Origin of the sequence: Rhizobium sp. BR 314 (assembly GCF_047445805.1) — a bacterium.
Lineage (GTDB): Bacteria > Pseudomonadota > Alphaproteobacteria > Rhizobiales > Rhizobiaceae > Rhizobium > Rhizobium lusitanum_B.
Genome location: NZ_JARWLA010000002.1, coordinates 1 through 111,702, shown reverse-complemented (window position 1 = coordinate 111,702; position 111,702 = coordinate 1). Strand labels below are relative to the sequence as shown.

Sequence of the window (111,702 nt, the reverse complement as noted above, 5' to 3'; positions counted from 1 at the left end):
GTGCATGGCAGCACCCAGAATTATTTCAGCGCCCCGATCCGCAGCAACCAGCAGGATGCGGATTCCGACGACAGCACGCCCTTCAGCCTGCCTGATGACGGCGAGCAGCAGGACGAATCACAGGGACCGTCGATCACATCCAGCAGCGGCATCCCCTCCTCAATTTCATCGGCTTTCTGGCTTAGCCATATCCGCGCAACGTCGACTTCGGCAGCCGACGGCAGCGGTGCAGAAGACGATGGATCGAGCGCCATCGACGGCAGCAGCAAGACGGCTTCATCCAAGAAATCCAACCAGGACATCCTGGACGAATTCAGCAAGTGGGCGAACATGACGCCCGCGCAGAAAATCCGCGCGCAATATCTGGAAGCACACGGGCTGACGGAAGAATCTTTCAGCCAATTATCGACCGAAGACCAAAAGGCGATTACCGATCAGATTGCCGCTGAGATCAAGCAGAAGCTCGGCGTCGGAAACACCGACGGCGACAGCGAGAAAGAAGCAGACGGCGCAGCCTCGGCCTTGTCCTTGGTCTGAACTCATTGCGACGCTACATGAAGGCGATGCGATCCTGATTCACATCTCGATCGCATCGCTTTGTTTTATCTAGCGGATTTTCGTTACTGCCCGACCATGCCGACGACGATTTTGCTGATCTCGGCGAAGGCCGCTTCCACATCCTTGGCAGGCGCCGTGGCTTCCGCCACAAAGGTCGTCACCAGAACCGGCCCACGCTCCGGCGGCCAGATAACGGCGATATCGGCATATGAGCCATTGTTGCCGGTGCCGGTCTTGTCGCCGATCTTCCATTCCTTGGGCAGTCCTGCGCGCAGCCGATTATTTCCAGTGGTATTTCCGACTAGCCAGTTGACCAGTTGATCCCTGGAGGTTTCCGACAGCGTGTTGCCGAGTGTCAGGAGGCCGATCGTATCCAGCATCGCATCGGGTGTGGTCGTGTCACGCGGATCGTCCTTGGTCGCTTGGTTGACGTCGGGCTCATTGCGATCGAGGCGTGTCTCGGTGTCGCCGGTTGAACGCAGCCAAGCCGTGAGCGCCGCCGGACCACCAAAGCTTTCCAGCAGCAGATTGCCGGCGGTGTTGTCGCTGAGCGTGATCGCTGCGCCGCAGAGTTCTGCGACGGTCATGCCCTCGGTGCCGGCATGCTTCTCGGTTTCCGGGGAATAGGTCACCACGACGTCTTTCCCGTAGGTGACGCGGCGGTCCAGTTTTTCGACCCCTTGATCGACCCGCGCCAGCACGAAGCCGACGGCAAGAGCTTTGTAGGTACTGCAAAGGGGAAACCGTTCCTCCTCGCGGCTTCCGAGCGAAATATTGGTCTCCGTGTCGAGGACGGAGACCCCAAGTCGTCCGCCGATCTTCTTCTCCAGGGCCGCCAATTGCTTGTCGACATCGTCGGTCAGCTGCGTATTGCCCTGCGCGCCGCCATCGCCGTCCGGCGACTGTCCGTCTGACGGCATTGCAGTATTATCCTGAGGAGCAGGCGCGGGCGTGGTGGCGGCCTGGGCAAAAAGCGCTTTCGGAGCGAGCGTCAGAGCAGGAGCAAGCAGAGCGGAACCTGCCACAAGGCGGCGACGGGTGAGCAATATGGGCATTCGAAAGCCTCCAGCAGAATCGGACCGGATTGTGGGCTATGCGAGGAATATGGCAAGCCTCCGGCCGGCCCGATTGCTACCGGATTTTATGCCGCCTTGTCGACTGTGACTTCAACGGTGACGTGAGAGAGTTCGTGAATGTTGGCCGGCCGCGCCTTGTAGAAAGTGGGATCGCACTGAATGGGCGTCTCTACCACTGCGGTCGCTGCATGCTGCCCGGGGCCGACCTGCCAGACATGCAGATCGGTAATGCGATCCGTCCCCGTCTCGATCGCGCCGCGGATTTCGCCCGGCAGATCTTCTCCCTGCGGAATGAAATCGAGCAGGACGGCGCCGGAGGCGCTCAACAGGCTCCTCGACCGTTGCAGGATCACCAGACCGCCGACGATGCCCATGGGCGGATCGAGGAACGACCAGCTGAATCGGCTGCCGAGCAGAAGCGCGGCAATGGCGAGAACCGGGGTCATCGACCGCGTGACAGCGGGCCTGTTCGCTTTCCGCACGCAGCACCTCCCTGCACGGACGCTCGGCCTCGAACGCACACTCCACGGCATCCATCTGACTTTGAGGCGGCGGACGCGCAATAACAGCGTGGCTTGCTGACGTATGATGTGGAACATCCGGATCTCCGGTTGTATGGATGGCTATTGCTGCCTGCCCTTGCAAAGACGAACGATCCACGGCATATATAGCTCTAGAGACTAGAGCTTTCCGCCTTAGACGACGCCTGGAAATGCTCTCTCTCATTTTGTTACGCAATTCCGGGCGCAAAACGGCTACGCACTTTTGCTGGAATTGCTCTGGAGGTATCGGAGACGAGAGATGCTGACGATCGGTGATCTATCCAAGCGTACCGGCGTGAAAGTGCCGACGATCCGCTATTACGAACAGATGGGCCTGATCTCGGAGCCTGATCGCAGCGAAGGCAATCAGCGGCGCTATTCCAAGGCCGATCTGGAGCGCCTGGCCTTCATCCGCCATGGGCGCGATCTCGGCCTGACGATCGATGCCATCAAGGAGCTGATCTCGCTCAGCCAGCACCCGGACCGCCCCTGCGTCGGCGCCGACCGCATTGCCCGCGAACATCTGGACGACGTCCGCATTAAGATCGCCCAGCTGAAGCGGCTAGAGCATGAGCTCGAGCGCATCGTCTCGCATTGCGACGGCCACAGCATCGAGGACTGCTATGTGATCCGGGCGCTGTCCGATCACGGGCTTTGCGAAGCAGAGCATTGAGCCCCCATTGACAAATGCGCTGAAGCGGATCATGTAAACGCCCATGATCACGCACGCGCTCCATAACTGCTCGTATTTTTGGCTGTACCTGTAAGGGGCGGCCAAGACAGATCACTTTGTCAACAAGCCGCCGTCAGGCGGCTTTGTTGTATCGGCAGCGTCCTGACGGCTCATTTAAAATAAAGGACGCAAATGCCATGCTAGACGATAGCGACATCTCACTTCTTCGCCCGCCCGTTCTGACTATTCGCAGCGCGCAGCCGCGAGACCTGCCCGAGCTCAACGACATGATCCGGCTTCTGGCCGCCCATCACGGCGACCCTTCCGGCTCGACGCCCGAGCAGCTCGAGCGCGATCTTTTCGGCCCGCTGCCGTGGATCACGGCGCTTGTTGCCGAAGGCGAAGATGGGCTGATCGGCTACGCCATTCTCGTGCCGCTCTACAAGGCACAGGAAGGCCAGCGAGGCATGGACCTGCATCATCTCTTTGTACGTGACGGCCATCGCGGCCACGGCATCGGACAGCATCTTGTCGACCGCGCCCGCGACATCGCCCGCAAGGCCGGCTGCAGCTACCTTTCGGTCGGCGCCGCGACAGGCAATTTCCAGGCCCATCGCTTCTACGAACACATGGATTTCAAGCCTCGTCCGGTCACCGGCATGCGCTATCTGCAGGCTCTAGCCTGATGCCGGCCTTTAACGGGATCGCCATTGAACCCTGACTTCCAGAACCTTTACGGTTTTGCGCAATCCGGATGGAACACCGCTGCGCACGCCTCCTGGAAATGCTTCAGCGATCGATGGCGATCCCGCGGCCAGCAAAGAACTTCTCGAATGTCTCCAGCGTCATCTCCGCGTTCTCGCGCGTCGCATCGACGTGACCGGACGGATTGTGGAAGCGGATCTTTTTGCCGTCGATGGCTGTCACCAGCACCAGATGGCCGCCCTTTGCCGGCGGCTCGGTCTCGGGCCAGCGGATGGAGTGATGGACTGACGCAATGAAAAATTCAGATTGGGTGAGGATATCGACGATGTCAGTGATGGAGATCCCGGTAACGACCCTTGCCGCCAGACCGAAGCGATCGCGAACGAAGGGTATAAAGGGCGCGTAGATCAGCCCCCTGATCCTGCCATCCGGCTCCTCGACATAGCCGCCATAATCCCTGCAGCCCATGGCCAGATCCATGATCGGGACCGCTTTACCGGTGCGGGCGGCAAGCACCATCTTCAGGCAGGCCATGCCGCAGAGGTTGGCAGCCCAATGGGCATATTCCTCCATATCGCGCGCACCGGAGGACGCCCAGAGCGGATCCTTCAGCAAGGCCGCCCGCGCACCTTCGGCGACGACAGCCAGAGTCATGTCGGGCGTTTCCCATTGGCTGAAATAAGGAACCTTCTGCGTCACCCTTGCGTCCACGACCACCCTCTCCCGGTACCGAATCCAGTTGCTACAAGCTCGACGGAAAATGCGCTAGAAAAAAGGCTATCGGCTTCGATCCGCAACTGGAGGTGCATCTTGGAACAGCGGTTCACATTCGATGGCGTCGCCAAGCTCTACGATAGTGCCCGCCCGCTTTATCCCGATGCTCTTTTCACGGATACTATCGAGTTTGCGGGGCTGGAACCTTCAGACCGGATGCTGGAGATCGGCTGCGGTACGGGACAGGCGACGGAAGGTTTTGCCCGTCAGGGGCTTTCGATTCTCGCCACTGATCCTGGCGAGGGACTGATCGCAGTTGCGCGCGAAAGATTAGCAAAATTTCCTCAGGTGCGGTTCGCACAAACCACTTTCGAAGCATGGTCAGCGGAACAAGGAGGCTTCAAGTTGATAGCGGCGGCGCAATCCTTCCATTGGGTCGCGCAGGAACTGCGCCTTGCCAAAAGTGCGGCTCTGCTGGCGCCGAGAGGTGCGCTTGCTGTCTTTGGCAGTGTGCCAATGCCGCCCGAACCGAAATTTGCGGAGAGATTTGCCGATATCTATGCCCGTCACGCCCCGCAACTTTCAGGACCGCCCGTCGAGTCCTGGTATTTGCCCGACGGCCCGTTTGCCGAGCAGCTACGGCAATCCGATCAGTTCGAAGCGCCAACAGAGCATTGCTATCGCTGGAGCCGGTCGCACACGGCACAGGGTTATACGGACCTGCTTCGTACGCTCTCAAGCTACCGGCTTCTGCCTGAAGGCCGGAAGGAGGCTTTGCTTGCCGAACTGGCCGACGCAATCGCCGCCCAAGGCGATGTATTCGAACTGCATTACGAAACGCATCTCTATCTCGCTCGCCGTTCAAACGAGACCTGAGCGCCTTTCGACTTATCTCTTGGGCAGCGCCTTCAGATAGGCAGCAATCGCTTCGCGGTCCGTCGCTGGCAGGTGGGCGATGTTCTGCTGGACCTCGGCCATCGAGCCGCCGGCGGAATCGTAATCCGGGGTGAAACCGGTTTCGAGGTAATTGGCGATATCTCCGGCACTCCAGCCACCGATTGCCTTGGAGCCGGGCGTAATATCCGGGATTTGGCCCTTGCCCTCGGGGTTGGGCGCACCCGCCAGCCATTGGCCGCCTATGAAGCCGCCGAGACTGTCACGCGGCGTATGGCATTCGCCGCAATGTCCGGGGCCTTCCACCAGATATTGCCCGCGTTTGACCTTCTCATTCGCGTTGGCAAGGATGGCGCGCGGCTGATCATTGAGATAGAGGAACTTCCAGCTGCCCACCGCCAGCCTGATATTGAAGGGAAAGGGCAGTTCGTGCGGCGGAGCGACATTGTTGCTCTTCGGCAGCGTCTTCAGGAAGCCCCAGAGATCGTTGATGTCCTTGTCGCTCATGCGGGTATACGAGCCGTAGGGGAAGGACGGATAGAGATGCTCGCCTTGCTTGCCGACGCCCTGTTTCATGGCATTGCCGAAATCGGCAAGTGTCCAGCTGCCTAGCCCGGCCTTTTCGTCCGGCGAGATGTTCGGCACATGGAAGGTGCCGAAGGGGCTGGTGAGCGCCAGACCGCCCGAAAGCACGAGCTTGGCATCGCCCTGAGCACCGGACGCAGCATGACAGCTCGTACAGCCGCCTGCCCAGAAGCCCCTCTCGCCGTTCTTGAGATCGGGATCGCCAAGATTGGTCCAATGGCTTGCCGGCAAGGGCGAAGGCGCCGTCACGACATAAAAGGCACCGCCGCCAAGGACGACCACGCCGAGGAGGCAAAGCAGCCACCGGATAAACCGTGCCATCACAACTACCCCCTTCCGGCTTCAAAGCCGATGCGCCCCGCCCCGGTCACAAATCAGACGCGAGGCCGAAACCAACCCTGAGACGAAATCCCGACCTACCGCTTAGTCTTTCTTGACGCGGTAGGCCTGATGACAAGCGCCGCATGCACCGCCAAGGGTCTTCAGCGTCGAGCCGACGTCTGTCTTGTCGGCCGGAAGCTGGGCGAGCGCCGTCTCGGCATCGGCGGAGAGCTTGGTGGCCTTGGCCTTGAAGTCGTCGAGGTTCTCCCAGATCTTCGGATTGACTTCGGCATCGCCCTTGTCGCTCTGCGGGTTGAACTGCTCTGGGAAAGCCTTCGCCGTTTCTGCAATCGTCGCCAGCGATGCCTTGACGATATCGGCGTCATAGGGCTTGTCACCCTTGGCAATCGCGCCGAGGGCTCCCGCAGCGCCGCCGATCTTCTTCATCATCCCGATGCGGGAATCATGCGTGCCGTCGGCTGCGACGACCGAACTCAGGGCGATGCTGGCCAAGGCCGCTGCCGCCACAATCGCTTTCCATTTCATTTCGTTCTCCTACTTATTTCCGAATGATCGAGGCCACGCAGGCGACCCGACGCATGAGTACGGGCGACATGTTTGCCGGTTTCCACTCCGGCAATGAAGTCACAAAGTGGTGAGAACCAAGTGAAATCAGTGTCATGCTATCGACACATGCATTCGCCAAATCAATCCTCACGCCAATTTTAGGCCCTCCCAGACCGTAAATGCCGAAACCGCAACCAGCAGCAGGCCGGCCGCGCGGCCGGCAAAGGCAGTTACCCTGGGGTTGGCGACCAGCAGCTCGCGGCTGCGCCCGGCAGTAACTGCAAGAGCGCCATAAACGGCAAATTGGGTCGCGATGGTCATGGCTCCCATGATGACCGCCTGTATCCACATCGGACCGTAATCCGGCTTCAGGAACTGCGGATAGACGGCGAAGATGAACAGATAGGCCTTGGGATTGATCAGGCAAGTGACCGCTCCCTGCCGGAAGGCTTTCCAGGCGGAACGGCTGCCGGCCGGCCCTTCTCCGCCGACGGTGATGGAACTGCGCATCAGCGTATAGCCGATATAGGCCATATAGGCGCCGCCAATGACGAGCAGCGGATTGAAGAGAACGGGCACGAAATGCATCAGCAGGCCGATGCCGACCGCGCCGTTCAGCGAATGTACTGCGCCGCCGAGCATGATGCCGCCCGTCGCGGCAAGGCCGCGATTGCTGCCGCCGGTCAGCGAATTGGCGAGCACGAACAGCATGTCCATACCCGGCACGATGATGATCCCCAAAAGAAGAAGAAAGAAAAGCCAAAGATTCTCTGCATAACCCATGTCAGTTGCCTATCGCCCTCTCCGTGAAGATCGGAGAGGAAATGGTTGATTTTCAAGTCGATAGACGATCTTATATGTAAAACCAACTGACAGGGTGTTGTCAGTAGCCTTCACTTTCGGGGCGAGAAATGCGCAAGGCATCACGCCTTTTCGAGATCATCCAGATCCTGCGGCTGGCCAAAAGGCCTGTAACGGGGGCCGACATTGCCGGCCAACTGGAGGTGACGGTACGCTCGGTCTATCGCGATATCGCCGCACTGCAGGCGATGCGGGTGCCGATCGAGGGCGAGCGCGGCATCGGCTATATCCTGCGGCCGGGTTTCGACCTGCCGCCGCTGATGTTCTCGATCGAGGAGATGGAAGCGATCGTGCTGTCGCTGGCGCTCTTGGAGCGCACCGGCGACGCCGAGCTGAAACAAGCCGCCAAGCGCGTGACCGCCAAGATCGCCGGCGCCGTGCCGCCGCCACTGCGCCAGACCCTCGATGCCAATGCGCTGCATGCCTGGGGATTCGCGGCGCCCTCAGCATCCGCAATCGACCTGGCACTCGTCCGCCGCGCCATTCGCGACGAGGAAAAGCTCGAACTGGCCTATCGCGATGAACTCGGCCGCGCCACGGAGCGCATCATCCGGCCAATCGCGCTGATCTACTATGCCGAGACGGCGAATATGGTCGCCTGGTGCGAGCTGCGTCAGGCCATTCGCAATTTCCGCAGCGACAGGATCGAGGACTGCCAGCCGACCGGGCTCTGGTTCAAGGGCGAAGGTGACGGCCTCAGGCAGATCTGGGTGAACGGCTGGCAGACGAACGCCTCCACTACAAACGCTTGAGATGTTGCTGGACAACGATCACGGGACCGGATCCTGTCAGGCCAAACAGCCTCTCCTCGCATGTCCGACAAGCCACAGAAGGGACGCGATCGAAAGGCGGATGGCTGCCCAGCAAGAGCTCAGCGCAGCGTCAAAGTTCGATCGACTTCGCGCCCGAAACCGGTGATCTCCAGCCGATCCTCATAGACCGAGACGATTGCATAGGCATTGGCGTCTTCGGTATCGACCATGCCCTTGAAATTGACGAAGTAAGTGGCGCCCGACACGCCGAAATTGCCGGCATGATTGTGGCCGTTGAGATAGGCGACGACATGGTCGTGCCCGGCCAGAAGCGAGAGCATCCGCTCGCTGTTCAAGGCGTTGTGGCCGTTGTCCGGGAAGACCGGATAATGGTTCATGACGACGACCTTCTCGCCTGCCGCCTTCGCTTCCTGCAGTTTCTCGGCAAACCAGTCGAATTGCCGCTCGCCGATGGCGCCGTTCCAGCGCTGGCCGTTGAGCGCTCCCGCATCCTCCAGCGCCTTCATCAGCTCCTTTGCCTGCTGTCGACGCGGATCTCCTTCCGGCGGAGCGAAGACGCTGATCTCGTTGCCGTCGAGCGCAATGAAGCGATAGCCGGAATGGCCGAAATCGTAATAGGCGGAGGGCATGCCGGCACGTGCGGGCACATTGTCGAGATGCTCGGGCGCTATCGCGAAATCATGGTTGCCGAGCAGGAAGTGCTTCCGATGACGCAGCGTCTCATAGACCGGCAAGATCGCATCAAAACTCTTCCATTCGCGATCGATGATGTCGCCAAGCGTCACGACGAAGGCGATATCGTGCCGGTTGAATTCCTCTATCGCCGAACGAAGTTTGGCAAGGCTGTTCGCGGGATAGCGATTGAGGGTCAGATTGGGCTCGAGATCGGCATATTGCGGATCGGCGACGACACCGAAGCGGAAGAGCGGTGCTGATGGCATTCAGCCTCCTTGGGCGGCATCCTTGGAACGCCAAGCGGCCCACGAATACGTCAATATGGGCTGACGATAAGAAAACACCCGACGCCATCAAGACGCCGGGTGCGAAAGCCAGCCTTAGCGGCAGACCTTACTTCGTAGCGGCTTCGTAGCGCTCCAGGACGTAGTCCCAGTTGATCAGGCTGTCGATGAAGGCTTCGAGATACTTCGGACGCAGGTTGCGGTAGTCGATGTAGTAGGAGTGTTCCCAGACGTCGACGCCGAGAATCGGGTCTGCACCATGAACCAGCGGGTTTTCGCCGTTCGGGGTCTTGGAGATTTCGAGCTTGCCGTTCTTGACGGAAACCCATGCCCAGCCCGAGCCGAACTGCGTGGCGCCGGCAGCGGCGAAATCAGCCTTGAACTTGTCATAGCCGCCGAGATCGGAATTGAAGGCAGCTTCGAGCTTGCCCGGCAGCTTGTTGCCGCCGCCGCCCTTCTTCATCCACTTCCAGAAATGGATGTGGTTGTAGTGCTGGGCAGCATTGTTGAAGAGGCCTGCATTGGTGCCGAAAGACTTCTTCACGACTTCTTCGAGCGACAGGTCGGAAAGACCGGCTTCGGCAGCGAGCTTGTTGCCGTTGTCGACATAGGCCTTGTGGTGCTTGTCGTGGTGATATTCGAGCGTCTCACGCGACATGAACGGCGAAAGGGCGTCGTAATCGTACGGAAGTGCAGGCAATTCGAAAGCCATGGTCATATCTCCTCTTGGCAGAAAATTGCGGTCGGCAGGTGACCGGAACATAGGAGCGGTCGCCAGGAAGAGCAACCGGCGACATGCCAAAAAAGTTGCCTGCAGAAGCAAAAATTGCCTTATTTTCAATTGGGTATAGCATCTACTTTAAAACTAATCTTATTGAATACATCGGTATCGGGATGCATGCCGCGACACCGAGATGGAATGTCGACAAAGGCGGGAGCCGCAGCTAGTTTCGCCGGAGTTCGCCCTGGTGAGAAATGCCCCATGACAATCGCTTGCCTACACACTGCCGAAAGCAACATTGCCATCTATGAGACTGCAGCGAGGGTGCTCGGACTGCCCGATGGTACGCTGCGTCACCATGTCCGCGCCGACCTTCTTCTCTCCGCCGAAGCGGCCGGACGGTTGACCGAAGAGATTTCCGGCGAAACGGCTGCTCTCCTTTGGCATCTCGCCGAGGATGCCGATGCCGTGGTGCTCAACTGCTCAACGCTCGGACCGGCAGCGACGAAAGTGGCACCGGGCGCGGCGGCACCTATTATTCGAGCGGATGCTACGCTTGCCGACGAGGCCGTCAGGGCTGGCGGCAAGATCATCGTACTATGCACAGTGGAAACGACGCTCGCCCCGACGACGGCGCTTTTCGAGGCGGCGGCGAAGGCGACAGGCGCCGAGATCGAGGTTCGGTTGGTGCCGGGTGCCTGGGCGCTGTTTCGGGCGGGTGATCTATCTGGCTATCTCGCCTCCATAGCCGATGCCGTCAAGACGGCTTACTGCGAAGGTGCTGTCACCATCGCCTTCGCGCAAGCGTCCATGACCGATGCAGGGCGTCTTCTGCCGGAAGGCTATCGGCAACCGATGAGCGGTCCGGTGACTGCGCTTGCGGCAGCCATGGCGAAGATTGCGGGCTAGTTTTTACAGGTTTCGGCCGAAATAGACGTTCACCTCCAAGATGCGATCACCGGCAAAGCGGATCAGCTCGACATTGCGAAAGCTGCCGCCATCCATCTTCTCGGCGCGATAGCCGACGATCACATCGTCGCCATCGGCCAACAGATGTTCGATATGAATGTCGCGGAAGGTCTTTTCCTTCGGCCAGCATTGCTCGAAGTAGCTCTTCCGGTCGATATGATCGTCGCGCGGGCTGGAAAAGGTGAAATCCGGCGCCAACATCGCATCCACGATCTCGGGACGCTGGGCCAGATAGGCGGCGAAGAGGCGTTTGACCGTGTCGCAGCGGGCATTGTCCAGGGAATTCGTCATGTGTCTCCTCCTTGGCAGCCGATGGCGTCATGTCTGTCCGGCAGATACCGATTGCAAAACGCAATCGGTTAATAACATAAGGTGAGCGAACCAACAAGGCGGTTTGCGGACTTGGCATTGCCTTGGACGTGGTCCAAACTCCGCGCCAACCCCATCGAAGCAGGAAGCCATCGCCGTGTCCGAGGCTCATCATCACATGTTGGAAAAGCTGCGCCGCTTGGCAGCGAAGGACAACCGCCCGGCGGTCACGCCGACCGGCGTCGGCAGCTATTCGACGCTTTTCACCTTCGTCACACGCGAACGCGAGCGCATTGCCGGCTCGGCCTTTTCACAGGTCTCAATCGTCGCCGTGCTCGAAGGTTCCAAGGAAATCGTCAGCATGGGACGGCAACGGCACTTTACGGCTGGCACGGTGATCGTGCTGCCCGCCGGCTGGAGCGGTGATGTGGTCAACGACCCAGATCCACAGACGGGCGTGTATCGGGCGATCTTCATTACCTTTCCCGAGGAGTTGACGCGCCGGGCGGCAAAGGCATTTCCACCTGCCCAGATCGCCACACAGGCGGAGTTACCCCTTGATCCATTGCTGGCGGCGGCCATCAGCCACGCAGGTGAAGGCATTGCTGAGGGCAACATGCCGATCCCTTTGATCGAGCACAGGCTTCTCGAAATCCTCATGGTGCTCGGATTGCGCGGCGCCCTACCCGGCTCGCCCGAGACCACAGCCGAGGCTGTGCGGGCGCTGGTGCGCTGGCAGCCGGATCGCTCCTGGACGGCCGRTCTCATTGCCGCTGAACTCGGCACCAGCAATGCGACACTGCGCCGCCGTCTGTCGCGCGAAGGCGCAGCGTTGCGCGATGTTCTCGCAAGCGAGCGCGTGGCACTTGCAACGACCCTTCTGGCGGAAGACGGATTGTCTCTGCGCGAAGCGGCCCTTGCCACCGGCTATCGCTCGCCACGCCGCTTTGCCGATCGACTTCGCAGCGCGTGAGCGTTTCCGACCGCATTTTGAGCGTTTGCGTGCGCAGTCGCTCGGTCCGATTTGTTAGACCCTGTCCTCGAAGGCTCACAGGAGCCGCAACATGAAAGGGCAACATCATGAAAACCATGCTCAAAGTTCTGAATGCCATTGCCATCGCAACTGCCGCCGCCACGCCGGCGCTCTCGGCCGATCTCAAGGTGACCTTCGCAAAGAGCAACGGCCGGATGCTGCTGCCGGAGAACGCCTCCTGTATCGTGACGGGATCCGACAAGTCGGCGCCCGGACCGAACAAAAGCCTCGGCGTCTCTTGGTCGAAGGGGCCAGAGGGAACCCGCTCCTATGCGGTGACCATGGTCGACCCCGACGTTCCCACCGATTTCTCGCTGTTCAACAAGGCCGACAAAACCATTCCGAAAGACTTCAAGCGGATGGAGTTCGTTCATTGGGTGCTGGTCGATATCCCGGCGTCGCGCACCAGCCTTGACGAAGGCACCGATGGAAACGGCCCCTCCTCCGGCGGCCTGCAGCTGGAGCGCACGGCCTACGGACGGCGCGGTCAGAACGGAGCCGGCGGCGGCAATTTAAGGAATGGGCCGCATGGCGGCTACATGGGCGCCTGCCCGCCCTGGAATGACGAGCGCATTCACAGCTACCACGTCACCGTCTATGCGCTCGACGTCGACCAACTGAAGCTTCCCGATCTCTTCACCCGCGCCGATCTGATCGCCGCCGCGAAGGGGCACATCCTGGCATCAGGCAGCCAGGAATTATTTTACACATTGAATGCAAAGGCCGAGAAATGACCGAGACGAGATGGGATGCAGTCGCACCGGCTGAGCAGGAAACCGCACATTGGATGCGGAACCTGATCATCTGCCTCGTCGGTTCGTTCACGACGATCGTGGCGATGACGCTGCTGCTCCCCTTCCTGCCGCTCTATGTGGAAGAACTCGGCGTCAGTGATAAGGCCGCGATCGTGCAATGGTCCGGCATTGCCTATGGCGCCACCTTCTTTGCCGCCGCTTTTGTCGCGCCGCTCTGGGGGCGGCTCGGCGATATCTACGGCCGCAAGCTGATGCTGATCCGCGCCAGCCTCGGCATGACGGTCGCGATCTCGCTGATGGGCATGGCCGGCAATGTCTGGCAGTTGGTGGCGCTGCGGCTGTTCACAGGCCTTGCTGGCGGCTATGCCTCGGGATCGATGGTACTGGTGGCCGCGCAGACACCGAAGCATCGTTCCGCATGGGCGCTCGGCACGCTGTCCGCCGGCATCATGGCGGGCAATCTGGTGGGACCGCTGATCGGCGGCGCGCTGCCGCCTGTTATCGGCATTCGCGGCACCTTCCTACTGGCCGGCGGCGTGATCTTCTTCACCTTCCTGGCGACGACCTTCCTGATCAAGGAAGAGAAATCCACGGCGCGGAAGAAGGCGGCAAAGGCAAGCGGCAGTTGGGCCTCCATTCCGAACAAGCGTCCGGTCATTGCCATGCTGTCACTCGGCCTGCTTTTGATGCTCGCCAATATGTCGATCGAGCCGATCATAACAGTCTATGTCGCGCAGTTCGTCACGGACGCCAACGTGACGATGGTGTCGGGCATCGTCATGGCCGCTGCGGCGCTCGGCAGCATCCTGTCGTCCTCCTGGCTCGGCAAGCTCGCCGACCGCATCGGCTACTGGAGCGTCATCATGGCGGCCCTTACCGTCGCGGCGCTGCTGCTCATCCCGCAGGCTTTCGTCACGTCGGCCGGGCAACTGATCGCGCTGCGCTTCCTGATGGGCATTGCGCTCGGGGGGCTCCTGCCCTGCATCACCGCCGTCATCCGGCACAACGTTCCCGATGCGGCGACGGGTAGCATCCTCGGCCTTTCCATCTCATCGCAATATGTCGGTCAGGTGGCAGGGCCTGTGATGGGCGGCTTTGTCGCTGGCCATATCGGCATGCGCGCCGTCTTCCTGGGCACATGCGTGCTGCTCGCGCTCGGCGCCATCTATTGCTGGTGGGTGAGCCCGAAGAAGGAAGCGGAATAGCCTGTCTGCCCTCACCTTCGACTTAGGGCACTTCGGGTCAGAATCGCGGCCTAATCTCCGCGATTCTATCTGGGCCATATTGAGCTCAAACGCGCTTTTGGTATTCTCCCGCTATCGGCAGTTGAGGAGATCCGCCATGGCACTTCCAAGTTTTGAAACCGAGCGACTGCTCCTCTTTCCTCGGACCATGGCCGACCTTCGCGACTGCATTACGATGGATCGCGACCCGGACGTAACGCGCTTCATCCCAGGCCCGTGGCACGACATGGATGCACACCGAACCTTTGTGGAAGGTCGAATAAAAGCGAATTTCGGCGACGGGCTGGGTTATTGGTCGGTTCGCGCTAGGGAAAACCCAGAGCAGTTCCTCGGCTGGATATTGCTGATACCCGTCGACGCGACCGGGCCTGATATCGAGATCGGATGGCGGTTTAACAGGGTTGCCTGGGGCAAAGGCTATGCAACCGAGGCAGCAACGCCGGTTCTTGCCCATGCTTTCCAGACACTCGGACTCGACCGCGTCATCGCCGATATCGCTCCCGGAAACGCGGCATCCATCCGCGTCGCAGAGAAGCTCGGCCTGTCACAGCCGCGCCACATCACATATCACGACGAAGCCTTTGCCTCCTACAGCATAACAAGGGCGGCGTTCGAAGCCGACACCGCGAGGCAATGATCCCATCGCCTCGCGGTCGACGGCCGCTTACTCTTCGCTGGCGCTGCGGCCGTGCGCCCAGTTCATGTAGAGCTCGAGCGCCTTGCGGGCGACTGGCCCTTCCTGAAACTCGCGGTCGTCCAGGCGCTTGACGCCGACGACCTTGGAATAGTTGCCGGTCGTGAACACCTCGTCGGCCGCCTTGAACTGCTCCACGGTGAGCGTTTCTTCACGGACGTCAAAACCTTCCTGGCGCAGCAGGCCGATGACACGGGCGCGAGTGATGCCGGCAAGGAAGGTGCGGTTGGCGATCGGCGTGTAAACGATGCCGTCCTTGACCATGAAGACGTTGGATGCGGCGGTTTCGGCCACGTTGCCGTTCATGTCGCAGACGAGCGCATTGTCGAAGCCGCGCTTCTTCGCTTCCAGTATCATGCGGCCGCTATTGGGATAGAGCGAGCCGGCCTTAGCGTCGGTCATTGCCGTTTCCGGCGATGGGCGACGGAAGGGCGAAACGGTGAGCGTGATGCCGCCATTGCCGCCGAGCGGCGCTTCGAACAGGCACAGCGCGAAACGCGTCGATTCCGCATCGACCGCGACAACGCTGCCGGCCGAGCCATGCTCGCCCCAATACATCGGCTTGATGTAGATCGGCGTCTTGCCGTCGAACTTCTTGATGCCTTCCCAGGCGAGCGCTTCGATCTCTTCAGCCGTCTTGACCGGCTTCAGGCCCATAGCAACGGCAGAACGGTTGACGCGCTGGCAATGCAGATCGAGATCGGGCGCGATGCCATCGAACCAGCGCGCGCCGTCGAACACGGTCGAGGCGAGCCACATGGCATGCGAGGTCGGCCCGATGAGCGGCGGATTGCCGGAGAGCCACTCTCCTTCGACATGGGTCCAGGTGGTGGAGCGGGGCGACGTATCGACGGACATGGGTGTTTCCTCTCTTTGAGCGGCTCAGCTTTTCACGTAATCTGTGAACCGCTCCATCTTTTTGTTTTTACGCAATTCCGGACGGAAAACCGCTACGCACTTTTCCCGGAATTGCTCTGGTGGCGAAGAGCAAATAGCCGCGCAATCTCAGGGTCAAGCAGAAACTGCGCGGCAAAATCCATTTGCAACAAAGCGCCCGATACCGCATTCATAGCGCAATTTTCATGCGCCGAAACAACAACTTGACGAATGGGTTCATCAGGAAAAATGATGGACCGTACGGATGGCAGGCAAACAGGGAGAACTCCGATGAAAGCGATGTACTACGAGTCTTTCGAGGCGACGCCTGAGATACGCAACTTGCCCGATCCGACGCCGGGCGAGGACGGCGTGGTCATCGCCGTCGGTGCCACCGGGCTCTGCCGCAGCGACTGGCATGGCTGGATGGGGCACGATCCGGATATCAAGCTGCCGCATGTGCCGGGCCATGAGCTCGCCGGCAAGGTCGTCGCGACGGGTCGCGGCGTCGTCCGTTTCAAGGTCGGTGATCGCGTCACCGTTCCCTTCGTTTCCGGCTGCGGCCATTGCGCCGAATGTCATTCCGGCAACCAGCAGGTCTGCCCGAGCCAATTCCAGCCGGGCTTTACCCACTGGGGTTCCTTCGCCGAATATGTTGCGATCGATTATGCCGACACCAATCTCGTTCACCTGCCCGAGACGATCGACGATGCGACAGCGGCAAGTCTCGGCTGCCGTTTCGCCACCTCGTTCCGCGCCGTTGCCGACCAGGCAAAGACACGGCCAGGCGAATGGATCGCCGTGCATGGCTGCGGCGGCGTCGGCCTTTCGGCAATCATGATCGCAAGTGCCCTTGGCGCCAATGCCATCGCCATCGACATTTCCGACGAGAAGCTGGCCTTCGCCCGTGAATGCGGTGCCGTGGCGACGATCAATGCGGCTAGCGTGGCTGACGTTAGCGAGGCGGTGCGCGAGATTACCAAGGGCGGTGCCCATGTCTCGATCGATGCGCTCGGCCACCCCACGACCTGCTTCAACTCCATCAAGAACCTACGCCGCCGCGGCCGGCACGTGCAGGTCGGCCTCATGCTCGGCGACTATGCTACGCCGCAAATCCCCATGGCGCAGGTCATCGGCCATGAGCTGGAAATCTATGGCAGCCACGGCATGCAGGCCTGGCGCTACGATGCCATGCTCGACATGCTTGCCGCCGGCAAGATCGCGCCGCAGAAGCTCATCGGCCGCAAGATCAGCCTGGAAGAGGCGGTTCCCGCGCTGATGACGCTCGACAAAGCCGAGGGCATGGGCATCAGCGTCATCACGCAATTTTGAACCCAGCCCTCGAGGCGCAGGAAACCTCAGGATTGACCTAGCTTTTGCGGTTCAACCGAACGATGAAGGCGCGCTTTCGAAAAACTGTCATGCAATCGGGATAGACTCTTTCATCTAGTGCCCTTGCACAAATGTCATTTCGTGCCCAGATTGCCGCCCATGCCCGATAGCGAGCCTCATAGTTCCTGCTCCAGGAAAACCGGCCCGACAAATAGCGATCCGGATAGCGACGGCTGTACCAGCCGCGCGATAGCATTGGCGCGCGGCATCTCACTCGACAAACAGAAGGAAAGAATTGGCGGGCCCGTCACGGCCGGCGCCAAGCTTGCACATTGATGATCTTCGACTGGCTATCCGACCCCTCCGCCTGGATCGGTCTTGCTACCCTGATCGTTCTCGAGATTGTTCTCGGTATCGACAATCTCGTCTTCATTGCGATTCTGGCCGATAAGCTGCCGCCGCACCAGCGCGACGCCGCCCGCATGATCGGCCTGGCGCTGGCGCTGATCATCCGCCTCGCGCTGCTTGCCTCCATCGCGTGGGTCGTGACGCTGACGACGCCGCTGATCTCCGTCTGGGGCTTCGGTCTCTCCGGCCGCGATCTCATCCTGATTTTCGGCGGCCTGTTCCTGCTGTTCAAGGGCACGATGGAGCTGCACGAGCGACTGGAAGGACATGAGGCGCAGGGCGAGAAGAAGCTCGTCCACGCCGTCTTCTGGCAAGTGATCGTGCAGATCGTCGTGCTTGACGCGATCTTCTCGCTCGACAGCGTCATCACGGCCGTGGGCATGGTGCAGGAACTCTCAATCATGATGGTCGCCGTCATCGTCGCGGTCGCCGTCATGCTGTTCCTCTCGAGGCCGCTGATGGCCTTCGTTTCGAAACATCCGACCGTGGTCATCCTCTGCCTCGGCTTCCTGATGATGATCGGCTTCTCGCTGGTGGTGGAAGGCTTCGGCTTCCATGTGCCGAAGGGCTATCTCTATGCCGCCATCGGTTTCTCGATCATCATCGAAACGCTGAACCAGCTCGCCCGCCGCAACAAGGAGCGGCTGATCACGCCGAGCAATATCCGCAATCGCACCGCCGACGCCGTGCTCGGACTTCTCGGCGCCAAACGACCGCAGGGTACGCTCGGCGAGCCCGCCGAGACGAGAGCCGAGCAGACCGTCAGCGAAGAAGTGTTCTCCACCGAGGAGAAGGATATGATCCATGGCGTGCTGACGCTTGCCGACCGTTCGGTCCGCTCGATCATGACGCCGCGTACTGATATCGCCTGGTTGGATCTCGACAAACCGCGGGCAGAACAGCAGCGCCGCGTCATCGAGATGGGTCATTCGCGCTTTCCGGTCGTGCGCGGCAGCCTCGACGATTTCGTGGGCACCGCCAGCGCACGCGACGTCCTGCGCGACCTCATGGAAAAGGGCGAGATCGATGTGGAACGCTCGATCCGCCAGCCGCTCGCCGTGCACGAGAGCATCAACGTTCTCAAGCTCATGGAGCGGTTGCGCCAGACAAACCAAGCGATGGCGCTGGTCTTGGACGAATATGGCGAGATCGAAGGACTGGTGACGACGACGGATCTCTTCGAGGCAATCGCCGGCGAATTCCCCGACGAGGAGGATGAGCGGCTGACGATCGACAAGGGCGAGGATGGGGCGCTGACTGTCGACGGCTGGATCGACATTCGCCATCTCTCCAAGCTGGTCGGCATCGATCTTGTTGACGAAACCGATCGCTACTCGACGCTTGCCGGATTCATCCTGTGGGGCCTCGGCCATTTTCCGCACGAAGGCGAGCGCTTCAACTCCGGCCGACTGGCCTTTGAAGTGGTCAAACTCAATGGCCGAAATATCGACAAGGTGCGGATCCAACCGTTGGAATATGCAATCTAGAAGAGGATAGACTCATGGCATGGTCTGCTGGCCAGTACGTGAAATTCGAGGATGAACGCACGCGCCCGGCGCGGGATCTCCTGGCGCAGGTGCCGCTGGCAAGCGTCGAGCGAGCGATCGACCTCGGTTGCGGCCCAGGCAATTCGACGGAACTGATCGTCGAGCGATACGGTGCCGCCGGCGTCTCTGGCCTCGATAGCGACGACAACATGCTGGAAGCGGCGCGCAAGCGCATGCCGGGCACGGTCTTCGCCAAAGCCGATCTCACGACCTGGCGTCCCGGGAAGCCTGTCGACCTGCTCTTTGCCAATGCCGTCTTTCAGTGGCTGCCGAACCATCTCGATATTCTCGACCATTTAATGGATGGCCTGAAGCCGGGCGGCGTGCTTGCCGTGCAAATGCCGGACAATCTGAACGAGCCGAGCCATCTTATGATGGAGGAAACCGGCAAGAGCGGTCCATGGAGCCAAGCCTTTGCCAAGAAGAGCGTGCGCCGCAATCCGCTTCCCGCCCCCTCGGTCTACTATAACAGGCTGATCGGCAAATCGGCTCGGGTCGATATCTGGCACACCAACTACAATCACGCGCTGGAAAATGCGGCTGCGATCGTCGAATGGGTGAAGGGCACGGGCCTGCGCCCCTATCTCGACCATGCCGGCGCCGAGCATCGCGATGCTTTCACCGCCGAGTATCTGAAGCATATCGAGAATGCCTATCCGCCGCTGGCCGATGGCAAGGTGCTTTTGCGCTTTCCCCGGCTCTTCATGATCGCCGTTAAGAAGTAGGATACTCCCTCCCCCAAAGTCTGCCGACGGCGCCGCGCGCCACATCTGGCGTGCAAAGGTCGCTGTAACACGTTAAATCTGCTGCATAATTTTGTCCCTAAATCGATTTCGATTTAAGGAATTATGCAGTAGAACTGCAGCAGCCAAAGCTGAAACAGCAATAGCTCCGAGGAGATAGTCGATGTCGTCCAGAAGCCCCCTTTATGGCCGCCGCAAGGAGAAGTGCTCATGACCACCCCCGACGTCGCACCCGCCCCGCCACTGACATTCGTAATCTTCGGCGCCGCTGGCGATCTCACCCGGCGCCTGCTTATCCCGACGCTGATCAACATGACCCGCAGCGGGCTTGTGGGAGAGGATCTGCACATCCTCGGCGTCGGCATCGAGACCGGCGGCGTGGACATGCTGCTGGGGCGGCTGGAAGCCTTCCTCAAGACCTCCGGCGACATGGATGATCCACAGCGTCAGGCCGCGTGGCAGAGCCTGAGCAAGCGCATCAGCTATATCTCTGGCGATTTCACGCAGAACGGCGTCTACAAACAAATCGCCGATTACCTATCGAATGCACCAAGCGCCAATGCGGCGTTCTATTTCGCCGTACCGCCGCAATTCTTTGGCGACATCGCCGAAAAGCTATCCGAGAACGGGCTGATGAACGAGGCGACCGGCGCCTTCCGCCGCATCGCAATCGAGAAGCCCTTCGGCCACGATCTTGCCTCGGCGCAGGCCCTAAATGCGCGGCTGCTTAATCATGTCCACGAAAGCCAGATCTACCGCATCGACCATTTCCTCGGCAAGGAAACGGTCCAGAACATCATGACGACGCGCTTCGCCAACATGATGATCGAAGCCTTGTGGAACAACAACTATATCGACCACGTGCAGATCACGGCGGCCGAGCTTGTCGATGTCGGCACCCGCGGCAAATTCTATGACGCGACCGGCGCGCTGCGCGACATGGTCCCGAACCATCTCTTCCAGCTGCTGGCCATGGTGGCAATGGAGCCGCCGAACAGCTTCGATGCGGAATCGATCCGCAACGAAAAAGGCAAGGTGCTGAAAGCCCTGCGCGCCTATTCGCGCGAAGAAGCAGCCCAAAACGGCGTGCGCGGCGCCTATATGGCCGGCCCGATCGCCGGCCGCGATCTGCCGGCCTTTACCCAGACGCCGGATGTATCTCCCGATAGCAATACCGAAACCTTCGTGGCGCTGAAGCTTCTCGTCGACACCTGGCGCTGGGCGGGCGTACCGTTCTATCTGCGCACCGGCAAGGCGATGAAGGCGCGCGATACGGAAGTGGTCATCACCTTCCGCCAGGTACCCTTTGCGCAATTCCCCCGCCACGGCACCCAACCGGAGCTGCCTCCGAACAGGCTGATCATCCAGGTCCAGCCCGACGAAGGGCTGGATATGGAAATCTCGATCAAATCACCGGGGCTGGTGCTGAAAACCGCGCCGGTTTCACTCGACTTCCGCTATGCCGACAATTTCGACATCGGCAAGCAGACCGGCTACGAAAGCCTGTTCTACGAACTTTTCGTTGGCGACCAGACCCTCTTCCAGCGCGCCGACGGCATCGAGGCAGGCTGGGCGGCCGTGCAGCCCTTCCTCGATCTCTGGGCCGAAGGCGGCAAGCCCGACCCTTATGCTCCCGGCAGCTCAGGCCCGGCCTGCGCCGACGAACTCATCGAACGCGACGGCCGCAAGTGGCATCAGATCGACGGGGCCTCGAGCGGCAAGAGAGTTTGAGGTTGAGAGGGCGAGTATCGGTGGGTATCGATACCAGCCTGTTTAACTCCTAGTCGGCCAGCCCGTACAGAACTCGCTCAGCCCGACGGGCTTCCAGCACGGCGATGAAGAAACGATCCTGTTCCGGATCATCGGCAAGTGCGTTGACCGTGAATCCAACTTCGTGTCGGGCTGCCTGGCCGCCCATATAGCCGCCGCGCTCGATCCAAAAGCTCGGATAGTCCTGACCTTGCCGGCACGAATTGGCTGAACTGATCGCATACAGATATTGCCTGCCATAGGCCTGCATCAACGCCGGTATCGTGAATGTTTCATTCTTGTCCCGTCCATGCCCGTCGGAGCATGCGGAATGAAAGATCAATTCGACGCGCCCCTCATAGTCCCGCCAGAGTTCATTGAAACCCCAGTCGCGGCAAATCAGGAAGCCACAGGCGACGCCGTCGATATCCACGACAAGCTGGTGGTGACCCAGTTCGAAAGCGCGCAAGTCGTTGGTCGAGCAGCAGCGCTTGTCATAGCGGCCGACGAGATTACCCTCGCGATCCACGACATAGATCGAATTAAATTTCTTGTCGGTGGCTTCGTCACGATGGACCGAGCCGGTCACGACCCAGACACGATAGGTCCGCGCCGCTGATCGGACGGCCTCCAGCGCCGTATGAAGGGCGCCCCAATCGAAGCCGGCCCATTCGGGCCAATTGGCCGAACCATAACCGGACAATGCACATTCTGGGAAATGCACGATATCTGCACTGGCCTTTGCCGCTGCCTCGATGAGCGACCGCATCCTGGCGACATTTTCTGCAATATCGTGGCCAACAGGAATTTGCGCTGTCGCCACCCGCAGCCGGTCCGGCGCGCCAACGGCTGATGGCCGCTTATGCCAGGTATAGGCACCATCCCATTTCGCCATGCCAATACCTCTCGGCGCCCGACTCGCGCTGCTCAGAGCTTAGCAGAGTCCGAGATGGCAATGGACGGCACACGGCTGGCGCTGCGCTAACATTTGTATCCGACTTTAATGCTCAGCCCGCTACCCATGAAGGGGCGGTCCGCCGCGCCGCCTTGACCATGCCCGACGCTCCATCGTTCCGGCCAGACAGTATGCTCCAGACCCGTTGCGGAAGCCCCACAGAATGAACTCCATCCGTGATCGGCCCGCATCCTATAGAGCATACCACCCGGCCCCATGCCGGCATGCAGAGCAATGTCGATGTCGAGCGCCTTTCCAGGTGAGAGATCCGGTCCGAACCAATAGTGCGGACTGCGGCCGGGATCGCGGCCAAGGACCAAGGTCAGTGTCTGACGCGGGCCGCGCAGCCCGAGCCATAGCTTGGCGGCGCTATGAGAATCGAAAAGGGAGAACAAGGTCTGCGCCGGCGCATATGACCCATCCGCCATATGTCCGGTGATCTTGAGCTGGACGATATAATCGGCACCCTTCAAGCCACCGAAGCCGACATCATGCAATCCGGGCGATAGCTCCCGCGAAGTTCCGACTGGCTTGAAAGGCCATTGCAACCGTTCACGGACCAAGCCGTCCGTGTCCAGCACCTGATAGCGCAATCCTTCCGCATCCAGTGCCGCCTGAACGCAATGAAGATATTCCACACCTTCCGGCATCCTGTGCGCCGTTCCGGCGCCTGCCGTACAAAGCTGTAGAACGCCGCGATGAACCTGAACGTCGAAGGCGAGCATATGGCTACAAACATAAGCCAGGACATCCGCTTCCACGAGAATATCCCAGAAAGGCGTTGCATATTCGTGACCGATCTCACGCTGATAAGTGCCGGAGTAGCCGTTGACCGGGAAAACGGGATGATGGCCGAGAACGATTTTATGTCTCGCGTCGGCATGCGCCCTCAATGTCGCCTCCAGCCACTCGGTTTCGACATGGCCCTCACCACCCAAACCAGTCCACAACGTATGGACGAAGACCAACAGCAGGTCGCCGCGCCGAACCCAATAGGATAGCCCCTCCTGCCCCAGCGGCCCATTTTCCGGCAGGCGGAGCACCTCGCGGAAAATCCTTTCGCTCATTTCGTCGTAGGTCGTGTGGTTGCTTGTCGTGTGCCAGAGCGGCGTCTGATCGCGATCAAGCCAAGCCATCTCATGGTCGAGCCAATGCCGCCATTGTGCACGCAGCTCGTCCGGATCGGGCGTGAGGCCGATGATCTCGTCGCCGGGAAATAGAATAAATTCAGGCGGCGGATCAAGCCGCCGCAACACTGCGTTGACAGCGGCGAAGGTTCTTTCATGCAACGCGCCCGGAACGCCCGAACAGGAATCACCGTAAAGAACGAACTGGTGACCTGGGCCGGCGGGCACAAGCGAGCGGATGAGGCCGACAGACATCAACGTTCTCCCTAAAAAGGACGACCCTCGCCCCTAGAGGAGCGAAGGCCGGAGAATTGAAGCAATCAAAACCAGTACTGCGAACCGGACCCGCCAATTCGCAAGGTAAGGTTTGCCGAGCCAGCCCCTCGCGAAACGAGAAGGCCCTTGCTTGGCGTCAGATGAACTGGCTGAGGCCTGGAACGGAATTCACCACCTGGTCCACAACATCGTTGCCGGCATATTGCCGGGCGGTCGCAACCGTTTCCTTGGCGAGCGAGGTGATATCGCCCATGCCGAGGCCGGTGCTCATCAGCTGCTGGCCGAGGCCCATGATCCCACCGCCGGCGCCAACCGCGTTCAAGAGACCGCCGAGAAGACCGCCGCCACCCGAGGCGTCACCGCCGTACTGGGCGACCAGATCAGTTGCGCCGGGGAAGGATTCGATCATCTTGGTAACGGGGCCTTCCGGAGCTTCGCGCTGCAGGAAGCCGAGGATCATGCCGACGGCCTTCTCCGCGAGGTCCGGAGCGATGCCGGCTTTGGTCGCGATCTGATCAATAACTTCGTTCACTGTGGCCTCCTGCCTTTACGACGTTAACGTCAACGTAACTCAATGAAGCAGCCGACACAAGCCGCGCCGGGCACCGTCATTCTACCAGAAGCGGAACCGTGACGCGAATGGTTGTCCCCCTTCGTTCGAGTTCTTATAACAGTGTCAGGACAAATCGATGAATGGCCCTTGCAGCCCCAAAAGGGTTGCTGTGCCGCCGCCCTGGAACCGGATGATTTTGGATCGAATCGATCCAAAATCATCCGGTTCTGGAATCAAATAGGTAGAGCATGATGTCATCCGAAAACCGGTGACACTTTTCGGCATCATGCTCTAAGGGGGACGACACCATGCCGCAGCAGGATGGACAGATTTTCGTCGGCGCGAGCCGCCATCCGGATGAAAGCATCAATAAGGACGAGTTCCTGACGCTGAAATTCGGCAACCGCCACGGCCTCGTCACCGGCGCCACCGGCACCGGCAAGACGGTGACTCTCCAGGTATTGGCGGAAGGCTTTTCCAAGGCCGGCGTGCCTGTCTTTTGCGCTGATATCAAGGGCGATCTCTCCGGCATTGCCGTCAAAGGCGAAGCCAAGGATTTCCTGCTGAAGCGTGCCGAGGAAATTGGCCTTTCGCCTTATGAGTTCGATCAGTTTCCGGTCATCTTCTGGGATCTCTATGGCGAGAAGGGCCACCGCGTTCGCGCGACCATCGCCGAGATGGGACCGCTTTTGCTGGCACGATTGATGGATGCTTCCGAAGCGCAGGAAGGAGTGCTCAACATCGCCTTCAAGATTGCCGACGAAAATGGCCTGGCGCTGCTGGATCTCAAGGATCTGCAGGCGCTGTTGAACTATATGGGCGACAATGCCAGCGAGCTTTCCAGCAAATATGGCCTGATCTCAAAATCCTCAGTCGGCTCGATCCAGCGTGCAATGCTCGTGCTGGAACAGCAGGGTGCGGAAAACTTCTTCGGCGAACCCGCCCTGAAGATCTCCGACATCATGCGGGTCAGCAACGACGGATACGGCCAGGTTTCCGTGCTTGCGGCCGACAAGCTGATGATGAACCCGAGGCTCTATGCGACCTTCCTGCTGTGGCTGCTGTCGGAACTGTTCGAGGAACTGCCCGAGGTGGGCGATCCGGAAAAGCCGAGGCTGGTCTTCTTCTTCGATGAAGCGCACCTGCTCTTCAACGATGCGCCGAAAGTGCTGATCGAGCGCGTCGAGCAAGTGGTGCGCCTGATCCGCTCCAAGGGCGTCGGCGTCTATTTCGTCACCCAAAACCCGCTCGATGTGCCCGAAACCGTGCTGGCCCAGCTTGGCAATCGCGTCCAGCATGCCCTGCGCGCCTATACGCCGCGCGAGCAGAAAGCCGTGCAGACGGCAGCCTCCACTTTCCGGCCCAATCCCGCCTTCGATTGCGCCGAAGTCATCACGACGCTCGGCACCGGCGAAGCACTGGTGTCGATGCTGGAGGGCAAGGGTGCGCCATCGATCGTCGAGCGCACACTGATCCGGCCGCCTGCCGGCCGCATCGGCCCGCTTAACGATACGGAGCGTCAGGCCGTCATGCATGCCAGCCCGGTGGCAGGCATCTACGACCAAACGATCGATCGAGAATCCGCCTATGAGATCCTGACCGAGCGCGCCCGCAAGGCTTCCGAGCAGCAGAGCGGCAACGCAGGCGATGGCTGGACGCTGCCCGGCTTTGGCGGAGACAGCAATAAGCCGGCCGGCCGTGGTCGCTCGGGCTACCAGCGGGAGACGATCATGGAAGCTGCACTGAAAAGCGTGGCGCGCACGGTCGCCACGCAGGTAGGCCGCGCCATCGTGCGAGGCATCCTCGGCAGTTTCAAGAGGTAAGTCGACACCTCCCCCTTGACGGAGAAGATCACGACCAAGCGGCGGGCGGGGTGACATGCCGCAAACCTGGGGATCACCCCACCCCGGCCCTACGGGCCGACCCTCCCCCTCAAGGGGAGGGTGGAGATCAGCGCACCGGCGCGACGAGCGAGAAGAACGCTCCCTGCGGGTCGGTCGCCTGGACGATCCAGCTGCCGCCGGGGACTTCCATGGGACCATTGACGATCGTGCCGCCGCCTTCGGTGATGCGCGCGATTGCCGCGTCGATCGCCGGAACGTTGATGTAGAAATTCCAGGCGGCCATCGGCATTTCTGCCGGCTTGGTCATGATGCCGCCGAAGTCGCGATCGCCGATCTTGAAGATCTTGTACTTGCCCATCGTGCCCATATCGAAATCGGAGCTCAGTTCCCACCCGAACATCTCGCTATAGAAATCGAAAGCCTTCGGACCGTCGCCGGAATAAAGTTCGTGCCAGCCGAAATATCCCGGTGTCGCAGGGGCTGCGGGCTCCCAATCCTGGCCCGGTAGCGGCGTAAACAGGCAGAAGGCCGCGCCATAGGGATCGGAGACAACGGAGAACCTACCCACGCCCGGAATATCCGTCGGCTCACGATAGGTCTTGCCGCCCTTGCCAACGACCGTCTTGGTGGCTTCGTCGACGTCGGGAACGCCGATATAGCCGGTCCAGCAAGGCGGCGTGCCCATGGCTTTCGCCTCTTGCGGCAGGATCATCAATCCGGCGACGGGGCCGGCGCCGGCGCTGAAGAGCGTGTAGTCCATTCCGACATCAGGCATTCCGGCGTCAGCGGCATCCCAGCCGACAACCTTGCTATAGAAGGCTTCCGCCGCCTTCATGTCCGTTGTCATCAACTCGTACCAGACGAAATATCCCTTCTCAGCCATCGAAGCTCTCTCCCTATTATGATTGTTGCATTATCGGTCTCATCCTGAGCCGGCTCTCAGCGCAAACTCATCATCGCCGATAAACGTGACGACGAAACGATGATCCATCGGCCGGTTCGTCAGTCTTCGGCAGACGCGCATCAGCTACAACTAGGCAGAACGGGCAATGCATCAACCCCGCCCTGCTGCAACTTGCGCCAAGCCGCGCCATTATACATCAATGGCAGCAGGAATGCGCCTTGGCAGCATCCTCATATTCGTCATGGCGGCGCACGAAATTCATTGTGCTGCTCTCGTTGCGACCCTTCGGCGCCCGGTCGAGGATCATCAGCGTACCGATCAGTTCCTCGGGGCCACGCGCATAGCTCGAATAGGTATGGAAGATATTGCCGGATTCGTCCTTGTAGAAAGAACTGAGACCCGGAAGCTCATCATACCCTTCGGCCGCATCCATCGGCGTGAAGTTGTAGAAGACCGTCTCGCCGGCAAGCTGCTCCTTCGAGAAAGAAACGTGATAGTCGAAGTTGAAATCGTTCGAGAAGGACGACACCCAGGGGAAGCCCCAGCCCATGCGCTTCTTGTAGGCGTCCACCTTCTCCAGCGGCGCACGCGAGACGGCGACCAGCGTCACGTCATGATGGTTGAGATGGGGAAGCGCCCCGTCGAAATGATCGGCAAGGAAGGAGCAGCCGGTGCAGCCGGCATCCCAATCGGGACCGAGCATGAAATGATAGACGATCAGCTGGCTGCGGCCATCGAAGAGATCGGCGAGCGTCTTCCTGCCAGCTGGCGTGTCGAAAATATAATCTTTGTCGACCTTTACCCAAGGCAAAGCCAGGCGCTCCGCATTGACGCGATCGCGCAGATGGGTTGCTTCTTTCTCTCTGGCGAGTAGTTGACGGCGGGCTTCGAGCCACACGTCCCTGGAAACGACCTGGTTCATTGTCCGCGCCCTCCTCCGGCGTTTTCATTCCCAAATCTTGACAAATACATTGATATCAATGTTAATAAACCATGTCAAACGCAGTCGAAATCCCCTTTGAAACCACACTGTTAGTGCGCGACACCTGCCTCTGCCTGCATGTGCAGCGCGCAGCCCGCGCGCTAGCCCGGCGCTTTGATGAAGCGCTGAGACCGTTCGGACTGACCAACGGCCAATTTTCCCTCATGATGTCGTTGAACAGGCCTGCGCCGGCATCCATGGGATCGGTCACGGCACTTCTGGCTATTGACCAAACGACGTTGACGGCCGCGCTGAAGCCGCTGGAGCGGCGCGGATGGGTCAGCATCGCGCCCAATCCGAACGATCGGCGCGCGCGCCTCCTTAGCCTGACACCGTCGGGCAAGGCAGCGCTTGCTGCTGCGGTTCCGGTCTGGAAGATGACGCATGCCGCCCTTGAGGAGCGGCTGCCGGACGGCAATGGCGACCAGCTGCGCCGAGATCTCTCTACTCTGCTCTGAACTCAGTCGACAGCCTGGGATCACCCTCGAAATCCTGCCGTTCAAAGCCGATACGGCGCCGGGGAAATTCGCACAGCGCCTGCACGCCGGCGCGCGACAGTCGAATGCGCCAGGTCTGACGCTCCACCGGCTCCCGAGCCGAAAAAGCCTTGGCAGTCAGCAATGCGATGTTTCTGCCCCCTTTGGGGTCTCGGACAGAACGATAGAGGATCGCCTCGATGCCGCCCGACCGCGCCGCTTCTGCGAGCGACTGGCATGCCTCATAGTTTACCGGATCGGTCCATTGCTGACGATCGCGATCCAAAGGAGGCGCGGTGAGATCGATCACCGCCTTCGTGGCGATCGCCGCCGCGAAGGCGGTATATTCGGCCGCGTTGGCAGGCAGCGGCGTGTCCGGAGAGTCGCGGAAGAACAGCAATCTGTAGAAACTCATCTCCGCCAAAGCGGTCTCCACCTGCTCCGAGGCGTAGAAAACGCCGAGCGTGCGACCTGCCCGACGAAAACGCGACCCATGGGGATAGATGGCGCCATAACGAAAGGGTGTGGCGAGCAGATAGTCGAGCCCGACGCATTCCGGCGGCAGGACCGGCTTGCTTTCCTCCAGCAGATTTTCGAGAAGCGCCTGCTCTTCCAGCGTATCGACAAGTTTCAGCGTCGAGACCTGATGCTGCGATTCCACCAGCCGCCAATAACGGTCGGAAATGGCCCTCCCCTCAGATGAGAGCGCGGCGGGCGTCCAGATAGGCAAGGACATCGGTCAAACCAGAAATCGAGGTAATCTTGTCGATGGGAGCGGCAGCAAAGGCGATATTGCCGTTGCGCAGCCACTGTCGCGCCACTGTCTCGTCACCACCAACAATCGCATCCAGCGAGCGAAAGAGACGAACGAAAAGCACACCAAGCTCGAACGGCTTGCTGTCGCGCTCCAGAAGATGATCCTGCCGCTTCATGCGCGATACTGTCGCCTCCGAAACCCCGATGACCGCCGCCAGTATGCGCGCGTTCAAGCCAAGCCGTTCGGCCGCATTGACCACCGCCTTGGTGATGACGAGCGCCTCGCCGGGCTTTGCTTGATTTATTGCTTGAGCTTTTGCCATAGCCGCATCCTTTCCCAAGAAAAGATATAGCAACTTTCTTGCAAAAGAAAAGGAGCGGCAGGCTATGCCTCCGCTCCTGATCGGTTTTATTTCGCCTTATCAGGCGTCATACACGATCAACTTAGACAACCGTGAACGGCACTTCGGTCGAGGTGCGCATGGCGTGGCTGTAGGGGCATACGATGTGTGCGGCAGCGGCCAGCTTTTCAGCTTCGGGCTTGTCCATGCCGGGAATGTGAACAGCCAGGGAAACTTCGATGCCGAAGCCGGTACCGTCTGCACGCGGACCGATGCCGACCGTCGCGGTGACTTTCGCATCTTCCGGAATCTTGACCTTCTGCTGGCCTGCGACAAATTTCAGGGCACCCAGGAAGCAGGCAGAGTAGCCGGCGGCAAATAGCTGCTCGGGATTGGTGCCGGTGGCGCCATCGCCGCCTAGTTCCTTCGGCACGGTCAGCGTGACATCAAGGACGCCGTTTTCGGAAACTGCATGGCCGGCGCGGCCACCGGTGGCGGAAGCTTTGGTCGTGTAGAGAATAGGCATGTCATGTCTCCCTTCGGTTTGGATGATTTTTATATACAGCGCGATTTAATCGTGCGCAATATGTATTTTTTGCAATTTGATTTTGCACGGTGAATTTGTGACAATGGCGCCAACAAGAAAATGGCGGAGCGGCGATGATAGACAGTGCGAATGGGCAGATTGTGATACCCGATGAGGAAAAGCGCCTCGAACGGCAGCTTTGCTTTGCCGTTTACAGCGCCGCGCATGCCTTCAACCGTGCCTACAAGCCAATTCTTGATCGCGTCGGCCTCACCTATCCACAATATCTTGTCATGCTCGTACTTTGGGAAAAGGGCAGCCTTCCCGTGAAGGTCATCGGCGAAAAGCTCGATCTCGATTCCGGCACGCTTTCACCTCTGCTGAAGCGGTTGGAACAAGCAGGGCTGATCGATCGCGCGCGCGACACAAGGGATGAGCGGCAGGTAATCGTTTCGCTGACGGAGGAAGGCGCAGGTATGAACTGCCAGGTCGAAACGATCATGGGCGCCATCGGCCAGGCCACCGGTTGCAATCTATCCGAGATCGGCGATCTGCGCGACCGACTGCGGCAGCTAAAGGCCAATCTTGCAGCAGAGTGAGCCGTCCGCATTTCGGACGAAAGGCTACTGCACGGCCTTCTTGAAAGCATTCCGTACACGGCATACCGAAAAAGCGGGTAAAATAGCGAAGGGCGCCTCATTCGGGCGCCCTTTCTGTATTTCGGCAGTGCGATCTTACGTCGTCACGAGGATCGGCGCGCGTTCCGGCACCCGATCGTAGAGATCGATGACATCCTGGTTCAGCAGGCGGACGCAGCCGGACGAAACGGCTTTGCCAATGGAACGCCAATCCGGATTGCCGTGCAGGCGATAGAGCGAATCCTGCTTGTCTTCGAAAATATAGAGCGCGCGTGCGCCGAGCGGATTCTTCAGCCCCGGATCCATGCCGCCATTGGCGATGGAAAACTTGACGAGTTCCGGCTGGCGGGCAACCATCTCATCCGGCGGGTTCCAGCGCGGCCACTTCTTGCGCCACTGAATGATGCCACGGCCCTGCCAGGCAAAGCCTTCGCGACCGACGCCGATACCGTAACGCATGGCCGTACCGCCCTGCTCGGTAACGTAGAGCATGCGCTGCGTGGTGTTGACAATAACCGTGCCCGGTGCCTCGCCGGTCGGATCGACCACGCGCTGCCGGTAAAAACGTTGATCGATCTGCTGATAAGGAACAGCCGGCACATGGAAGCCGCCGTCATCCAGCGCGGCATAGATCACGGCAGGATCCGGCTGCTCGCCATCATAGCTGGAGAACCAACTGCGGAACGGTTTGGGCGATCCGGTATATTGCACGGGGCTGACGATGGGCCCGCTGTTGACGGTGGAGGCACAGCCGGCGAGCGTAGAAGCGGCGCCGATGCCAACGAGGGTGAGGAAATTACGTCGGGATAGCGAAGAAGGAAGGCTCATGTCGACAGCATAGTTCCTGTTGAGACGGAAGCGAGAACCCGCGATGCATAAGCTGATTCGGCTTCCCGAGAGGTTTGCAGAGACAAAGGCAAAACTAAAGAGCGCAGAAACGCCCCGCTATCGCACTTATGCAACATCACGAAAATTTGTGGTAAAATAACCTACAAAACCACGATTTCTGCCCGGGCCGATACCCGGCTGTAGAGATCTATCACGTCCTGGTTGAGCATTCGTACACATCCGGACGAAGCGGCACGGCCGATCGACTGCCAATCCGGCGTGCCGTGAACGCGATAAAGCGTATCCTTGCCATTCTGAAAGATGTAGAGCGCCCGCGCGCCGAGCGGATTGGTCGGCCCCGGATTCATACCACCGCGCGCAGCCGACAGCGGTTTCATCTGCGGCTCACGGTCAACCATCTCGGCCGGCGGCGTCCAGCGCGGCCATTTCTGCTTCCATTGGATCAGACCCCTGCCGTGCCAGGCATAGCCGGCCGCACCGAGGCCCACGCCATAGCGCATGGCCTTGCCGCCCGGTTCGATCAGATAGAGAAAATGATCCCTGGTATCGACGACAATCGTGCCGGGCCGCTCATTGGTCTTGTAGTCCACTTCCTGACGCAGGAAACGCGGATCAATGCGCTTGTAGGGAATGGCCGGCAGCGTGAAGTCGTCTTCGCTCTTTTGCGCATACATGGCCTGATGCACAGGATTGAAGGTCGGCAGGCCGTAGGTCTGATGGAACTGGGTGCGGAAGAGATCGCGCGATTGCGGTACTGGCTGCACTGGCAGGCGATGCACCTTCTGCGGATCGATACCCTCGGGACGATAGAAGATCGGCGCCGTTTCCTGCACGAACCGATCTGGATCGGTTGCGCCGGTATCGGGAATGATGCTGCAAGCTGACAATGTCATCAAAGCGGCAGTTGCAAGCAGGCGACGGGAAACGGGCAGCAGATCGGCCATCATCGGAAACCAGTTGAAACACATATCGGATCAGCGGCATGATGAACGGTCCGGCTGGAGCGAAGCTGGCGTCGACGGCGAAGGTATTGCGAGGATTGGCCAAACGCCTGGTTTTCGACGCGGGGCCATGCAGCCGCGATGCGAAGATGGCACCTGCCGGCAGAGCCGTTGGCCAGCCCGCCAGGCTAGGTCGCTACGTTTTCGAAGAACCGGATGCTTTGTTCGATCTCGCCCGGCAAGGCCGAATTGTGGCTGCCCGGGACGGTTGCCATGTCCATTTTCACGCCGCCGGCCGTCGCGCGCTTGGCCAGCAGGGCAAGCCGCGAATCGAAATGGGCCTCTTCCGTACCGCGAAACAGCTTCATCGGGCATCGGAAACTATGCGCGTAACAGAGCGGCGAGCGCATCTGGAATTCGCGTGGGTTCTTGGTGTTGAAACGGATATCCTGCGGATAACGGCTGAAGAAGGCATAGGCGTCCGGATTGCCCGATATTGGTGCGGCCGCGCGGAAACGCTTGGTCGACATGGCAGTCAGCATGGCGAGCGTGCCGCCGATACTGTGCCCGGCCAGAAACAGGCGATGCGGATCGATGCCGGGCAGATGCCGAAGCCGGTTGGAAGCCGCCAGCACATCGGCGACCTCGTCATAGAAGCCCGAGAAGTTGCCCTTCTGCCCGTTCTCGCCGCGCATCGAAGGGATCATGACCACATAGCCCGCTTCGACATAGGGCTTCATCAGCTGCCAGTGCCCTTGGCCGATGGCATTGCCGCCGTGCAAAAAAACCACCGCCGGCTTCAAGGTGCGCTCGCGCGTATACTTGGAAACCCAGGCAACCAGCTCCAGCTCGCCGCCGGCGCCGCTACGGTAGAAGAGCTTGTCGGCCATGGGCGGCGTCACAAGCGGCTCGTAGATATCAGGCGCCGGTCCCTTGTTCACCAGGTCAGTGCGGAACACGCGACGTTCCTTGCTGTAATTGCCCGAAAGCAGCGGCGGCGCGTCCTCGGCTTTTTCCTCCGCGGCTGCACTCTTGCTATCGGCGGGCTTGCCGCCGGTCGTGCTGTCGTCGGCGGCTCTCATGACGTTCGGCGCAAAAAGCACGACGGCCAGGCCGGCAAGAATGCCGCGACGATTGGGACGAAATGTGGTGTCGTCAGACGTGGTCATAGGCTCTGTCCAAATATGCCGGCGCGGTTCGAATCTGCACAGGTTGAAAGGCAAGGCCAACTCACATTGTGGTGAGGATTCGCCCTGTTTCATTCATCAACAACTGGAGACTTCGCGTCAATTAGCGCAATCAAACTTTCCAGCCGATCCGCCTCGTAAGGAGGCTTGTCGAGACGCAGCCGGGCAATGCGAGGAAAACGCATCGCGACACCGGACTTATGACGCGTGGAACGGTTGATACCTTCGAAGGCGACTTCGAGAACAAAGCCGAAATCGCGATCGGCGCGAACAGCCCTCACCGGGCCGAAACGATCGACCGTATTGTCGCGCACAAATTTGTCGAGCACCTCCAGCTCGGCATCGGTGAAACCGAAATAGGCCTTGCCGACGGGCACCAGCTGCTCTCCCTCCGGCGTCATCGCCCAAACGCCGAAGGTGAAATCGGAATAGTAGCTCGATCGCTTGCCGTGGCCGCGCTGGGCATACATCAGCACGGCATCGACATTGTAGGGATCACGCTTCCACTTGAACCAAGGCCCCTTGGCCCGGCCGGCAAGATAGGCGCTATCCTTGCGCTTGATCATGACGCCTTCGATCACCGGATCGGGCGGCGAAGAGCGCAGCCGATCGAGTTCTTCCCATGAGGAAAAGTCGACCAGCGGCGACAGGTCGAAACGGTCGTGAGGCGCTGCCTCGACAATCTCCGCCAGCCGCTCGCGCCGATCGAGAAAGCCGCGGGCGCGGACATCTTCCGCCCCATCGAAAAGAAGATCGTAGGCGCGAATGAAGGCCGGAAACTCGTCCAGCATCTTAGCGGTGACGGTCTTACGGTTGAGGCGCTGCTGCAGGTCGGAAAATGTGCGTGTCGGGCTGTTGGAACGTACGGTGCCGCCGACCAGCAGCTCGCCATCCATGACGCCTTCGAAGCTCATCGCGTCGACAATGTCCGGGAAAGCGGCGGAAATATCGTCGCCCGAGCGGGAGTAGAGCTTGCTCGTCGCCCCGGAGCGCGAAAGCTGGACGCGAATACCGTCCCACTTCCATTCGGCGGCGAAATCTTTCGGCTCGAGCCCGTCGAGATCACCGGGTTCGACCGGGTTGGCGAGCATGACGGAATGGAAGATCGCCGGCGTCGCGAGTATAGGCCGCTCGCCCTTCCCTTCAAGCCAGTGGAAGAGGCTTTCATAGGGAGGCTGCAGGCCATGCCACAGCGTTTCGATTTCAGTGACATCCTTGCCGTTGAGTTCGGCCAGCGCCTGCTTGGCAAGCCGGGCTGAGACGCCGATGCGCAATGCGCCCGTTGCAAGCTTCAGGAAGGCGAAGCGGCCCGAGGTATCCAGCCGATCCAGCAGGTCGCGGACGAAGCTGCGCACCTCGGTTCGCCCGAGCGCGTTCATGCGGCGTACGACCTCGCCAAGCTTCGGCTGTTCGCCCGGGAGACGCTCGATGTCGCTCTCCTTGTCCCAAACCAACGAGATCGTTTCGGCGAGATCGCCGACATAGTCGTAGGAATAGCGGAACAGCACCTCGTCCATACGCTCGAGCACGAGTTCGCGCAGCATGGCTGGCTTGACGTTGCGCACCTCCAGCGTGCCGGCGATGGCGGCCAGGCCATAGCCACGATCGGGATCGGGCGTATCGCGGAAATAATCGGTCAGCAGCTTCAGCTTGCCGTTGCGGCTCGGCGTCAGCACCAGGCGGTCGAGAAGGTCGGCAAAGGCTTTCATCAATCGCCCTCGTCTTCATAGCCGATGAGGTGCAGCGGCTTGGCCGTGATACCCTGCAGCTCGCACCAGCGCACCAGCGCCTCTTCGCGGCCATGGGTGACCCAGACCTCGCCTGGCGTCAGGTCGGAGATCGTCTCCGTCAGCTCCGGCCAGTCGCAATGGTCCGATATGACCAGCGGCAGCTCGACGCCGAGCTGCTTGGCACGCTGGCGCACCATCATCCAGCCGGAGGCAAAGGCTGGGAGCGGATCGTGAAAGCGTCTTGCCCAGCGATCCTGGAACGTTGAGGGCGGGCCGACGACGACGGCGCCGTGGAAGATCGACTGATCGCGGCTTTCGATGGTGGCTGGCTTGAGCTCGCCGAGCGCGATACCCTGGCTGACATAATAGTCGCACAGGGTTTCTAGCGCGCCATGAATGTAGATCGGCTTGTCATAGCCGGCATCGCGTAACAACCGAATGACCCGCTGCGCCTTGCCGAGCGCATAGGCGCCGACCAGATGGGTTCTTTCCGTGAACTGCCGAAGCGAGGCCAGCAGCTTGCGGGTTTCAGCCATGGGATCGGGATGGTGGAAGACCGGCAGCCCGAAGGTTGCTTCGGTGATGAAGACATCGCAGGGAACCGGCACGTAGGCCGCACAAGTCGGGTCCGGCCGGCGCTTGTAGTCGCCCGAGACGACGATGCGCAGGCCATCCTTCTCCACCGCGATCTGCGCCGAGCCGAGTACATGGCCCGCCGGATGGAAACTGACCTTCACCCCGTTGATCGTTATCTCCTCGCCGAAGGCAACCGGCTGCTCCGACCCGGCAAAATTATCACCGTAGCGGATGCGCATAATATCGAGCGTTTGGCGCGTGGCGAGCACATGGGCGTGGCCGGAGCGGGCGTGGTCGGAATGGCCATGCGTGACGAGCGCCCGTTCGACCGGCCGCACCGGATCGATGTAGAAGCCGCCGATCGGGCAGAACAGCCCTTCGGGCGCGGGATAAAGCAGTTGGTCAGGTCTCATGACTCAAGAGGATAGCGCTATTCGCGCGTTTAGGTAGCGATGGCGGAGGTTTTTTAATCGTAGCGGCGCTCCGGCTGCCGGTCCGGCAGATCGAAAACGAGCACATCCTCGCTATAGGGTTTTGCTTTCGCCACGACGACACCGTTCGGATCGACGATTGCGCTGCTGCCATAGCTCACCCAGCCGTCGGCATTGCCGCCGACCACATCCGATGCCATCACCCAGCACCCCGTATGCTTGGCGCACATCTGCAGGCTCGATATGCCCGGCGTGTGCCACCTCTCTGCCTTGTGGGGCCTGAGCATCAGATTGATAGGATTGCAGATGAGACCGGCTCCCTTCTGAGCCAGCCGACGCGCCGTATAGGGATACCTCAGATCAGCGCAGATGTTGATGCCGAAGCGCCAATATCCCTCTTCCCAGACAGGAAAATCGGTTCCGGGCGAGCAGCCGCTTTCGAGTGGATGGGCCTTGGCATAGACCCCAACGATCCGCCCTCCCTTGGCGACCAGCGAGCTATTGTAGAGCGCCTCGCCCCGCCTCTCGAAAAGGCCGACGATCGCCGTCGTCCTGCCCGAGGCGAAGCGGCTGACAAGAGCGTTCAGCCTGGCATCATCGAGAGAGAGTGCGCGGCTCCGCGCGAGAGCCTCGTCGTAGCTATGCCCCTGCAGGTAGCATTCGGGAAAAAGCGCGAGATCAATTCCCTGCGTGTCGGCCCAAACCAGATCTCGGGTCAGGATCTCGGCCGTCTGCTCGACGGCATCGAAAACTGCCAGGCGTTGGAAGGTCGCGATCCGCATGCGGCAGAGCTAGCATGAGTGGTGAGTCGCCCCTAGCGCCAACCGTGCCCGGATTGGTTAAGGAAAGCTCAAGGCTGGCCCGCATTCACCGAGGCCAACATATGCAAGTAATGGCCAGAGGACGAAAACGTGCCAAAACGGTACGGATTTGCTTGGCACGATTTCTGCTTGGCCGATGTCGTTTCGGGAGCCTGCAATGATTCATCGCCGCGCCTTCATCACCTCTCTGGCCACTTCGGCGGCAGCCGGCCTGTTCGCGCCCGGCATATTGGCTGCGCCGCTTCCGAGGACCAATGGTGCCGAGCTCCGCGGATCGATCGATGCCATCGCCTATAAGACGACGCCTGGCGCCAGCGACTTCAAGAGCGGTAAGCTGCAGGCGATGATCGACAATGCCGCGCGCAACAACATGCCTTTGATGCTACCGCCCGGCAACTACACCGTGTCCAACCTGACACTGCCGGACAATACGCGGATTATCGGCGTACCCGGCGCCACACGATTGATCTATGGCGGCGACGGCTATCTGATGAATGCCGACAAGGCCAAACGCATCGAGCTTTCCGGCCTTCTACTCGATGGTGGCAATCGCTGGCTGGCCGACTACGCCGGAGCCCTTCTGCAGTTCACAGGCGTCGGCGATGTGCGGATCGACAATTGCGAGATTGCCGGCAGTCGCAAGCATGCGCTGCAACTGGAGCGCTGCGGCGGCCGGATTGAGCGCAGTAGGATCTCCGGAGCCGCCGAAGCCGGTATCTATTCCGTCCAATCCATTGGATTGCAGGTGACAGGCAACAGCGTCGAGGATTGCGGCAATGGCGGCATCCTCATCCATCGCTGGGGCAAGGGCGAAGACGGCAGCAGCGTCACCGACAACCGCATAGCCCGCATCCGCGCTAATAACGGCGGCACGGGTCAGAACGGCAACGGCATCAATGTCTTCCGTGCCGACGGCGTGCAGGTCTCCGCCAACCGCATCAGCGATTGCGCCTTCTCGGCGATCCGCGCCAATTCGGGATCGAATGTGCAGATCTCCGGCAATCAGTGCCTGCGTTCCGGTGAGACGGCGATCTTTTGCGAATTCGAATTCGAAGGTGCCGTCATCAACAACAACCTGATCGATGGCGCCGCAAACGGCATTGCCGTCACCAACTTCGACAATGGCGGCCGGCTCGCAAGCGTCACCGGCAATGTCATCCGCAACCTGTCGGCCACAGCTCCCTATGCCCAGGACATCGGGCTCGGCATAGGCATATCAGCCGAGGCTGATACGCTGATTTCAGACAATGTCATCGAAAATGCGCCGCTCTGCGGATTGAGGCTCGGCTGGGGACCCTACCTCCGCAATGTCAGCGCGACAGGCAATATCGTGCGCCATGCCGGCATCGGCTGCGTCGTGTCGGTAGTAGATGGCGCCGGCTCGGCCGTCATCTCGAACAATATTTTTCAGGAAATGGAGAAGGCCGCGATCATGGGCTTTCGCTGGGACAAGGCAGCCTCCGGCGATCTTTCCGCCGGAAGCTCGCAATTTCCGCAATTGACCGTGGCGAACAACAGAGTGGTTTAAGCGTGCCGCCAGTTCGGCTGCCGTTTGTCGAAAAAGGCGGTAATGCCCTCTCTCGCCTCCTCGGTTTCCCAGGCATCGGCCAGCTGCTCGACGACGTCATCGATCATACCGTCGGTGATCGGCCGGCCGACCGAGCGGGCCAGCGCCTTGGCGCGTGCCGCGGCCTGCGGAGATGCGGACAGAAAATGGCGGATTTCGGCCTCGACGGCCTCGTCCAGCGCTTCCTCGGCGACGACCCGGGACAACAGGCCAGTGGCGTGTGCCTGCCATGCGTCGATGATCTTGCCGGAAAGGAAGAGCGGGCGAGCATTCGCTTCGCCGATACGGGCGACCACATAGGGGCTGATCGTGGCAGGGATGATGCCGAGGCGCACCTCCGTCAAGCCGAAGCGGGCCGTTGATGCGGCGATGACCATATCGCAGACGCTGAGGACACCGATACCACCGCCGAACGCATTGCCCTGAACACGGGCGATCAATGGCTTGGGCAGCTCGTTCAGTGCCTTGAACAGCATGGCGAGCCGGCGCGCCTCGACCATGCGGCCCGCGCGCGTCGCATCGAACTGCGCCCGCATCCAGCCGAGATCTCCGCCCGCACAGAAGCTTGCTCCCTCGCTCGTGAGCACGACGACACGGACCGTCTTGTCATTGCCGAGATCGCGGACTGCCGAGGTCAGGGCATCGATCATTTCGGCCGAGAGCGCATTGTGCTTGTCCGGGCGTGTCAACGTGAGGTGGGCAACGCCGCGCTCATCGGTGGCGATATGGATCGTTGGCGACGTCATGAAGCACTCCTGAGGCTGCGGGCAAAGGCGGCGGCGCGGGCGAGCTTTTCCTCGTCGAGGCCAGTCTCGTAGCCATGCGCCATCAAATAATCGTGGACCGCGACGGTATCGACATTGCCCTTCGCGCCGGGGGCGAAAGGGCAACCGCCGAGACCGCCTGCGGCGGCATCGAACACGCGCAGGCCGCGCTCGAGAGCAACGGCGATATTGTCGAGCGCCCGACCGGATGTGTCGTGAAAATGTCCGGCGAGAGTCGTAGCCGGAAGTTCATCCAGAACCGCGGCAAGCAAGCGATCCACGGCTTCCGGCGTCCCCCTGCCGATCGTGTCGCCGAGGCTGATCTCATAGCAACCGAGCGCCCGCAATTGCCAGGCGACATCGGCGACACTCTTCGGCAGCACGGCCCCTTCATAAGGACATTCGACAACGCAGCTGACATAGCCGCGCAACGGAACGCCGCGATCGCGGCTTGCGGCAGCCACCGGCCGGAAGCGCTCGATGCTTTCGGCGATCGAACAATTGATGTTGCGCTGCGAGAATGTTTCGGAGGCCGATGCAAAGATCGCCACCGCATCGGCACCGGCCGCAAGCGCTGCCTCGAAACCCTGCATATTAGGAGCCAGCGCCGCGTAACGCACGCCCGGCCGGCGCTCTATTCCGGCCATGACAGCGGCGGCATCGGCAAGCTGCGGCACCCATTTCGGGCTGACGAAGCTGGTGACTTCGATACGGTCGAAACCACTATCGGAAAGCAGATTGACCAGCTCGATCTTGCGCGCGGTATCGATCGGCTGCTTTTCGTTCTGCAGACCGTCGCGCGGCGCCATCTCGACGACGGTGACATGGTTCGAATGCTCCTGCATCATGTCGCATCCTCCGGACGAAGCGACAGCAAGACGGCGCTCTCGCTTGTCTGATCCCCTTCACCAACATTCAGGCTCTCGACGATACCGTCGCGCATCGCCGTCAGTGTCAGCTCCATTTTCATGGCCTCCATGACGATCAGCGCCTGTCCCTTCGCCACCACATCTCCCTCGCGGACGCGGATGATCTTGACGAGGCCGGGCATCGGCGCGATCAACCGATCACCTCCGGCAGACGCCTCTTCGCCGCCGTCAAGCGGATCGTGACGATGGAAATGATGCGTTTGCCCATCCATGAACAAGGTCGTGCCGTTCGATGCCTCGAACACGGTGACATTTGACTGGCGGCCATCGATCTCGATACGACGAGCCTTACGGTCCCCCGCCAAAAGCCGGAGCGGAATGCTACGATCCCCAAGCGCCACGCTGAAAAGTGCCCTTCCTTTTACGGTCACGCGGCAATGGGTCTGCCCGCGGTCATAGTGCAATGTAACGGGACGGTTCGCTTCGCCCCAAAGCTGCCAAGGGCCGAGCGAAAGCCAGGGATCGCCACCAGTCGCGCCAGCAAAGCCGCCTGCTTCGGCAACCGCGGCGACAGCCAGAGCACCATCGTCGGGCTGCCGCGCCGAGGTCAGCGCCTCCACATCGCGGTCGATCAGCCCGGTGTCAGGATGACCGGCAGCAAAATCCGGCTGGCGACTGAGGCGGATGAGGAAATCGAGATTGGTGGTAGTTCCGGCAACTTGCGTTTGCTCCAACCCGCGCGTGAGTTTTGCAAGAGCGGATTGACGATCCGGCGCATGGACAGTCAATTTTGCAATCAGCGGATCGTAGTGCGGGGTGATGGTATCGCCCTCGCGCACGCCGGCATCGATGCGGACATCGCCTTCGGGAAACCGTAAGTGCGCGAGCGTGCCGGTCGCCGGCAGGAAGCCGCGCGAAGGGTCTTCCGCATAGATGCGGGCTTCGAAGGCCCAGCCGTTTATGGCGAGCTCATCTTGAGACTTCGGCAGCGGCTCGCCGCTCGCAACACGCAACTGCCACTCCACCAGATCCACGCCGGCGATCGCTTCGGTCACGGGATGCTCGACTTGAAGGCGGGTATTCATCTCCATGAAGAAGAAGCGATCCGGCGACAGACCGTCAGAGACATCGGCGATGAATTCGACCGTGCCGGCGCCGCGATAGTCGATGGCGCGGGCGGCGCGAACGGCCGCTTCGCCCATGGCGCTGCGCATCTCCTCGGTCATGCCCGGTGCAGGCGCTTCCTCGATCACCTTCTGGTGCCGGCGCTGTAGCGAACAATCGCGCTCGAAAAGATGCACGGCATTGCCATAGCTGTCACCGAAGACCTGGATCTCGATGTGACGCGGCTTGATCAGATATTTCTCGATCAGTACGGCATCATCGCCGAAAGCGGATTTCGCCTCGCGCCTGGCCGCTTCCAGCGAGGCGGCGAAATCCTCCCTCCGGTCGACCCGGCGCATGCCCTTGCCGCCGCCGCCGGCCCGCGCCTTGATGAGCACGGGAAAGCCGATGCCATCAGCCTGTTCGGCAAGGAAGCCGGGCTCCTGCGCATCGCCGTGATAGCCGGGAACGATTGGTACTCCCGCTCGCTCCATCAGCGCCTTGGCGGCATCCTTGAGCCCCATCGCGCGGATCGAGGCCGGCGACGGGCCGACGAAGACGAGGCCCGCGGCCTCGAGGGCTTCAGCAAAGTCCGCATTTTCCGAGAGAAAGCCGTAGCCGGGATGGATGGCTTCCGCACCCGTGCGCTGAGCCGCCGCAATGATCTTTTGTTTCGAAAGATAGCTCTCGCTCGCCACGGCCGGGCCGATGTGAACGGCCTCGTCGGCCAATGTCACATGTAAGGCATCCCGATCGGCGTCGGAATAGACAGCGACCGTGCGGATACCCAGGCGCCTTGCGGTGTGGATGACCCGGCAGGCGATTTCGCCGCGATTGGCGATCAGTATCTTCGAGAACATCGGCAGACCCTATTGCGCGGCAATGACTTCGACTTCGAGCAACCAGGCCGTGTCGAAAATACCGGCGATCACGACAGTCATGGCCGGCGTGAGCGGGCCTAGATATTCGGCGCGGATCTCACGGTTTTCCATAGTGTGGTGCCGGTCGGCAAGAAAGGTGGTGACCTTGACGATATCATCCTTGGTCATGCCGGCCGCCTTGAGTTGGGCATCGACATTCAGCCAGGCTTGGCGTGCCTGCGCCTTGAACCCGTCAGGCAGCGTATCGTCCGACGTCATCGGGATCTGGCCGCTGACGAACAGCAATCGCTCGAAATTTTCGAGCTTTACGGCCTGCGCATAGCCGCCGCGTGGCTGCGGCGCATTCTTTGCATTGATGGTATCGCGTTTCATTTCCATCTCCTCACATCCTGAACAGACCGAAGCGTGTGTCTTCGATCGGCGCGTTGAGTGCTGCTGAAAGCGACAGAGCCAGCACATCGCGGCTCTTGCGCGGGTCGATGATGCCATCGTCCCAGAGGCGGGCCGAGGCGTAGAGCGGGTGGCTCTGGGTTTCGAACATCTTGAGCGTCGGTTCCTTGAAGGCGGCCTCCTCCTCTTTCGTCCAGGGCTTGCCGGCGCGAGCCAGCGCTTCGCCGCGCACGGTGGCGAGCACGCCCGCCGCCTGCTCCCCGCCCATGACCGAGATGCGGCTGTTGGGCCAGGTCCAGAGGAAGCGCGGCGAATAGGCGCGGCCGGCCATGCCGTAATTGCCGGCACCGAAGGAGCCACCGATGAGCATGGTGACCTTCGGAACTTTGGTGGTCGCCACTGCCGTCACCAGCTTGGCGCCGTTCTTAGCGATACCTTCCGTCTCGTATTTCCGGCCGACCATGAAGCCGGTGATATTCTGCAGGAAGACCAGCGGGATCTTTCGCTGTGAGCAGAGTTCGACGAAATGCGCGCCTTTCAGCGCCGATTCCGAGAACAGGACACCGTTATTGGCGATGATTCCCACGGGAATGCCGTGGATATGGGCGAAGCCGCAGACCAGCGTCGTGCCGTAGCGCGCCTTGAACTCATCGAGGCGGGAGCCATCCACCATGCGGGCGATGACCTCACGCACGTCATAGGGCGTACGCAGGTCTGAAGGGACGATGCCCAGAATTTCTTCGGGATCGTAGAGCGGCGCCTCGGGCGTGCGAAGCTCGACACCCTCGGGCTTGTGGCGATTGAGATTGGCGACCGCCTGTCGGGCGAGCGCAAGCGCGTGGGCATCGTCGCGCGCAAGATGGTCGGCAACGCCGGAGAGGCGCGTATGGACGTCACCGCCGCCGAGATCCTCGGCTGAAACCACCTCCCCCGTCGCCGCCTTGACCAGCGGCGGGCCGGCCAGAAAGATCGTTCCCTGCTTCTCGACAATGATGGTTTCATCCGACATGGCAGGCACATAGGCGCCGCCTGCCGTGCAGGATCCCATGACGACGGCGATCTGCGGAATGCCGGCTGCCGACATATTGGCCTGATTGTAGAAGATGCGGCCGAAGTGATCGCGATCCGGAAACACCTCGTCCTGGTTCGGCAGGTTTGCGCCACCGGAATCGACGAGATAGATGCAAGGCAGGTTGTTCTCCGCCGCAATCTCTTGCGCACGAAGATGCTTCTTCACCGTGATCGGATAATAGGTGCCGCCTTTGACCGTGGCATCGTTGCAGACGATCATGCAGTCACGGCCCGAAACGCGGCCGATGCCGGCGATCAGGCCGGCGCCCGGTGCATCGTCGCCATGCATTCCGTGGGCCGCCGTCGCACCGATTTCCAGAAATGACGTGGCGGGATCGATCAAGCCGGCAACCCGATCGCGCGGCAGCATCTTGCCGCGACTGACATGCCGTTCGCGCGCCTGCGCTCCGCCGCCTTCGGCCGCTTTCGACGCCGCAGCCTCGGCGACCCCGATCGCCTCCAGCAACGCCGCACGATTGTCGCGGAAGCGATCGGAATGCGTCGATATCTCTGATTTCAGGACGGTCATGCGGCCTCACTCGATCAAGTCAAATGGAATTCGAAATCAGGCCGTCTCGCCGAACAACTCGCGGCCGATCAGCATGCGCCGGATTTCGGACGTGCCGGCGCCGATCTCATAGAGCTTGGCGTCACGCAGCAGCCGTCCGGCGGGGTAATCATTGGTATAGCCATTGCCGCCGAGCGCCTGGATGCATTCGAGCGCGAGCGCCGTCGCTTTCTCCGCGGAATAGAGAATGCAGCCGGCCGCATCCTTGCGGGTCGTCTCGCCGCGATCGCAGGCGGCCGCCACCGCATAGACATAGGCGCGCGCGGCATTCATGGTGACATACATGTCGGCGAGCTTGCCCTGCATCAGCTGGAACTCGCCGATGGACTGGCCGAACTGCCTGCGCTCATGCACATAGGGCATCACCACATCCATACAGGCCGCCATGATGCCGACGGGACCGCCCGAGAGCACGACGCGCTCATAATCGAGCCCCGACATCAGCACGCGAACGCCGCCATCGACTTGCCCCAGAATATTCTCCTCCGGCACTTCGCAATCCGTGAAGATCAGCTCCGACGTGTTGGAGCCGCGCATGCCGAGCTTGTCGAGCTTCTGGCCGACGGAAAACCCCTTGAAGCCCTTTTCAATAAGAAAGGCAGTAATGCCGCGCGGGCCGGCATCCGGCGAAGTCTTCGCGTAGACGACGAGAACATCGGCATCCGGGCCGTTGGTGATCCACATCTTACTGCCGTTCAGCACATAATGATGGCCGCGCTTTTCAGCATGAAGCTTCATGGAAACGACGTCGGAACCGGCACCGGGTTCGGACATGGCGAGCGCCCCGACATGTTCGCCCGAAATCAGCTTCGGCAGATAGCGCTCCTTTTGGGCCGTCGTGCCGTTGCGATGGATCTGGTTGACGCAAAGGTTGGAATGGGCGCCGTAACTGAGGCCGACGGAAGCGGACGCACGGCTGATTTCTTCCATGGCAACCGTATGGGCAAGATAGCCGAGCCCTGCCCCGCCGAGCGCTTCGTCGACGGTAATCCCAAGCACGCCGAGATCACCCATCTCCCGCCAAAGATGCATCGGGAAACTGTTGTTGCGATCGACCTCGTCGGCAAACGGCGCGATACGGTTGGCCGCGAAACGGCGCACCTGTTCGCGCAGCGCTTCGATGTCCTCGCCCAGCGCGAAATTCAATCCCCCTTCGAACATCCTGCTTCTCCTCCCGACCGTCCCAAACGTCCGATCCTTGTCAACGTATATCTCTTTATGCCCGCTTCAAGCGCCTGCCTTAGCCATCATGCGGCATTGGCCGACACTTGCCGCGTCTCCTGCGTCGCCTCATAGGCTTTCACCCTGTCGGCAATCGTCGTCATGATCGTCTCAATGGCCTTGTGCTTGACCGGGCCGAAGCCTCTGATCTCATCAAACAGAGAGAGAATGGCGAGAGCCTCCGCTTCGTTGTCGTGGCGCAGGCCTGCGAGCACGCGCTCAGCAATTCCTTCATATTCGGCGATCATGCGGCGCTCCAATCGACGTTCCGCCATATAACCGAAGGGGTCGAAAGCGGTGCCCCGCAGTCGTTTCATCGGCGCCAGGGCACGCAGCAACGGCAATATCCAGGCCCCGAACTCGCGCTTCTTCGGTCGGCCGTTCGGATCCTTCCCGCCTAAGATCGGCGGCGCAAGATTGAAGGCCAGCTTGAAATCGCCCTCCATCTCCTCCCGTAGCTGCGCTTCGAAGGAAGGATCGGTCAGAAGACGAGCGACCTCGTATTCATCCTTATAGGCCAGAATACGCGCATAGGTGACGGCGACGGTAAAGGGCACCTTGTCCGACAGGCGTTCCCTGATCGCCAAGGCGTTGGCATGGGCCACGAAGCGGCCGTAACGCTCGGCAAGTGCCTCGTTCTGATAGGCAGTCAGATGGGCCCTGCGATGCTTGATGAGATCTTCGAGGCCCATATCCGCCAGTGCTTTGCCAGCATCCAGCTCGGTGATCATGGCCTGCACGGACTGCGGATCATGCGCCAGAAGCCGGCCCCAGGAGAAGGCGGCAAGGCTCGCCTTGACGGCGACGCCATTGAGCTCGATCGCCTTCTCGATCGCTTCCAGCGACAGCGGCAGCAGGCCGCGCTGCCAGGCAAAACCGGTCAATAGAATATTGGTCGATATGGCATCGCCGGTCAGCTCGGTTGCGATGCGATTGAAATCGAGGAAGACGGATTTGTCGCTCACTGCCTTCGCGATCGTGTGCTGGATCGAGCCGGCCTTGAAATCGAAATCGCGATTGCGCACGAAATCGGCAACCGGCATCAGGCCGGTGTTGACGATGGCCGTGGTGCGGCCCTCCGAGCAGAGCGTGATCGCATCCTTGGAGGCGCCGACAACCTCGTCTGCAGCAAACAAGAGATCGGCGCCGCCGTTGACGATCCTCGATGAGGTGACGTCGCCCTGGTTTAAACCGATGCGCATATGGCTCATGACGGCGCCACCCTTCTGGGCGAGGCCGGCCATGTCGAGGATCATCGGCACCTTGCCGTCGAGATGCGCGGCCATACCAAGAATGGCGCCGATCGTCAGGATCCCGGTGCCGCCGACGCCGGCAATTGCGATATTCCAAGGGCGGTCGACGATGACAGGAATTTCAGGCAGGGGCAGCTTGATATCGGCAGGTGCGCGCGCCTTCCGCTTGCGGCGCTTGCCGCCATGAACAGTGACGAAGGATGGGCAGAAGCCTTTGACGCAGGAGAAATCCTTGTTGCAGCTCGACTGGTTGATCTGGCGCTTGCGGCCGAATTCCGTCTCCAGCGGCTCGACGGAAATGCAGTTGGATTGCACCGAGCAATCGCCGCAACCCTCGCAGACAGCCTTGTTGATGAAAACGCGCTTGGCCGGATCTTCCATCAGGCCGCGGCTGCGGCGACGGCGCTTCTCGGCGGCACAGGTCTGGACATAGACGATCGCCGAACAGCCCGCGGTCTCGCGCAAGGTCAGCATCACCTGATCGATATGGTCGCGATGCAGCACCTTGACGCCGGGCGCCAGCTCGGAGGCGCTGTAGGCGTCCGGATTATCGGACAGCAGGTAGATCGGCTTGACGCCCTCGTCATGCAGCTGCTTCGTCACCAGTTGCGGCGTAAGGTGCCCGTCGATCTGCTGGCCGCCGGTCATGGCGACCGCATCGTTGTAGAGCAGCTTGTAGGTGACATTGACCTTGGCGGCGACGGACTGGCGGACGGCGAGAATGCCGGAGTGAAAATAGGTGCCGTCGCCGAGATTGACGAACATGTGCTTTTCGTCGGTGTAGCGGGCAATCGCCGTCCAGGGCACACCTTCGCCACCCATCTGCGTGAAGGTCTCGGTGCTGCGATCCATCCAGGTGACCATGTAGTGGCAACCGATGCCGGCGGCGGCTCGGCTGCCTTCGGGAACGCGGGTGGAGGTATTGTGCGGACAGCCGGAGCAGAAGAACGGCGTGCGGTTCAGCGGCGCGACATGGCTTCTGCTGATCTGGCCACGCTCGGCAAGATGGGCAAGCTTGGCGGCGATGCGATCATGCAGACCCTGGTCGAGATCGAGTTTGACGATGCGCCCGGCGATCGCCCTGGCAACGGCACCGACCGTCAAAGCCGAAGACAGGCTGAGATAGGGTTTGTCGTGCTCGTCGAACTTGCCGACGATGCGCGGGCGCACATCGGAGCGCCAGTTGAACAGCTGCTGCTTGATCTGGTTTTCGATGATCTCACGCCGCTCTTCGACGACGAGCACCTCGTCCAGCCCTTCGGAGAAGTGCCGGACTGCCTCCGGCTCCAGCGGCCAGGGCATGCGCACCTTCAGAATGCGCAGGCCGATCGCAGCCATTTCTTTGGGGCCGATCTCGAGTTCGCGCAGCGCCTGCAGCACATCCTCATAGGCCTTGCCGGAGGAGATAATACCGAAGCGGGCATTGGGCACGTCGTGCGTGATTTCGTCGACGCGATTGGCGCGAGCGAAGGCGATGGCGGCATAGGCCTTGTAATTCTGCAGCCGGTCATCCTGCATCAAAGGCGGATCGGGCCAGCGGAGATTGAGGCCACCGGGGGGCAGTTCGAAATCGGTTGGCAGTACGAACTGCCGCCTTTCGCCGGAGAGATCGACAGCCGCGGTTGTCTCGACTGTATCGGCGATGAACTTCATGCCGACCCAGCAGCCGGAATAACGCGACATAGCGATGCCGAGCAGGCCGTATTCAAGAAATTCGTGGATGGACGAGGGATAGATGACCGGCATGACCGCCGACATGAATTCGTGGTCTGTCTGGTGTGGAATGGTCGAGGATTTGGCGGAGTGATCATCACCGGCAAAGCAAAGGACGCCACCATGTCTGGAGGTGCCGGCGGCATTGCCGTGCTTCAGCACATCGCCGGAACGGTCGACGCCGGGGCCCTTGCCGTACCAGATGCCGAGCACGCCATCCTTGCGGGCGCCGGGCGAGAGGCCCACCTGCTGCGAGCCCCAAACGGCTGTTGCGGCTAGATCCTCGTTGATACCGGGCTGGAAGGTGACGTCATGCGCATCGAGATAGGTCTTTGCCTTCAAAAGCTGCTGGTCGTAACCGCCGAGCGGCGAGCCGCGATAACCGGAAATGAAGGCTGCTGTGTTGAGCCCGGCGGCGCGGTCGCGCCGCATCTGGGTCATGGGCAGCCGCACCAGCGCCTGCAGGCCCGTCATGAAAACGCGGCCTTCTTCTGCCGTATATTTGTCGTCTAGCGAAACGCCGGTCGCAAGCATCTGCTCTCCTCCCGAGATCGCAGTCACCGATTGCCCATGTGCATTTCACCGGATGCCTCCTACCGCATCCGACGAAAGCCGTGAGGGAACGGTAACACGCAGCGCCGCTAATTTCTGAACGAAGGCTAAGCCTCCGCAGCATGATTTGCAAAGATTTCGGGCGGTTGACAGATGTTTTCGTGCTTGGTGAGCAAGCGCACTGTCATTCATCACGAGCTTTCATTGCCGATATGAGCGCCAGGGCCTTTTACTCCCACGACCCGCCCAATAATGTCGCGCCGACTCGAATCTGGGAGACCTCATATGCTGACGATCTACGGCGTCTATCGCTCGCGCGCCTCGCGCAACTACTGGATGGCTAGGGAGCTCGGTATCGAGTTCAAATCCGTACCGGTCATCCAGGGCAGCCGGCTTGTCAATCCACTCGCCGCCGATGCACCGATCAACACGCTGTCGCCGGAGTTTCTGGCCGTCAATCCGATGGGCATGATCCCGTGCATCAAGGACGGCGATCTGATGATGCATGAATCGCTTGCCATCAATCTGTACCTCGCCCGCAAATATGGCGGCCCGCTCGCGGGCGCGACGATCGACGAAGAGGGGTTGATGACGATGTGGACCATGTGGGCCGCAAACGAAGTCGAGCCGCACAGCGTCGCGATCGTGCGCATCTATGACAATGCACAGGAGAATAGCGAACCGGGCAAGGCCGGGATCGCCGTTGCCTGCCGCTCGCTGAAGCGGCCGCTCGCCGTCTTGGAAAAACATCTGTCAAATCAGCAATATCTTGTCGGTGGCCGCTTCACCGTCGCCGACCTCAATCTTGCGGAAGTGCTGCGCTACGCTCAGACGGAACGGGAACTCTTCGACGCCCATCCTGCGGTGAAGGCCTGGATCGAACGCTGCCAGTCACGCGCCGCCTACAAAGCCATGCAGGCAACCCGCGGCCAAGAGCCGGTCTGAATCCGTCTGGAATCCAAGACGTGGAGCATAATGTCGGCCTGACATCACCTAGGTTTTTCGGCATCATGCTCTATCGGAAGAGACGCATGCTCTCTTCCATTTCCTCGCGGATCCAGGCCTTGAAAGCGGTGACCTTCTTCGGTTCCCGCACACCTTCGGCCGCAACAAAATAGTGGCCGAAGCCGGTCTTGGCGCGGATGCCGAAGGGGTCGACAAGGCATTTCTGCTCCAGGGCATAGGCGGCCAGCGTCTGCCAGGCGAGCATCACGCCCTGCCCGGCCATAGCCGCATCCAGGCACAGCGAGGCGTCGTTGAAGATGTGCCGCTCTTCCATGCCATGGCCTGATAGGCCTGCGTGTTTCAACCAGATCTCCCAACCGAACATCGCATGGCCGTCGATGACGGCCGGCACCTTCAGAAGATCGGCAGGCTCGTGGAGCGTGGCGGCCACCCGCGGTGTGACGACGGGAAACACTTCCTGCGCCAGCAACAGCTCGGATTTGACATCCGGCCACCGCCCGTTGCCAACCCGAATGCCGATATCGACATCCGACGTCGCCGGATTGATCAGCTTCGTCGTGGCGTCGATGCGCAGGCGGATATCGGGGTGACGATTGGCAAAGCGATCGAGGCGGTACACCAGCCAGCGGGCGGCAAAAACCGGGGCAACGGAAATGGTGAGGATATTCTCATCCTTATGCTGCGCGACGGCCACCGCTGCCGACAGAGCCTTGAAGCCCTCCTCCAACCGGGCCAGTACTGCGCCACCGGCTTCGGTCATCAGCATGCCCTTCGGCGTGCGCTCAAACAACGGTCGGCCCAATTGCGCCTCAGCCTTGATAACCTGCTGGCTAACCGCGCCGATCGTTACGCCAAGTTCATCTGCAGCGGCCTGCAGGGACCCCAGCCGCCCCACCGCTTCCACGGCTCGAAGACCGTTCAAATGTACGCTGTTGAGATTTCGCATATAGAATATCTATATCAGCATCTCATCATTCTCAATTGAATAAAGCGCAGAACGGCGCGATTATTGCAGCATGGAATTGAAACCCGCCGCCGCCCGACCGGCTGATGCCCCCATGGTTGCATCTATGCGGAGAATTTCTGGAGACATGCCATGTCTATATTGAAGTTTTTCTTCAATGACTTGCGGGATGAAGACCGTGAGCGGAAGAACGACCCGCTGCAGCACCCCACGCTCGCTACAATGTCGCTGGAGGAGTTGGCCGACTTGCCGTTGATGCCGGAAAATCTCGGACGCCCTATGGACAAAAGAACCGTTCAACCGGAAGAATGCGTGTAAGAGGAGTACTTACCTACGCGCACAGACATGACAATGAACGTCGATATGGACACCATAGCGGAGCGGCTGCGGCGCCTTGTGGCGCAAGCTCGGTTGCCGGAGGTCGAACCCGGTACACATTACGGCCTGCCGGCTTTCAAAGTCGGCGGCAAAGCTTTCGCGACCGTCAAGAACAACGAGACCATCGTCCTAGCTTTGCCGATCGACCGCAAGGAGCAGCTGATCGAAATGGCGCCGGAGATCTATTTCCAGACGGATCATTATGTCGGCTGGCCTGCTCTGCCTCTGCGCATCGATGCGATCGAAGATGAGGAACTGGAACTGCGCTTGATCGAGGCGTGGCGATACCGCGCCCCGAAAAAACTTCTGGCCAGGTTCGGCTGAGGCCCTCAGCCGGCTTCGACGGCAAGCGCCTTCTTGACAGCAGGGCGCTCAAGCATGCGAGCATAGTGAGCGCTCACCTTTGCGAACTGGTCGCGATCGACGCCGTCTCCCGGCAGCCACTTTGCGATGGTGAAGAGATAGCCGTCTGCAACCGTATATTGATCGCCCATCACCCAAGGCCCCTGGAGCATGCCGTCCTCGATAAGCGCGAAGCTCTCCGTCATGGTTTGCGGCACTTTGGCTTTCATCGCCTCGATGGCTGCGGCATCGTCCGTCCAGCGATAACCACGCCCCTTGTGCGAATGGTTGACGTGGACAGTCGACGACAGATAGCTATTGAAGGCCTGCATCTGGGCGAACGCGAAGGGATCGTCGAGCGGCGCCAGCTTTGCGGCGGGCACGATCTGGGCAAGGTAAGCCAGAATCGCAACGTTTTCCGTAATCAAGCCCTTGTCCGTGACCAGCGCCGGCACACGCCCCTTGGGGTTGACAGCCAGATACTCCGGCTGGCGCTGATCGCCATTGGCGAGGTTGAGGCGCCGGGGCTCATAGGCGAGACCGGATTCTTCCAGGGCGATGAGGCTGGCAAGAGCACAGCTTCCGGGCGCAAAATAGAATGTCAGCATGTTCCGTTCCTCGATTGGATTCCCGGGGAAGCTAAAGGCAAGCCGGGCAATACGGAAGTGGCCGATGCTGATACCTTCTACAAAAGGTTTTGATCGATCGGGAATGCATGCCCATCCTCATGGGGCTAGACTATGAGGATGGGCGAGCGTGTCAGGCGCAGCCGGGAACGTCTTCCAGCTTGTACCAGACGGGAATGCCGCGTTCGCGGGCTATGCGGACATCATTATCCGCCCCCTTGGAATCGCCCGGCAACCTCAAAACTCCTTCGCAAAGCTGCAGCAGCCGGCCGGCCGTCGGGTGGAAGATCTCTTCATAAAGATCGTCGCCGATGCTCTTGCCGCCGGCAGCATGCCAGATTGGCAGAGCGACCCATTCGCCGATCATTGGCAGATGTCCGGCCTTGAACAGGGCGTAGGATGGCTCCTCCAGACGCTTGAGGTTCCCGGCCATTTTCTTCGGATCGTCCCCGGTGCCGGAACGATAGGGCCCGGCGATCAAGATCAACATGTCATTTCTCCATTTTCCTCCTGCTTCCTGCAGGAATTTGCACGAATATGCGCATATTCTCTTGAATGTCGAATATATTTTGATAGAATCGCGATGTTTCGTGAAATAACGTGCAGAGATCGACATGCTCACCAGCCAACGCAAAGCCCTCATCCTCGACAGATTGCGCCGTGACGGCCAGGTGGTCGCCAAGGCACTGGCCGACGATCTCAGCCTGTCGGAAGACACGATCCGCAGGGATCTGCGGGAGATGGCGACGGAAAAGCTCTTGAAACGCGTGCATGGCGGCGCATTGCCGCTTTCCCCCGACCTGCCGGATTTCTCGGCGCGTCAGGCGGTGTCGTCGGAGGAGAAGCGGCGACTTGGCGCGTTTGCCGCGCGCATGATCGAACCGGGCCAGACTGTGTTTCTTGACGGCGGCACCACCAATGCCGAGATCGTCCGCCACTTGCCCAAGGATCTGGCCGTCACCATCGTCACCCACAGCCCGACCATCGCCAGCGAGCTGGAGCATCATTCGGCTATCGACGTGATTCTGATCGGCGGCAAACTCTACAAGCACTCGATGGTGACAACAGGCGCTGCGGCCATGGCGGCGATCGCCTCGATACGACCCGACATTTTCTTTCTTGGCGTTACCGCCGTTCATCCGGTGCGAGGCGTCTCCACCGGCGATTTCGAGGAAGCCGCCATCAAGCGGCATATCGCTCAATACGCGGCGGAAACCTATGTCTTGGCGACAGCAGACAAGCTCGACGCGGCGTCGCCGTGCCAGATTCTGCCGGTGACGGCGGTCTCCGGCCTGATCGTGCCGCCAGATATTTCCGAGGAGAGTCTGACACCCTATCGCAACGCCGAGGTGCCGATTCTGCCTGCCTGAAGCCGGCATTGTCGTCGAAGGACTGGAACAAGCGGCGGCATTGGGATTTAGATGGCAACGAACATGATCCGGTCGAAGATTGATCCTACCTCAGGCTGAGATGGCCTGCCCAGCAGCGATTACCGATCAGGTCCAGCTCAAACCTTGCAGGTTACGGTCGCACATGAACGAACGCCGCATTCACCAGATCTTCGAAATCAGCATCCTGCTGAAAGGCGCCCACGCTCTGATCGAGTGCATTGGCGGCCTGATCCTGGCGCTCGCCAGCACCGATTCCATCCTGCGCCTGGTGAACTGGATCATGCAGCCCGAACGGCTCAACGACCCCAAGGACTTCGTGGCGAGCCACCTGCATGCCTGGGCGCAAGACTTCTCCGTCGGCACCAAGAATTTCTATGCCTGGTATCTCTTGAGCCATGGTGTAGTGAAGGTGCTGCTGGTCATCGGCCTGCTGAGGGGCAAGATGTGGGCCTATCCGGCATCGCTGGTGGCGCTCGGTTTTTTCATCGCCTATCAGTTGTACCGCTTTACGGACACGCACGGCATCGGGCTCATAGTCCTCACCGTGTTCGACCTGTTCGTCATGGTTCTCATTTGGCACGAATACAAAATCGTCCGGCAACATGTGCCGGCACGATAGAGCGCCGTGCTTCCTTTCGGAAGCATGGCGCTCTATCTCTTTGAATCTACGCATCGGCCCGAAAATCGTTCAGGTTTTCGGGCCGATGCTGTAGGTCAGAGGCCGTAGCAATGAGTAGAGTTACGCCGTCAGGGCCGAAGCCGGCCTGATATCGCCGACGTGGATGCCGTTCCAGTTCTTGAAGGACTTGTTGGCGTTCGCCATCAGGCCGGCATGAACGGCACCGTCCTTCTCGAAGAAGCGTGCAAGCGTTGCGGCAACCATGACTTCCGTAGCACGGCCGGTGCCATCGTCGCATTTCAGAGCGATGGCGATACCCTGCTCCGGAATCGAGGCGCAGAACACGCCTTCGGCGCCGGTCTTGGCGAAGATGCGGCCTGGAGCGACCTGCATCAGCTTGGTGCAGGCGCGGTCGGTGCCCGCGACGTAGAAGGGTTCGGCCATGCAAGACTCGAACAGCCGGCGCGACGCCTTGGCGCGCAGCGGCTCAAGGCCGACGCCGGTTGCCATCTTGGCAAAGCCATGCGCCAGCCCCTTGAGCGGCACTGCATAAGTTGGGATCGAGCAGCCATCCGTGCCGCAATTGTCATGGCCGAGAGCGGCGCCGGTCAGGCTCTGCATGGTGTCGCGGATCTGTTGCTGCAGCGGGTGCTCGTAGCCGACATAGCCCTTGGGGTCGATATCCTGATGGCAGCAGGCGCAGACGAAGCCGGCATGCTTGCCAGAGCAATTGTTATGCAGCGCAGTCGGCTTGTCGAGCGTGCGCGCCTGGTGGATGAGAGTCTTTTGATCGGAAGACCAATGCGCGCCACATTCCAGCGTGCCGACATCGCGGCCGGCGCGCGCCAGCATGGAAGCGGCAAGCGCAACATGCTCGTCCTCGCCATTATGGGAGGAGCAGGCGAGCGCCAGTTCCTTGTTGCCGAAGCCATAGGCGTCTGCGGCGCCGCTTTCGACCAATGGCAGGGCCTGCATCGCCTTGCAGGCGGAGCGCGGAAACACGCCCCTGTCGATATCGCCGACCGAGAAGACCACCTTGCCGTCGCCATCGACCGCAACGATGGAACCGCGATGGCGGCTCTCGATCAGATTGCCACGGGTGACTTCGACGCAGACGGGATTCGACATGATGGGATGCAGCCTTTGATTTGCGGGATGGCCACTGATAGCCGCTGCGCCCCGGATTGCCAATCTAGGATCTGTCCATCCGCATGAAAAAGCGGATCGCTCAGGCGGTCGGGCTGATCCGGTATGCGCATCGCCGCGCGCCGAGCAGAATATGCTCCTCCCGCTCGACGTGCGCATCGAGCACGATGCGGAAGGTTTCAAGCTCGGACCGGCAGAAGCCGGCGCAGGCGCAGGCAGCGGCACATATCGGGCAATGATTCTCCACCAGCATGAGCGAGCCATCTTCGCGTTGCCAGTGATCGGCCATATAGCCCTCCTGGGTGCGGATGGCGGCAAGGCTTGCGACGCGTGACGCCAAGTCGGCGGCGAGGTCGATTTCGCTGCGATAGCGCCGCAGCGTCTCGGTTTCACGGGCCGAGATGACGGCATCGACGGCACCCTGCCCCAACTGGCTGACCATGGTCGCAAGCAGGGTCGCTGTGAGATCCGCGTGCCCATCGGGAAACTGCCGATTGCCGGCGGCCGTCAGGTGCCAGAGCTGCCGCGGCCGCCCTCTACCCGCTGCCGCCTCCGCCACGGGCTCGACCAGCCCCTCCTCCGCCATCTTCGTCAGCTGCTGGCGCGCCGCCTCGGACGATATGCCCAGCGCATCGCCGACAGCTGCAACGAGTTGCGGTCCATCGGTTTTCAACAGGATCAGAATTCTGTTGGCAGGTGATTGGCGCATTTTTCCAAGTTGTCTCTTGTTTTAATTCGGTTGCTGTGTAATTTTCCAAAGCATAACTTGGAAAATAACCAACCGCCAGAGCTTTTCCGTTTTTTACACGGCGTCACGGAAATGCTCCGTCTCTTTGCTTCACGCAGTTCCGGACCCAGCATCGCTGAGCATGTTTGCCGGGATTGCATTCAGGAAATACCGAGGCTCATCCGATGTCCAGCATCGAACACTCTACTCCCCTCAAGTCGGCCACCATCTTCACCCTGTTCTCGCCAAGGCTTCTGCCCGCAACGTTGATGCTTGGCGGTGGCGTCACACTCTATGCCGTCGAATCCTACATCACGGCCACCATCGCCCCTTCTATCGTCCGCGACATCGGCGGCCTTGAACTGTTCTCCTGGATGACGACGCTTTTCGTCGCGGCAGGCGTGCTCGGCTCGATCACGGTCGCGACCCGGCCGAAGGGCATCGGCCTGCGCGCCGTCTATATTGCGGCAGCTCTCACCTTCGGTGTCGGCAGCCTGCTCTGCGCCATCGCACCGACCATGCCGGTACTGCTCGTCGGCCGCGCCGTTCAGGGCTATGGCTCGGGCATGCTGTCGGGCCTTGCCTATGCCTTCATTCGCTTCATCTATCCGGAACCGCTGTGGCGCAGGGCGTCGACGCTGTATGCCGCCATCTGGGGCGTGGCGACCGTGCTCGGACCGACACTCGGAGGCCTTTTCGCAGCCGGAGGCGCTTGGCGGGAAGCCTTCATCGTTCTGGTGCCATTGGCCGTTCTTATGGCGCTTTCGGCCCGCCGGCTGCTGCCCGATGTCGCGGACGACCGCATCGACACCAGAACGCCGCTCATTCAAATCATACTTCTGCTTGCCGCAGTCCTGTTCGTCAGCATTGCCGGGACGATCGAACACGGATCCTACAAGGCCACACTGATTGCGGTTTCGATCGCGCTCGTCGCGACGATGGTCCTGATCGAACGCAAGAGCGAGATACGCCTTCTTCCCTATGGCGCCGTCATGCTCAGCAATCCGATCGCGCGGCTCTACCTGACGATATTCACGATGATGCTTGTGCTGACGAGCGACATCTATATCCCCTACTTCCTGCAGACTCTCCATGGCGTAACGCCGCTGGTTTCCGGCTACCTCGTGGCGCTGGTAGCGCTCGGCTGGACCATCGCCGCCTTCTTCAGCAACTCATTCACTGGCAGGCCGGCGGCCATCGCCATCATAGCCGGCTGCATTCTCGAAACGGCTGCCACGGCATCGTTGATCCCCTTCCTCGCAACCGCGACGCCCTTCTCGGAAGTCGCGACATTTGCGCCGGCCGTGATCGCCATGTTCCTGATGGGCTTTGGCGTCGGTCTCGGTTGGGCACATCTCGTCACCAGGATCATCTGCACTGCCAGGAAGGCCGAGCAGGACAAGGCCTCAGCGGCGATCTCGATGACGCAGTCGCTTGGGGGCGCCTTCGGCGCGGCGCTGACCGGCGTCATCGTCAATAGCGCAGGACTGACCCATCCGGGCGGCATCGCCGGCGGCCTATCCGCTGCACATTGGCTCTATGCGTTGATGGCCGTCCCCGGTCTGGTCGCGATCGTCCTTTCCTTTACGATCAAGCCAGCTTCAGCATGATCTTGCCGATGTGATCGCTGGTTTCCAGCAAGCGGTGCGCCGTGATCACATCGTCGAAGGAGAATTCCTTGTAAATGACGGGGGCGACCGTGCCCTCGTCCAGCAGCGGCCAGACCTGAGAAAGCAGGTCGTCGCGAATTGCGCGCTTCTCCTCCGCCGTGCGCGGGCGCATGGTGGAGCCGGTGACCGTCAAGCGCTTTACCATGATCGGTGCCAGATTGATCTTGTCCGCAACTGCACCACCAAGGAAAGCGATGATCGAGAGGCATCCGTCGCGGGCGAGCGACGCGAGGTTCTTCTCCAGATAGGCGGCGCCGATCATATCGAGAATGATGTCGACGCCTAGGCCCGTCTCGGCCTTGATGACCTCAGCAAAATCCTCTTGCTTGTAGTTGATCGCCCGCTTCGCACCGAGCGTCTCGCAGGCCTCGCATTTTTCCTTCGAGCCTGCCGTCGCATAGACCGTTGCGCCAAAAGCACGCGCAAGCTGGATCGCCGTCGTGCCGATGCCGCTGGAACCGCCGTGGATCAGCACGCTTTCGCCTTCGGTGAGGCCGGCCATCTGGAAGAGATTGGCCCACACGGTGAAGAAGGTTTCGGGAAGTGCTGCCGCGCGCACCGCGTCATAGCCATTGGGGAAACGCAGCGCCTGACCGGCGGGCAGCGCGCAATATTCGGCATAGCCGCCGCCGTTTGCGAGGCCGCACACCTTGTTGCCGATCGCAAACTCGGTGACGCCGGGCGCGACATCGACGACTTCTCCGGCGACTTCCAGCCCCAGTATGGGGCTTGCATCCTTCGGCGGCGGATAGGTGCCTTGCCGCTGCGCCACATCCGGCCTGTTCACGCCGGCTGCCTCGACGCGAACGAGGATTTCGCCCGGGTTCAGAGTGGGCAGAGGTTTGCGGCCTATGGTCATAACCTCAGGACCGCCGAAGGTCGGCAAATCCACGAAACGCATTTCAGACGGCAAGGGCATCGCACAATCTCCTATCCCGATGGAGCACTGGAGATAGTTGAGCCGGCGACGCTTGAAAAGGAGGGACCGTACGAGGGCGTCAATTCGTCTCGGCGAGAGCGAGGAAGGCGACGCCGACGCTGCTCTCCTTCGCCTTGGCCTTGATGCCGGCGATTGAGGTACTGACGCGGTTGATATTGTCGATCACCAGTCCCTCGGGTAATTGCAGCATACCGATCGAGCAGCGCATGAGCGGGAACTCGGCTTCGGCGCCGCTGCGGTCGTGGCCGTGGATACGACCGGCCGCGCGGTCTTCGGCCGAATAGAGATTGAGCACATCCGCATGAAAATCGGCAAGCAGCCGGTCCAGAACTTCGCGAAGCTCTGCCATGCTCCAGCCGCTGACGCCGATGAAGAAATCGTCGCCGCCGACATGGCCGAGGAAATTGCGCTCGGCAAAGAAATAGCGGCGCATGAGCGCCGCAAACAAGGAAATGGCATGATCGCCGAGATGGAAGCCATAGGCATCGTTGAACGGCTTGAAATTGTCGAAATCGCAATAGCAGAAGTGCCTGACCTCATCTCCGTCGCGGCCAATGCTCTGCATGAAATCGTGGATCGCCCTGTTGCCCGGCAGGCCGGTTAGCGGGTTCTGATCCTGGGCGATCTTCAGTTGCTTCTCGTTGATGACCTTGATCAGCGACGCGGCCGAGACGATGCCGGCATAATGCGTGCCTTCGGTGACGATCAGGCAATCGCTACTTTCCATATTAGCGAAGATTGCCATCAGCGTATCGGCGTCGGAATCGAGGCCGACGATCGGCGCCATCTCGACGAAATGCGAGATTGAGCGCTCATAGACCTTGTTCTTCAGAAGGTCGCGGCCAAAGGGCTGATAGATATATTCCTTCAACTGGTACTCGTGGATGATGCCGCGCGGCTCGTCATTGGCATTCACGACGGGGAAATAGGCGCGGCGCGGATTACGGCGAAAGAGCTCGAAGACGCTATCGATACTGTCGCTTTCGCGGATGGTCGGCAGCACCTCGATCTGCTTGCGGATGAGGATTTCGTCCAGCGATTGGCTGTTGCGCGCCGTCTTGCCGAGATCCTGCAGATGCGGAAAGCTCTGTTTCAGCTCGTTGACCAGCACCGTCGGGCGAGCAATGAACCAGCCCTGGACCAGATCAACACCGAATTCCCGGCAGGTCAGGAATTCCGCTTCGGTCTCGATGCCTTCGGCGATGACGCGCGTTCCGAGGACGTGGGCGATATTGACGAGATTTCTCAGAATATGCCGCTTGCGGGCGCTGCGGTCGATATCGACGATGAAATGCCGGTCGATCTTGAGATAGTCGACCGGATAATCAGACAGTAGCTTCATTTCACCATGGCCGACGCCGAAATCGTCGATCGCCAGCTTGAAACCCGCATTGCGCAGCTTGGACACCAGCGCTGAAAACCCCGGCACCATAGTATTGTCGAAGCGCTCGGAGAGCTCGAAGCAGACGGACGAAGGCGCAACTCCGGCCTTCTTCATGTGCTGCAGCAAACTGTCGACCAGTGCGATGCCCTGCGAGATCAGGCGGACATCCAGATTGAGGAACAGGGTTGCGGCACCGACATTGGGAAGTGTGGCAAATTTTGCCAGCGCCCGGCTCGTCACCATCTGTTCCAAACCGAGAAGCTGGCCGGTGCGCTCGGCTTCGTCGAGTATGTCGATCGGACTGTCGAAACCGATGCGTTCCTGGCCGCGCATCAGCGATTCATAGCCAAATACAGCGCCGGTACCGGCTTCCACGATTGGCTGAAATGCGTTTTCGATCACGAGCTTAGCGAGAGTTACGATCTGGTCGCTGGCATACCGGCGCAAAACTCCGGGCTCGACTGCGGCAGTCAGGGACATGCCCATCTCCATACGGATTTTTTGATCAAATTATTTGAGTAAAACTTTGGATCTACCGCGTTTTCAACCTAAGATGCGCTATAAAGCGTCAACGAAACCTTTCCCGTATGTGAAAGTTTCGTGAATGGTAAAGCAATATTAACCATTCATCCGGCCGTAAATTCGGGCTCACCGGCATACATCTTGACGCTCGGACAAGAGTTACAACTCAGTTATGCGTGTGCGTTTCCGCCTCATAATCCGCGAACATGTCGGCAACACAGCGCCCGCCCCTGTTCGTCTCATCATTGGCGGCGATCGGCACATCGCAGACATCGCTTCGCTTGCGCGCAGCATCCCACATGCGAAGCGCTTCGCGCACGACTTCACTGCTTGAGGCATAGGTGCCGGTGTCGACCGCAGCACGAATGCCGGCAGCCTGAAGCGGAGAGATGGAAACCGTTACCATCGGCATGATATTCCTCCCTTGACGTTATCAAGCGGAAATTCGCTGGAGACCTATTCCGCGACCTTCAACGGTACCTCCCGACAAGTCCCTCAGACTTGCCCGCTCCAGATGATGGCACCGTCGCTACATCAATTCGATGCCGCTCCGCCCTAGACGCAGCCGCGTAAAGAGTAGCGCCGCTCACGCTCCTTGTCAAAAAGTAGCAGTTCGTTATCCCTTTTGGGAACGCCCTTACCGCCGAAGGACGAGCCCGAAAGCGACGAGCGTCCATCCCTGGAAAATCAGATCGAACGCCAGGAAGAGTCCGAGAATCCATAGGCTGTTGACCGGCCAGCCGAGCATGATGGCGATGCCGGCAGTGGCGGTCGCGACGCCACCGATGACGATCCAGATCCAGCCGCGCTCCGGCTTCACCTTGCGTCCGACCCAGACGCGAAACGTGCCGGCGATGATCAAAGCGACAGCAAGGAACAGGGTCAACGCCGCGGAGGCGAGGAGCGGGTTGGTAAAGGCCAGAATGCCGGCAAGCGTATAGAGCAGGCCGCTCAGCACCCAGAAGAGGATATGCTCCCACCCCCTCACCTGAAAGGCCTGTACCAGATGCACGACGCCGCCGATCAGCATCAGCACGCCGACATAGTAGACCGACGCCACGGTGGCGATGAACAGATTGCCGAGCGCAATGCCGCCGCAGACCAGCAACAATATGCCGAGGCCAACAAACCAGCCCCATTTGCCGCGCATTGCAGATGAGGGAACTCCATCAAGAACATCGACCATGATCGCACCTCCTCCTGGGTGGAAGTATGACACAGAAATACAACTCGGAAAGAGCCGGTGCATTTTTCGGCGAAACCCGCCAGCGTAACGGATTTTTTTATTGATTGATCAGTCAATCAAAAATAAAGTCACGCTCAGCTCTGGAGATTGACGCATGCCGAAAGTCGGAATGGAACCAGTGCGCCGCAAGGCGCTGGTGGATGCTGCGATGCGCGTGATCGGCGATCATGGCTCGCTGACCGTCACCATGTCCGAAATCGCTAAGCAGGCCGGTGTTTCTCCTGCCCTTGCGCATCACTATTTCGGCAGCAAGGAACAACTGCTGATCGAGACCGTCCGCGTCCATCTACAGCGGCTGCGCGACAGCGTGGTGACTGCGCTCCAAGAGGCGAAATCACCGCGCGACAAGCTTTCGGCCGTCATCCGCGTCAGCTTTCAGGCCGATCAGTTTGCGCCGGAGACGATCGCTGCCTGGCTCGCCTTTTACGCTGAGGCGCAGCGCTCCGAAGAGACGCGGCGCTTTCTCGTCATCTATGCGCGCCGGCTGCACTCCAATCTGGTCGCCAATCTCAAGGCACTGTGCCCGGCAGGCGATGCCGCGCGGATCGCCGAAGGTGCTGCCGCCATGATCGACGGCCTGTATATCCGCCAGAGCCTGCGCTCCGCGCCGATCAGCACTGAAGCGTCCATCGCCCTGACGGAAGACTATCTGACGACCAACCTCAATGCGTTGAAAGGCTGACGCGATGCTGACCGTCTGGGGCCGCAAATCGTCATCCAACGTGCAGGCGCTCATGTGGTGCATCGGCGAGCTCGGCCTTGCCTATGAGCGCATCGATGCGGGCTTCAAGTATGGTATCACCGACACGCCCGAATTCCTCGCGATGAACCCGAACGGCACCGTTCCGATACTGCGCGACGGCGACGATGAGCCGCTCTGGGAAACAGGCGCAATCCTGCGCTATCTCGCCACACAATATGGCGACGATACGTTCTGGTCCAAGGACGTGCGCCATGGCGCCCAGATCGACAAATGGGCCGAATGGGCCAAGATCAACATTGCCATGAACTTTACCGGCCCAGTGTTCTGGCGCGCGGTGCGCACAGCCCCCGCGCTCAGGGACGAAAAGGCGATCAACGCGGCCGTTACCGCGCTTGGGGCGAAGCTTGACATCGCCGAGTCGCAGCTCGGACGGCATCGCTTCCTCGCTGGCGATAGCATGACACTCGCAGACATACAGTTCGGGCATATTCTCTATCGCTATTTCGACATCGACATCCAGCGCTCTGCCCATCCACAGCTTGAGCGCTACTACCAAAACCTGACCGAGCGACCTGCTTTCCAAGAGCATGTCATGGTGTCCTACGAAGAGTTGAGGGTTCTATAATGCGCGCACAACCGAAAGCCTCGCATTTCATCGACGGAGAATATGTCGAGGACACCGACGGCACACTTATCGAAAGCATCTATCCGGCGACCGGCGAAGTGATTGCCCGCCTGCATGCGGCGACGCCTGCCATCGTCGAAAAGGCAATCGCTAGCGCCAAGCGGGCACAGCCGGAATGGGCAGCCATGAGCCCGACGGCGCGCGGCCGCATCCTGAAGCGGGCCGCCGACATCATGCGCGAGCGTAACCGCGAGCTTTCCGAACTGGAGACGCTGGATACCGGCAAGCCAATCCAGGAAACCATCGTCGCCGACCCGACCTCCGGCGCCGACAGCTTCGAATTCTTCGGCGGCGTCGCGGCAGCCGGCCTCAACGGCTCCTATATCCCGCTCGGCGGCGATTTCGCCTATACAAAGCGCGTGCCGCTCGGAGTCTGCGTCGGCATTGGCGCATGGAACTATCCGCAGCAGATTGCCTGCTGGAAGGGCGCGCCTGCCCTCGTCGCCGGCAACGCCATGGTGTTCAAGCCTTCGGAAAACACGCCGCTCGGCGCGCTGAAAATCGCCGAGATCCTTATCGAAGCCGGCCTGCCGAAGGGACTTTACAACGTCATCCAGGGCGACCGCGAAACCGGGCCGCTGCTCATCAACCATCCTGACGTTGCCAAGGTTTCTCTCACCGGCTCGGTGCCGACGGGCCGCAGGGTCGCGGCTTCGGCCGCCGGCAACCTCAAGCACGTCACCATGGAACTCGGCGGCAAGTCGCCGCTGATCGTGTTCGATGATGCCGATATCGACAGCGCCATAGGTGGTGCCATGCTCGGCAATTTCTATTCGACGGGCCAGGTCTGCTCGAACGGCACGCGCGTTTTCGTCAACCGTAAGATCAAGTCCGAATTCCTGAAGCGCCTGAAAGCCCGCACCGACGCTATGCTCATCGGCGACCCGATGGACGAGGCAACCCAGATCGGCCCGATGGTGTCCTGGGCGCAGCGCGAAAAGGTGCTCGCCTATATCGAAAAGGGCAAGGCCGAGGGCGCGACGCTGGTCGCCGGTGGCGGCATTCCGAACAATGTCTCCGGCGAGGGCTATTACATCCAGCCGACCGTGTTTGCGGATGTCACCGACGACATGACGATCGCCCGCGAAGAGATCTTCGGGCCGGTCATGTGCGTTCTCGATTTCGATGACGAGGCCGACGTCATCGCCCGCGCCAATGCGACCGAATTCGGCCTTTCCGGAGGCGTCTTCACCGCCGATCTCACCCGCGCCCATCGCGTGGTTGATCAGCTCGAAGCCGGCACGCTCTGGATCAATACCTACAATCTCTGCCCGGTCGAAATCCCCTTCGGCGGTTCCAAGCAATCCGGCTTCGGCCGCGAGAACTCGCTGGCCGCACTGGAGCACTATTCGGAACTGAAGACCGTCTATGTCGGCATGGGGCCGGTGCAAGCACCTTATTGATGCAACCTCGGGGCTCAACCTCGCCCTTCGAGGCCGCCTATGGCGGCACCTCAGGGTGAGGTCGAGAGCTGCCAACAGCAAGCACGGACGATGATCCGCCTCATCCTGAGGTGCTCGCCAAAGGCGGGCCTCGAAGGATCGGGGCGGCCACAGGGAGATAAATATGCAGCAAGCAGATTTCGTCATCGTCGGCTCGGGTTCGGCCGGCTCCGCCATGGCTGCGCGCCTGTCGGAGGACGGCAAGCATTCGGTTATCGTTCTGGAGTTCGGCGGCAGCGATTTCGGCCCGTTTATCCAGATGCCGGCGGCACTTGCCTGGCCGATGAGTATGGACCGCTACAATTGGGGCTATCTCTCCGAGCCGGAGCCGCAGCTCAACAATCGCCGCATCACCGCGCCACGCGGCAAGGTGATCGGTGGGTCTTCCTCGATCAACGGCATGGTTTATGTGCGTGGCCATGCAGAAGACTTCAATCGCTGGGAAGAGCTCGGCGCCCAGGGCTGGGCTTACGCCGATGTACTGCCCTACTTCAAGCGGATGGAGCACTCGCATGGCGGCGAAGAGGGGTGGCGCGGCACCAAGGGCCCGCTGCATGTGCGCAGGGGCGATGCTCGCAACCCGCTCTTCCGCGCCTTCATCGAGGCAGGCAAACAGGCGGGCTTCGAGGCGACGGAGGATTATAACGGCAGCAAGCAGGAAGGCTTCGGCCTGATGGAGCAGACGACCTGGATGGGCCGGCGCTGGTCCGCGGCGACAGCCTATCTCAAGCCCGCGCTCAAGCGGCCGAACGTGCAGCTCATCCGCTGCTTTGCCCGCAAGATCGTCATCGAAAACGGCCGTGCAACCGGCGTCGAAGTAGAGCGCGACGGCAAGATCGAGGTGATCAGGGCGAACCGCGAGGTGATCGTCTCCGCCTCCTCGTTCAACTCGCCGAAACTGCTGATGCTGTCAGGCATCGGACCGGGTCAGCATCTGCGCGACATGGGGATTGAGGTAAAGGTCGACAGGCCGGGCGTCGGCGCTAACCTGCAGGACCATATGGAATTCTATTTCCAGCAGACGAGCCTGAAGCCGGTATCGCTCTATTCCTGGCTGCCCTGGTACATGCAGGGTATCGCCGGCGCGCAATGGTTGTTCTTCAAGAAGGGGCTTGGTACCTCAAATCAGTTCGAAGCCTGCGCCTTCCTGCGCTCGGCGCCGGGCGTCAAGCAGCCCGATATCCAGTATCACTTCCTGCCTGTTGCCATCAGCTATGACGGCAAGGCGGCGGCCAAGAGCCACGGCTTCCAGGTGCATGTCGGCTATAACCTGTCGAAATCGCGCGGCAACGTCACGCTGCGTTCCTCCGATCCGAAGGCCGATCCAGTAATCCGCTTCAACTATATGAGCCATCCGGAGGACTGGGAGAAGTTCCGCCACTGCGTACGCCTCACCCGCGAAATCTTCGGGCAAAAGGCTTTCGACGATTATCGTGGCGCTGAGATCCAGCCGGGAGCAAACGTCCAGACAGACGACCAGATCGATGCGTTCCTGCGCGAACATCTGGAAAGCGCCTATCATCCCTGCGGCACCTGCAGGATGGGCTCGAAAGACGATCCGAAGGCGGTGGTCGATCCCGACACCTGCGTCATCGGCGTCGACGGCCTGCGCGTTGCCGACAGCTCGATCTTCCCGCATGTCACCTACGGCAACCTGAACGGCCCCTCGATCATGACCGGCGAAAAGGCGGCCGACCATATTCTCGGCAAGCCGAGACTGGCGCGCTCGAACCAGGAGCCCTGGGTCAATCCGCGCTGGGAAACGAGCGATCGGTGAGATCGGTACAGCTCATCACCTGCAGCCGGTTGACGTAGCAGCACAGTCGGCGCAGAGAGACGGCCAGCAAAGTGAAGCTCTGTAAGACAGTGTGACTATCTTAAGACGTCGTTTTTAAGCAGATTGCCCGAACAGAGTCCGCAAAGACCCGTCCATCAATCCGCCGGTCACACGTCCCATGCCCCCGATCTACCGCAAGTCCAAGCTGCTTCGCCGTTCCCGCGTCATCTGGGGATCTTTCAATCTCTGGCGACCGCGTCTGGTGTTCTGGACGGGCGCTTTGGCAATCGGCGTGATCAGCGTCGGCTTTGCCAAGCTTGCGGATCTCGCACAGCGAACCTTTGCAGGCGTAACCCAATCGGGCGAGTGGATGTGGCTGCTGCCATTGGCGCTGACGCCCCTCGGTTTCGTGCTCTCGGCCTATCTCGCGGCGACGCTGTTTCCGAACTCTCAAGGGAGCGGCATTCCGCAGGCGATCGCCGCGCGGCATCTGCACCATGACGAAGATCGCACGAAACTGCTGTCACTGCGGCTCGCTTTCGGCAAGATCGTGCTGACCATATTGGGGCTCTTGAGCGGCGCCTCGATCGGCCGCGAAGGGCCGACGGTACAGGTCGGCGCGTCCTTCATGCTGGCCGTTGCCCGCTTCGGCGGCATGGCGCAGGCGAAGGGGCTGATCCTTGCCGGCTCCGCCGCCGGTATCGCGGCTGCCTTCAACACGCCGCTTGCCGGTATCGTCTTTGCCATCGAGGAGATGAGCCGCACCTATGAATCCCGCGCCAATGGTCTGGTCCTGACCGCCGTCATCCTGTCCGGTCTAGCTGCTCTCGGCCTTTCCGGCAGCTACAACTATTTCGGCACGGCCGATGCCGCGCCGACGATGTTTCGGGACTGGATCGTCATGCTGATCTGCGGCGTCGGCGGCGGTGCGCTCGGCGCCACTTTCAGCGGACTGGCGCTCTATGCCGGCATCCGTATCCGCCGCGGGGCGCAGCCGCAGCCGCTCAAGCGCATGCTGATCCTTGCCGGCCTCTGCGGCCTCGTCGTGGCGGCCGTCGGCGTAATCTCCGGTGGCCAGACCTTCGGCACCGGTTACGAGCAGGCTCGCGGCGCCGTCGAGGGCCACGCCCTGCCGCCGCTGTTCTTTGTTGAAAAGCTTCTCGCCAGCTTTCTGTCGATGATCTCAGGCATTCCCGGCGGCATTTTCGCGCCGTCGCTTGCCRTCGGCGCCGGCYTCGGCAGCACGGTGGGCACACTGATCGGCGGCAGCGTGGCGCTTGCCGCGATCCTTGGCATGGCCGGCTATTTCGCCGGCGTGGTGCAGGCGCCGATGACGGCCTTCGTCATCATTCTGGAAATGACCGGCGACCATCAGGCCGTCATCCCGATCATGGCGGTGTCGATGATCGGCTACGTCACGTCGAGGCTACTGTCTCGCGAACCGCTTTATCACGGCTTGTCGCGCGTCTTCATAGCGGCAGCAATCCGGGCTCGACGCGCAATGGACAAGGAGGCTGGCGGGGAACACGCCGCCAGCTAGAGCGTCTACCGACGCATTCCGGACGGAAACCGCTGCGCACCTTTCCCGGAAATGCTCCAGGGTCCGGATGGCTTCGCGCAACTGCGCATGGACAAGCGTCCAATGCCGTTGCTCGGCACGTCTCTCAGGCCATCAGCCTCGTAACCTCGGCGCCGTCAGCCTGCGCGACGGCATCGGCGATCGTGGTCGAGAAGAGAACCTTGCGGGTCGCATCCGCGACACGGGCAAAGACATGGCGGATTTCGCAGGTCTGCTCGCCGTCACAATCATCGCAGCGACGGTAGGCGGTGAGCGACAGACAGGGCAGTGGCGCGATCGGCCCGTCGATAATGCGAAGGATCTCCCCGAAGGTGATCTCTTGGGCCGGCTTGCGCAGGAGATAACCGCCCTGCTTGCCACGCCGACTGATCACAATACCCTGATGCTTCAGGTCGAGAAGAATCTGCTCCAGAAACTTCTTCGGGATCTTCTGCTGGGCCGCAATGTCGGAAATCATCATCGGCTCGCCTGCCCCTGACTGAGCCAGGGCAGACAGCGCCCGCAACGCATATTTCGCTTTTTGAGTAATCATTTCGAACCGCTTCACACACACATGCGATACGTTCGGCCGATGGATTCAGCCGGTCCGCTCCAGAACTCCTCAGCCCTCGTCCCGGGGGCAATTTCGAAGCACTCACACCCTTGGCGCAATGCCAGGAAATGTTAGCAACCCAGACTTGTTGTCATTCTTCGTCGCTATGCCCTTAGTTTAACTTAAAATGCGCCGCCACGCATCATTTCGGGCATCACTTCCGATTTCCATTTGACAAGCTATGTGTAACTCTACTATTTCTATAGACATTAAAGCAAGCACTTAAATATGGCGAGCCATAGCAAGTGCACCCGAAGAGCCGCTTCCGGCGGAGAAGCGCCCTGGTCAACAGCCGAGGCGGTCGCTTTTCCTTATCGGCGCTTCTTCATGGAGATATTTGCTCTCCAGCCGTATCCTTTCGAAATCTATTTTTCTGTCCGTTGCCCGGACTAGCTGCGATACTCCGGGCAACATCAGGACAGGATCCCCCATGACTGCTATCACCTCAATTGAAGATGCAGCGACACTCGACAGCCAGCTCGCATCGCTTGATCTTGCCGGCCGTCTGTCCCTCGTCGCCAGCCTCGGTGGCCGCGCCGTGTTCACGACCTCGCTCGGGATAGAAGATCAGGTGATTACAGCCGAGATTGGTAACCATCGTCTGCCGATTGAAGTTGCGACCCTGCAGACCGGCCGCCTTTTTCCCGAAACGCTTGCCCTGATCGACGAAACGGAAAGTCAGTACGATATCAACATTGTCCGTTACGAGCCGGAGCAGGCCGATATCGACGCCTATGCCGCAAAATACGGTCTGAACGGTTTCTATGAGAGCGTCGAAGCCAGGCATGCCTGTTGTGGCGTGCGCAAGCTGAAGCCGCTTGCGCGTGCACTGTCGGGCGCCAGCATCTGGATCACCGGCCTGCGTCGTGGCCAGTCTGTCAATCGCGCCGATACACCGTTTGCCGAGTTCGATCCCGAGCGTAACCTGATCAAGGTGAACCCGCTGGCCGATTGGGACATCGATGCCATCCGCGCCTATGTCGCAGTGAACAGCGTTCCCGTTAACCCGTTGCACGCACGCGGCTACCCTTCCATCGGCTGCGAACCTTGCACACGCGCCATCAAGCCGGGCGAGCCCGAACGAGCCGGCCGCTGGTGGTGGGAAAACGACGAGAAGCGCGAATGCGGCCTGCATGTTCACGAAGAGGGCGCTGCCGCAACAGCACAATAAAGCCCCGCCGGCTCCCGGCATCGATCCGAAGCGCGTTTCACCGCCGCCGGTCTGCCAGGAGCCATAGAATCTATTCCTTCCGGCCAGCCTTCCGGCCGGGGCACTTGAAAGTTCTGGAGTGATACATGCCCGATAGCCGTCCGGATACGGAAATCTCCAATCCGCAAAGCACGAAGCCGCCGCTCGATCCGCATCTGAAGGCGCTGGAAAACGAAGCCATTCATATCTTCCGCGAGGTCGCAGCCGAATTCGAGCGTCCTGTCATGCTCTATTCGATCGGCAAGGATTCGTCGGTGCTGCTGCATCTGGCACGCAAGGCCTTCTATCCCGGCCGTGTCCCCTTCCCGCTCTTGCATGTGAACACCGGCTGGAAATTTGCCGAGATGATCACCTTCCGTGACGAGATCGTGAAGAAGTACGATCTCGATCTGATCGAGCACATCAATCCGCGCGGCAAGGCGGAGAACATCACCCCGTTCACCTATGGCTCGGCTCGCTATACCGACGTCATGAAGACGGAAGCGCTCCGTCACGCGCTCGATGCCGGCCAGTTCGACGCCGCTTTCGGTGGTGCCCGCCGCGATGAAGAGGCCTCGCGCGCCAAGGAGCGCATCTACTCCTTCCGCACGCCGGACCATCGCTGGGATCCGCGCAACCAGCGCCCGGAACTCTGGAACGTCTACAACGGCCAGATCCGCAAGGGCGAAAGCGTTCGCGTCTTCCCGCTGTCCAACTGGACCGAAGTCGATATCTGGCGCTACATCCAGGCTGAAGAGATCCCGATCGTGCCGCTCTATTTCGCGGCCAAGCGCCCGGTTGTCGAGCGCGACGGCATGATGATCATGGCGGCGGACCCGCGGCTTGAATTGCTGCCCGGCGAGGCCAAGCGCGAAGAGCTCATCCGCTTCCGTACCCTCGGCTGCTTCCCGCTGACAGGTGCGATCCGTTCTACCGCCACGACCCTAGAAGAGATTATTGCTGAGCTGGAAATTGCCACGGTTTCCGAACGCCAGGGCCGCGCCATCGACCGCGACCAGTCCGGCTCCATGGAAAAGAAGAAGCGCGAAGGATATTTCTGAGATGACCGCAAACGCAAATATCGTCGCCCTACCCGCCGCCGAACCGGCCAAGGCCGTCCGCGATTCGCGCCCGCTTCGCCTGATCACCTGCGGTAGCGTCGATGACGGCAAGTCGACGCTGATCGGTCGTCTGCTCTGGGATACCAAGGCGGTCAAGGAAGACCAGGCCGCGACGCTACGACGCGATTCCACCGGCAAACAGAATGATCTCGGCCTGCCTGATTTCGCACTGCTGCTCGACGGTTTGCAGGCCGAGCGCGAACAGGGCATCACCATCGATGTCGCCTATCGCTATTTCTCGACGGACAACCGCTCCTTCATCGTCGCCGATACGCCCGGTCACGAGCAGTACACGCGCAACATGGCGACCGGCGCCTCCACCGCCGATCTCGCCGTTCTGTTGATCGATGCGCGCGTGGGTATTCTCGAACAGACCCGCCGCCATGCGACGATCGCCTCGCTGCTCGGCATCAAGCAGTTCGTGCTGGCCGTCAACAAGATCGACCTGACGAATTACGACCGCGCCGGCTTCGAAAAAATCTCGCATGATTTCCGCGAGTTCGCGCTCTCGCTCGGCGTCAAGCAGATCACGGCCATCCCGATGTCCGCTCTGAAGGGCGAAAACGTCGTTTACTCCGGCCAGGCCGTCATGCCCTGGTACGCCGGCCCGACACTGGTCGAAGCGCTTGAGCAGGCAACCGTCCGCTCCTCGCAGGCTGTCGGCTTCCGCCTTTCCGTGCAGCGCGTCTCTCGCCCGGGCGAAAGCTTCCGCGGCTATCAGGGCACGGTCGCCGGCGGCTCGGTGAAGCCGGGCGACAGCGTCATGATCCTGCCGTCGGGCATGGTCGCCAATGTCTCCAAGATCGTCACTTTCGATCTGGTGCGGAACGCTGCCGTTGCCGGTGACGCAATCACCCTGGTTCTCGACCGCCAGGTGGACGTATCGCGCGGCGACATGATCGTGGCAATCGACAGCCAGCCGCAGTCGGGTCTGTCTTTCGATGCACAAGTTGTGGCGCTGCAGCCCGAGGGCATCGAGCCCGGCAAGCGTTACTGGCTGAAGAGCGGCAGCCGTCGCCAGCGCGTCCAGGTGCAGCCGATCGCGCAACTGGAACTGAAGACCGGCGCTTGGGCACCGGCGCAGGCGCTGTGGATGAACGCCATCGGCAAGGTTCGTCTTTCCTTCGATGAAGCCGCCGTCTTCGACCCCTACGACCAGAACCGTTCGACCGGCTCCTTCATCCTGATCGACCCCGAGACAAACAATACAATCGCCGGCGGGATGATCACCGGCAAGCGCACGGATGTCGGTGGCATCCACAAGGAAGGCCAGCGTGTTCTCCTGTCGCTGCCGGCCGATCTCGCCGAGCAGATCATGGCAAGCGAACTCTTCGCCAGCCGCCGCGACGAAACCGACGTTCGCCGCGTGACCGCCGCGCAGGCTGCGGAAATCTGGAGCAATGCCGCAAGCGACATCTGATCGCGGCATAGTCTGAAACAACGAGAGGCCGACTTCGATCGGCCTCTTCTTAAAAATAGTGCGCCGCGCTCGTCCAGATCAGCGCAATATGTCGTCGAGCGCTGCCAACAGCCGATCGCATTCGGCATCCGTTCCGATAGAGATGCGCAAGAAGTCGCTGATGCGGGCTCCTGAAAATCTCCTGATCAGTACCGCCCTGCTCCTTAGCTCCGCCGCTAGGTCCGCGCCCGGTTTGCTGGCGTGTCTTGCGAACACGAAATTGGCAGAAGACGGAAGCACCTCGAAGCCGAGTGTTTCGAGCGCGATACCCAAGCGATCCCTAGTCGCAATAACCAGCGCGCGGTGACGTTCGAACCAGTCGCGATCCTCCCAGGCAGCAATGGCGCCGGCCAAGGTGAGCCTGTCGATGGGGTAGGAGTTGAAGCTATCCTTGACGCGCTCCAGTGCCTCGATCAACGGCCTTTGCCCAACGGCGAAGCCGACACGAAGCCCGGCAAGCCCGCGAGACTTCGAAAATGTCTGGACCACCAGGAGATTGGGGTATTTGCGCACCAGCGGAATGGCGCTTTCGCCACCGAAATCCACATAGGCTTCGTCGATCACGACAACCTGGTCCGGGTGCTCCCGCACAAGGGTCTCAATGTCGGCAATTGGCAGGCCGATCGCTGTGGGGGCGTTGGGATTGGGCAGGATGATCGCGCCGCAGGATTGGCGGTAATCGGCGACCCGAACCCGCATTCTGGCGTCGAGAGCCACCTCCCGAAACTCGATGCCATAGAGACGGCAATAGGTCGGATAGAAACTGTAGGTAATGTCCGGGAACAGCAGAGGCTCTTCGTGATTGAGCAGCGCATGGAATGTATGCGCAAGGACTTCATCCGACCCATTGCCGATAAAAACCTCGTCCTTGTCCAGCCCATAGCTTGCAGCGATCGCAGCCCTCAGTCCCCGCGCCGTCGGATCCGGATAGAGCCGCAGCGTGTCGGATACGGCCTTCGAGATCGCCTCCAGCGCAAGCGGAGAAGGACCGTAAGGGTTTTCATTGGTGTTCAGCTTGGCAATATCGCTCATGGCAGGCTGCTCGCCGGCGACATAGGGGATCAAGGAATGAACAACAGGACTCCAGAAACGGCTCATCGTGATCCCCACATCTTGGCGGTTGCAGGCGGCCTTGGTATCGCGCGGTTCGATTTGCGGTCAATATGGCAAATGCTGCCATCGAAGGGAGCTTTCAGCCCTTAGCAGTCGTGGAACTCTGAGATAAGAGGAAATATCGGGCTTGCTCATGGCTGCGATAGGCTTGAAGCGAAGTCGGATCGTGGTTGCCTCGATCACGGCAGGATTGAAACAAGGAACCCAAAGCTTGACGCAATTGGTCTTTCGCAGGGCGTCCGCCGCCGATCTGACAACGATAGTTGACTTGCTTGCAGATGACATTTTGGGCGCCACGAGGGAAACGAGCGGGCCGGAGGATGCAGCTCAATACCGCGAAGCATTTTCCGAGATCGAAGCTGATCCCAATCAGTTTCTGTGCGTTGTCGAGGATGGAAGCGAGATCGTCGGGACATTTCAGCTGACGATTATCCCCGGGCTGTCGCGCCGAGGGGCCAAGCGTGCCCAGATCGAAAGTGTGCGAGTTTCCCATTCAAGGCGAAACGAACAAATCGGCGAGGCCATGTTCAAATGGGCCATCGACTATAGCCGCTCACACGGATGCGCCTTGATGCAACTGACCACCGACAAGGCACGTCCTGATGCGCACCGCTTCTACGATCGGATGGGTTTTGAGCCCACCCACATCGGTTACAAACTGCAATTGTCGTGATCGGAGCTGGCTGCCGAAGCTAAAGCGACGGCTATCGCCAGCTCAATCCGCAATCTCGCGTGAGTGTTGAAGACGAGCCGACTTAGCCCCTTGTTCATGCGTTGTGCGCCGCGGGCAAGATATCGCAGCTCTTTGCGAACAGCCGCTCGCCGAGAAAATCGACGAATACGCGGACCTTGGGCGACAGGTGGCGGCTCGATGGCCAGAGCATATGAAAGTGACCGGGCTCATCGATAAAATCATCAAGAACGGTTAGCAGCTTACCTTCGGCAAGCGAACTGCGCACTAGGAAATCCGGCATGCACCCGATGCCGAGCCCGGCGACGGTCGCGCCGCGCACCGCCTCCATATTATTGCAGGAAAATGCCGTTCTGATGCGCAGATCAGGCTCTCCTTCGGGCAGGCTCAAAGGCCATTCCTGCAGTTTACCGCTATTGGGAAACCGGAAGCGCACCGCTGAGTGCTCGTTGAGCGCCTTTGGACAATCGGGCGTGCCGTGCCGCTCCAAATAGCAAGGAGCGGCACAAAGCAGCATCTGGAATGGCCGCAGGGTGCGCGACATCAATCGTGAATCCGGCAGGTCGCCGCTGCGGATCGCGACATCGACGCCCTCCTCGATCATATCGACGATGCGGTCATTGAAATCGATATCGAGTTCGACCTCGGGATAGCGGTTTACGAATTCCGGCACCACCGGCAGCAGGAAATGATAGCTGACGATGGGCACGCTGACGCGCAGCCTTCCGCGCGGCACCGCCACAGCCTGCGCAAGCGAGGCCTGGGCATCGTCGAGATCATCGAGCACGCGCCGGCAGCGCTCGTGAAAGAGGCGCCCCTCTTCGGTCAAACGAATGCTGCGGGTGGAGCGCTGCAGCAGCCGGACGCCGAGTTGCCGCTCCAGAGTGGTCACCGCCTTACCGACCGCGGAAGCCGACAGACCGAGCACGCGCCCTGCGGCTGCGAAACTGCCGAGATCGGCGGTCCGCACAAAAGCATTCAGGCCACTCAGGCGATCCATGGTACCCCATTCGAGCGTTTTTTTCCGATATATGCGGAGCTATAGCCATATTATCATAGAATTACAGCAAAACTATCCTGACTAGGTAACTTAAAGCCGCGGGCAACGGCGCTCGACGCACCCACTCCCAGGGATACCCACGGCTTTCCTTGCTCGAACCCAACGGGAATCCCGATGATCTCGCCCAAGACACAGGTCGCAAGTCCGACTGAAAAACTCTTTGTTCTCGTGGCGGTCTGCTGCGCCGCCGCAGCCATGCCCCTGACATTTACAGGTCCAGCCGTCGCGCTGCCGGCGATCAGCCGGACGCTCGGTGGTAGCCCCATCGCCCTCAACTGGGTGACCAACGCCTTCATGCTAACCTTCGGCAGCAGCCTGATGGTCGCAGGCGCACTGGCCGACAGCTTCGGCCGCCGGCGCATCTTCCTGGCGGGCGTCGGCTGCTTCGCCCTGTTTTCGGCGGGCCTCGCCTTTGCCGGCAATATCGTCCTCTTCGACGTATTAAGGGCACTGCAAGGTCTTGGCGCAGCCGCCGCCTTCTCCGGCGGCATGGCCTCGCTCGCCCAGGAATTCGACGGCAGCGCGCGCATGCGGGCTTTCAGCATCGTCGGCTCCAGCTTCGGCGTGGGTCTCGCCTTCGGGCCGATCGCTTCGGGCTTGATGATCGATGCCTTCGGTTGGCCATCGATCTTTCTCCTCGTGGTCGTGTTGGCGCTGCTCGCACTCGGCCTAGGCGCATATCATCTGCGCGAATCCCGCGATCCCGATACAGCCGGACTCGATTGGTTGGGAGCGCTAAGTTTCACCCTTGCGCTGACGCTTTTCACCTATGGCATGCTACGCGCGCCGGAGACCGGCTGGAGCGATCCGCTTGTCATTGCTCTGCTTGTCGGCGCAGCCTTGCTGTTCCTCGCCTTCGGTATCATCGAACGCTCGGTAAAAAGGCCGATGCTGGATCTCACCCTCTTCCGTTACCCGCGCTTCGTGGGCGTGCAACTGCTTGCGGCGGCGCCCGCCTATGCCTTCGTCGTCCTCCTGATCCTGCTGCCGGTGCGCTTCGTCGGGATCGAGGGCATGAGCGAGATTGCCGCCGGGCGGATGATGATCGCGCTTTCGGCTCCGCTTCTCATCCTGCCTATCGCCGCCGGCCTTCTGACGCGGTGGTTCAGTGCCGCAACGATCTGCGGCAGCGGCCTCATCGTTTCGGCAGCCGGTCTCTTCTGGCTCAGCTATTTTGTCGCCGGCTCCTCGGCATCGGCTTTGATCGGTCCACTGCTGACGATCGGCGTCGGCATCAGCCTGCCCTGGGGCCTGATGGACGGGCTTGCCGTCAGCGTGGTTCCGAAAGAGCGCGCGGGCATGGCGACCGGCATCTTCAGCACAACGCGTGTCGCCGGCGAAGGGGTCGCGCTTGCGGTCGTCAGCGCCATCCTTTCCGCGTTCATTCAGTCGAATCTCGGAGCGACTGCGAGTGGGCAGGCTTCATCTGCGGCCCAGCGGCTTGTCACAGGCGATCTTGCCGCCGCCGCATCGAATGTACCGGCGATCAGCCATGATGCGCTGATTAGCGGCTACGGCAATGCCTTCAGTTCGCTGCTCTGGCTGCTGACCGCGATCACCGCCACAACCGCAATCGTGGTTTTCACCTTCCTCGGCAGAGGCGCATCGGCCGACATCGCCGAAGATGCAAATCCCTTGCTGGAGGAAGAGGAAGTGCTCCGCGTAAAGAAGGCCTGAGCCGCATCGCTAGCGCAAGACCGCTGCGCATTCTTGTGAAACATGCACTGGGTGTATTCAAGTGGAAGTCGCAGGGCAGCCGCATAGGCGGCCCTGCGCGCATGCCAAAATGGCGAATAAAGGGCTGAATTACGCCGCAAGTGTTTCCGAGCCGCAACATAATATTTCGCCGACACATAAAATGTGCGCATCCAAGTGCGGCTCGACCCACTCTCTAAAGCGATGCGAGGCTGGCATTCACAAGCGCGGCTGCTATATCATCGCCCCATGATCTCAGACCGGTTTTTGAAGATAATCGCATGGACTTATATCGCGGCCCTCGTGGCCGTGACCCTTGCGCATCTCAATTGGCAGGTCGCGTTCGGCAATCCATTTGACATCCTGCGCGCCGGCGCACTGTGCATTGCCGGCATGCTTGCTCGCCTTGCCTATCCGCAGTCCCCTTCCTTCACCTGCCTCCTGATGATCGGCAGCGTGCTGGTGCTTTGCCTGTCGCATTTCCTCGCCAACGGCAATTACGGCTCGACGCTCGACATCGTCGTCGGCATGATCAGCGGGCTTTGGGGCATCATGCTCGGATCGGTTCTGAGCAAGGTCGTAGCTTCGGCCACCAAACGAACCGCGTAACCTTCGAAAAGCGTCATTCCCTTATAAGGGTCTTTGGCCATTTGCTCATTCGGCAGGCCGCGGCGGCATCTCAGCCGCAGGTGTCATTCGCGCGCACCTTCAACGCTTATTCAAGTATATCCAACGCAACCCAAAGAAGTATAGCGGCCTTTTCATTTTTCCGAATGACTATTGTCAAACCAATATTACGCATAGCTTACTACTTCTGTAGGTATATGTGGCATTCGCGCAACTAAAATTTTTAAATCACGAAAATGCGACGCTGATAGAAATATATCATATAACTTTACAGGAGTTCCTCTTTAATAGGACCAGAAGCGGGTGGGGCCCGTTTCTCCCGAGTCGGGGTATTTAAACAGGGATAGGGTTAGGGCACGTCGATTTTTCGGCGCGATTGCCTATGCCCAATCTATTTTGGATTGGAGTTTTTATGAACATCAAGAGCCTTCTTCTCGGCTCCGCTGCTGCTCTCGCAGCAGTTTCTGGCGCTCAGGCAGCTGATGCCATCGTCGCCGCTGAGCCGGAACCGCTCGAATACGTCCGTATTTGCGACGCATACGGCGCTGGTTATTTCTTCATTCCGGGCACCGAAACCTGCCTCAAGATCGGTGGTTATGTCCGTACCGAAGGCAAGTGGTACAATGCTTACAACCCGGCTGACCGTTTCGGCACGCTGTGGCACACCCGCGCTCAGCTCCATATTGACACGGCTTCTGATACCGAATTCGGCCCGCTGAAGACCAACATGGTCATGCGTTGGGACTGGCAGGATGGCGGCGCGACCACCACGAAGCTGGTATTCGCCAACATCAGCCTCGGCGGCTTCCTCGTCGGTAAGGCTGACTCGCAGTACAACTCCTACATCGGCTATGCCGGCGGCGTCATGAACGACGACGTGGTCTTTGACGGCCCGTACGAACTGAACCAGTTGACCTACAACTACGATGCCGGCAACGGCTTCACGGCCGTGGTCTCGCTCGAAGACAGCAACTCCGGTGACAAGGCCACCGGCGTGAACGGTGAAGACAGTTCCAACCATTACCTGCCGGACGTCGTTGCAGGTGTTGGCTACAAGGCTGGCAACTTCGGCTTCAAGGTCGTCGGCGGCTACGACTCGATCGTTGAAGAAGGCGCTGTTAAGGCTCGCGTCGATGCCGACTTTGGCGTCTTCAAGGCCTTCTTGATGGGCGGCTGGAACACCAACGGCGACAAGCTCAACAAGTACGCAAACTCGAACGGTACTGGCCCGGCCAAGCCGATCGGCTGGGGCGACTGGGCCCTCTGGACCGGCGTGACCGTTCCGATCAACAGCAAGCTGCAGGCCAACGCTCAGGTTGCCTACACCGACTCCAAGATCTTCGCTGCTACCGCGAACGTCAAGTGGACCCCGGTTAAGAACCTGCAGATCACGCCGGAAGTATCCTACACCAACTGGGACTCCATCAACCAGGACCAGTGGGCCGGTATCCTGCGCTTCCAGCGCACGTTCTAAGACCTCGTTTTCGAGATCTGATCTGACTTGACCCCTGATCGGATGAGGACTGGCTCGACTTCCAGCGAAGTTGGGCCGGTCTTTCCGAGACAGGGGTTAACTCATTTGTCGATGCGAGCCGCCACGCAGGTGACGAACCCCGCGAACAGCACGGCGATCGAAGCCAGCCTGTTGGCAGGCAAACACCCGCACACCGATATCGATTGTGGAGAGAAAGCGGCGCTACGGCGCGAGCTCTTTCGTTTCCCGGTGCCAATCTCATCGACAAGCAGGATTTTTTGTCGTAGAGACAGCGCATGTCGACTATCTGCGCATACGCCTCGCGATTTTATTCGTACCGCTGCTCTCAGCGGAGGCGGGCCTGTGCGTAGTTAGAAAAGACACGACAGCAAAGACCCGAACAGCCGCTAGTCTACCTGGCGGCTTTTTTTGTCGCCACGGTATGACCCCCGAAAGGAACCGATACCGTGTTGAATTCCACTGATGATTTGCGCATCGTCGAGATTACGGCGCTGACGCCGCCTTCTCGGATCATAGATGAGATCCCCCGCGACGAAGCGGTAACGAACACCGTTACTCAGGCGCGCAGCGCCGTTCACAATATCCTTCGCGGCAAGGATGACCGCCTGATCGTCGTCATCGGCCCTTGTTCGATTCACGATCCCGCTGCTGCCCGCGAATATGCGGCGCTGCTGAAGGAGCAGCGTGACCGGTTTGCCGGCGATCTCGAAATCATCATGCGGGTCTATTTCGAGAAGCCACGCACCACGGTCGGCTGGAAGGGCCTTATCAACGACCCTCACCTCGACGGCAGCTACCGTATCGAGGAAGGTCTGCGCATCGCCCGCAAGCTGCTCATCGACGTCAATGAAATCGGCCTGCCGGCGGGCTGCGAATATCTCGACACCATCACGCCGCAATATATTTCGGACCTCGTCAGCTGGGGCGCCATCGGCGCAAGGACGACCGAAAGCCAGGTGCATCGTCAGCTGGCATCCGGCCTCTCCTGCCCCGTCGGCTTCAAGAACGGCACGAATGGCGACGTTCGCATCGCGCTCGATGCCATCATTGCGGCTTCGCAGCCACATCACTTCCCGGCGGTGACCAAGGAAGGTCTTGCGGCAATCGCTTCGACCCGCGGCAACGAGGACTGCCACATCATCCTGCGCGGCGGCAAGCAGCCGAACTATGACGCGGCAAGCGTCCAGGCGACCGCCGAGCAATCCCTTAAGGCCGGGCTCGAGCCGCAGATCATCATCGACGCCAGCCATGCCAACAGCAGCAAGAACCCGGAAAACCAGCCGCTCGTCGTCACCTCGGTTGCCGAGCAAGTGGCAGCTGGCGATCGGCGAATCAAGGGCATGATGATGGAGAGCAATCTCGTTGCCGGCCGCCAGGATCTCGTACCGGGCAAGCCGCTGGTCTATGGCCAGAGCATCACCGACGGCTGCATCGACTGGCCGACCTCCGTCCGCACGCTGGAAGATCTGGCAAAGGCTGTCCAGGCACGACGCCGGGCGGGCTGATACCAACCCCATTAGGGAGATTGGTTCGGGTCAAATACGCCGGTAGTGCGCGAGGCTCAGGTAGTTCTTTCTAGGCCCGCGCACATGCCACATCTCGGCCCAGACATCTGAGGTGCGAAAGAAAAGACGGCCCCGGTAGAGATCGGGGCCGCAATGATGGACTACATGCTGCGAGGCGTCTTCGCCTATGCGGATGAATTCCGAAAGATTGGGGAAACGCACGACGAGATCACCGTCTGTGTCATCAAGCTGGTAAGTGCGGCTGCTTCTCAGCGTCACGTGATCGCTTCGCGTATCGCCATGTTCTTCAAACTGGACAGGCGTCACCAACGCCTGTCCCTCGAACGTGATACGGGTGCGGTTGAAGCGATCGATGATCCGCCGCTTCACCTCCCATGTGCCGAGAAAGAGGTCCAGCCGGTCGATACCGGCCGATCCTTCCATCAGGAGGCTGCGCGCTGAGCTGTATCAGCCTGCCGGCGGGGCAGCTTCCAGCCGGGCCGGGCAAAGTGGCAGGTATAGCCGTTGGGATAGCGCTCCAGATAATCCTGATGCTCCGGTTCCGCCTCCCAGAAATCGCCAACCGGTGCGACTTCGGTGACGACCTTGCCAGGCCACAGGCCGGAAGCATCGACATCGGCGATCGTATCGAGCGCAACCTGCTTCTGCTCCTCGCTGGTGTAGAAGATCGCTGAGCGGTAGCTCAGGCCGAGATCATTGCCCTGGCGATTAAGCGTGGACGGATCATGGATCTGGAAGAAGAATTCCAGGAGGTCGCGATAGCTGATCTTCTGTGGATCGAAAATGATCTCGATCGCCTCTGCATGGGTGCCGTGATTGCGGTAGGTGGCATTGCGGACATCGCCGCCGCTGTAGCCGACGCGCGTCGAGATGACGCCGTTGTAACGGCGGATGAGATCCTGCATGCCCCAGAAGCAACCGCCGGCGAGAACTGCACGTTCCGTTGTCATCTTACATCCTCCACTTGATCGATATAGGCGCCGTAACCCTCTGCTTCCATGCTGTCACGCGGCACGAAGCGGAGAGAGGCCGAATTGATGCAATAGCGCAAGCCACCGCGATCGATGGGTCCATCCGGGAAAACATGACCGAGATGGCTGTCGCCGTTTGCGGAGCGCACTTCGGTGCGGACCATACCGTGCGAGATATCCGTCAGCTCGCTGACATTGGCGGGCTCGATTGGCTTGGTAAAGCTCGGCCAGCCGCAGCCGGAGTCGAATTTATCCGCGGAGGCAAAAAGCGGCTCGCCCGAAACGATATCGACATAGATGCCCGATTGCTTGTTGTAGAGATATTCGCCTGTGCCCGGACGCTCAGTGCCGCTCTGCTGCGTCACGCGATACTGCTCAGGGGTCAGCTTGGCTACCGCTTCTGTCGTCTTGCTGTATTTGCTCATTCTTGTTCTCCTTGCCCGTCGGCACACATTTCGAGCTTGGCCAAGGCCTGCGGGGAGGAACCAGGGACGGGTATCAAGCTCGATCAGCGCTAAGGGAATGATTGCCTGCCCAATATAGGCATCACTCGGTCGATTTGCCATATCGATCACGCGTGCGTGACGCCCCGCCCTTGCGAGCGCTCAAGCATCCGCAGCGCAGGCAGTGACGTAGATTGCCGCGAGCGCTTCGATGCCGGCCTGATCATCGCGATCGAAACGACCGGCAATCGGGCTGTCGAGATCGATGACGCCGATAACCCGGCCATCACGGAACAAAGGCACCACCAGTTCCGATCGCGAGGCAGCATCGCAAGCGATATGGCCCGGAAAGGCGTGCACATCCTCGACAAGGATCGATTCCGCTTTCTCGACCGCGGTTCCGCAGACGCCACGGCCAACGGCAATGCGCACGCAGGCCGGCTTGCCCTGGAACGGGCCGAGCACCAGTTCGTCAGCGGCTTGCAGAAAATAGAAGCCTGCCCAGTTGAGATCCGGCAACATCTGAAAGATCAGCGCCGATGTATTGGCGGCATTGGCGATAGCGTCCTTCTCACCGGCAAGCAGCGCCTGCAGTTGCCCTGCAAGTTCACAATAGAATTCGGGCTTGCTGTCGCTCTGGATCGTCTTTTCCGCAAACATCGCACGTCGCTTTCTTTAAGTCTCTTATCCTTCGGAAGCCGACATCAATCCTTGTCGTCCGGATCATCAGGGGGACACGGCCAGACGGCCGGCGCCTTCAGCCAGGATGGCAGCTTGGTGGAATTGTCGCCGCAGGCAAGATTGAGCTGCGCCTGCTGCAGGCCCGCCGCATTCGACAGATCAAGGCCCTCGATGCGGGTCAGATACATGAAGGCACCGCTGAGGGAGATCTGTCCCTTTATCACCGCGCCGCTCAGCGTCGCGCGAGACAGATTAGCAAACGAGAAATTCACATCCGATAGGACCGCCTTGTTGAAATCTGCGCGGCCAAGTTCAGCCTTTTGAAAATCAGCATTGGCGAGCTGCGCGCTGTCGAATTCTGCCCGCTGCAGTTCGGCATTGGCAAAAGAGGCGCCGTTGAGGGATGCGTTGCTGAAATCAGACCGATATGCCTCGATCTTTTTGAAATTCGCGCCATCTGCCTTGGCATTCTTCAGCCAGGCACGCACCAAGGTCGCTTTCTCGAGGTTGGCCGATATCAGATTGGCATCGCTGAGATCCGTGCTGTCGAAGTGGGCGCCGGCAAGATTGGCGCCGTGCAAATCGCTACTCTGCAGCATGATGTTGGTCTTGCTGCACTTGCTCCAATCCAGGCCCGGGGCGGGGACATTGCCGCAATCGGCGGCGCTGAGGAAATTGGTGCTGGAAGCGAGAAGAAAACCGGTGCTCAGGATCAGGACGCCGAGGCCTGCCGCGATCCCTAGCTTGCGCATGATGATATTGCGCAGCCGTCGCCGCAAAGGCCCCTCGCCCGCCAATGCGGCCGCTCCTTCAACAAAACTCATCCATCCCTCCACTATAGCGCCCACAGGCCACCCGTTGCCTGAGTCGATGCCTGTATTTCCTTTGTATATTGTGCTTCGTACGACAAAAAGAGCCGGCATTGCAAAAGCATATCTGAAGGGAGGCCATATGCCGAGCGGGAACCGGGAAGGACGCCATGATGGCTGCCGAATCGAGCGCCTACGACCATCGCGGCCGGGGCCGGACAGCTCGTCGTTTACTTAGTATTTTTCGGGATATATCGGAATTTTGAGCTGGTCGGAGTGGAGTGATTCGAACACTCGACCCCCACGTCCCGAACGTGGTGCGCTACCAGACTGCGCTACACTCCGTGACCAGCGGCGCTTCTATAGACCAGCCATTTTTGATGCACAAGCACCAATTTAAAAAAAGCGTTTGATTTTTGACGAAAAAATTACAGCGGCATCTGCCTAGAAAAACGGCAGGAAACAGGAGCTGAAATTGCCGGCGTGCAAAAGACGCAACAGATCGATTAAAATCCCTCTTGAACACGCGGATGGGAATTTTCTTTTGCCGGCTTTGGCGCTAAAGCCCTTAGCGGGACAGGTGGAAACGTCGTTGGACAGAGCGGCTTTCCGCAACCGAATGCGTGACAGAAGCTCAAGGACGACACGATGAATATCCGCATGATCACCGCGGCGGGACTGTTGCTGGCGCTAGCCGGTTGCAGCACCACAACCACGACGACAAAGACAGCAGTCATTCCGCTGCTCGCCAAGAACCCCGTTCAGGATCGCTGGGAAGGCAAGTCCGCAGGACGCTTCTTCGCAGCATACGGGCCGCCACTTTCCGATCGCGACGAAAGCGGCAGTCGTGTCTACACCTGGCGCGGCGGCTACAAGAACCTCACCATCAAGACGAAGGACGGCAAGACGACCGGCAAGCGCTCCCTCAGCTGCAAGGCCGACATCGTCACTAACCAGAGCTATGAGATCCGTTCGGTCCGCATCCTCGGCGACCAGCCAGGCGTCAGCGGTCCCTCCTATTGCGCCGAGCTTCTCGCACCATCGGAGAAGGTTGAAAAAGCCGAAAAAGCTGACAGCGCCGACTGAGGCCAGAGCTTCATCACGAGACAATGCCAGCGGGCGGCCTGCATGGGCCGCCTGCTTTTGTTTGTAGGCTAACGGCCAGGATCTGACGTTCCACGAAATCGGGCACACTGACCCATTTTGCGAAAGGCGCATGCCTGCCGACAATTCTGTTACCGGGTGTCCACTCGACATGGAGAGAAGGAAGAGTGTGGCTGGGGCGCCAGGATTCGAACCTGGGAATGCCGGTACCAAAAACCGGTGCCTTACCGCTTGGCGACGCCCCAACAGATGAAATGGCTTCAATTTCCGCCAAATCGGCGTCTGATTAGCAAAGGTCGCTTGCCGCCACAATCACTAAGTTATGCATGAGCGCATATTTCTGTGTGCTTTTTTGGCGGCTATGATAGGTCTTGCTGCGCTGCAATCCGAATGAGGAGGCCCGATGAGCCAGTTTCGCGCGCGCCCGCCGGCTGTTCCCACCGTGCTTCTCGATGACGCCGCCGTGCGTATTACGCGCTGGGATTTCGAGCCAAGAGCTGATACCGGGCACCATGTCCATGGCCTCGGCTATGTCGTCGTGCCGATGACGGATTGCCAGCTTCTGCTGGAAGAGCCCGGCGGCAGCCGCCGCGTCGACATCGCCAAGGGTGCCGCTTATCGGCGCGAGGCGGGCGTCGAGCACAATGTCGTCAACGCCAGCTCCGAGCCGATGTCCTTTATCGAAATCGAATACAAGCAATCATGAGCACACCTGACTTCGACCTTGCCTTCGAGCCCGCCTATGGCCGCGCCGTTCCCGTTGCACCCGGCATCGAGCGAATAACGGTCAACAATCCGAGTGCCTTCACCTTTCACGGCACCAACAGCTACATCGTCGGCAGCACGTCGGTGGCGGTCATCGATCCCGGCCCCGAAAGCGAGGCGCATTTCGCCGCCTTGATGGAGGCACTGAAGGGCCGCGAAGTCACCCATATTTTCGTCAGCCACACCCATCGCGATCACTCGCCGCTCGCCAAGCGGCTGAAGGAGGCGACGGGCGCACTGACCGTCGGCGAAGGGCCGCATCGCTCCGCGCGACCGCTCCATCGCGGGGAGGTCAACCCCTTTGCCGAAAGCTCGGATATGGAGTTTCAGCCGGATATCGTGCTTGGCGACGGTCAAAGCATCTCCGGCGACGGCTGGCAGATGACGGCGCTGCTGACGCCGGGTCACGCAGCCAACCACGCCTGCTTCGCACTCGAGGGCACCGACATCGTCTTTTCCGCCGATCATGTCATGGCCTGGGCGACGTCAATCGTCGCGCCGCCGGACGGTTCAATGGCCGATTACATGGCCTCGCTGGAGAGGCTTCTCGCCCGCGAGGACCGCCTGTTCCTGCCAGGCCATGGCGGGCCGGTTAAGGAGCCTGCCTCTTTCATGCGCGGCCTCAGAACCCATCGCCGCATGCGCGAGCGCGCCGTGCTGGAGCGCATCAAGGCCGGCGACCGCCTGATCCCCGACATGGTCAAGGCCATCTATCGCGACACGGACCCACGCCTGCACGGCGCAGCAGCACTTTCGGTGCTGGCACATCTGGAAGACCTGGTCGAGAAAGGCCGTGTCGAAACAGATGGCCCTCCGGCGTTGGCGGGAGCATACCGCCCCCTCTGAGAGGCCTCAACTTCCCGCTATGCCCAGCAACTCGGCATCGAGCGCTTTCAGGAAGCTGTCTGCCGTGTCGGCGCTGACACCGAGATCATTCTGCCCGTAACGGGACGCGACGCGAATATCGACGAGCGTCGTTTCAGCTTCCTCGCGGATCCGGATCAGCACGTCGCAGGGCAGGCCGAAAATGCGGGTGCGCAGTTCCCCCTGCAGGATGACGTCGGTGTTCTGGCGGATCAGATCGGCGACGCCATCCCGAAAGGGGCGCGGGGTCGGCACCGGAATGAAGTCAGGCATGTCGCCGACGGCGGTATCGTCCTGTGCTGGGCTGGCGCGCTGCTGGAGACGCATGCGGCGTTTGGGCTTCGCAGCGCCGTTCGGATCGGCCACCTCCGCGCCCTCTGCCTTAACGACGGTAATGTGGCTGTCCCTCGCCACCTTGCGCACGGCCTCCAGCACGCGGTCGGCAGCCCCTTCGTAGCGGCGGCTGATCAGGGCCGGATAAGCGTCGAATTGCGCCTGCCGCTCCTGCTCGTTCACCAGATGGCGCAACGGCAGCCAGATCTGCCTGGCGTCCGGTGTCGCCAACCATTGCGGTGGGTCGCTGAGATCAGTCGATACTTCGTAGATCGGCGGGCGGGTCCAGAAGCGCTCCACGCCAAGGCCGAAGATGGCAAGCGGCAGGGCGGCATAGATGATTGCCTTGACGGCAGAAACGCCGCCGAAGGCAGCGCTTTGCCAAAGCTGGGCAAGACCGATCGCCGCCAGCACCACCGCGATCGCAGCGCAGCCCGCCGAGATCAGCATCAGCAGCACGAAATAGGGCATTTCCAGCGGCCCGAAACGATGCCCGATCAGCGTCACGCCGCACAGCACAAGCGCAAAGGCGGCAATGAGGCGCGCAGCCCGGGCAGCATGTGAAACAGGACGGTCGAAACGAATGGTCATCAAGTGCTCGTCGGCGCGTCGGATCGGAAGCCGGATGCACCGAATCCCGGATAAGTGATCCATGTTTAAAGCAGGAAATGATGAAAATAAATCTTAAGTCATGCCGTCCGTGAGCGATGCCTTGCCAAAGTTCAGCCTGGCGATGGATTGCCGAAAAACGTGAGCGCTTGCTTAAATTCCCTAAAAAGGCCATTCTTGGGCGTTTTATCGAGGCTTCGAAGGGACTTGATGAGATGGAACCGATGCTTTCTCAAGACATCGCAACCCGGCCGCTGCCAAATGCGGCCATTGTCGCGGCAGACGCAACAGACCCGATATTGCCGCTTGAGCTTCTGGAACTGGAACTTTCCCTTGAGGGTTTTTCCGGCGGAGAGCCTTCCTTCTGCGAAGCTGTGAGGCGTGCCGCCGCGGCCGTGCATGGCGACTTTTTGTTCGATCTCCCAGCCACAGGATTGATCGCCGATTGCCGCCGGCTGGCGGTCATCAGAATTCCGGAAGGGAACACCACGATGCGCACCCTTTTTGCAGCGCTCGACGAAGACGGTGCAGAAATTCGCCTCCTGGAACCGGACGAGGAAACCGAGCATCTGCTGCGGTTCGCCGACGCCTTCGTCAACCTGGTGCAGCAGCTGCCCGAAAAGCCGAGAGAGGCTGCTCAATAGTCGTTTCAGCCTGCGGCGACGATAAGCCTTTCGCGCCATGCGGCGTAGCGCTATAATTCCAGTCTGCAAAGTTGCATTCAGGATACTAGGTCATGCGTCTCGTCGCTTCCATTTTCGCGCTCCTCGCAGTCGCTTTCGTGCTCTCCTCTTGCCAAACTGCCGAGGAAATACGAGCGGCCGATGAGGCGAGATGCGGCGGCTACGGCTTCAAGCGCGGCTCGGAGAATTTCGCCAATTGCCTGATGAATCAGGATCTCAGCCGGCGAGCCGATCAGCGTGCGTTCATGGAAAGCAACGATGATTTCTTCTGGGGGCCGACGGTCGTGGTCGGCGGCCCGGGCTACTACCATCATCGCGGCTATTGGCGCCGCTGAACGAAGCGCGGCCCCGATAGAACGCCTCCCGGAATCGCAAAGCGCTTCAGACTCTTGCCTTGATCGCCGCCTGCGCTGCAGCCAGCCGTGCGATCGGCACGCGGAAGGGCGAGCAGGACACGTAGTCCAGCCCGATGTCTTCGCAGAAGTGGATCGAGGCGGGATCGCCGCCATGCTCGCCGCAAATGCCGAGCTTCATGTCGTTGCGCGTGCGGCGGCCGCGCTCGGCCGCGATGCGAATCAACTCCCCTACCCCGTCGAAATCGAGGGATATGAACGGGTCGTGCTCGATGATGCCTTTGCGCTGATAGGTCGGTATGAAAGCGGCCGCATCGTCACGCGATATGCCGAAGGTGGTTTGCGTCAGGTCGTTGGTGCCAAAGGAGAAGAATTCGGCGGCCTCGGCGATGATATGGGCGCGCAATGCAGCGCGAGGCAGCTCGATCATCGTGCCGACGAGATAGTCGATCTTCATCTTCGCTTCGGTCATGACGGCACGCGCCACCTCATCGATCCGGGCCTTGACGTAATCCAGCTCTGAACGCAGACCGACGAGCGGCACCATGATCTCAGGCACGACAGCGGCGCCCGTCTCGCGCGCCGCCAGAACCGCCGCCTCGAAGATCGCACGCGCCTGCATCTCGACAATCTCCGGATAGGAAATCGCCAGCCGGCAGCCGCGATGGCCAAGCATCGGGTTGAACTCGTGCAGGGCGTCGACGCGCTGGCGCAGTATGGCCGGCTCCATGCCCATGCTGCCGGCAACCTCGGCGATCTCCTCGTCCGTCTTCGGCAGGAACTCGTGCAAGGGCGGATCGAGCAGGCGGATGGTGACCGGCAGGCCGTGCATGATGGTGAACAGGGCGGTGAAGTCGAGCCGCTGCATCGGCATCAGCTTGGCAAGAGCCGTGCGACGACCCGCTTCATCTTCGGCAAGGATCATCTCGCGCATCACGTGGATGCGGTCGCCCTCGAAAAACATGTGTTCGGTGCGGCAAAGCCCGATGCCCTCGGCGCCGAAGGAGCGCGCTGCCCGCGCATCGGCCGGCGTATCCGCGTTGGTGCGCACCGTCATGCGGCGGGAGCGGTCGGCCCAGACCATGATGCGTCCGAAATCGCCTGACAGTTCAGGCTGAATCATCGGCACCTCGCCTTTCAGCACCTGGCCGGTCGAGCCGTCGATGGTGATGATATCGCCCCTGGTCAGGATGACGCCGATGCCGATCAGCTTTTCGTTGCGCATGTCGATGCGCATCGTGCCGGCGCCGACGACACAGGGGATGCCCATGCCGCGCGCGACGACGGCGGCGTGGCTGGTCATGCCGCCACGCGTGGTCAGGATCGCCTCGGCCGCATGCATGCCGTGAATGTCTTCCGGGCTGGTTTCGATGCGCACAAGGATGGCCTTGCGGCCTTCCTCTTCAGCGACAATGGCCTCCTCGGCGGTGAAGACGATTTCGCCTGTGGCGGCACCCGGCGAAGCAGGAAGGCCAGAGCCGATGACCTCGCGGCGAACGCGCGGGTCGATGGTGGGGTGCAGCAGCTGATCGAGCGTCATCGGGTCGATGCGGGCTACTGCTTCGTCTTCCGTGATCAGCCCTTCGTCCACCATATCGACGGCAATCTTCATCGCCGCCTTGGTGGTGCGCTTGCCGGAGCGCGTCTGCAGCATCCAGAGCCTGCCACGCTCGATCGTGAATTCCAGATCCTGAACGTCGCGATAATGCGCTTCCAATTGCGAGCAGATGCTGCGGAACTCCGCGAACGCCTCAGGCATCAGCTTTTCCATCGACGGCCGTTCGTAGCCGGAGGCGATGCGGGCGACTTCAGTGATGCTCTGCGGCGTACGAATGCCCGCGACGACGTCCTCACCCTGCGCATTGACGAGGAATTCGCCGTAAAGTTCCTTCTCTCCCGTCGACGGGTTGCGCGTGAAGGCGACACCCGTCGCGGACGAATTGCCGAGATTGCCGAAGACCATCGCCTGGATATTGACGGCGGTGCCCCAGGCCTCCGGAATATTGTGCAGGTGACGATAAGTGACGGCGCGCGCGTTCATCCAGCTCGAAAAGACGGCGGAGACGGCGCCCCAGAGCTGCACTTCCGGATCCTGCGGAAAGGCTTGGCCCAGCTCTTCCTCGATCACGGTCTTGTAGATCGAGACGACATGCTGCCATTCGACGGCGGTGAGATCGGTATCGAACTCATGGCCGAACCTGGCCTTCTCGTCTTCCAGAATGCCTTCGAAGACCTCGTTATCGAGACCCATGACCACATCGGCGTACATCTGGATAAAGCGGCGGTAGCTATCCCAGGCGAAGCGCGCGTCGCCGGCATCGTGGCCGAGCGCCTGCACCGTTGTGTCATTGAGGCCGAGGTTGAGAACCGTGTCCATCATGCCGGGCATCGAAGCACGGCCGCCTGAGCGGACGGAAACCAGCAGCGGTCGCTCGATGTCGCCGAATTTGCGCCCGGTAACAGCCTCCATCTGCTTCAGGCCCTGCATGACCTGCGGCTTCAGCTCGTCGGGAACTTTGCGACCATTTTTGTAATAGGAGGTGCAGGCGTCACAGACAATCGTCAGCCCCGGGGGAACCGGCAGGCCAAGGTTGCACATCTCGGCAAGATTCGCGCCCTTGCCGCCGAGCCTCTCAAAGTCTCCAGCACCACCCTCGGCCTTGCCGTCGCCGAATGTATAGACCCACTTCGTCATTGTCTCGTCCAACTCCCGAGGCTGAACTTAATTCATTGAGCGACAAATGAAAATCGGCAAATACGGCAAAATGTTGCGCCGCACAAAAAATACAGACAAATCGGCAGATTTCTCTTCATCGCCGATCGATTCGGAGTTAGCTATCGCTGATGCAATTTTTAAGAGCACTATTCAAAAAGCCAACAAATGAGCCTGCAACCGATTCGATCCCGTCCTATCGGATCTATACGCGCGAGTTCGATAAAATCCTCAAGGCCAGCCAGCTGGACGAGGTCCTGGGACCAATCTCAATTGAGCACGCCACAACGTTAGACGCGGCATGGCAACGATATCAAGGCGCGCTCCTTGATTGGCGTATGGAATGCAGTCTCGCCGCCCTAGAGGCTTCGCGGCTCGTGCGGATTCAAACCACGGAGCAGATGCGCGCCGACACTGTGGTTTCAATCCTAGTCGACCACTCCGGCTCGATGAGAGGGCAATCGATATTGCTGGCGGCAGCGACAATAGATGTCGCTACTGATTTTCTGGTGCACCTCGGCTGCAAGGTGGAAGTTCTCGGTTTTACAACAACTTCTTGGAAGGGCGGACAATCGCGAAAACACTGGCTTTCCGAACGCCCGCGACGAGCTAAACCCGGACGACTCTGCGACCTTCTCCATATCATTTACCGGGCAGCAGACAGCAATTTTCCCCATGCTGGATACCTTAAGCCGATGTTGAGACCAGATTTGCTGAAGGAGAATGTTGATGGCGAAGCGCTACAATGGGCCGCAAAGCGATTATATGCGCGGCCTGAAACACGTAAGCTACTGTTGGTTATTTCCGACGGTGCCCCTGTAGATGATTCCACACTTAACGAAAATGGCCCTCTTTTCTTATCAAGACATCTAACCGAAGTCATTGGAACCATTGAAACAGAGTCCGTTATCCAACTGGCTGCCATAGGCATAAACTATAGCGTGAATCGCTATTATCGTACCGCCGAAGAAATCGAACTTCCCCAAGATCTAGGTGTGTCTACGCTTCATTTTCTGCAGCGCTTGCTGCTGAACAACGAACCTCAGAAATCAGACTAAGCCAGCGTTTCCCGCCGCGCTAGGATCTTGTCGATCCTCATGCCATCGAGATCGATGATCTCGAAATGCCAGCCGTCGAAAGTGAAACTCTCGCCCACTTCGGGCAGATGACCGAGCTGGTAGAGCGCGAAGCCCGCGAGCGTGTGGAAATTCATGTCTTCCTCGCCCTCGCGCAGGCCGAGCCTCGCAAACGCGTCATAGACCGGCATCATGCCTTCCATCAGCAGCGAGCCGTCGGCGCGCTCGACGACATCGGGCGCTTCGTTCTCCATATCGGGGAGATCACCGGCAATCGCCTCCAATAGGTCCGTCTGCGTGACGATGCCTTCCAGACTGCCATATTCGTCGATGACCATGGCGAGGCGAACGGGCGCGCGCTTGAAATTTTCAAGCACCTTGAAGACGGCTGTGGACTCGTGGACAACCAAGGGCTGGCGGATGACGGCCATCGGGTTCAGCGGTTCGCCGTTCAAAAGCTGGTCGAGAAGATCCTTCTTCAGGATCATGCCGATCGGCTCGTCGATCGAGCCGCGCGCGACCAGAAGCTGCTCGAAGCGGCTTTCGCGAATGGTCTTGTGCATTTCCTCCGCCGTATCATCGGCATCGATCCAATCGACCTCAAGGCGCGGCGTCATGATGTTGGAGACATCGCGGTTGCCGATATTGAAGACGCGTTCGACCAGATCCTGTTGTGCCTGTTCGAGCAGGCCGGCTTCCTGGCTTTCGGCGATCAGGAGTTTTATCTCGGCAGGCGAATGCAGCGAGCCTTCACCGGCGCCAGGCCGCAGCCCGAAAAGCCGCAGCACGAGATTGCCAAGGCCGTTGAGCACGGTGATTGCCGGGCGCAGCAGGAAGAGAAACAGGCCGAGCGGCCGCACCACGCCCAGGGCCGTACCTTCGCTGCGCTGCAAGGCGAGGCTCTTCGGCGCGAGTTCGCCGAGCACGATATGGAGAGCGGTGATGATGATGAAGGAAATAGCGACGGCGATCGCATGAGAGCTGGCCGCGGCCCATGCTCCGGGTAAGAAATCGAGAAGCGGCTCGAGAAGATGGGCAAGAGCGGGCTCGCCGACCCAGCCGAGAGCGAGCGAGGAGATCGTGATGCCAAGCTGTGTGGCCGCCAGATTGGCGTCGAGATTGTCGACCGCCTTCTGCAACGACTTGGCGTTCATCCGCCCTTCGGCAACAAGCTCCGCCACGCGGCTGCGGCGAACGGACACCAGAGAAAACTCAGCCGCAACGAAAAAGCCGTTAGCGGCAACGAGCAGCAGTACGGCAAGTATTCCGAGGAAATCGAAAATACCGCCACCAGATCCAGACATACTTCCCTTCCGGGCGGATTAGCGCCACATGTTGTTGATCGAGAACGAAACTATCACGCTTTCCGGCTGTGCGGCAGCCGAAGCGGCAATTTCTTGTTTATATCAGAACAGTTTTCTTTCCTGCCGGAAAGCTCTCAGGCGATTTCGCGCAACCGCTCGGCCGTCTGCAGGTCGACGGAGACAAGCTGCGACACGCCCTGTTCGGCCATGGTCACGCCGAAGAGGCGATCCATGCGGGCCATGGTGATAGGATTGTGGGTGATGACCACGAACCGCGTCTCGGTCGAAGCGGCCATTTCATCCATCAGGTTGCAATAGCGTTCGACATTGTGGTCGTCCAGCGGCGCGTCCACTTCGTCGAGAACGCAGATCGGCGCGGGATTGGTGAGAAACACCGCAAAGATCAGCGCCATGGCCGTCAACGCCTGCTCGCCGCCGGAAAGCAGCGTCATGGTCTGCGGCTTCTTGCCTGGCGGGCGGGCGAGGATTTCGAGACCGGCCTCCAGTGGGTCGTCCGACTCGATGAGCTGCAGCTCGGCCGTGCCGCCGCCGAATAAGTGCGTGAACAGCCGTTGGAACTGCGCGTTGACGATGTCGAAGGCAACGATCAGACGTTCGCGGCCCTCGCGATTGAGGCTCTGGATCGCGCCGCGCAGCTTGCGGATGGCATCGATGACGTCGTCGCGCTCCTTGATCAGCGCCTGCAGCCGCTCCGTCAGCTCCTTGCTTTCTTCTTCGGCACGCAGGTTAACGGCGCCAAGGCGCTCGCGCTCCATCTTCAGCCGCTCCAACTCGCGCTCGACCTCGCGCAGGTCCGGTATATTCTGCGATGCCGAAAGGCCGGTCAGGCGCATCGCCTCATGCGGCTCGACGTTCAGCGCCTGCCGGATGCGCAGCTCGCTTTCCTGCCGCCGTTCCCGTGCAGAGACCAGACGTTCCTCGACACGGCCGCGTTTTTCGCGGCTTTCGGCAAGTTCGGAAAGCGCCGTTGCCGCATGACGATCGGCTTCGCGCTGAACGACCTCGGCTTCGGCAAGACGGTCAGCCGCCAAGCGGCGGGCGTCATCGGCCTTCTGCAGCTCGTTCATCAACGAACGCCGCTTATCGTCGAATTCATCCGGCGCCAGGTCAAGCTCGGAAGCTTCGTCGCGCGCTTCCCCTTCGCGGTCGCGCAGGGTCTGGATGTGCTCTTCGGCGCTGGCCGCGCGCTGGCGCCAGGTGTCGCGCTCCTGGCGGATGGCCAGAATGCGACGCTGCCGCGCCTCGTTTTCCCGGTTCAGGCCCTCGTGGCGGGCGCGAGCTTCAGCGAGAGAGCCACGATCCGTCGCGACCTCCGCCTGCTGATCGCGCAGCTTCAGATCGACGGCGGAAAGATCCGGAGCGTCCTCCAGCTCGATGCGGGCATTTTCGTCCTGCACCGCCACATCTTCCAGCTGTTCCCGCAGCCCGCTGACCGCCTCGGCGATCACATCACGGCGGCGGATAAGATCGCCGGAAGCCCGTTCGGCAGCGGCCAAAACATCCCGCGCTTCGGAAAGACGACGAGCCGCAAGACGGCTTGCATCGCGGGCGGTCGCCAAACGGCTCTCCTCGCCCCGAATGGCATCCGCGGCCGCCGAAAGCCGCTCCTCGGCTTCAACGAGCACATCGCGCGCGAGTTCGGCCTCGGCTTCCAGCTCGGAGAGGCGATTCTTCTGGGCGAGCCGCAGGGCAGCCGCACTCGGGGCATCGGCACCGGTCACATGGCCATCCCAGCGGAACACGGCGCCATCCTTGGTCACCAGCCGCTGCCCCGGCTTCAACWCCGACATCAAGCGCAGAGCGTCTTCAGCCGAAACAATGCCAATCTGGCGGAGGCGGCGTGTCAGTGCCGCGGGCGCCCCGACATGGGTGATCAGAGGCGCAACGCCTGCCGGGAGCACCGGATCGCCGGCGCCGCTTCCATTGTCTGCCCAATAGACCGGGGCCTGCGCGTCGAGCGAAGACTCCAGATCGTCGCCAAGAGCCGCGCCAAGTGCCGTCTCAAAGCCGCGATCGACACGCAGCTCCTCAGCAACAGGTGAAAAAGCGCCTGATGTATCGACAGCCGCCAGCATCTTGGAAATGGTGCGTGCTTCTGTTTCCAGCGCGTTCAAGCGTGCCCTTGCCTGCTCGACCGGTCCGCGCGATAGTGCCTCGGTTTCGCGAGCCTTGGCAAGGATCGCCTCGATGCGCTGGATCTCGCCCTCGCTATCGGCAACGACATTTTCCGCCGCCTCGACCATATCGCGCTTTTCACCGGGGTCCGGCAGATCAGCCATCTTCTCGTCGATGGCGGCAAGTTCGCGGTTTGCTTCGTCGGCCTGGCGCTCAAGCCGCATCTTGCGGTCGGCGAGATCGCGAATGGCGCGCTCCAGCTGATTTCGAGCGGCAGCGGCCTCGGCGCGTTCCGCTGTCAGAGCGGTAAAGATTCGTTCGCTGTCGGCAAGCTTGGCGGCAGCCTCCTCGAAGGCCAACCGCGTCTCCTCGGCAAGCCTGCCGGAATCGGCGACAATATCGGTAAGGTCGGCTTCTTCTGCGTCCAGCTTGGCAAGAATGGACGCGTTGTCGGCAACCAGGTTCTCTTCGCGACGGATATCTTCGCCCAACTGCGCCAGTCGGCGGGTCAGCTCGTCGCGACGGCGCAGGATGCGGTTGGCATCCTCTTCCAGTTGATTGCGGGCGAACTGAAGGCGCTGCAGCACGGCTGCGGCCTTCGCCTCGTCGTCGCGCAGCTCCGGCAGCTTGAAGCTGGCGATACCCTGCGCCTTTGCCGCCTCCATCTGAATCTGCGCCTTTTCGGCGACCAGAACGGTTGCCTGGTTGAGCGCGCTATCCGCCTCGGCCTCGGCTTCCTTCGCCTGCACCCAGCGGATATGCAGCAGCATCGCTTCGCGGGCGCGAATGTCGGCCGAGAGCATCTTGAAACGATTGGCCTGCCGTGCCTGACGCTTCAGGCTCTCAATCTGGCTTTCGAGCTGCGACGTCACATCGTCCAGCCGCTCGAGATTGCTTTCGGCGGCGCGCAGGCGCAACTCGGCCTCATGGCGGCGCGAATGCAGGCCGGAAATGCCTGCCGCCTCTTCCAGGAGCTGGCGGCGTGCCTGCGGCTTTGCCTGGATCAGCTCGCCGATACGCCCCTGCCCGACCATGGACGGCGAGCGCGCACCGGTGGAAGCATCGGCGAAAAGCAGCTGCACATCCTTGGCGCGCGCTTCCTTGCCGTTGATACGATACACTGAGCCCTGCTCGCGCTCGATTCGGCGCGTCACCTGGATTTCGTCGCTGTCGTTGAAGGCTGCCGGCGCGGTTCGGTCACTGTTGTCGAGATAAAGGCCGACTTCTGCGGTGTTGCGTGCCGGACGGTTGCCAGAACCGGAGAAGATGACGTCGTCCATGCCCGACGCACGCATGTTCTTGTAAGAATTCTCGCCCATCACCCAGCGCAAGGCTTCGACAAGATTGGACTTGCCGCAGCCATTCGGACCGACGACGCCGGTCAGTCCACGCTCGATGACGAATTCCGACGGCTCGACAAAGGATTTGAAACCGACGAGCCGAAGCCTGTTGAACTTCATGGGCTGATCTCCACCCTCACCTTGAGGGGGAGGTAATAGAAAGCAGGCGCGCGGCCTTGGCCGCCCGCCTGTGGTTCAAAAAGGCGCGGATCAGAGCAGGCTGTCGATAAGCTTCGACATGGCACCAACAGACATGTCCCCTGCATAGCGCTTGCCATTGATGAGGAAGGTCGGCGTTGCGTTGACGCCGAAATCCTTGGCTGCGCGTTCACGTACAGAGTTGACATCATCCAGAAGCTTCTGGTTCGTCAAGCATTTCGTGAAGCTATCCTCAGTAAAACCAGCAAGTTTCGACATCTGCAGCAGTGCGGCGCGGCCATCGACATCAGGCGAAGCCCAGGCGATCTGCTGCTTGAACAGCATCTCGACCATCGGCATGTACTGCTCCTGCGGGGCGCAACGAGCAAGCATGAAGGCTGCGGCAGCACGCGGATCGAACGGGAATTCGCGGATGATGAAGCGCACCTTGCCGGTGTCGACATATTTCTGCTTGATCGTGTCGAAGGTCGTGACGGCGAAATGCGCGCAGTGCGGGCAGGTCAGCGACATATATTCGACGATCTTGACCGGCGCGTCTTCCTTGCCGAAGGCGATTTCCGGCAGCGGGCCGGGCTTCAGCACTTCATTCATGTCTACGTTGCCATCCGACGGGGGAATGGCGTCGTCGCCGGACGCGGCGGATGCGGTGTCGGCAAAGGCAGAGAACGCCACGGAAAGAGCTGCAACGGCAGAGCCGCCCAGCAGGTGGCGCTTGGTCAAGAGCATGTCGGACATCGGCATAGAGTCACCCGTCGTTAAAAGAGGTCTTCGAATGTTTCATGCGATATAACGGCTGATTGCCGCTAACAAGGCACGGTTGACCAACTTTCTTCAAAGAATTGTGACCTGGCGAAGACGAACAACTTAAATTTCATTCACAATTCTTCGAATTGGTCGCTTAGCCAGCCTCTCAGCGCCGTTTCCAAACCATGGCAGTGCCCAGCCTCTGGATTGCCGCGCGAATTTTCTCGTCCTCGATGCCGTCCATCATGCTCTCGAGCTTTCTTGCGGCTTCGCCCTTCAGCGGCGGCGGCGTTCGGGATCGCTTCGAAGCCACGGAGACCGGCTTCTGCACGATGCGGATCTGATGAACGGCGTGAAAGCCGAAAAAGCCGTTGATGCGCTGAATGAGTTCACCCTGCGCATGGGTAAGGAAGAGGGCGCGGGCGCCTTCGCAGGCGATCGTCAGCACGCCCGGCTGATACCGGTCATCCATGCCGGGGCCGCTGCGCTTGGCCCAGGCAATCTTTTCCGGGCGCGTGCAATCGGCAAAATCCTCGCCGGCGATCTCGTCCCAGCAGCCGAGCAACGTCGTATTGATCCCCGCGCGCTTCGCCAGCACGGGATCGACGATGCCGTTGGTCAACTCGGAAATCTGTTTCTCGCCTTTTCGGGGATAACTCATATCAATCGGGTTCCGGCGCATGCTTTGTACGTTCCGGACCTTGATCGCCCGACGCAGCTTGGCCAAGTATAGAGCACTTCCCCTCGATGCGGCAAATCATGACCACGACTTTAGAATCACCTTCGGCCGCTTCCCTGCTTGCTTGGTACGACCGCCATCACCGAGACCTGCCCTGGCGCGTTTCGCCGCCGATGGCCTCGCGCGGCGTCAAACCGGACCCCTATCGCATCTGGCTGTCGGAAGTGATGCTGCAGCAGACGACGGTGCCGGCGGTCAAATCCTATTTCGCTAAATTCCTGGAGCGCTGGCCGACGGTCAACGATCTCGCTGCGGCGCCTAACGACGATGTCATGGCCGCATGGGCTGGGCTCGGCTACTACGCACGCGCCCGGAACCTGAAGAAGTGCGCGGAAGCCGTCGCAGCCGAACATGGCGGATGCTTTCCCGATACGGAAGATGGCTTGCGAACGCTGCCCGGCATCGGTGACTATACCGCTGCCGCCGTCGCAGCGATCGCCTTCAATCGCCAGGCAGCCGTGATGGACGGCAATGTCGAGCGTGTCATTTCGCGCCTTTATGCGATCTCGGCGCCCCTGCCCGCCGCCAAGCCGCTGATGAGGCAGAAGGTCGCGCTTCTGACACCTGCAGATCGGCCGGGTGACTTCGCCCAGGCGATGATGGATCTCGGTGCGACGATCTGCACGCCGAAGCGCCCCGTCTGTTCGCTCTGTCCCTTCAACGGCGCCTGTCTGGCGCTGGCAGCGCATGATCCCGAACGTTTTCCGGTCAAAGCCGCCAAGAAGGACAAGCCTATACGGCAGGGGGCGGCCTTCGTTGCCGTCAATGACGAGGGTGAGATCTTTCTGCGCCGCCGCGTCGAAAGCGGGCTACTTGGTGGGATGACCGAAGTACCAACGACGGGCTGGACGGCCCGTATCGACGGCGAGACCGATATGGAGGCTGCCCCCTTCCCCGCGGAGTGGCAGCAGGCGGGAACAGTGACGCACGTCTTCACGCATTTCGAGCTGAGGCTGTCGATCTGGCGCGCCAAGTCGGTCTCGCAGAATGACAACCATGACGGATGGTGGGAGCCGGTTACAAATCTTGAAGAGCAGGCGCTGCCGACGGTCATGAAAAAAGCGATCGCTCAGGCTATTCCCAATGCGTTCGCAAAAGCACGCATCCCAGAAAAATCAGGCAAGAGAGAATCAGGAACTAACTTATGACCACGGAAATACAGCATATCGTTTTCGATATCGGCAAGGTCCTCATCCACTACGATCCGAACCTCCCCTACAGCCGCGTCATTCCGGACGCTGCCGAACGCGAATGGTTCTTCGCCAATGTGTGCACGCAAGAGTGGAACATCGAGCAGGATCGCGGCCGAACCTGGGAAGAGGCCGAGGCGCTACTGATTGCCGAACATCCGGAGCGCGAAGAGCAGATCCGCGCTTTCCGCAAGCATTGGCACGAGATGGTCCCGCATGCCTATGGGGACAGCGTCTCCATCATGGAACAGCTGATCGAAGAGGGTCGCGACGTGACCATGCTCACCAATTTCGCCTCCGACACCTTCCGCGAGGCGCAGGTGCGCTATCCCTTCCTCAACAAGCCGCGCGGCGTCACGGTATCCGGCGATATCGGGCTGATCAAGCCGGACGTTGCGATCTACGAAACCCATGCTAGGAGTTTCGACCTCGATCCGGCCGCGACGATCTTCATCGACGATTCGCTTCCGAACGTCGAAGGCGCTCGCGCTGCCGGCTGGCACGCGGTCCATTTCACCGGCGCCGAGAAGCTGCGCAGCGATCTCGCCGCCCACGGCATAAAGGTTTGATCCAATGACTTTCGATCCCGCAGAACGCATCGAGCTGTTTCACGACGCGATCAATCGCATCAATTACGAAGAGATCGAGAATTTCTTCGCCGAGAACGCCACCTATGTCTCCAACGGTGTCGGCAGCCTTGCCGGGCGCGATGCGATCATGGAGGCCTTCCGCGGCTACTTCGATAAGTATCCCGATCAGACCGCGTCGAACTCACTGGTCGAGACGCTGACGCCACTTTCCGGCCGCGCCGTCTGGTCGGTTCGCGCCACCAACAGCAAGACGGGCCAGCCGCTGATCCGCGAGGGCGAAGAGACGATCACCTTCGACAAGGATGGCCGCGTCGTGCGTGTCGACGTCACCGACTATCAGGAATTCTAAGAGCAATTCCAGAAAGTGCGGGGCCGCTTTCCGTCAGGAATTGCTGGAAAACAAAGAGACAGAGCTTAGACTCTTAAAACCAAAGACGCTCAGGGCCTTACCGCGTGTTTCGTCGGCAAGGCCCTGGGCGTCTCGTCTTCTTCCCTAACTGGAGGTACACGACGGAAGAAGACGGATATGTCGATCTGGCCGAAGACCTCCCGGAAACCGTGGGGCGGTTTGCGACGGGAAACCTGCGAGCCAACGGCGGAGACTATTCCACCTTCGCCAGATCGCTGCGGATGATGGTTCTGAGTTCGTCGATCGGACGCAGGGAACGCCCATCGTCGAAATGCCAGAACATCCATCCGTTGCATGCATCAAGGCCCTGGACTTTCGCGCCAAGGCGATGAATGGAGCCGGCCTCGCCGCCGGAGGCGACGGTGCCGTCGGCACGGACGATGGCGCTGTAGCGGCGCTTCGCATCGGTCAGTACCTGGCCGGGCTTGATGAGGCCGCTCTCGATGAGCACGTTGAAAGCCACGCGAACTTCGGCCTTCTTGCCGGTCATGACGGTCAACTCCGCCTTGCCGAGCGGCTCGACGGCGGCGATGCGGGCGCTTGCCGCATCGATATAATCCTGCTCGCGCTCGATGCCGACGAAGTGGCGGCCGAGACGCTTGGCAACGGCGCCGGTCGTACCCGATCCGAAGAAGGGATCGAGAATGATATCGCCAGGCTTGGACGACGCCATGATGACGCGGGCAAGCAGCGCTTCCGGCTTCTGTGTCGGATGCACCTTCTTGCCGTCGTCGCCCTTCAGCCGCTCATTGCCGCTGCAGATCGGGAATAGCCAGTCGGAACGCATCTGCACGTCGTCGTTGGCGGCCTTCATCGCATCGTAGTTGAAGGTATAGCCCTTGGCCTTGGCATTCGGGCTCGCCCAGATCATCGTCTCATGCGCGTTCTGGAAGCGGCGGCCCTTGAAGTTCGGCATCGGGTTGGTCTTGCGCCAGACGATGTCGTTAAGGATCCAGAAGTTCAGATCCTGCAGGGTCGCACCGACGCGGAAGATATTGTGATAGGAACCGATGACCCAAATCGTGCCCGTCGGCTTCAGCACGCGGCGGCAGGCGAGCAGCCAGGCGCGGGTGAAGGCATCATACGCTTCGAAGGAGGCAAACTGGTCCCACTCGTCATCGACAGCGTCGACGAGCGACTGGTCTGGACGATGCAAAGTGCCGCCAAGCTGCAGATTGTAGGGTGGGTCGGCGAAGATGACGTCGACGGATTGATTGGGCAGTGCCTCAAGAGCGGCTACGCAATCGCCCTTGATGATCGTGTCGATCCAGGAGCCCGGAACTGGGGATTTCCTGAGGTCGGCAAGCGGGAAAACTGACGCCATTTGATACTCGCTGTTACACTGACTCGATGCTCTTAACTGAGTGTTATGGTTACCTAACTTGGTTACCAAAGGCTAAAGCGGCGTCATAATTTTCAAATTCCCGGTTGCCGCCGGGAATTCGTCGCGTGGCGATTGAGGCTATCTTACCGTGCCGTCCGGCCTGTCATGCATGGCGCGGCTGTCGGTCGGCGCTTCGTCCCGCTCCATCATGCCGTAGTCGCGCAGGACCTGCGCCACGCGCAGCCGATAATCGTCAAAAACCGTTGCACGGCCGGCCCTCTGGGCGGCGCGGTGTGCCTCGCGATTTCGCCATTCGAGAACGGCGGCCTCATCGCGCCAGAAGGAAAGCGACAGAAATTTGCCCGGTTGGCTCAGGCTTTCGAAGCGCTCGATCGAGATAAAGCCATCGATCGTTTTGAGTTCGGAAAGCAGCCTTGCGGCAATGTCGAGATAGTGCTGACGTTCATCGGCATGCGGGACGACTTCGAAAATAACTGCGATCACGGCGATACCCTCGGAGCATGTGGCAGGGATACATTTTTCAGGAAAATACGATCCTCCTGCAAGATGAAACGCTCGCGGCGGGCAAAATCGAGATTGGCTCTCGCGAGTGGGTCGGCAGCAAGGCTCGTTCGATAGGCCTCGTAGGCGGCCAGGTTCTCGATGTTGTAGATGCCGTAAGCCGTCGTCAGAGAGCCTTCATGCGGTGCAAAGTAACCGATGAGATCGGCACCGTTGCGCGGGATAATCTGGCCCCAAGCCTTGCTGTATTCGGCAAATTCCTGCTGCTTGAACGGATCGATCTGATAGCGGATGAAACAGGTGATCATTGGTTTTCTCCTTTGCTGATGGCCATTTCTCCCACATTGCGCGGCGGAGATGCTTCGGTTAGGGTCGAAGTATGAAGGAAGGTCCTGACATTGCACAAATCGGCTCGCTGATCGGCGATCCGGGGCGGGCTAACATTCTGACGGCGCTGATGGGCGGCCGTGCACTGACCGCGACGGAACTGGCCGCGGCGGCGGGTGTGACGCTGCAGACCGCAAGCGCGCACCTCTCCAAGCTGGAGGCAGGTGGCCTGCTGGCGCAGCGCAAGCAGGGCCGGCATCGCTATTTCACGCTCGCCGATGACGGCGTCGGCAAGCTGCTGGAAGGAATCATGGGCTTTGCCGCAAGCCGCGGTCATCTGCGCCATCGTCCAGGCCCGAAAGACCCGGCGCTGCGCAAGGCGCGCATCTGCTACGATCACCTCGCCGGCGACTATGGTGTACGGATGCTCGACAGTCTTGTGGCAACCGGCGCTATATCGGCCATGGGCGAAGGTCTGAACCTGACCCCGCATGGCGAGGCGCATCTCGGTTCCATCGGCATTGACGTCTCCGAATTGCGCTTGAACCGTCGTCCGCTCTGCCGGTCCTGTCTCGACTGGAGCGAGAGGCGCGCGCATCTGGCCGGCAGCCTCGGCAAGGCGCTGCTGTCGAATTTCCTCGACAAGGGCTGGGCACGACAGACCGAAAACAGCCGCTCCATCTTCTTTACGCCGGAAGGCGATCGCCGCTTCCTGGCGCTCTTTCCGCTCGAAACCAGCGGCCAATCCTAAGGCGCGTCCCTACAGCAAGGCACTGTCCGCTACTGCGCCGCCTGCTCGTTTAGGCTTGCCCAACCAGCACGCCTGCGAACCTACCCTCAGCGATCCGGTTGCACAGATCTCCCCATTCGCAGCGGCTGCAGGCACGGCGAATCTGACCGCCAGCGAAGTTGCGTCGTAACTCCGCCAGAAGACGAGCATCGGGCATTATCACCGCGCCCGGCTCAAGCTTTTTGCCCAAAAGCGTCGCCACATCAGCAAGGGCGAGGGCATCCCGCTCAAGGACGGATGCGTTGAAACAATGCGGATCCTGCTCATCGAGCAAGGGCGCACAGATATCGTCGGGGCCGGAGACCAATTCGATCTCCTCCCCTGCGGTCAGCCGTTCGGTGATGCGGCGATAATTGTCGGTGAAGGCGGGCGTGTAGCCTTCACCGACGAAAGTCAGTATGCAAAGCAGATGGTGGGCGCGAAGCCGAACCGTCAATTCAGCTTTGCCTTGCCGCCATAGGTCTTGACCGCCTTCAGCACAGCAGCAGCCAGAGCCGATTTCAGCACCGCGCCGAGGATGAAGGGGGCAACGCCAAGCAGCCAGCCTTTTTCGGCACCGATCAATGCGGCAAGCCATGCGCCACCGATCGCAAGGCAGAGGATGTTGGCCGAGAGATGAGCGAGAAAACAGCGAACGACCCGGTCACCGCTCCAGCCACGTTCGGCAAGCAAACCGACGAGGGCACCGATGATCGGGAACGAAGCGAGATAACCGGCCGTCGGACCCATGAAAGGCGCAATCCCCCCTGCTCCGCCCGCAAGAACGGGAAAGCCAACTAAAGCTTCACCCAGCCAGGCCAGAATGGTCATGGCGCCAAGACGCCAGCCATAGAGCGCACCGATCATCGTGACGGCAAAGGTCTGCATGGTGATCGGCACCGGCACCATCGGCACGGAAATCTGCGATGCCAGTGCCAATACCAATGTTCCTGCGAGGACGAAAACCGATTTAACCACCAGTGATCGCTGGCCGAGGCGGAGCGGATCGAAGGCGGCTTCGTCATGATGATGGGACAAGGACATAGTCTCTCCTTCCAAATTATAGATAATTTTTAATTCCCATCTATTGTATGTCTGAGTTTGCAAAACCAGGCAAGTGACGGGTGTGGAAAATTGATTCACTGGCGCGCAAGTACCGAGATCGCTAGATTTCCGTAAGAGAGGAGGAGCCAGACGCCACTATCGGGCGCGACGCCATCAATGCGCGATCGCTAGCAATCCCAGGTGGAGAGCCACCACCGCTGCATCCGAAGACGACATGCAAGCGCAACAATGCAGAATTATCTATAATTTCTCGATTTCAGCCAACGATCGCGAAGGCTTCGCGAGTGGAGCCGGAGGCTGTGCGAACAGGTGCACGGCCGATCCATTGCACATGTTTTTGCAGGATGCCCGCGGCCTCATCAGCCCGCCCCTGACGTAAGGCGGCAAGGATAGCGCGATGATCGTGATCCGTGCGCTTTTCCCAGCCGGATTGCCATGCCGAGAACAGAAAGCGGGCGCTGGCAGCGTGGAGATCGTCGATGGCGGCCAATAGGCGCGCCATATCGGAAGGCGCGAGGATAAGGCGATGAAAGCGGCGATTGGCCTCCTCCCACGCATAGACGTCGGAAGCCGCATCCCCTTCCCGGGTCGCCTCTTCGGCCGCATCCAGGATGGCCGGGGTCAGATGCTGCGCCGCGTGCCTCAAGGCAAGACCTTCCAGTGCGGCGCGCATTTCGGCGACTTCCCGCACTTCCTTCAGATCGAAGGAAGCCACGCGAACGCCGCGACGCGGTAGATTGACGGCCAGACCCTGCGCTTCCAGGCGGCGAAACGCCTCGCGCACTGGAACATGGCTTGTGCCGAATTCCTCGGCGATATGATCCTGCCGCAAGCGCGCATCGGGCGCGAGCTCGCCGCGGATGATGCGGTCGGCAAGCACCCGGCTGATACGGCTGGCAATGGTGTCGTCGCGCTCCTTGGCCATGACCGATCCTTAATGACGGGCTTGGCCGATGTCGAGCGGCAAGCTGGCATCATCTAGCCTTTTGAACTGGTCTCGACCTTTTCGATCCTTGCAGTACAGCCATGTCCGCCAATTGGTTGAGCTTTGTCGACACATCGTGTAAAGCGCGGCGGTCGTTTTTCAGGGCATGTTCCAAGATGCGAGAATTTTCGCCGGAACTTACCAAACCCAGCCCATACCAAAGGCAGCAATTTTCATGAGCAATGGTTTCGACCTTATCATCTTCGACTGCGACGGCGTTCTGGTCGATTCGGAAATCATCGCGGCGGAAGTCGAATCGAAACTGCTGACCGATGCAGGCTATCCGATCAGCGTCGAGGAAATGGGCGAGCGCTTCGCCGGCATGACCTGGCAGAACATTCTCTTCGAAGTCGAGCGCGAAGCGAGCATTCCGCTTTCGGCGTCCCTGCTCGACAAATCGGAAAAGTTGCTGGACCTGCGGCTCGCCAATGATGTTCTGGCTATTCAAGGCGTTCCGCTTGCGCTGTCGCGCCTGCCGATGCCGCGTTGCATCTGCTCGAATTCCAGCGCTGCTCGCCTTGAGATGATGCTTACCAAGGTCGGCTACATTAAGCTGTTTGCGCCAAACATCTATTCCGCCAAGGATCTCGGCGCCGACCGGGTGAAGCCCAAGCCGGATATTTTCCTGCATGGCGCCAAGCAGATGAATGTCAGCCCCGCCAGCACGATCGTCGTTGAAGATTCGATCCACGGCGTCCAGGCGGCGCGCGCCGCCGGGATGCGCGTCATCGGCTTCACCGGCGCATCGCATACCTACCCCTCGCACGCCGACCGCCTGACGGACGCAGGCGCCGAAACCGTCATCAGCCGCATGGCCGACCTGCCGAGCGTGGTCATGGCACTCGCTGAATGGGAAGGCGTACTCTAAAGCGCGTCGCGATCTTTCAGATTCGCTTCACGGGCTTTAGCTCTTTGATTTTACGCATGTCGTTATGGCAAAACCGCTGCACGCTTTGGCGCGACATGCTTTAAGACAGCCGAGATTACCGATGAAAGAAAAGGCCCGCCGATCGATCGGCGGGCCTTTTCTTTTCAAATCGCAGTGGTCTCGCAGCGCCAGGCCGGCGCCGCGATCGAATGCCTTAGTGGCGCTTTTTACGCACCGGCCTGTCACCCTTTACGGGCTTCTGCGGACCTTGATCGAAACCGATCTGAACGATCGTGAAGCCGCCAGAACCGCCGGCGACCTGGATATCGTTGTTCGTGAACAGGAACTGCGCCGTAGTTTCGCCCGGCGGGATCTCCGCGACGAAGTTAATGGTCTTTTTATAAAGCGCCTTTTCATTGTCCATGACGGCGACGTTGATCGGCAGTGTCACCTTGCCGGAGCTACCCATTGGACCGGCGACCAGACGCCCCTGTGCGACAACCTGAATGCCGAGGCTGGTGCCGTCGGAGGTGCATTGGCGCGTGGCCTGTGCGAGCGAGGCCTGATAGGTCAGCTTGCTTGCATCGTCCTTGGCGCCCTTGGCGTATACCTTGTAAACGGAGTCCTCATCGCGAATGACGGCCTGAGGGCACTTGCCGACGACATAGCCGCCAGCGCTTGTGGGGGCAGCACTCGCAGCGCCCGCCTGCGGCGCGACGGTAACATCGGTTGCAGGCTGTTTATCACTGCTGCCGCCGATGCCGAGGGTACTGCAACCGGTCAGCAATGCCAGAAGCGAAGCGGAGAAAAGACGACGCGAAACCTTGCCAAACACTATAATTCCACCCTCTCCATATATTTCATAATTATCGGCCTGCAGCCCGCCAAACGGGACTTTTATGACACTTGGCGATGGTCTATACCAGCGGCGCAGTGAAAAATCGATTGGGTAGACACCGTTTTGGCTCACTTTTCGAGATCGACAGATCGGCATAAACCGCCGCCAACGGGCGCCAATCCCACACGTCTTGTGCAAACGCGAAAACCACGGGGCTGATCCGGCGCAAAAAGACAGGCCGGCACCGTTTCGTTCCTCTACTCTCTCAACCGATCACTCAGGCAATTTTGCGACCAAAGGAATCCTAGACCGTGGACTATATTTCAACGCGGGGAGAAGCCCCTGCCCTTGGCTTCTGCGACGCCCTCCTGGCTGGCCTTGCCCGTGACGGCGGGCTCTATGTTCCCCGTGAATGGCCGACCTTGACGAAAAAAGAGATCCGGGCGTTCCGCGGCAAGAGCTATCAGGACATCGCTTTTGCAGTGCTTTCACCCTTCACCAATGGCGAAATCCCCGCCGACGTATTCCGCGGCATGATCGACGACGCCTACGCCACCTTCCGGCATCCGGCCGTGACGCCGCTTGCCCAGACTGGCCCGAACAGCTTCGTCATGGAGCTCTTCCACGGCACGACGCTCGCCTTCAAGGATGTCGCCATGCAGTTGCTGGCACGCCTGATGGACTATGCGCTTGAGAAGCGCGGCCAGCGAGCAACCATCGTCGGCGCGACATCGGGAGACACCGGCGGCGCCGCAATCGATGCATTTGCCGGGCGCGAACGGACCGATGTCTTCATTCTCTTCCCGCACGGCAAGGTTTCGCCGGTGCAGCAGCGGCAGATGACCACCTCGACCGAGGCCAACGTCCATGCGCTGGCAGTGAAGGGCAACTTCGACGATTGCCAGAACCTCGTCAAAGCCATGTTCAACGATGAGGCCTTCCGCAACAAGGTCAGGCTCTCCGGTGTCAACTCGATCAACTGGGCGCGAATTATGGCGCAGGTGGTCTATTATTTCACGACGGCGGTTGCCCTCGGCGGCCCAGATCGGAAAATTTCCTTCACGGTGCCGACGGGCAATTTCGGCGATATCTTTGCCGGCTACGTTGCCAAGCGCATGGGCCTGCCGATCGAGCGGCTGATCATCGCTACCAACGAAAACGATATCCTTGCGCGCATGCTGAAGACCGGCCGCTATGAAATGCGCGAAGTCAAGGCAACGACATCGCCCTCGATGGATATCCAGATTTCCTCCAACTTCGAGCGGTTGCTGTTCGAAGCCAACGGACGCGATGCCTCCAAGGTGCGCGCCGCCATGGAAAGCCTGAAACAGTCCAACGGCTTTTCGATCAGCGAAGAGGCCCTGAAGTTCATCAAGAAGGATTTCCGGGCCGGCCGCGCCAGCGAGAAGCAGGTGGCCGAAACCATCCGCAAGACCCTCGCCAATACCGGCTATCTGCTCGATCCCCATACGGCAATCGGCGTCTTCGTCGCGGAAAAGAACGAACGTCCGACGAGCCCGATGGTGACGCTTGCCACTGCCCATCCAGCGAAATTCCCTGCAGCAGTAAAATCCGCATCCGGTATTGACCCAGCGCTTCCGACGTGGCTTGCTGGTCTGATGACCAGGGAGGAGCGTTTCGAGGTTCTCGATCCGGAGCTTAAGGCCGTTGAAAGCTTTATCGGCAAGCACACCCGGGCCGGCGAATAACAGACGCGGAAAGACAAGCGATGACAGTGGAGTGCACCCGGCTCGCGTCCGGGCTGACAGTAGCGACCCAATCGATGCCACACCTCGAAAGCGTGGCGCTCGGCGTTTGGATCAAATCGGGCTCGCGTAATGAGACCGAGGCAGAACACGGGATCGCCCATCTGCTCGAGCATATGGCGTTCAAGGGCACGGCGCGGCGCAGCGCCCGCCAGATCGCCGAGGAAATCGAAAATGTCGGCGGCGAAGTCAATGCCGCCACATCCACCGAAACCACCTCCTACTATGCACGGGTTCTCAAGGATCATGTGCCGCTCGCGGTCGACATCCTTGCCGACATCCTGACAGAATCCGCCTTCGACGAAGAAGAGCTGGCGCGCGAAAAACAGGTTATCCTGCAGGAAATCAATGCGGCGAACGACACGCCCGACGACGTGGTCTTCGACAAGTTTTCCGAGGTCGCCTATCGCGGCCAGACGCTGGGGCGGGCCATTCTCGGCACGCCCGAAACCGTCGTTTCCTTCTCGCCGGCACAGATTCGTCATTACCTGGATCGCAACTATACGACCGACCGCATGTTCGTCGTCGCAGCCGGCGCGGTCGATCATGAAAGCTTCGTGCGACAGGTCGAGGAGCGCTTCTCCAGCCTGCCGACCAAACCGTCCGCTCCGCCCGTTATCGAGCCTGCCCGCTATATCGGCGGCAATATTCGCGAAACGCGCGACCTGATGGATGCGCAGATCCTGCTCGGCTTCGAGGGACGCGCCTATCATACGCGCGACTTCTACTGTTCGCAGATTCTCGCCAATATTCTCGGCGGCGGCATGTCCTCGCGCCTCTTCCAGGAAGTGCGCGAATTCCGCGGCCTGTGCTATTCGGTCTATGCCTTCCATTGGGGTTTCTCAGATACCGGTATCTTCGGCATCCATGCCGCGACCGGCGGCGAGAACCTGCCGGAACTTCTGCCCGTCATCGTCAACGAGCTGCGCAAGTCGTCACACGACATTCAGCAGCAGGAAATCGAGCGCGCCCGCGCCCAGATTCGCGCCCAGCTTCTGATGGGTCAGGAAAGCCCTGCCGCCCGCGCCGGGCAGGTTGCCCGACAGATGATGCTCTACGGCCGCCCGATCCCCAATCAGGAAATGCTTGAGCGTCTGCAGGGCATTACCATTGATCGCCTCACGGATCTTGCCGGCCGGCTGTTCTTCGATACAGTACCGACGCTTTCGGCGATCGGGCCGCTGGAGCAGCTTGCGCCGATGGAAGACATCGTGACGTCGCTGTCTTCGCCGGCGCCTGCCTCGAAAAGCGCTAGCGGCTAAGGGCACGCCGCAAGCCGATGGGTTCAATTCTCGGGGGAGTGCTTGGCGGCATGCAAAAATCTGTCTTTCGGTTTCTCTCACGTCATCCGGACGCGGTTGAACTCGAAGACGATACTTATTTGCTGCGCCTGCCGCGCTACTCCGACTTCAATCAATGGCATAGGCTCAGAGCCGAAAGCAGGCGTTTTCTGGAGCCCTGGGAGCCGACATGGCGGCATGACGAACTGACGGAGGGCGCCTATAGGGCGCGCATCATCAGGGGCAAGCAGGAGTATAATTCCGGTCAGGCCATCCCGCTGTTCATCTTTCTCAAGGAAAACATGACGCTGGTTGGAGGCATCACGATCGGCTATATTCGCCGCGGTGCTGCGCAGAGCTGCATGATCGGATATTGGATGGGCGAGCGCTATTCCGGTCAGGGCCACATGTTCGCCGCACTTCGGTTGGTTATACCCTATATCTTTTCCGGTCTTGAGTTGCACCGTATTGAAGCAGCCTGTATTCCGGACAACGAGCGTAGCATGCGGCTTTTGGAAAAAGCCGGTTTCCAACGGGAAGGTCATTTGCGCGGTTATCTCAAAATCAACGGTCAGTGGCGCGACCATGTGATGTTCTCAAGGCTGGCAGCCGATGCCAACCCGAATCGAAGCTACGACCAGTGATGATCGCCGGAATGATGCAGACGAGGCCGATGGCCGGGCGGCTATGCGCTGTTATCGCAGCGCTTGCAGTTGCCATGCTGCTGCTGGTCGCCGGAGTGGCACACGCGGCCGAGCCTGTGAAAATCTCGCGCGACGACACCGCGCTCGACC

The 111,702-nt window shown here is 60.4% G+C and carries 111 protein-coding genes, 2 tRNA genes and 1 pseudogene (1 of these 114 only partly in view); 51 read left to right on the top strand and 63 right to left on the bottom strand.

Annotated features, from left to right (window positions below; all coding sequences use genetic code 11):
* Positions 1 to 537 carry the 3' portion of a hypothetical protein gene (locus QD461_RS03070; RefSeq protein ID WP_414086433.1) on the top strand. 12 nt of this gene lie to the left of the window's left edge, so the window shows 537 of its 549 coding nt (coding positions 13-549); the start codon falls outside the window, past its left edge; the stop codon is at positions 535 to 537.
* An 83-nt stretch (positions 538 to 620) separates the two neighbouring features.
* On the opposite strand, the gene bla is transcribed toward QD461_RS03070, so the two are convergent.
* Both bla and QD461_RS03060 read right to left on the bottom strand, forming a co-directional pair.
* On the bottom strand, positions 621 to 1,613 hold the full coding sequence (gene bla, locus QD461_RS03065; protein ID WP_414086432.1) for a class A beta-lactamase: 993 nt from the start codon (positions 1,611 to 1,613) through the stop codon (positions 621 to 623).
* 86 nt (positions 1,614 to 1,699) lie between these two features.
* Positions 1,700 to 2,116 (bottom strand): annotated as a pseudogene (locus QD461_RS03060) (cation transporter); the annotation flags it as partial.
* A gap of 319 nt (positions 2,117 to 2,435) precedes the next feature.
* Here QD461_RS03060 and QD461_RS03055 point away from each other — a divergent pair.
* Complete coding sequence (locus QD461_RS03055) at positions 2,436 to 2,849, top strand: MerR family transcriptional regulator (protein WP_184701245.1); 414 nt, start codon at positions 2,436 to 2,438, stop codon at positions 2,847 to 2,849.
* A 197-nt stretch (positions 2,850 to 3,046) separates the two neighbouring features.
* Entirely contained in the window at positions 3,047 to 3,535 is a 489-nt protein-coding gene (locus QD461_RS03050) for a GNAT family N-acetyltransferase (protein WP_184701244.1), read from the top strand.
* Positions 3,536 to 3,638: 103 nt separating this feature from the next.
* Here QD461_RS03050 and QD461_RS03045 read toward each other — a convergent pair whose 3' ends face one another.
* Positions 3,639 to 4,265: a C39 family peptidase gene (locus QD461_RS03045; RefSeq protein WP_414086431.1), complete on the bottom strand. Its 627-nt coding sequence runs from the start codon at positions 4,263 to 4,265 to the stop codon at positions 3,639 to 3,641.
* A gap of 99 nt (positions 4,266 to 4,364) precedes the next feature.
* Here QD461_RS03045 and QD461_RS03040 point away from each other — a divergent pair, with 99 nt between their 5' ends.
* The gene (locus QD461_RS03040) at positions 4,365 to 5,144 is read left to right on the top strand and encodes a class I SAM-dependent methyltransferase (RefSeq protein ID WP_414086430.1); all 780 of its coding nucleotides are present in this window, start codon (positions 4,365 to 4,367) and stop codon (positions 5,142 to 5,144) included.
* A gap of 12 nt (positions 5,145 to 5,156) precedes the next feature.
* On the opposite strand, the gene QD461_RS03035 is transcribed toward QD461_RS03040, so the two are convergent.
* From QD461_RS03035 to QD461_RS03025, 3 genes are all read right to left on the bottom strand, one after another.
* Positions 5,157 to 6,071: a c-type cytochrome gene (locus QD461_RS03035; RefSeq protein WP_414086429.1), complete on the bottom strand. Its 915-nt coding sequence runs from the start codon at positions 6,069 to 6,071 to the stop codon at positions 5,157 to 5,159.
* A gap of 99 nt (positions 6,072 to 6,170) precedes the next feature.
* Positions 6,171 to 6,614 (bottom strand): c-type cytochrome, encoded by a 444-nt coding sequence (locus tag QD461_RS03030; protein ID WP_414086428.1) that lies wholly within the window; start codon positions 6,612 to 6,614, stop codon positions 6,171 to 6,173.
* Positions 6,615 to 6,782: 168 nt separating this feature from the next.
* Positions 6,783 to 7,418, bottom strand: coding sequence for a LysE family translocator (locus QD461_RS03025; RefSeq protein WP_414086427.1), 636 nt, complete (start codon positions 7,416 to 7,418; stop codon positions 6,783 to 6,785).
* Between the two features lie 128 nt (positions 7,419 to 7,546).
* Here QD461_RS03025 and QD461_RS03020 point away from each other — a divergent pair, with 128 nt between their 5' ends.
* Entirely contained in the window at positions 7,547 to 8,248 is a 702-nt protein-coding gene (locus tag QD461_RS03020; protein ID WP_414086426.1) for a helix-turn-helix transcriptional regulator, read from the top strand.
* Between the two features lie 119 nt (positions 8,249 to 8,367).
* Here QD461_RS03020 and QD461_RS03015 read toward each other — a convergent pair whose 3' ends face one another.
* On the bottom strand, positions 8,368 to 9,210 hold the full coding sequence (locus QD461_RS03015; RefSeq protein WP_414086425.1) for a metallophosphoesterase: 843 nt from the start codon (positions 9,208 to 9,210) through the stop codon (positions 8,368 to 8,370).
* 127 nt (positions 9,211 to 9,337) lie between these two features.
* Complete coding sequence (locus QD461_RS03010; protein ID WP_184701229.1) at positions 9,338 to 9,940, bottom strand: superoxide dismutase; 603 nt, start codon at positions 9,938 to 9,940, stop codon at positions 9,338 to 9,340.
* A 270-nt stretch (positions 9,941 to 10,210) separates the two neighbouring features.
* On the opposite strand from QD461_RS03010, the gene QD461_RS03005 reads away from it, so the two are divergent.
* The gene (locus QD461_RS03005) at positions 10,211 to 10,858 is read left to right on the top strand and encodes an Asp/Glu racemase (RefSeq protein ID WP_414086424.1); all 648 of its coding nucleotides are present in this window, start codon (positions 10,211 to 10,213) and stop codon (positions 10,856 to 10,858) included.
* 3 nt (positions 10,859 to 10,861) lie between these two features.
* Here QD461_RS03005 and QD461_RS03000 read toward each other — a convergent pair whose 3' ends face one another.
* Entirely contained in the window at positions 10,862 to 11,209 is a 348-nt protein-coding gene (locus tag QD461_RS03000) for a nuclear transport factor 2 family protein (RefSeq protein ID WP_414086423.1), read from the bottom strand.
* A 175-nt stretch (positions 11,210 to 11,384) separates the two neighbouring features.
* Here QD461_RS03000 and QD461_RS02995 point away from each other — a divergent pair, with 175 nt between their 5' ends.
* From QD461_RS02995 to QD461_RS02980, 4 genes are all read left to right on the top strand, one after another.
* Positions 11,385 to 12,200, top strand: a complete 816-nt coding sequence (locus QD461_RS02995) for a helix-turn-helix domain-containing protein (RefSeq protein WP_414086422.1) — start codon at positions 11,385 to 11,387, stop codon at positions 12,198 to 12,200.
* Positions 12,201 to 12,307: 107 nt separating this feature from the next.
* Positions 12,308 to 12,994, top strand: coding sequence for a YbhB/YbcL family Raf kinase inhibitor-like protein (locus QD461_RS02990; protein WP_414086421.1), 687 nt, complete (start codon positions 12,308 to 12,310; stop codon positions 12,992 to 12,994).
* A complete protein-coding gene (locus QD461_RS02985) occupies positions 12,991 to 14,220 on the top strand; it encodes an MFS transporter (protein ID WP_414086420.1) in 1,230 nt (409 codons plus the stop codon). Before QD461_RS02990 ends, QD461_RS02985 begins: the two co-directional genes overlap by 4 nt.
* Positions 14,221 to 14,356: 136 nt before the next feature.
* Positions 14,357 to 14,896 (top strand): GNAT family N-acetyltransferase, encoded by a 540-nt coding sequence (locus QD461_RS02980; protein WP_414086419.1) that lies wholly within the window; start codon positions 14,357 to 14,359, stop codon positions 14,894 to 14,896.
* A 27-nt stretch (positions 14,897 to 14,923) separates the two neighbouring features.
* Here QD461_RS02980 and QD461_RS02975 read toward each other — a convergent pair whose 3' ends face one another.
* Entirely contained in the window at positions 14,924 to 15,811 is an 888-nt protein-coding gene (locus tag QD461_RS02975; protein WP_414086418.1) for a branched-chain amino acid aminotransferase, read from the bottom strand.
* A gap of 309 nt (positions 15,812 to 16,120) precedes the next feature.
* Here QD461_RS02975 and QD461_RS02970 point away from each other — a divergent pair, with 309 nt between their 5' ends.
* The 4 genes from QD461_RS02970 (at position 16,121) to zwf (ending at position 21,590) form a co-directional block, all read left to right on the top strand.
* A complete protein-coding gene (locus QD461_RS02970; RefSeq protein ID WP_414086417.1) occupies positions 16,121 to 17,161 on the top strand; it encodes a zinc-dependent alcohol dehydrogenase family protein in 1,041 nt (346 codons plus the stop codon).
* Between the two features lie 335 nt (positions 17,162 to 17,496).
* Positions 17,497 to 19,056, top strand: coding sequence for a TerC family protein (locus tag QD461_RS02965; RefSeq protein WP_414086694.1), 1,560 nt, complete (start codon positions 17,497 to 17,499; stop codon positions 19,054 to 19,056).
* A 14-nt stretch (positions 19,057 to 19,070) separates the two neighbouring features.
* Positions 19,071 to 19,841 (top strand): trans-aconitate 2-methyltransferase, encoded by a 771-nt coding sequence (gene tam, locus QD461_RS02960; protein WP_414086416.1) that lies wholly within the window; start codon positions 19,071 to 19,073, stop codon positions 19,839 to 19,841.
* A gap of 228 nt (positions 19,842 to 20,069) precedes the next feature.
* The gene (gene zwf, locus QD461_RS02955; RefSeq protein ID WP_414086415.1) at positions 20,070 to 21,590 is read left to right on the top strand and encodes a glucose-6-phosphate dehydrogenase; all 1,521 of its coding nucleotides are present in this window, start codon (positions 20,070 to 20,072) and stop codon (positions 21,588 to 21,590) included.
* Positions 21,591 to 21,639: 49 nt separating this feature from the next.
* On the opposite strand, the gene QD461_RS02950 is transcribed toward zwf, so the two are convergent.
* The 3 genes from QD461_RS02950 to QD461_RS02940 form a co-directional block, all read right to left on the bottom strand.
* Positions 21,640 to 22,503: a carbon-nitrogen hydrolase family protein gene (locus QD461_RS02950; protein WP_414086414.1), complete on the bottom strand. Its 864-nt coding sequence runs from the start codon at positions 22,501 to 22,503 to the stop codon at positions 21,640 to 21,642.
* 86 nt (positions 22,504 to 22,589) lie between these two features.
* The gene (locus QD461_RS02945) at positions 22,590 to 23,945 is read right to left on the bottom strand and encodes a metallophosphoesterase family protein (protein WP_414086413.1); all 1,356 of its coding nucleotides are present in this window, start codon (positions 23,943 to 23,945) and stop codon (positions 22,590 to 22,592) included.
* 157 nt (positions 23,946 to 24,102) lie between these two features.
* A complete protein-coding gene (locus QD461_RS02940) occupies positions 24,103 to 24,498 on the bottom strand; it encodes a hypothetical protein (RefSeq protein ID WP_414086412.1) in 396 nt (131 codons plus the stop codon).
* 329 nt (positions 24,499 to 24,827) lie between these two features.
* On the opposite strand from QD461_RS02940, the gene QD461_RS02935 reads away from it, so the two are divergent.
* Complete coding sequence (locus QD461_RS02935) at positions 24,828 to 26,342, top strand: helicase HerA-like C-terminal domain-containing protein (RefSeq protein WP_414086411.1); 1,515 nt, start codon at positions 24,828 to 24,830, stop codon at positions 26,340 to 26,342.
* 127 nt (positions 26,343 to 26,469) lie between these two features.
* Here QD461_RS02935 and QD461_RS02930 read toward each other — a convergent pair whose 3' ends face one another.
* Positions 26,470 to 27,246: a VOC family protein gene (locus QD461_RS02930; protein WP_414086410.1), complete on the bottom strand. Its 777-nt coding sequence runs from the start codon at positions 27,244 to 27,246 to the stop codon at positions 26,470 to 26,472.
* 217 nt (positions 27,247 to 27,463) lie between these two features.
* On the bottom strand, positions 27,464 to 28,189 hold the full coding sequence (locus QD461_RS02925) for a DUF899 domain-containing protein (RefSeq protein WP_414086409.1): 726 nt from the start codon (positions 28,187 to 28,189) through the stop codon (positions 27,464 to 27,466).
* Between the two features lie 71 nt (positions 28,190 to 28,260).
* Between QD461_RS02925 and QD461_RS02920 the strand changes: the two genes are divergently transcribed.
* Positions 28,261 to 28,707 carry a MarR family winged helix-turn-helix transcriptional regulator gene (locus QD461_RS02920; RefSeq protein ID WP_414086408.1) on the top strand — a complete coding sequence of 149 codons (447 nt, stop codon included), beginning with the start codon at positions 28,261 to 28,263 and terminating at the stop codon, positions 28,705 to 28,707.
* Here QD461_RS02920 and QD461_RS02915 read toward each other — a convergent pair.
* The 3 genes from QD461_RS02915 to QD461_RS02905 all read right to left on the bottom strand — a co-directional run bounded on the left by QD461_RS02915 (position 28,694) and on the right by QD461_RS02905 (position 30,348).
* Positions 28,694 to 29,461 (bottom strand): RES family NAD+ phosphorylase, encoded by a 768-nt coding sequence (locus tag QD461_RS02915; RefSeq protein ID WP_414086407.1) that lies wholly within the window; start codon positions 29,459 to 29,461, stop codon positions 28,694 to 28,696. The two genes, QD461_RS02920 and QD461_RS02915, sit on opposite strands and share 14 nt — an antisense overlap.
* Positions 29,421 to 29,804 carry an antitoxin Xre/MbcA/ParS toxin-binding domain-containing protein gene (locus QD461_RS02910; RefSeq protein WP_414086406.1) on the bottom strand — a complete coding sequence of 128 codons (384 nt, stop codon included), beginning with the start codon at positions 29,802 to 29,804 and terminating at the stop codon, positions 29,421 to 29,423. Before QD461_RS02910 ends, QD461_RS02915 begins: the two co-directional genes overlap by 41 nt.
* 121 nt (positions 29,805 to 29,925) lie before the next feature.
* Positions 29,926 to 30,348 carry an organic hydroperoxide resistance protein gene (locus QD461_RS02905; RefSeq protein WP_414086405.1) on the bottom strand — a complete coding sequence of 141 codons (423 nt, stop codon included), beginning with the start codon at positions 30,346 to 30,348 and terminating at the stop codon, positions 29,926 to 29,928.
* Between the two features lie 134 nt (positions 30,349 to 30,482).
* Between QD461_RS02905 and QD461_RS02900 the strand changes: the two genes are divergently transcribed.
* A complete protein-coding gene (locus QD461_RS02900; protein WP_184701183.1) occupies positions 30,483 to 30,947 on the top strand; it encodes a MarR family winged helix-turn-helix transcriptional regulator in 465 nt (154 codons plus the stop codon).
* Between the two features lie 135 nt (positions 30,948 to 31,082).
* Here QD461_RS02900 and QD461_RS02895 read toward each other — a convergent pair whose 3' ends face one another.
* The 6 genes from QD461_RS02895 to QD461_RS02870 all read right to left on the bottom strand — a co-directional run bounded on the left by QD461_RS02895 (position 31,083) and on the right by QD461_RS02870 (position 37,482).
* Positions 31,083 to 31,814: a L,D-transpeptidase gene (locus QD461_RS02895; protein WP_184701181.1), complete on the bottom strand. Its 732-nt coding sequence runs from the start codon at positions 31,812 to 31,814 to the stop codon at positions 31,083 to 31,085.
* Between the two features lie 161 nt (positions 31,815 to 31,975).
* Positions 31,976 to 32,779 (bottom strand): L,D-transpeptidase, encoded by an 804-nt coding sequence (locus QD461_RS02890; protein ID WP_414086693.1) that lies wholly within the window; start codon positions 32,777 to 32,779, stop codon positions 31,976 to 31,978.
* 185 nt (positions 32,780 to 32,964) lie between these two features.
* Positions 32,965 to 33,945, bottom strand: coding sequence for an alpha/beta hydrolase family protein (locus QD461_RS02885; protein WP_414086404.1), 981 nt, complete (start codon positions 33,943 to 33,945; stop codon positions 32,965 to 32,967).
* Between the two features lie 89 nt (positions 33,946 to 34,034).
* Positions 34,035 to 35,672 carry a cisplatin damage response ATP-dependent DNA ligase gene (locus QD461_RS02880; protein WP_414086402.1) on the bottom strand — a complete coding sequence of 546 codons (1,638 nt, stop codon included), beginning with the start codon at positions 35,670 to 35,672 and terminating at the stop codon, positions 34,035 to 34,037.
* Positions 35,672 to 36,682 (bottom strand): ligase-associated DNA damage response exonuclease, encoded by a 1,011-nt coding sequence (locus tag QD461_RS02875; RefSeq protein ID WP_414086401.1) that lies wholly within the window; start codon positions 36,680 to 36,682, stop codon positions 35,672 to 35,674. The genes QD461_RS02880 and QD461_RS02875 overlap by 1 nt, the downstream gene beginning before the upstream one ends.
* A 53-nt stretch (positions 36,683 to 36,735) precedes the next feature.
* A complete protein-coding gene (locus QD461_RS02870) occupies positions 36,736 to 37,482 on the bottom strand; it encodes a carbon-nitrogen hydrolase family protein (protein ID WP_414086400.1) in 747 nt (248 codons plus the stop codon).
* Between the two features lie 196 nt (positions 37,483 to 37,678).
* On the opposite strand from QD461_RS02870, the gene QD461_RS02865 reads away from it, so the two are divergent.
* The gene (locus QD461_RS02865; protein ID WP_414086399.1) at positions 37,679 to 39,049 is read left to right on the top strand and encodes a TIGR03808 family TAT-translocated repetitive protein; all 1,371 of its coding nucleotides are present in this window, start codon (positions 37,679 to 37,681) and stop codon (positions 39,047 to 39,049) included.
* Here QD461_RS02865 and QD461_RS02860 read toward each other — a convergent pair.
* The 7 genes from QD461_RS02860 to QD461_RS02830 form a co-directional block, all read right to left on the bottom strand.
* The gene (locus tag QD461_RS02860) at positions 39,046 to 39,834 is read right to left on the bottom strand and encodes a crotonase/enoyl-CoA hydratase family protein (RefSeq protein ID WP_414086398.1); all 789 of its coding nucleotides are present in this window, start codon (positions 39,832 to 39,834) and stop codon (positions 39,046 to 39,048) included. The two genes, QD461_RS02865 and QD461_RS02860, sit on opposite strands and share 4 nt — an antisense overlap.
* Positions 39,831 to 40,700, bottom strand: a complete 870-nt coding sequence (locus tag QD461_RS02855) for a hydroxymethylglutaryl-CoA lyase (RefSeq protein ID WP_414086397.1) — start codon at positions 40,698 to 40,700, stop codon at positions 39,831 to 39,833. Before QD461_RS02855 ends, QD461_RS02860 begins: the two co-directional genes overlap by 4 nt.
* Positions 40,697 to 42,685 (bottom strand): acetyl/propionyl/methylcrotonyl-CoA carboxylase subunit alpha, encoded by a 1,989-nt coding sequence (locus QD461_RS02850; RefSeq protein WP_414086396.1) that lies wholly within the window; start codon positions 42,683 to 42,685, stop codon positions 40,697 to 40,699. Before QD461_RS02850 ends, QD461_RS02855 begins: the two co-directional genes overlap by 4 nt.
* Before the next feature lie 9 nt (positions 42,686 to 42,694).
* Entirely contained in the window at positions 42,695 to 43,078 is a 384-nt protein-coding gene (locus QD461_RS02845; RefSeq protein ID WP_184701162.1) for a RidA family protein, read from the bottom strand.
* Between the two features lie 10 nt (positions 43,079 to 43,088).
* Positions 43,089 to 44,696 (bottom strand): carboxyl transferase domain-containing protein, encoded by a 1,608-nt coding sequence (locus QD461_RS02840; protein ID WP_414086395.1) that lies wholly within the window; start codon positions 44,694 to 44,696, stop codon positions 43,089 to 43,091.
* A 36-nt stretch (positions 44,697 to 44,732) separates the two neighbouring features.
* A complete protein-coding gene (locus QD461_RS02835) occupies positions 44,733 to 45,896 on the bottom strand; it encodes an isovaleryl-CoA dehydrogenase (protein WP_414086394.1) in 1,164 nt (387 codons plus the stop codon).
* Between the two features lie 86 nt (positions 45,897 to 45,982).
* Positions 45,983 to 49,456, bottom strand: a complete 3,474-nt coding sequence (locus QD461_RS02830; RefSeq protein WP_414086393.1) for an indolepyruvate ferredoxin oxidoreductase family protein — start codon at positions 49,454 to 49,456, stop codon at positions 45,983 to 45,985.
* A 303-nt stretch (positions 49,457 to 49,759) separates the two neighbouring features.
* Between QD461_RS02830 and QD461_RS02825 the strand changes: the two genes are divergently transcribed.
* The gene (locus QD461_RS02825; protein WP_414086392.1) at positions 49,760 to 50,419 is read left to right on the top strand and encodes a glutathione S-transferase family protein; all 660 of its coding nucleotides are present in this window, start codon (positions 49,760 to 49,762) and stop codon (positions 50,417 to 50,419) included.
* Positions 50,420 to 50,489: 70 nt separating this feature from the next.
* On the opposite strand, the gene QD461_RS02820 is transcribed toward QD461_RS02825, so the two are convergent.
* Positions 50,490 to 51,386 (bottom strand): LysR substrate-binding domain-containing protein, encoded by an 897-nt coding sequence (locus QD461_RS02820; protein WP_414086391.1) that lies wholly within the window; start codon positions 51,384 to 51,386, stop codon positions 50,490 to 50,492.
* Positions 51,387 to 51,536: 150 nt separating this feature from the next.
* Between QD461_RS02820 and QD461_RS02815 the strand changes: the two genes are divergently transcribed.
* Positions 51,537 to 51,722, top strand: coding sequence for a hypothetical protein (locus QD461_RS02815; protein ID WP_414086390.1), 186 nt, complete (start codon positions 51,537 to 51,539; stop codon positions 51,720 to 51,722).
* 27 nt (positions 51,723 to 51,749) lie between these two features.
* Positions 51,750 to 52,106 carry an MmcQ/YjbR family DNA-binding protein gene (locus QD461_RS02810; RefSeq protein ID WP_414086389.1) on the top strand — a complete coding sequence of 119 codons (357 nt, stop codon included), beginning with the start codon at positions 51,750 to 51,752 and terminating at the stop codon, positions 52,104 to 52,106.
* Between the two features lie 5 nt (positions 52,107 to 52,111).
* Here the strand turns inward: QD461_RS02810 and QD461_RS02805 are convergent, their stop codons facing one another.
* A complete protein-coding gene (locus QD461_RS02805) occupies positions 52,112 to 52,732 on the bottom strand; it encodes a glutathione S-transferase family protein (protein ID WP_184701132.1) in 621 nt (206 codons plus the stop codon).
* 151 nt (positions 52,733 to 52,883) lie between these two features.
* Complete coding sequence (locus tag QD461_RS02800; protein WP_414086388.1) at positions 52,884 to 53,240, bottom strand: DUF4406 domain-containing protein; 357 nt, start codon at positions 53,238 to 53,240, stop codon at positions 52,884 to 52,886.
* Positions 53,241 to 53,364: 124 nt separating this feature from the next.
* Here QD461_RS02800 and QD461_RS02795 point away from each other — a divergent pair, with 124 nt between their 5' ends.
* Entirely contained in the window at positions 53,365 to 54,120 is a 756-nt protein-coding gene (locus QD461_RS02795; RefSeq protein ID WP_414086387.1) for a DeoR/GlpR family DNA-binding transcription regulator, read from the top strand.
* Between the two features lie 163 nt (positions 54,121 to 54,283).
* Positions 54,284 to 54,760 carry a DUF2127 domain-containing protein gene (locus QD461_RS02790; protein ID WP_414086386.1) on the top strand — a complete coding sequence of 159 codons (477 nt, stop codon included), beginning with the start codon at positions 54,284 to 54,286 and terminating at the stop codon, positions 54,758 to 54,760.
* 120 nt (positions 54,761 to 54,880) lie between these two features.
* On the opposite strand, the gene QD461_RS02785 is transcribed toward QD461_RS02790, so the two are convergent.
* Positions 54,881 to 55,888 carry an asparaginase gene (locus QD461_RS02785; RefSeq protein WP_414086385.1) on the bottom strand — a complete coding sequence of 336 codons (1,008 nt, stop codon included), beginning with the start codon at positions 55,886 to 55,888 and terminating at the stop codon, positions 54,881 to 54,883.
* Between the two features lie 100 nt (positions 55,889 to 55,988).
* Complete coding sequence (locus QD461_RS02780; RefSeq protein WP_414086384.1) at positions 55,989 to 56,615, bottom strand: helix-turn-helix transcriptional regulator; 627 nt, start codon at positions 56,613 to 56,615, stop codon at positions 55,989 to 55,991.
* Positions 56,616 to 56,818: 203 nt separating this feature from the next.
* Here QD461_RS02780 and QD461_RS02775 point away from each other — a divergent pair, with 203 nt between their 5' ends.
* Positions 56,819 to 58,243: an MFS transporter gene (locus QD461_RS02775; RefSeq protein ID WP_414086383.1), complete on the top strand. Its 1,425-nt coding sequence runs from the start codon at positions 56,819 to 56,821 to the stop codon at positions 58,241 to 58,243.
* Here the strand turns inward: QD461_RS02775 and QD461_RS02770 are convergent.
* The 4 genes from QD461_RS02770 to QD461_RS02755 all read right to left on the bottom strand — a co-directional run bounded on the left by QD461_RS02770 (position 58,224) and on the right by QD461_RS02755 (position 62,335).
* Entirely contained in the window at positions 58,224 to 59,222 is a 999-nt protein-coding gene (locus tag QD461_RS02770; protein WP_414086382.1) for an NAD(P)H-quinone oxidoreductase, read from the bottom strand. The two genes, QD461_RS02775 and QD461_RS02770, sit on opposite strands and share 20 nt — an antisense overlap.
* 79 nt (positions 59,223 to 59,301) lie before the next feature.
* A complete protein-coding gene (locus QD461_RS02765) occupies positions 59,302 to 61,107 on the bottom strand; it encodes a GGDEF domain-containing protein (protein WP_414086381.1) in 1,806 nt (601 codons plus the stop codon).
* A gap of 208 nt (positions 61,108 to 61,315) precedes the next feature.
* Positions 61,316 to 61,561, bottom strand: coding sequence for a ribbon-helix-helix domain-containing protein (locus QD461_RS02760; RefSeq protein WP_414086380.1), 246 nt, complete (start codon positions 61,559 to 61,561; stop codon positions 61,316 to 61,318).
* 225 nt (positions 61,562 to 61,786) lie between these two features.
* Positions 61,787 to 62,335: an HdeD family acid-resistance protein gene (locus QD461_RS02755; RefSeq protein WP_414086379.1), complete on the bottom strand. Its 549-nt coding sequence runs from the start codon at positions 62,333 to 62,335 to the stop codon at positions 61,787 to 61,789.
* 154 nt (positions 62,336 to 62,489) lie between these two features.
* On the opposite strand from QD461_RS02755, the gene betI reads away from it, so the two are divergent.
* The 5 genes from betI to QD461_RS02730 all read left to right on the top strand — a co-directional run bounded on the left by betI (position 62,490) and on the right by QD461_RS02730 (position 68,542).
* Positions 62,490 to 63,077: a transcriptional regulator BetI gene (gene betI / locus QD461_RS02750; RefSeq protein WP_414086378.1), complete on the top strand. Its 588-nt coding sequence runs from the start codon at positions 62,490 to 62,492 to the stop codon at positions 63,075 to 63,077.
* Positions 63,078 to 63,081: 4 nt separating this feature from the next.
* Positions 63,082 to 63,723 (top strand): glutathione S-transferase family protein, encoded by a 642-nt coding sequence (locus tag QD461_RS02745; protein ID WP_414086377.1) that lies wholly within the window; start codon positions 63,082 to 63,084, stop codon positions 63,721 to 63,723.
* On the top strand, positions 63,723 to 65,186 hold the full coding sequence (gene betB, locus QD461_RS02740) for a betaine-aldehyde dehydrogenase (protein WP_414086376.1): 1,464 nt from the start codon (positions 63,723 to 63,725) through the stop codon (positions 65,184 to 65,186). The genes QD461_RS02745 and betB overlap by 1 nt, the downstream gene beginning before the upstream one ends.
* Before the next feature lie 163 nt (positions 65,187 to 65,349).
* Complete coding sequence (gene betA / locus QD461_RS02735) at positions 65,350 to 67,002, top strand: choline dehydrogenase (protein WP_414086375.1); 1,653 nt, start codon at positions 65,350 to 65,352, stop codon at positions 67,000 to 67,002.
* A gap of 178 nt (positions 67,003 to 67,180) precedes the next feature.
* Complete coding sequence (locus QD461_RS02730) at positions 67,181 to 68,542, top strand: chloride channel protein (RefSeq protein ID WP_414086374.1); 1,362 nt, start codon at positions 67,181 to 67,183, stop codon at positions 68,540 to 68,542.
* Between the two features lie 124 nt (positions 68,543 to 68,666).
* Here the strand turns inward: QD461_RS02730 and QD461_RS02725 are convergent, their stop codons facing one another.
* The gene (locus QD461_RS02725; RefSeq protein WP_414086373.1) at positions 68,667 to 69,113 is read right to left on the bottom strand and encodes an RrF2 family transcriptional regulator; all 447 of its coding nucleotides are present in this window, start codon (positions 69,111 to 69,113) and stop codon (positions 68,667 to 68,669) included.
* A gap of 490 nt (positions 69,114 to 69,603) precedes the next feature.
* On the opposite strand from QD461_RS02725, the gene QD461_RS02720 reads away from it, so the two are divergent.
* The 3 genes from QD461_RS02720 to cysN all read left to right on the top strand — a co-directional run bounded on the left by QD461_RS02720 (position 69,604) and on the right by cysN (position 72,903).
* Positions 69,604 to 70,344: a phosphoadenylyl-sulfate reductase gene (locus QD461_RS02720; RefSeq protein WP_414086372.1), complete on the top strand. Its 741-nt coding sequence runs from the start codon at positions 69,604 to 69,606 to the stop codon at positions 70,342 to 70,344.
* Between the two features lie 125 nt (positions 70,345 to 70,469).
* Positions 70,470 to 71,423 carry a sulfate adenylyltransferase subunit CysD gene (cysD, locus tag QD461_RS02715; protein ID WP_414086371.1) on the top strand — a complete coding sequence of 318 codons (954 nt, stop codon included), beginning with the start codon at positions 70,470 to 70,472 and terminating at the stop codon, positions 71,421 to 71,423.
* 1 nt (position 71,424) lies between these two features.
* The gene (gene cysN / locus QD461_RS02710; protein WP_414086370.1) at positions 71,425 to 72,903 is read left to right on the top strand and encodes a sulfate adenylyltransferase subunit CysN; all 1,479 of its coding nucleotides are present in this window, start codon (positions 71,425 to 71,427) and stop codon (positions 72,901 to 72,903) included.
* A 78-nt stretch (positions 72,904 to 72,981) separates the two neighbouring features.
* Here the strand turns inward: cysN and hisC are convergent, their stop codons facing one another.
* Positions 72,982 to 74,040 carry a histidinol-phosphate transaminase gene (hisC, locus tag QD461_RS02705; protein WP_414086369.1) on the bottom strand — a complete coding sequence of 353 codons (1,059 nt, stop codon included), beginning with the start codon at positions 74,038 to 74,040 and terminating at the stop codon, positions 72,982 to 72,984.
* A gap of 148 nt (positions 74,041 to 74,188) precedes the next feature.
* Here hisC and QD461_RS02700 point away from each other — a divergent pair, with 148 nt between their 5' ends.
* Positions 74,189 to 74,728, top strand: a complete 540-nt coding sequence (locus QD461_RS02700) for an N-acetyltransferase family protein (protein ID WP_414086692.1) — start codon at positions 74,189 to 74,191, stop codon at positions 74,726 to 74,728.
* Between the two features lie 94 nt (positions 74,729 to 74,822).
* On the opposite strand, the gene QD461_RS02695 is transcribed toward QD461_RS02700, so the two are convergent.
* Positions 74,823 to 75,746, bottom strand: a complete 924-nt coding sequence (locus tag QD461_RS02695; protein WP_414086368.1) for a LysR family transcriptional regulator — start codon at positions 75,744 to 75,746, stop codon at positions 74,823 to 74,825.
* A gap of 174 nt (positions 75,747 to 75,920) precedes the next feature.
* On the opposite strand from QD461_RS02695, the gene QD461_RS02690 reads away from it, so the two are divergent.
* The 4 genes from QD461_RS02690 (at position 75,921) to QD461_RS02675 (ending at position 81,128) form a co-directional block, all read left to right on the top strand.
* Positions 75,921 to 77,483, top strand: a complete 1,563-nt coding sequence (locus QD461_RS02690; RefSeq protein WP_414086367.1) for an MFS transporter — start codon at positions 75,921 to 75,923, stop codon at positions 77,481 to 77,483.
* Between the two features lie 321 nt (positions 77,484 to 77,804).
* Positions 77,805 to 78,110 carry a hypothetical protein gene (locus QD461_RS02685; RefSeq protein WP_313206280.1) on the top strand — a complete coding sequence of 102 codons (306 nt, stop codon included), beginning with the start codon at positions 77,805 to 77,807 and terminating at the stop codon, positions 78,108 to 78,110.
* Positions 78,111 to 78,540: 430 nt separating this feature from the next.
* A complete protein-coding gene (locus tag QD461_RS02680; RefSeq protein ID WP_414086366.1) occupies positions 78,541 to 79,602 on the top strand; it encodes a porin in 1,062 nt (353 codons plus the stop codon).
* 467 nt (positions 79,603 to 80,069) lie between these two features.
* Positions 80,070 to 81,128, top strand: a complete 1,059-nt coding sequence (locus tag QD461_RS02675) for a 3-deoxy-7-phosphoheptulonate synthase (protein ID WP_414086365.1) — start codon at positions 80,070 to 80,072, stop codon at positions 81,126 to 81,128.
* 30 nt (positions 81,129 to 81,158) lie between these two features.
* Here the strand turns inward: QD461_RS02675 and QD461_RS02670 are convergent, their stop codons facing one another.
* The 6 genes from QD461_RS02670 to QD461_RS02645 all read right to left on the bottom strand — a co-directional run bounded on the left by QD461_RS02670 (position 81,159) and on the right by QD461_RS02645 (position 84,398).
* A complete protein-coding gene (locus tag QD461_RS02670) occupies positions 81,159 to 81,572 on the bottom strand; it encodes a DUF6314 family protein (protein WP_414086364.1) in 414 nt (137 codons plus the stop codon).
* On the bottom strand, positions 81,572 to 82,099 hold the full coding sequence (gene msrA, locus QD461_RS02665) for a peptide-methionine (S)-S-oxide reductase MsrA (RefSeq protein ID WP_184701078.1): 528 nt from the start codon (positions 82,097 to 82,099) through the stop codon (positions 81,572 to 81,574). The genes QD461_RS02670 and msrA overlap by 1 nt, the downstream gene beginning before the upstream one ends.
* Entirely contained in the window at positions 82,096 to 82,545 is a 450-nt protein-coding gene (gene msrB, locus QD461_RS02660) for a peptide-methionine (R)-S-oxide reductase MsrB (protein WP_414086363.1), read from the bottom strand. The genes msrA and msrB overlap by 4 nt, the downstream gene beginning before the upstream one ends.
* 180 nt (positions 82,546 to 82,725) lie before the next feature.
* The gene (locus QD461_RS02655) at positions 82,726 to 83,223 is read right to left on the bottom strand and encodes a GAF domain-containing protein (protein ID WP_414086362.1); all 498 of its coding nucleotides are present in this window, start codon (positions 83,221 to 83,223) and stop codon (positions 82,726 to 82,728) included.
* A 44-nt stretch (positions 83,224 to 83,267) separates the two neighbouring features.
* Positions 83,268 to 83,996, bottom strand: a complete 729-nt coding sequence (locus QD461_RS02650) for a pentapeptide repeat-containing protein (protein ID WP_414086691.1) — start codon at positions 83,994 to 83,996, stop codon at positions 83,268 to 83,270.
* A 325-nt stretch (positions 83,997 to 84,321) separates the two neighbouring features.
* Positions 84,322 to 84,398: transfer RNA gene (locus tag QD461_RS02645), tRNA-Pro, on the bottom strand.
* A 303-nt stretch (positions 84,399 to 84,701) separates the two neighbouring features.
* Here QD461_RS02645 and QD461_RS02640 point away from each other — a divergent pair.
* Entirely contained in the window at positions 84,702 to 85,139 is a 438-nt protein-coding gene (locus tag QD461_RS02640; RefSeq protein WP_414086361.1) for a hypothetical protein, read from the top strand.
* A 188-nt stretch (positions 85,140 to 85,327) separates the two neighbouring features.
* Here the strand turns inward: QD461_RS02640 and QD461_RS02635 are convergent.
* Positions 85,328 to 85,402: transfer RNA gene (locus QD461_RS02635), tRNA-Gln, on the bottom strand.
* Between the two features lie 158 nt (positions 85,403 to 85,560).
* On the opposite strand from QD461_RS02635, the gene QD461_RS02630 reads away from it, so the two are divergent.
* Both QD461_RS02630 and QD461_RS02625 read left to right on the top strand, forming a co-directional pair.
* The gene (locus QD461_RS02630; RefSeq protein WP_414086360.1) at positions 85,561 to 85,863 is read left to right on the top strand and encodes a cupin domain-containing protein; all 303 of its coding nucleotides are present in this window, start codon (positions 85,561 to 85,563) and stop codon (positions 85,861 to 85,863) included.
* A complete protein-coding gene (locus QD461_RS02625) occupies positions 85,860 to 86,768 on the top strand; it encodes an MBL fold metallo-hydrolase (RefSeq protein ID WP_414086359.1) in 909 nt (302 codons plus the stop codon). Before QD461_RS02630 ends, QD461_RS02625 begins: the two co-directional genes overlap by 4 nt.
* A 6-nt stretch (positions 86,769 to 86,774) precedes the next feature.
* Here the strand turns inward: QD461_RS02625 and QD461_RS02620 are convergent, their stop codons facing one another.
* Positions 86,775 to 87,710: a DUF1499 domain-containing protein gene (locus QD461_RS02620; protein WP_414086358.1), complete on the bottom strand. Its 936-nt coding sequence runs from the start codon at positions 87,708 to 87,710 to the stop codon at positions 86,775 to 86,777.
* 242 nt (positions 87,711 to 87,952) lie between these two features.
* Between QD461_RS02620 and QD461_RS02615 the strand changes: the two genes are divergently transcribed.
* Together QD461_RS02615 and QD461_RS02610 are read left to right on the top strand one after the other, a co-directional pair.
* Entirely contained in the window at positions 87,953 to 88,372 is a 420-nt protein-coding gene (locus QD461_RS02615; protein ID WP_414086357.1) for a hypothetical protein, read from the top strand.
* Between the two features lie 92 nt (positions 88,373 to 88,464).
* A complete protein-coding gene (locus tag QD461_RS02610) occupies positions 88,465 to 88,746 on the top strand; it encodes a hypothetical protein (RefSeq protein ID WP_184701063.1) in 282 nt (93 codons plus the stop codon).
* A gap of 46 nt (positions 88,747 to 88,792) precedes the next feature.
* Here QD461_RS02610 and ppdK read toward each other — a convergent pair whose 3' ends face one another.
* Positions 88,793 to 91,459: a pyruvate, phosphate dikinase gene (gene ppdK / locus QD461_RS02605; protein ID WP_184701061.1), complete on the bottom strand. Its 2,667-nt coding sequence runs from the start codon at positions 91,457 to 91,459 to the stop codon at positions 88,793 to 88,795.
* Between the two features lie 149 nt (positions 91,460 to 91,608).
* Here ppdK and QD461_RS02600 point away from each other — a divergent pair, with 149 nt between their 5' ends.
* Positions 91,609 to 92,535: a cobaltochelatase CobT-related protein gene (locus QD461_RS02600; RefSeq protein ID WP_414086356.1), complete on the top strand. Its 927-nt coding sequence runs from the start codon at positions 91,609 to 91,611 to the stop codon at positions 92,533 to 92,535.
* Here QD461_RS02600 and QD461_RS02595 read toward each other — a convergent pair.
* The 4 genes from QD461_RS02595 to QD461_RS02580 all read right to left on the bottom strand — a co-directional run bounded on the left by QD461_RS02595 (position 92,532) and on the right by QD461_RS02580 (position 98,897).
* Complete coding sequence (locus QD461_RS02595; protein WP_414086355.1) at positions 92,532 to 93,857, bottom strand: hemolysin family protein; 1,326 nt, start codon at positions 93,855 to 93,857, stop codon at positions 92,532 to 92,534. The two genes, QD461_RS02600 and QD461_RS02595, sit on opposite strands and share 4 nt — an antisense overlap.
* Before the next feature lie 134 nt (positions 93,858 to 93,991).
* On the bottom strand, positions 93,992 to 97,453 hold the full coding sequence (locus QD461_RS02590) for a chromosome segregation SMC family protein (RefSeq protein WP_414086354.1): 3,462 nt from the start codon (positions 97,451 to 97,453) through the stop codon (positions 93,992 to 93,994).
* Between the two features lie 90 nt (positions 97,454 to 97,543).
* A complete protein-coding gene (locus tag QD461_RS02585) occupies positions 97,544 to 98,233 on the bottom strand; it encodes a DsbA family protein (protein ID WP_184701053.1) in 690 nt (229 codons plus the stop codon).
* Between the two features lie 169 nt (positions 98,234 to 98,402).
* Positions 98,403 to 98,897, bottom strand: coding sequence for a DUF721 domain-containing protein (locus QD461_RS02580; protein WP_199145078.1), 495 nt, complete (start codon positions 98,895 to 98,897; stop codon positions 98,403 to 98,405).
* A gap of 98 nt (positions 98,898 to 98,995) precedes the next feature.
* Between QD461_RS02580 and mutY the strand changes: the two genes are divergently transcribed.
* The 3 genes from mutY to QD461_RS02565 are packed head-to-tail and all read left to right on the top strand — an operon-like array spanning position 98,996 to position 101,104.
* Positions 98,996 to 100,123 (top strand): A/G-specific adenine glycosylase, encoded by a 1,128-nt coding sequence (gene mutY / locus QD461_RS02575; protein ID WP_414086353.1) that lies wholly within the window; start codon positions 98,996 to 98,998, stop codon positions 100,121 to 100,123.
* Positions 100,120 to 100,734: an HAD family hydrolase gene (locus QD461_RS02570; protein ID WP_414086352.1), complete on the top strand. Its 615-nt coding sequence runs from the start codon at positions 100,120 to 100,122 to the stop codon at positions 100,732 to 100,734. Before mutY ends, QD461_RS02570 begins: the two co-directional genes overlap by 4 nt.
* Positions 100,735 to 100,738: 4 nt before the next feature.
* Positions 100,739 to 101,104, top strand: coding sequence for a nuclear transport factor 2 family protein (locus QD461_RS02565; RefSeq protein WP_414086351.1), 366 nt, complete (start codon positions 100,739 to 100,741; stop codon positions 101,102 to 101,104).
* A 253-nt stretch (positions 101,105 to 101,357) separates the two neighbouring features.
* Here the strand turns inward: QD461_RS02565 and QD461_RS02560 are convergent, their stop codons facing one another.
* The 3 genes from QD461_RS02560 to QD461_RS02550 form a co-directional block, all read right to left on the bottom strand.
* Entirely contained in the window at positions 101,358 to 102,488 is a 1,131-nt protein-coding gene (locus QD461_RS02560; RefSeq protein ID WP_414086350.1) for a site-specific DNA-methyltransferase, read from the bottom strand.
* A gap of 138 nt (positions 102,489 to 102,626) precedes the next feature.
* Positions 102,627 to 102,992: an antibiotic biosynthesis monooxygenase family protein gene (locus QD461_RS02555; RefSeq protein ID WP_414086349.1), complete on the bottom strand. Its 366-nt coding sequence runs from the start codon at positions 102,990 to 102,992 to the stop codon at positions 102,627 to 102,629.
* Positions 102,989 to 103,318, bottom strand: coding sequence for an NIPSNAP family protein (locus tag QD461_RS02550; RefSeq protein WP_414086348.1), 330 nt, complete (start codon positions 103,316 to 103,318; stop codon positions 102,989 to 102,991). Before QD461_RS02550 ends, QD461_RS02555 begins: the two co-directional genes overlap by 4 nt.
* Before the next feature lie 71 nt (positions 103,319 to 103,389).
* On the opposite strand from QD461_RS02550, the gene QD461_RS02545 reads away from it, so the two are divergent.
* On the top strand, positions 103,390 to 104,088 hold the full coding sequence (locus QD461_RS02545; protein ID WP_414086347.1) for an ArsR/SmtB family transcription factor: 699 nt from the start codon (positions 103,390 to 103,392) through the stop codon (positions 104,086 to 104,088).
* Positions 104,089 to 104,137: 49 nt separating this feature from the next.
* Here QD461_RS02545 and QD461_RS02540 read toward each other — a convergent pair whose 3' ends face one another.
* The 3 genes from QD461_RS02540 to QD461_RS02530 all read right to left on the bottom strand — a co-directional run bounded on the left by QD461_RS02540 (position 104,138) and on the right by QD461_RS02530 (position 106,096).
* On the bottom strand, positions 104,138 to 104,563 hold the full coding sequence (locus tag QD461_RS02540; protein ID WP_414086346.1) for a DUF1284 domain-containing protein: 426 nt from the start codon (positions 104,561 to 104,563) through the stop codon (positions 104,138 to 104,140).
* Positions 104,560 to 105,150 carry a biotin transporter BioY gene (locus QD461_RS02535; protein WP_414086345.1) on the bottom strand — a complete coding sequence of 197 codons (591 nt, stop codon included), beginning with the start codon at positions 105,148 to 105,150 and terminating at the stop codon, positions 104,560 to 104,562. Before QD461_RS02535 ends, QD461_RS02540 begins: the two co-directional genes overlap by 4 nt.
* A 277-nt stretch (positions 105,151 to 105,427) precedes the next feature.
* On the bottom strand, positions 105,428 to 106,096 hold the full coding sequence (locus QD461_RS02530; RefSeq protein ID WP_414086344.1) for a GntR family transcriptional regulator: 669 nt from the start codon (positions 106,094 to 106,096) through the stop codon (positions 105,428 to 105,430).
* A gap of 235 nt (positions 106,097 to 106,331) precedes the next feature.
* Here QD461_RS02530 and QD461_RS02525 point away from each other — a divergent pair, with 235 nt between their 5' ends.
* Complete coding sequence (locus QD461_RS02525; RefSeq protein WP_414086343.1) at positions 106,332 to 107,024, top strand: HAD-IA family hydrolase; 693 nt, start codon at positions 106,332 to 106,334, stop codon at positions 107,022 to 107,024.
* Positions 107,025 to 107,238: 214 nt separating this feature from the next.
* On the opposite strand, the gene QD461_RS02520 is transcribed toward QD461_RS02525, so the two are convergent.
* Entirely contained in the window at positions 107,239 to 107,859 is a 621-nt protein-coding gene (locus tag QD461_RS02520; RefSeq protein WP_414086342.1) for a hypothetical protein, read from the bottom strand.
* A gap of 314 nt (positions 107,860 to 108,173) precedes the next feature.
* Between QD461_RS02520 and thrC the strand changes: the two genes are divergently transcribed.
* From thrC to QD461_RS02505, 3 genes are read left to right on the top strand one after another with little or no spacing between them, the layout of a single operon-like run.
* Positions 108,174 to 109,571 (top strand): threonine synthase, encoded by a 1,398-nt coding sequence (gene thrC, locus QD461_RS02515; RefSeq protein WP_414086341.1) that lies wholly within the window; start codon positions 108,174 to 108,176, stop codon positions 109,569 to 109,571.
* 20 nt (positions 109,572 to 109,591) lie between these two features.
* Entirely contained in the window at positions 109,592 to 110,890 is a 1,299-nt protein-coding gene (locus QD461_RS02510) for a M16 family metallopeptidase (protein WP_184701025.1), read from the top strand.
* Between the two features lie 50 nt (positions 110,891 to 110,940).
* Complete coding sequence (locus tag QD461_RS02505) at positions 110,941 to 111,552, top strand: GNAT family N-acetyltransferase (RefSeq protein ID WP_414086340.1); 612 nt, start codon at positions 110,941 to 110,943, stop codon at positions 111,550 to 111,552.
* The last annotated feature ends 150 nt before the right edge of the window (positions 111,553 to 111,702 follow it).

Excerpts from the sequence above, each read along its gene's own strand:
- bla (WP_414086432.1), bottom strand. The coding sequence starts at position 1,613 with ATGCCCATATTGCTCACCCGTCGCCGCCTTGTGGCAGGTTCCGCTCTG.
- QD461_RS03055 (WP_184701245.1), top strand. The coding sequence starts at position 2,436 with ATGCTGACGATCGGTGATCTATCCAAGCGTACCGGCGTGAAAGTGCCG.
- QD461_RS03050 (WP_184701244.1), top strand. The coding sequence starts at position 3,047 with ATGCTAGACGATAGCGACATCTCACTTCTTCGCCCGCCCGTTCTGACT.
- QD461_RS03030 (WP_414086428.1), bottom strand. The coding sequence starts at position 6,614 with ATGAAATGGAAAGCGATTGTGGCGGCAGCGGCCTTGGCCAGCATCGCC.
- QD461_RS03025 (WP_414086427.1), bottom strand. The coding sequence starts at position 7,418 with ATGGGTTATGCAGAGAATCTTTGGCTTTTCTTTCTTCTTCTTTTGGGG.
- QD461_RS03020 (WP_414086426.1), top strand. The coding sequence starts at position 7,547 with ATGCGCAAGGCATCACGCCTTTTCGAGATCATCCAGATCCTGCGGCTG.
- QD461_RS03015 (WP_414086425.1), bottom strand. The coding sequence starts at position 9,210 with ATGCCATCAGCACCGCTCTTCCGCTTCGGTGTCGTCGCCGATCCGCAA.
- QD461_RS03010 (WP_184701229.1), bottom strand. The coding sequence starts at position 9,940 with ATGGCTTTCGAATTGCCTGCACTTCCGTACGATTACGACGCCCTTTCG.
- QD461_RS03005 (WP_414086424.1), top strand. The coding sequence starts at position 10,211 with ATGACAATCGCTTGCCTACACACTGCCGAAAGCAACATTGCCATCTAT.
- QD461_RS03000 (WP_414086423.1), bottom strand. The coding sequence starts at position 11,209 with ATGACGAATTCCCTGGACAATGCCCGCTGCGACACGGTCAAACGCCTC.
- QD461_RS02990 (WP_414086421.1), top strand. The coding sequence starts at position 12,308 with ATGAAAACCATGCTCAAAGTTCTGAATGCCATTGCCATCGCAACTGCC.
- QD461_RS02985 (WP_414086420.1), top strand. The coding sequence starts at position 12,991 with ATGACCGAGACGAGATGGGATGCAGTCGCACCGGCTGAGCAGGAAACC.
- QD461_RS02980 (WP_414086419.1), top strand. The coding sequence starts at position 14,357 with ATGGCACTTCCAAGTTTTGAAACCGAGCGACTGCTCCTCTTTCCTCGG.
- QD461_RS02975 (WP_414086418.1), bottom strand. The coding sequence starts at position 15,811 with ATGTCCGTCGATACGTCGCCCCGCTCCACCACCTGGACCCATGTCGAA.
- QD461_RS02970 (WP_414086417.1), top strand. The coding sequence starts at position 16,121 with ATGAAAGCGATGTACTACGAGTCTTTCGAGGCGACGCCTGAGATACGC.
- QD461_RS02965 (WP_414086694.1), top strand. The coding sequence starts at position 17,497 with ATGATCTTCGACTGGCTATCCGACCCCTCCGCCTGGATCGGTCTTGCT.
- tam (WP_414086416.1), top strand. The coding sequence starts at position 19,071 with ATGGCATGGTCTGCTGGCCAGTACGTGAAATTCGAGGATGAACGCACG.
- zwf (WP_414086415.1), top strand. The coding sequence starts at position 20,070 with ATGACCACCCCCGACGTCGCACCCGCCCCGCCACTGACATTCGTAATC.
- QD461_RS02950 (WP_414086414.1), bottom strand. The coding sequence starts at position 22,503 with ATGGCGAAATGGGATGGTGCCTATACCTGGCATAAGCGGCCATCAGCC.
- QD461_RS02945 (WP_414086413.1), bottom strand. The coding sequence starts at position 23,945 with ATGTCTGTCGGCCTCATCCGCTCGCTTGTGCCCGCCGGCCCAGGTCAC.
- QD461_RS02935 (WP_414086411.1), top strand. The coding sequence starts at position 24,828 with ATGCCGCAGCAGGATGGACAGATTTTCGTCGGCGCGAGCCGCCATCCG.
- QD461_RS02930 (WP_414086410.1), bottom strand. The coding sequence starts at position 27,246 with ATGGCTGAGAAGGGATATTTCGTCTGGTACGAGTTGATGACAACGGAC.
- QD461_RS02925 (WP_414086409.1), bottom strand. The coding sequence starts at position 28,189 with ATGAACCAGGTCGTTTCCAGGGACGTGTGGCTCGAAGCCCGCCGTCAA.
- QD461_RS02920 (WP_414086408.1), top strand. The coding sequence starts at position 28,261 with ATGTCAAACGCAGTCGAAATCCCCTTTGAAACCACACTGTTAGTGCGC.
- QD461_RS02915 (WP_414086407.1), bottom strand. The coding sequence starts at position 29,461 with ATGTCCTTGCCTATCTGGACGCCCGCCGCGCTCTCATCTGAGGGGAGG.
- QD461_RS02910 (WP_414086406.1), bottom strand. The coding sequence starts at position 29,804 with ATGGCAAAAGCTCAAGCAATAAATCAAGCAAAGCCCGGCGAGGCGCTC.
- QD461_RS02905 (WP_414086405.1), bottom strand. The coding sequence starts at position 30,348 with ATGCCTATTCTCTACACGACCAAAGCTTCCGCCACCGGTGGCCGCGCC.
- QD461_RS02900 (WP_184701183.1), top strand. The coding sequence starts at position 30,483 with ATGATAGACAGTGCGAATGGGCAGATTGTGATACCCGATGAGGAAAAG.
- QD461_RS02895 (WP_184701181.1), bottom strand. The coding sequence starts at position 31,814 with ATGAGCCTTCCTTCTTCGCTATCCCGACGTAATTTCCTCACCCTCGTT.
- QD461_RS02890 (WP_414086693.1), bottom strand. The coding sequence starts at position 32,779 with ATGGCCGATCTGCTGCCCGTTTCCCGTCGCCTGCTTGCAACTGCCGCT.
- QD461_RS02885 (WP_414086404.1), bottom strand. The coding sequence starts at position 33,945 with ATGACCACGTCTGACGACACCACATTTCGTCCCAATCGTCGCGGCATT.
- QD461_RS02880 (WP_414086402.1), bottom strand. The coding sequence starts at position 35,672 with ATGAAAGCCTTTGCCGACCTTCTCGACCGCCTGGTGCTGACGCCGAGC.
- QD461_RS02875 (WP_414086401.1), bottom strand. The coding sequence starts at position 36,682 with ATGAGACCTGACCAACTGCTTTATCCCGCGCCCGAAGGGCTGTTCTGC.
- QD461_RS02870 (WP_414086400.1), bottom strand. The coding sequence starts at position 37,482 with ATGCGGATCGCGACCTTCCAACGCCTGGCAGTTTTCGATGCCGTCGAG.
- QD461_RS02865 (WP_414086399.1), top strand. The coding sequence starts at position 37,679 with ATGATTCATCGCCGCGCCTTCATCACCTCTCTGGCCACTTCGGCGGCA.
- QD461_RS02860 (WP_414086398.1), bottom strand. The coding sequence starts at position 39,834 with ATGACGTCGCCAACGATCCATATCGCCACCGATGAGCGCGGCGTTGCC.
- QD461_RS02855 (WP_414086397.1), bottom strand. The coding sequence starts at position 40,700 with ATGATGCAGGAGCATTCGAACCATGTCACCGTCGTCGAGATGGCGCCG.
- QD461_RS02850 (WP_414086396.1), bottom strand. The coding sequence starts at position 42,685 with ATGTTCTCGAAGATACTGATCGCCAATCGCGGCGAAATCGCCTGCCGG.
- QD461_RS02845 (WP_184701162.1), bottom strand. The coding sequence starts at position 43,078 with ATGAAACGCGATACCATCAATGCAAAGAATGCGCCGCAGCCACGCGGC.
- QD461_RS02840 (WP_414086395.1), bottom strand. The coding sequence starts at position 44,696 with ATGACCGTCCTGAAATCAGAGATATCGACGCATTCCGATCGCTTCCGC.
- QD461_RS02835 (WP_414086394.1), bottom strand. The coding sequence starts at position 45,896 with ATGTTCGAAGGGGGATTGAATTTCGCGCTGGGCGAGGACATCGAAGCG.
- QD461_RS02830 (WP_414086393.1), bottom strand. The coding sequence starts at position 49,456 with ATGCTTGCGACCGGCGTTTCGCTAGACGACAAATATACGGCAGAAGAA.
- QD461_RS02825 (WP_414086392.1), top strand. The coding sequence starts at position 49,760 with ATGCTGACGATCTACGGCGTCTATCGCTCGCGCGCCTCGCGCAACTAC.
- QD461_RS02820 (WP_414086391.1), bottom strand. The coding sequence starts at position 51,386 with ATGCGAAATCTCAACAGCGTACATTTGAACGGTCTTCGAGCCGTGGAA.
- QD461_RS02815 (WP_414086390.1), top strand. The coding sequence starts at position 51,537 with ATGTCTATATTGAAGTTTTTCTTCAATGACTTGCGGGATGAAGACCGT.
- QD461_RS02810 (WP_414086389.1), top strand. The coding sequence starts at position 51,750 with ATGACAATGAACGTCGATATGGACACCATAGCGGAGCGGCTGCGGCGC.
- QD461_RS02805 (WP_184701132.1), bottom strand. The coding sequence starts at position 52,732 with ATGCTGACATTCTATTTTGCGCCCGGAAGCTGTGCTCTTGCCAGCCTC.
- QD461_RS02800 (WP_414086388.1), bottom strand. The coding sequence starts at position 53,240 with ATGTTGATCTTGATCGCCGGGCCCTATCGTTCCGGCACCGGGGACGAT.
- QD461_RS02795 (WP_414086387.1), top strand. The coding sequence starts at position 53,365 with ATGCTCACCAGCCAACGCAAAGCCCTCATCCTCGACAGATTGCGCCGT.
- QD461_RS02790 (WP_414086386.1), top strand. The coding sequence starts at position 54,284 with ATGAACGAACGCCGCATTCACCAGATCTTCGAAATCAGCATCCTGCTG.
- QD461_RS02785 (WP_414086385.1), bottom strand. The coding sequence starts at position 55,888 with ATGTCGAATCCCGTCTGCGTCGAAGTCACCCGTGGCAATCTGATCGAG.
- QD461_RS02780 (WP_414086384.1), bottom strand. The coding sequence starts at position 56,615 with ATGCGCCAATCACCTGCCAACAGAATTCTGATCCTGTTGAAAACCGAT.
- QD461_RS02775 (WP_414086383.1), top strand. The coding sequence starts at position 56,819 with ATGTCCAGCATCGAACACTCTACTCCCCTCAAGTCGGCCACCATCTTC.
- QD461_RS02770 (WP_414086382.1), bottom strand. The coding sequence starts at position 59,222 with ATGCCCTTGCCGTCTGAAATGCGTTTCGTGGATTTGCCGACCTTCGGC.
- QD461_RS02765 (WP_414086381.1), bottom strand. The coding sequence starts at position 61,107 with ATGTCCCTGACTGCCGCAGTCGAGCCCGGAGTTTTGCGCCGGTATGCC.
- QD461_RS02760 (WP_414086380.1), bottom strand. The coding sequence starts at position 61,561 with ATGCCGATGGTAACGGTTTCCATCTCTCCGCTTCAGGCTGCCGGCATT.
- QD461_RS02755 (WP_414086379.1), bottom strand. The coding sequence starts at position 62,335 with ATGGTCGATGTTCTTGATGGAGTTCCCTCATCTGCAATGCGCGGCAAA.
- betI (WP_414086378.1), top strand. The coding sequence starts at position 62,490 with ATGCCGAAAGTCGGAATGGAACCAGTGCGCCGCAAGGCGCTGGTGGAT.
- QD461_RS02745 (WP_414086377.1), top strand. The coding sequence starts at position 63,082 with ATGCTGACCGTCTGGGGCCGCAAATCGTCATCCAACGTGCAGGCGCTC.
- betB (WP_414086376.1), top strand. The coding sequence starts at position 63,723 with ATGCGCGCACAACCGAAAGCCTCGCATTTCATCGACGGAGAATATGTC.
- betA (WP_414086375.1), top strand. The coding sequence starts at position 65,350 with ATGCAGCAAGCAGATTTCGTCATCGTCGGCTCGGGTTCGGCCGGCTCC.
- QD461_RS02725 (WP_414086373.1), bottom strand. The coding sequence starts at position 69,113 with ATGATTACTCAAAAAGCGAAATATGCGTTGCGGGCGCTGTCTGCCCTG.
- QD461_RS02720 (WP_414086372.1), top strand. The coding sequence starts at position 69,604 with ATGACTGCTATCACCTCAATTGAAGATGCAGCGACACTCGACAGCCAG.
- cysD (WP_414086371.1), top strand. The coding sequence starts at position 70,470 with ATGCCCGATAGCCGTCCGGATACGGAAATCTCCAATCCGCAAAGCACG.
- cysN (WP_414086370.1), top strand. The coding sequence starts at position 71,425 with ATGACCGCAAACGCAAATATCGTCGCCCTACCCGCCGCCGAACCGGCC.
- hisC (WP_414086369.1), bottom strand. The coding sequence starts at position 74,040 with ATGAGCCGTTTCTGGAGTCCTGTTGTTCATTCCTTGATCCCCTATGTC.
- QD461_RS02700 (WP_414086692.1), top strand. The coding sequence starts at position 74,189 with ATGGCTGCGATAGGCTTGAAGCGAAGTCGGATCGTGGTTGCCTCGATC.
- QD461_RS02695 (WP_414086368.1), bottom strand. The coding sequence starts at position 75,746 with ATGGATCGCCTGAGTGGCCTGAATGCTTTTGTGCGGACCGCCGATCTC.
- QD461_RS02690 (WP_414086367.1), top strand. The coding sequence starts at position 75,921 with ATGATCTCGCCCAAGACACAGGTCGCAAGTCCGACTGAAAAACTCTTT.
- QD461_RS02680 (WP_414086366.1), top strand. The coding sequence starts at position 78,541 with ATGAACATCAAGAGCCTTCTTCTCGGCTCCGCTGCTGCTCTCGCAGCA.
- QD461_RS02670 (WP_414086364.1), bottom strand. The coding sequence starts at position 81,572 with ATGGAAGGATCGGCCGGTATCGACCGGCTGGACCTCTTTCTCGGCACA.
- msrA (WP_184701078.1), bottom strand. The coding sequence starts at position 82,099 with ATGACAACGGAACGTGCAGTTCTCGCCGGCGGTTGCTTCTGGGGCATG.
- msrB (WP_414086363.1), bottom strand. The coding sequence starts at position 82,545 with ATGAGCAAATACAGCAAGACGACAGAAGCGGTAGCCAAGCTGACCCCT.
- QD461_RS02655 (WP_414086362.1), bottom strand. The coding sequence starts at position 83,223 with ATGTTTGCGGAAAAGACGATCCAGAGCGACAGCAAGCCCGAATTCTAT.
- QD461_RS02650 (WP_414086691.1), bottom strand. The coding sequence starts at position 83,996 with ATGCGCAAGCTAGGGATCGCGGCAGGCCTCGGCGTCCTGATCCTGAGC.
- QD461_RS02640 (WP_414086361.1), top strand. The coding sequence starts at position 84,702 with ATGAATATCCGCATGATCACCGCGGCGGGACTGTTGCTGGCGCTAGCC.
- QD461_RS02630 (WP_414086360.1), top strand. The coding sequence starts at position 85,561 with ATGAGCCAGTTTCGCGCGCGCCCGCCGGCTGTTCCCACCGTGCTTCTC.
- QD461_RS02625 (WP_414086359.1), top strand. The coding sequence starts at position 85,860 with ATGAGCACACCTGACTTCGACCTTGCCTTCGAGCCCGCCTATGGCCGC.
- QD461_RS02620 (WP_414086358.1), bottom strand. The coding sequence starts at position 87,710 with ATGACCATTCGTTTCGACCGTCCTGTTTCACATGCTGCCCGGGCTGCG.
- QD461_RS02615 (WP_414086357.1), top strand. The coding sequence starts at position 87,953 with ATGCTTTCTCAAGACATCGCAACCCGGCCGCTGCCAAATGCGGCCATT.
- QD461_RS02610 (WP_184701063.1), top strand. The coding sequence starts at position 88,465 with ATGCGTCTCGTCGCTTCCATTTTCGCGCTCCTCGCAGTCGCTTTCGTG.
- ppdK (WP_184701061.1), bottom strand. The coding sequence starts at position 91,459 with ATGACGAAGTGGGTCTATACATTCGGCGACGGCAAGGCCGAGGGTGGT.
- QD461_RS02600 (WP_414086356.1), top strand. The coding sequence starts at position 91,609 with ATGCAATTTTTAAGAGCACTATTCAAAAAGCCAACAAATGAGCCTGCA.
- QD461_RS02595 (WP_414086355.1), bottom strand. The coding sequence starts at position 93,857 with ATGTCTGGATCTGGTGGCGGTATTTTCGATTTCCTCGGAATACTTGCC.
- QD461_RS02585 (WP_184701053.1), bottom strand. The coding sequence starts at position 98,233 with ATGCCGATGTCCGACATGCTCTTGACCAAGCGCCACCTGCTGGGCGGC.
- QD461_RS02580 (WP_199145078.1), bottom strand. The coding sequence starts at position 98,897 with ATGAGTTATCCCCGAAAAGGCGAGAAACAGATTTCCGAGTTGACCAAC.
- mutY (WP_414086353.1), top strand. The coding sequence starts at position 98,996 with ATGACCACGACTTTAGAATCACCTTCGGCCGCTTCCCTGCTTGCTTGG.
- QD461_RS02570 (WP_414086352.1), top strand. The coding sequence starts at position 100,120 with ATGACCACGGAAATACAGCATATCGTTTTCGATATCGGCAAGGTCCTC.
- QD461_RS02565 (WP_414086351.1), top strand. The coding sequence starts at position 100,739 with ATGACTTTCGATCCCGCAGAACGCATCGAGCTGTTTCACGACGCGATC.
- QD461_RS02560 (WP_414086350.1), bottom strand. The coding sequence starts at position 102,488 with ATGGCGTCAGTTTTCCCGCTTGCCGACCTCAGGAAATCCCCAGTTCCG.
- QD461_RS02550 (WP_414086348.1), bottom strand. The coding sequence starts at position 103,318 with ATGATCACCTGTTTCATCCGCTATCAGATCGATCCGTTCAAGCAGCAG.
- QD461_RS02545 (WP_414086347.1), top strand. The coding sequence starts at position 103,390 with ATGAAGGAAGGTCCTGACATTGCACAAATCGGCTCGCTGATCGGCGAT.
- QD461_RS02535 (WP_414086345.1), bottom strand. The coding sequence starts at position 105,150 with ATGTCCTTGTCCCATCATCATGACGAAGCCGCCTTCGATCCGCTCCGC.
- QD461_RS02530 (WP_414086344.1), bottom strand. The coding sequence starts at position 106,096 with ATGGCCAAGGAGCGCGACGACACCATTGCCAGCCGTATCAGCCGGGTG.
- QD461_RS02525 (WP_414086343.1), top strand. The coding sequence starts at position 106,332 with ATGAGCAATGGTTTCGACCTTATCATCTTCGACTGCGACGGCGTTCTG.
- QD461_RS02510 (WP_184701025.1), top strand. The coding sequence starts at position 109,592 with ATGACAGTGGAGTGCACCCGGCTCGCGTCCGGGCTGACAGTAGCGACC.
- QD461_RS02505 (WP_414086340.1), top strand. The coding sequence starts at position 110,941 with ATGCAAAAATCTGTCTTTCGGTTTCTCTCACGTCATCCGGACGCGGTT.